Origin of the sequence: Paenibacillus sp. MY03 (genome assembly GCF_002165585.1) — a bacterium.
Taxonomy (GTDB): Bacteria; Bacillota; Bacilli; order Paenibacillales; family Paenibacillaceae; genus Pristimantibacillus; species Pristimantibacillus agaridevorans.
Genome location: NZ_MXQD01000018.1, coordinates 1 through 115,343, shown reverse-complemented (window position 1 = coordinate 115,343; position 115,343 = coordinate 1). Strand labels below are relative to the sequence as shown.

Annotated in this window: 108 protein-coding genes, 2 pseudogenes and 2 riboswitches (1 of these 112 running past the window's edge); of the genes and pseudogenes, 94 read left to right on the top strand and 16 right to left on the bottom strand. The window is 48.9% G+C overall.

Annotation, left to right across the window (positions count from 1 at the left end; all coding sequences use genetic code 11):
- Positions 1 to 41: the end of an HAD family hydrolase gene (locus B1748_RS17855; protein WP_087569289.1), read on the top strand. Its footprint begins 751 nt before the window's first position; 41 of the gene's 792 nt are visible here — the last part of the coding sequence; the start codon falls outside the window, past its left edge; the stop codon is at positions 39 to 41.
- A gap of 134 nt (positions 42 to 175) precedes the next feature.
- Here the strand turns inward: B1748_RS17855 and B1748_RS37570 are convergent.
- Positions 176 to 265 (bottom strand): annotated as a pseudogene (locus B1748_RS37570) (acireductone dioxygenase); the annotation flags it as partial.
- A gap of 169 nt (positions 266 to 434) precedes the next feature.
- On the opposite strand from B1748_RS37570, the gene metH reads away from it, so the two are divergent.
- From metH to B1748_RS17775, 16 genes are all read left to right on the top strand, one after another.
- The gene (gene metH / locus B1748_RS17850) at positions 435 to 3,815 is read left to right on the top strand and encodes a methionine synthase (protein ID WP_373271283.1); all 3,381 of its coding nucleotides are present in this window, start codon (positions 435 to 437) and stop codon (positions 3,813 to 3,815) included.
- 120 nt (positions 3,816 to 3,935) lie between these two features.
- Positions 3,936 to 4,901, top strand: coding sequence for a ribonuclease Z (rnz, locus tag B1748_RS17845; RefSeq protein WP_087569365.1), 966 nt, complete (start codon positions 3,936 to 3,938; stop codon positions 4,899 to 4,901).
- Between the two features lie 101 nt (positions 4,902 to 5,002).
- On the top strand, positions 5,003 to 7,291 hold the full coding sequence (locus B1748_RS17840; protein ID WP_087569287.1) for a DEAD/DEAH box helicase: 2,289 nt from the start codon (positions 5,003 to 5,005) through the stop codon (positions 7,289 to 7,291).
- Entirely contained in the window at positions 7,288 to 8,592 is a 1,305-nt protein-coding gene (locus B1748_RS17835; RefSeq protein WP_087569286.1) for a ribonuclease H-like domain-containing protein, read from the top strand. Before B1748_RS17840 ends, B1748_RS17835 begins: the two co-directional genes overlap by 4 nt.
- Entirely contained in the window at positions 8,589 to 9,431 is an 843-nt protein-coding gene (locus B1748_RS17830; protein ID WP_087569285.1) for a TIGR01457 family HAD-type hydrolase, read from the top strand. The genes B1748_RS17835 and B1748_RS17830 overlap by 4 nt, the downstream gene beginning before the upstream one ends.
- A gap of 7 nt (positions 9,432 to 9,438) precedes the next feature.
- Complete coding sequence (locus B1748_RS17825) at positions 9,439 to 10,245, top strand: Fpg/Nei family DNA glycosylase (protein ID WP_179215656.1); 807 nt, start codon at positions 9,439 to 9,441, stop codon at positions 10,243 to 10,245.
- 28 nt (positions 10,246 to 10,273) lie between these two features.
- Entirely contained in the window at positions 10,274 to 10,615 is a 342-nt protein-coding gene (locus B1748_RS17820) for a cyclic-phosphate processing receiver domain-containing protein (RefSeq protein WP_087569283.1), read from the top strand.
- A gap of 31 nt (positions 10,616 to 10,646) precedes the next feature.
- Entirely contained in the window at positions 10,647 to 11,663 is a 1,017-nt protein-coding gene (locus B1748_RS17815; protein ID WP_087569282.1) for an SAM-dependent methyltransferase, read from the top strand.
- Positions 11,664 to 11,848: 185 nt separating this feature from the next.
- Entirely contained in the window at positions 11,849 to 13,480 is a 1,632-nt protein-coding gene (locus B1748_RS17810) for a serine/threonine-protein kinase (RefSeq protein WP_179215655.1), read from the top strand.
- Between the two features lie 103 nt (positions 13,481 to 13,583).
- Positions 13,584 to 14,282 (top strand): response regulator transcription factor, encoded by a 699-nt coding sequence (locus tag B1748_RS17805; protein WP_087569280.1) that lies wholly within the window; start codon positions 13,584 to 13,586, stop codon positions 14,280 to 14,282.
- A complete protein-coding gene (locus B1748_RS17800; protein ID WP_087569279.1) occupies positions 14,279 to 15,637 on the top strand; it encodes a HAMP domain-containing sensor histidine kinase in 1,359 nt (452 codons plus the stop codon). The genes B1748_RS17805 and B1748_RS17800 overlap by 4 nt, the downstream gene beginning before the upstream one ends.
- A gap of 36 nt (positions 15,638 to 15,673) precedes the next feature.
- Complete coding sequence (locus B1748_RS17795) at positions 15,674 to 16,540, top strand: carbon-nitrogen hydrolase family protein (RefSeq protein ID WP_087569278.1); 867 nt, start codon at positions 15,674 to 15,676, stop codon at positions 16,538 to 16,540.
- The gene (locus B1748_RS17790) at positions 16,537 to 17,199 is read left to right on the top strand and encodes a GNAT family N-acetyltransferase (protein WP_087569277.1); all 663 of its coding nucleotides are present in this window, start codon (positions 16,537 to 16,539) and stop codon (positions 17,197 to 17,199) included. The genes B1748_RS17795 and B1748_RS17790 overlap by 4 nt, the downstream gene beginning before the upstream one ends.
- Positions 17,200 to 17,240: 41 nt before the next feature.
- Positions 17,241 to 17,912, top strand: a complete 672-nt coding sequence (locus B1748_RS17785; RefSeq protein ID WP_087569364.1) for a GNAT family acetyltransferase — start codon at positions 17,241 to 17,243, stop codon at positions 17,910 to 17,912.
- Between the two features lie 38 nt (positions 17,913 to 17,950).
- Positions 17,951 to 18,694 carry an MBL fold metallo-hydrolase gene (locus B1748_RS17780; RefSeq protein WP_256975743.1) on the top strand — a complete coding sequence of 248 codons (744 nt, stop codon included), beginning with the start codon at positions 17,951 to 17,953 and terminating at the stop codon, positions 18,692 to 18,694.
- A 460-nt stretch (positions 18,695 to 19,154) separates the two neighbouring features.
- Positions 19,155 to 21,119, top strand: a complete 1,965-nt coding sequence (locus B1748_RS17775) for an endonuclease MutS2 (protein WP_087569275.1) — start codon at positions 19,155 to 19,157, stop codon at positions 21,117 to 21,119.
- Here the strand turns inward: B1748_RS17775 and B1748_RS17770 are convergent.
- Positions 21,116 to 21,760: a thiamine diphosphokinase gene (locus B1748_RS17770; protein ID WP_087569274.1), complete on the bottom strand. Its 645-nt coding sequence runs from the start codon at positions 21,758 to 21,760 to the stop codon at positions 21,116 to 21,118. The genes B1748_RS17775 and B1748_RS17770 overlap by 4 nt on opposite strands.
- Positions 21,761 to 21,932: 172 nt before the next feature.
- On the opposite strand from B1748_RS17770, the gene B1748_RS17765 reads away from it, so the two are divergent.
- Positions 21,933 to 22,607: a trimeric intracellular cation channel family protein gene (locus B1748_RS17765; RefSeq protein ID WP_087569363.1), complete on the top strand. Its 675-nt coding sequence runs from the start codon at positions 21,933 to 21,935 to the stop codon at positions 22,605 to 22,607.
- Positions 22,604 to 23,104, top strand: coding sequence for a low molecular weight protein-tyrosine-phosphatase (locus B1748_RS17760; RefSeq protein ID WP_087569273.1), 501 nt, complete (start codon positions 22,604 to 22,606; stop codon positions 23,102 to 23,104). Before B1748_RS17765 ends, B1748_RS17760 begins: the two co-directional genes overlap by 4 nt.
- Before the next feature lie 125 nt (positions 23,105 to 23,229).
- Here the strand turns inward: B1748_RS17760 and B1748_RS17755 are convergent, their stop codons facing one another.
- Positions 23,230 to 23,970, bottom strand: a complete 741-nt coding sequence (locus B1748_RS17755; RefSeq protein ID WP_087569272.1) for an alpha/beta hydrolase — start codon at positions 23,968 to 23,970, stop codon at positions 23,230 to 23,232.
- Between the two features lie 283 nt (positions 23,971 to 24,253).
- Here B1748_RS17755 and pdhA point away from each other — a divergent pair, with 283 nt between their 5' ends.
- The 12 genes from pdhA (at position 24,254) to B1748_RS17695 (ending at position 36,978) form a co-directional block, all read left to right on the top strand.
- Positions 24,254 to 25,321 (top strand): pyruvate dehydrogenase (acetyl-transferring) E1 component subunit alpha, encoded by a 1,068-nt coding sequence (gene pdhA, locus B1748_RS17750; protein ID WP_087569271.1) that lies wholly within the window; start codon positions 24,254 to 24,256, stop codon positions 25,319 to 25,321.
- Positions 25,322 to 25,341: 20 nt separating this feature from the next.
- Positions 25,342 to 26,319 (top strand): alpha-ketoacid dehydrogenase subunit beta, encoded by a 978-nt coding sequence (locus tag B1748_RS17745; protein ID WP_087569270.1) that lies wholly within the window; start codon positions 25,342 to 25,344, stop codon positions 26,317 to 26,319.
- A 246-nt stretch (positions 26,320 to 26,565) separates the two neighbouring features.
- On the top strand, positions 26,566 to 27,861 hold the full coding sequence (locus B1748_RS17740; protein ID WP_087569269.1) for a dihydrolipoamide acetyltransferase family protein: 1,296 nt from the start codon (positions 26,566 to 26,568) through the stop codon (positions 27,859 to 27,861).
- A gap of 3 nt (positions 27,862 to 27,864) precedes the next feature.
- Entirely contained in the window at positions 27,865 to 29,280 is a 1,416-nt protein-coding gene (gene lpdA, locus B1748_RS17735; protein WP_087569268.1) for a dihydrolipoyl dehydrogenase, read from the top strand.
- 117 nt (positions 29,281 to 29,397) lie between these two features.
- Complete coding sequence (locus B1748_RS17730) at positions 29,398 to 29,910, top strand: acyl-CoA thioesterase (protein WP_087569362.1); 513 nt, start codon at positions 29,398 to 29,400, stop codon at positions 29,908 to 29,910.
- A 38-nt stretch (positions 29,911 to 29,948) separates the two neighbouring features.
- A complete protein-coding gene (locus B1748_RS17725; protein ID WP_087569267.1) occupies positions 29,949 to 30,902 on the top strand; it encodes a thymidylate synthase in 954 nt (317 codons plus the stop codon).
- 24 nt (positions 30,903 to 30,926) lie between these two features.
- Positions 30,927 to 31,418, top strand: coding sequence for a dihydrofolate reductase (locus B1748_RS17720; RefSeq protein ID WP_087569266.1), 492 nt, complete (start codon positions 30,927 to 30,929; stop codon positions 31,416 to 31,418).
- Positions 31,419 to 31,656: 238 nt separating this feature from the next.
- On the top strand, positions 31,657 to 33,144 hold the full coding sequence (locus B1748_RS17715) for a glutamate synthase subunit beta (protein WP_087569265.1): 1,488 nt from the start codon (positions 31,657 to 31,659) through the stop codon (positions 33,142 to 33,144).
- Positions 33,145 to 33,259: 115 nt separating this feature from the next.
- The gene (locus B1748_RS17710) at positions 33,260 to 33,577 is read left to right on the top strand and encodes a hypothetical protein (protein ID WP_087569264.1); all 318 of its coding nucleotides are present in this window, start codon (positions 33,260 to 33,262) and stop codon (positions 33,575 to 33,577) included.
- 54 nt (positions 33,578 to 33,631) lie between these two features.
- Entirely contained in the window at positions 33,632 to 34,015 is a 384-nt protein-coding gene (locus B1748_RS17705; RefSeq protein ID WP_087569263.1) for a hypothetical protein, read from the top strand.
- Between the two features lie 60 nt (positions 34,016 to 34,075).
- Positions 34,076 to 34,669 carry a glucosaminidase domain-containing protein gene (locus tag B1748_RS17700; RefSeq protein WP_179215654.1) on the top strand — a complete coding sequence of 198 codons (594 nt, stop codon included), beginning with the start codon at positions 34,076 to 34,078 and terminating at the stop codon, positions 34,667 to 34,669.
- A 38-nt stretch (positions 34,670 to 34,707) separates the two neighbouring features.
- A complete protein-coding gene (locus B1748_RS17695; RefSeq protein WP_087569361.1) occupies positions 34,708 to 36,978 on the top strand; it encodes a type IA DNA topoisomerase in 2,271 nt (756 codons plus the stop codon).
- An 18-nt stretch (positions 36,979 to 36,996) separates the two neighbouring features.
- On the opposite strand, the gene B1748_RS17690 is transcribed toward B1748_RS17695, so the two are convergent.
- Positions 36,997 to 37,731, bottom strand: a complete 735-nt coding sequence (locus B1748_RS17690; RefSeq protein ID WP_087569261.1) for an HAD family hydrolase — start codon at positions 37,729 to 37,731, stop codon at positions 36,997 to 36,999.
- A 129-nt stretch (positions 37,732 to 37,860) separates the two neighbouring features.
- Between B1748_RS17690 and B1748_RS36875 the strand changes: the two genes are divergently transcribed.
- Positions 37,861 to 37,998 (top strand): hypothetical protein, encoded by a 138-nt coding sequence (locus B1748_RS36875; protein ID WP_179215653.1) that lies wholly within the window; start codon positions 37,861 to 37,863, stop codon positions 37,996 to 37,998.
- 129 nt (positions 37,999 to 38,127) lie between these two features.
- Here the strand turns inward: B1748_RS36875 and B1748_RS17685 are convergent, their stop codons facing one another.
- Positions 38,128 to 38,352, bottom strand: coding sequence for a hypothetical protein (locus B1748_RS17685; protein WP_087569260.1), 225 nt, complete (start codon positions 38,350 to 38,352; stop codon positions 38,128 to 38,130).
- 152 nt (positions 38,353 to 38,504) lie between these two features.
- Here B1748_RS17685 and B1748_RS17680 point away from each other — a divergent pair, with 152 nt between their 5' ends.
- The 9 genes from B1748_RS17680 to B1748_RS17640 all read left to right on the top strand — a co-directional run bounded on the left by B1748_RS17680 (position 38,505) and on the right by B1748_RS17640 (position 48,193).
- Positions 38,505 to 39,233 (top strand): phosphonate ABC transporter ATP-binding protein, encoded by a 729-nt coding sequence (locus B1748_RS17680; RefSeq protein WP_087569259.1) that lies wholly within the window; start codon positions 38,505 to 38,507, stop codon positions 39,231 to 39,233.
- Between the two features lie 100 nt (positions 39,234 to 39,333).
- Positions 39,334 to 39,942: a DUF3298 and DUF4163 domain-containing protein gene (locus tag B1748_RS17675; RefSeq protein ID WP_087569258.1), complete on the top strand. Its 609-nt coding sequence runs from the start codon at positions 39,334 to 39,336 to the stop codon at positions 39,940 to 39,942.
- Positions 39,943 to 40,098: 156 nt separating this feature from the next.
- Complete coding sequence (locus tag B1748_RS17670) at positions 40,099 to 41,733, top strand: amino acid permease (protein WP_179215652.1); 1,635 nt, start codon at positions 40,099 to 40,101, stop codon at positions 41,731 to 41,733.
- Between the two features lie 327 nt (positions 41,734 to 42,060).
- Positions 42,061 to 42,732, top strand: a complete 672-nt coding sequence (locus B1748_RS17665; RefSeq protein WP_087569256.1) for an MOSC domain-containing protein — start codon at positions 42,061 to 42,063, stop codon at positions 42,730 to 42,732.
- A 25-nt stretch (positions 42,733 to 42,757) separates the two neighbouring features.
- Positions 42,758 to 43,747, top strand: a complete 990-nt coding sequence (locus B1748_RS17660; RefSeq protein ID WP_087569255.1) for a phosphotransferase — start codon at positions 42,758 to 42,760, stop codon at positions 43,745 to 43,747.
- Between the two features lie 27 nt (positions 43,748 to 43,774).
- On the top strand, positions 43,775 to 44,698 hold the full coding sequence (locus tag B1748_RS17655; RefSeq protein WP_087569254.1) for a polysaccharide deacetylase family protein: 924 nt from the start codon (positions 43,775 to 43,777) through the stop codon (positions 44,696 to 44,698).
- Positions 44,699 to 44,719: 21 nt separating this feature from the next.
- Positions 44,720 to 45,682 carry an AAA family ATPase gene (locus tag B1748_RS17650; protein WP_087569253.1) on the top strand — a complete coding sequence of 321 codons (963 nt, stop codon included), beginning with the start codon at positions 44,720 to 44,722 and terminating at the stop codon, positions 45,680 to 45,682.
- A 4-nt stretch (positions 45,683 to 45,686) separates the two neighbouring features.
- Positions 45,687 to 46,811 (top strand): DUF58 domain-containing protein, encoded by a 1,125-nt coding sequence (locus tag B1748_RS17645; protein ID WP_087569252.1) that lies wholly within the window; start codon positions 45,687 to 45,689, stop codon positions 46,809 to 46,811.
- The gene (locus tag B1748_RS17640) at positions 46,808 to 48,193 is read left to right on the top strand and encodes a DUF4129 domain-containing protein (protein ID WP_087569251.1); all 1,386 of its coding nucleotides are present in this window, start codon (positions 46,808 to 46,810) and stop codon (positions 48,191 to 48,193) included. The genes B1748_RS17645 and B1748_RS17640 overlap by 4 nt, the downstream gene beginning before the upstream one ends.
- A gap of 115 nt (positions 48,194 to 48,308) precedes the next feature.
- Here the strand turns inward: B1748_RS17640 and B1748_RS17635 are convergent, their stop codons facing one another.
- Positions 48,309 to 49,286 (bottom strand): YpdA family putative bacillithiol disulfide reductase, encoded by a 978-nt coding sequence (locus B1748_RS17635; RefSeq protein WP_179215651.1) that lies wholly within the window; start codon positions 49,284 to 49,286, stop codon positions 48,309 to 48,311.
- A 191-nt stretch (positions 49,287 to 49,477) separates the two neighbouring features.
- Here B1748_RS17635 and B1748_RS17630 point away from each other — a divergent pair, with 191 nt between their 5' ends.
- The gene (locus tag B1748_RS17630) at positions 49,478 to 49,999 is read left to right on the top strand and encodes an ADP-heptose synthase (RefSeq protein ID WP_087569250.1); all 522 of its coding nucleotides are present in this window, start codon (positions 49,478 to 49,480) and stop codon (positions 49,997 to 49,999) included.
- Between the two features lie 80 nt (positions 50,000 to 50,079).
- On the opposite strand, the gene xerS is transcribed toward B1748_RS17630, so the two are convergent.
- The gene (gene xerS, locus B1748_RS17625) at positions 50,080 to 51,174 is read right to left on the bottom strand and encodes a tyrosine recombinase XerS (RefSeq protein WP_087569249.1); all 1,095 of its coding nucleotides are present in this window, start codon (positions 51,172 to 51,174) and stop codon (positions 50,080 to 50,082) included.
- Positions 51,175 to 51,418: 244 nt separating this feature from the next.
- Between xerS and sleB the strand changes: the two genes are divergently transcribed.
- The 4 genes from sleB to B1748_RS17605 all read left to right on the top strand — a co-directional run bounded on the left by sleB (position 51,419) and on the right by B1748_RS17605 (position 54,253).
- Positions 51,419 to 52,072: a spore cortex-lytic enzyme gene (sleB, locus tag B1748_RS17620; protein ID WP_087569248.1), complete on the top strand. Its 654-nt coding sequence runs from the start codon at positions 51,419 to 51,421 to the stop codon at positions 52,070 to 52,072.
- 104 nt (positions 52,073 to 52,176) lie between these two features.
- Complete coding sequence (locus B1748_RS17615) at positions 52,177 to 52,815, top strand: DsbA family oxidoreductase (RefSeq protein WP_087569247.1); 639 nt, start codon at positions 52,177 to 52,179, stop codon at positions 52,813 to 52,815.
- A gap of 78 nt (positions 52,816 to 52,893) precedes the next feature.
- A complete protein-coding gene (locus tag B1748_RS17610) occupies positions 52,894 to 53,982 on the top strand; it encodes a lactonase family protein (protein ID WP_087569246.1) in 1,089 nt (362 codons plus the stop codon).
- Between the two features lie 49 nt (positions 53,983 to 54,031).
- On the top strand, positions 54,032 to 54,253 hold the full coding sequence (locus tag B1748_RS17605; protein WP_087569245.1) for a cold-inducible protein YdjO-related protein: 222 nt from the start codon (positions 54,032 to 54,034) through the stop codon (positions 54,251 to 54,253).
- A 79-nt stretch (positions 54,254 to 54,332) separates the two neighbouring features.
- Here the strand turns inward: B1748_RS17605 and B1748_RS17600 are convergent, their stop codons facing one another.
- Both B1748_RS17600 and B1748_RS17595 read right to left on the bottom strand, forming a co-directional pair.
- The gene (locus tag B1748_RS17600; protein WP_087569244.1) at positions 54,333 to 54,647 is read right to left on the bottom strand and encodes a DMT family transporter; all 315 of its coding nucleotides are present in this window, start codon (positions 54,645 to 54,647) and stop codon (positions 54,333 to 54,335) included.
- Entirely contained in the window at positions 54,644 to 54,994 is a 351-nt protein-coding gene (locus B1748_RS17595; protein ID WP_087569243.1) for a DMT family transporter, read from the bottom strand. The genes B1748_RS17600 and B1748_RS17595 overlap by 4 nt, the downstream gene beginning before the upstream one ends.
- 108 nt (positions 54,995 to 55,102) lie before the next feature.
- Positions 55,103 to 55,210, bottom strand: a riboswitch (guanidine-I (ykkC/yxkD leader).
- A 110-nt stretch (positions 55,211 to 55,320) separates the two neighbouring features.
- Between B1748_RS17595 and B1748_RS17590 the strand changes: the two genes are divergently transcribed.
- Both B1748_RS17590 and B1748_RS17585 read left to right on the top strand, forming a co-directional pair.
- Positions 55,321 to 55,776, top strand: coding sequence for a thiol-disulfide oxidoreductase DCC family protein (locus B1748_RS17590; RefSeq protein WP_256975742.1), 456 nt, complete (start codon positions 55,321 to 55,323; stop codon positions 55,774 to 55,776).
- A 24-nt stretch (positions 55,777 to 55,800) separates the two neighbouring features.
- Positions 55,801 to 56,679, top strand: a complete 879-nt coding sequence (locus B1748_RS17585; protein ID WP_087569242.1) for a radical SAM/SPASM domain-containing protein — start codon at positions 55,801 to 55,803, stop codon at positions 56,677 to 56,679.
- On the opposite strand, the gene B1748_RS17580 is transcribed toward B1748_RS17585, so the two are convergent.
- Together B1748_RS17580 and B1748_RS17575 are read right to left on the bottom strand one after the other, a co-directional pair.
- Entirely contained in the window at positions 56,661 to 57,863 is a 1,203-nt protein-coding gene (locus B1748_RS17580) for a chloride channel protein (protein ID WP_256975741.1), read from the bottom strand. The two genes, B1748_RS17585 and B1748_RS17580, sit on opposite strands and share 19 nt — an antisense overlap.
- Before the next feature lie 129 nt (positions 57,864 to 57,992).
- Positions 57,993 to 58,967, bottom strand: a complete 975-nt coding sequence (locus tag B1748_RS17575) for a cation diffusion facilitator family transporter (protein WP_087569241.1) — start codon at positions 58,965 to 58,967, stop codon at positions 57,993 to 57,995.
- Between the two features lie 177 nt (positions 58,968 to 59,144).
- Here B1748_RS17575 and B1748_RS17570 point away from each other — a divergent pair, with 177 nt between their 5' ends.
- From B1748_RS17570 to B1748_RS17555, 4 genes are all read left to right on the top strand, one after another.
- A complete protein-coding gene (locus B1748_RS17570; RefSeq protein ID WP_087569240.1) occupies positions 59,145 to 59,570 on the top strand; it encodes a GNAT family N-acetyltransferase in 426 nt (141 codons plus the stop codon).
- Positions 59,571 to 59,620: 50 nt separating this feature from the next.
- Positions 59,621 to 61,051 carry an MBOAT family O-acyltransferase gene (locus tag B1748_RS17565; RefSeq protein ID WP_087569239.1) on the top strand — a complete coding sequence of 477 codons (1,431 nt, stop codon included), beginning with the start codon at positions 59,621 to 59,623 and terminating at the stop codon, positions 61,049 to 61,051.
- Between the two features lie 16 nt (positions 61,052 to 61,067).
- Entirely contained in the window at positions 61,068 to 62,906 is a 1,839-nt protein-coding gene (locus tag B1748_RS17560) for a polysaccharide deacetylase family protein (RefSeq protein ID WP_087569238.1), read from the top strand.
- Between the two features lie 393 nt (positions 62,907 to 63,299).
- Positions 63,300 to 64,271, top strand: coding sequence for a 2-hydroxyacid dehydrogenase (locus B1748_RS17555; RefSeq protein ID WP_087569237.1), 972 nt, complete (start codon positions 63,300 to 63,302; stop codon positions 64,269 to 64,271).
- 87 nt (positions 64,272 to 64,358) lie between these two features.
- Here B1748_RS17555 and B1748_RS17550 read toward each other — a convergent pair whose 3' ends face one another.
- Positions 64,359 to 66,422, bottom strand: a complete 2,064-nt coding sequence (locus B1748_RS17550) for a molybdopterin oxidoreductase family protein (protein ID WP_179215650.1) — start codon at positions 66,420 to 66,422, stop codon at positions 64,359 to 64,361.
- Between the two features lie 38 nt (positions 66,423 to 66,460).
- Positions 66,461 to 67,249: an AraC family transcriptional regulator gene (locus B1748_RS17545; RefSeq protein WP_087569236.1), complete on the bottom strand. Its 789-nt coding sequence runs from the start codon at positions 67,247 to 67,249 to the stop codon at positions 66,461 to 66,463.
- 105 nt (positions 67,250 to 67,354) lie between these two features.
- On the opposite strand from B1748_RS17545, the gene pyk reads away from it, so the two are divergent.
- The 4 genes from pyk to B1748_RS17525 all read left to right on the top strand — a co-directional run bounded on the left by pyk (position 67,355) and on the right by B1748_RS17525 (position 71,461).
- Complete coding sequence (pyk, locus tag B1748_RS17540) at positions 67,355 to 68,773, top strand: pyruvate kinase (protein ID WP_087569235.1); 1,419 nt, start codon at positions 67,355 to 67,357, stop codon at positions 68,771 to 68,773.
- Positions 68,774 to 69,095: 322 nt separating this feature from the next.
- A complete protein-coding gene (locus B1748_RS17535; RefSeq protein WP_087569234.1) occupies positions 69,096 to 70,061 on the top strand; it encodes an EamA family transporter in 966 nt (321 codons plus the stop codon).
- A gap of 84 nt (positions 70,062 to 70,145) precedes the next feature.
- Positions 70,146 to 70,778: an SGNH/GDSL hydrolase family protein gene (locus tag B1748_RS17530; protein ID WP_087569233.1), complete on the top strand. Its 633-nt coding sequence runs from the start codon at positions 70,146 to 70,148 to the stop codon at positions 70,776 to 70,778.
- 416 nt (positions 70,779 to 71,194) lie between these two features.
- Positions 71,195 to 71,461: a CD3324 family protein gene (locus B1748_RS17525; protein WP_087569232.1), complete on the top strand. Its 267-nt coding sequence runs from the start codon at positions 71,195 to 71,197 to the stop codon at positions 71,459 to 71,461.
- A gap of 92 nt (positions 71,462 to 71,553) precedes the next feature.
- Here the strand turns inward: B1748_RS17525 and B1748_RS17520 are convergent, their stop codons facing one another.
- Positions 71,554 to 71,850 (bottom strand): hypothetical protein, encoded by a 297-nt coding sequence (locus B1748_RS17520; protein WP_087569231.1) that lies wholly within the window; start codon positions 71,848 to 71,850, stop codon positions 71,554 to 71,556.
- 460 nt (positions 71,851 to 72,310) lie between these two features.
- On the opposite strand from B1748_RS17520, the gene ehuB reads away from it, so the two are divergent.
- From ehuB to B1748_RS17435, 18 genes are all read left to right on the top strand, one after another.
- Positions 72,311 to 73,201 carry an ectoine/hydroxyectoine ABC transporter substrate-binding protein EhuB gene (gene ehuB, locus B1748_RS17515; RefSeq protein WP_087569356.1) on the top strand — a complete coding sequence of 297 codons (891 nt, stop codon included), beginning with the start codon at positions 72,311 to 72,313 and terminating at the stop codon, positions 73,199 to 73,201.
- A 3-nt stretch (positions 73,202 to 73,204) separates the two neighbouring features.
- Positions 73,205 to 73,855, top strand: a complete 651-nt coding sequence (ehuC, locus tag B1748_RS17510; protein WP_087569230.1) for an ectoine/hydroxyectoine ABC transporter permease subunit EhuC — start codon at positions 73,205 to 73,207, stop codon at positions 73,853 to 73,855.
- 9 nt (positions 73,856 to 73,864) lie between these two features.
- Positions 73,865 to 74,527, top strand: a complete 663-nt coding sequence (gene ehuD, locus B1748_RS17505) for an ectoine/hydroxyectoine ABC transporter permease subunit EhuD (RefSeq protein ID WP_087569229.1) — start codon at positions 73,865 to 73,867, stop codon at positions 74,525 to 74,527.
- A gap of 25 nt (positions 74,528 to 74,552) precedes the next feature.
- On the top strand, positions 74,553 to 75,368 hold the full coding sequence (ehuA, locus tag B1748_RS17500) for an ectoine/hydroxyectoine ABC transporter ATP-binding protein EhuA (RefSeq protein WP_087569228.1): 816 nt from the start codon (positions 74,553 to 74,555) through the stop codon (positions 75,366 to 75,368).
- Positions 75,369 to 75,406: 38 nt separating this feature from the next.
- The gene (gene ectA / locus B1748_RS17495; RefSeq protein ID WP_087569227.1) at positions 75,407 to 75,961 is read left to right on the top strand and encodes a diaminobutyrate acetyltransferase; all 555 of its coding nucleotides are present in this window, start codon (positions 75,407 to 75,409) and stop codon (positions 75,959 to 75,961) included.
- On the top strand, positions 75,958 to 77,277 hold the full coding sequence (ectB, locus tag B1748_RS17490; protein WP_087569226.1) for a diaminobutyrate--2-oxoglutarate transaminase: 1,320 nt from the start codon (positions 75,958 to 75,960) through the stop codon (positions 77,275 to 77,277). Before ectA ends, ectB begins: the two co-directional genes overlap by 4 nt.
- Positions 77,278 to 77,303: 26 nt before the next feature.
- A complete protein-coding gene (locus B1748_RS17485) occupies positions 77,304 to 77,693 on the top strand; it encodes an ectoine synthase (RefSeq protein ID WP_087569225.1) in 390 nt (129 codons plus the stop codon).
- Positions 77,694 to 77,707: 14 nt separating this feature from the next.
- Positions 77,708 to 78,598 carry an ectoine hydroxylase gene (thpD, locus tag B1748_RS17480; protein WP_179215649.1) on the top strand — a complete coding sequence of 297 codons (891 nt, stop codon included), beginning with the start codon at positions 77,708 to 77,710 and terminating at the stop codon, positions 78,596 to 78,598.
- Between the two features lie 197 nt (positions 78,599 to 78,795).
- Positions 78,796 to 79,221 carry a MarR family winged helix-turn-helix transcriptional regulator gene (locus B1748_RS17475; RefSeq protein ID WP_179215648.1) on the top strand — a complete coding sequence of 142 codons (426 nt, stop codon included), beginning with the start codon at positions 78,796 to 78,798 and terminating at the stop codon, positions 79,219 to 79,221.
- 72 nt (positions 79,222 to 79,293) lie between these two features.
- The gene (locus B1748_RS17470; protein ID WP_087569223.1) at positions 79,294 to 80,889 is read left to right on the top strand and encodes an MDR family MFS transporter; all 1,596 of its coding nucleotides are present in this window, start codon (positions 79,294 to 79,296) and stop codon (positions 80,887 to 80,889) included.
- 155 nt (positions 80,890 to 81,044) lie between these two features.
- Positions 81,045 to 82,601: an ABC-F family ATP-binding cassette domain-containing protein gene (locus tag B1748_RS17465; RefSeq protein WP_087569222.1), complete on the top strand. Its 1,557-nt coding sequence runs from the start codon at positions 81,045 to 81,047 to the stop codon at positions 82,599 to 82,601.
- 422 nt (positions 82,602 to 83,023) lie between these two features.
- The gene (locus tag B1748_RS17460; protein ID WP_179215647.1) at positions 83,024 to 84,304 is read left to right on the top strand and encodes a methyl-accepting chemotaxis protein; all 1,281 of its coding nucleotides are present in this window, start codon (positions 83,024 to 83,026) and stop codon (positions 84,302 to 84,304) included.
- 214 nt (positions 84,305 to 84,518) lie between these two features.
- A complete protein-coding gene (locus B1748_RS17455) occupies positions 84,519 to 84,800 on the top strand; it encodes a hypothetical protein (protein ID WP_087569220.1) in 282 nt (93 codons plus the stop codon).
- A 186-nt stretch (positions 84,801 to 84,986) separates the two neighbouring features.
- Complete coding sequence (locus B1748_RS17450) at positions 84,987 to 85,295, top strand: hypothetical protein (RefSeq protein ID WP_087569219.1); 309 nt, start codon at positions 84,987 to 84,989, stop codon at positions 85,293 to 85,295.
- A 189-nt stretch (positions 85,296 to 85,484) separates the two neighbouring features.
- Positions 85,485 to 85,970 (top strand): hypothetical protein, encoded by a 486-nt coding sequence (locus B1748_RS17445; RefSeq protein WP_087569218.1) that lies wholly within the window; start codon positions 85,485 to 85,487, stop codon positions 85,968 to 85,970.
- Positions 85,971 to 86,168: 198 nt separating this feature from the next.
- Entirely contained in the window at positions 86,169 to 86,636 is a 468-nt protein-coding gene (locus B1748_RS36460; RefSeq protein WP_143810320.1) for a DinB family protein, read from the top strand.
- Between the two features lie 296 nt (positions 86,637 to 86,932).
- Positions 86,933 to 87,028, top strand: a complete 96-nt coding sequence (gene comI, locus B1748_RS37565; protein WP_219930283.1) for a competence inhibitor ComI — start codon at positions 86,933 to 86,935, stop codon at positions 87,026 to 87,028.
- Positions 87,029 to 87,509: 481 nt separating this feature from the next.
- Positions 87,510 to 87,902, top strand: a complete 393-nt coding sequence (locus B1748_RS17435) for a DUF4259 domain-containing protein (protein ID WP_087569216.1) — start codon at positions 87,510 to 87,512, stop codon at positions 87,900 to 87,902.
- A gap of 759 nt (positions 87,903 to 88,661) precedes the next feature.
- Here B1748_RS17435 and B1748_RS36870 read toward each other — a convergent pair.
- Complete coding sequence (locus B1748_RS36870) at positions 88,662 to 88,802, bottom strand: hypothetical protein (protein ID WP_179215646.1); 141 nt, start codon at positions 88,800 to 88,802, stop codon at positions 88,662 to 88,664.
- 15 nt (positions 88,803 to 88,817) lie between these two features.
- On the bottom strand, positions 88,818 to 89,546 hold the full coding sequence (locus B1748_RS17430; RefSeq protein WP_087569215.1) for a hypothetical protein: 729 nt from the start codon (positions 89,544 to 89,546) through the stop codon (positions 88,818 to 88,820).
- 261 nt (positions 89,547 to 89,807) lie between these two features.
- On the opposite strand from B1748_RS17430, the gene B1748_RS17425 reads away from it, so the two are divergent.
- The 20 genes and pseudogenes from B1748_RS17425 to B1748_RS17325 all read left to right on the top strand — a co-directional run bounded on the left by B1748_RS17425 (position 89,808) and on the right by B1748_RS17325 (position 114,988).
- Positions 89,808 to 90,329 carry a DUF6886 family protein gene (locus B1748_RS17425; protein WP_087569214.1) on the top strand — a complete coding sequence of 174 codons (522 nt, stop codon included), beginning with the start codon at positions 89,808 to 89,810 and terminating at the stop codon, positions 90,327 to 90,329.
- A 260-nt stretch (positions 90,330 to 90,589) separates the two neighbouring features.
- Positions 90,590 to 90,949, top strand: coding sequence for a hypothetical protein (locus B1748_RS36455; RefSeq protein ID WP_143810319.1), 360 nt, complete (start codon positions 90,590 to 90,592; stop codon positions 90,947 to 90,949).
- On the top strand, positions 90,940 to 91,422 hold the full coding sequence (locus tag B1748_RS17420; protein WP_373271282.1) for a HEPN domain-containing protein: 483 nt from the start codon (positions 90,940 to 90,942) through the stop codon (positions 91,420 to 91,422). Before B1748_RS36455 ends, B1748_RS17420 begins: the two co-directional genes overlap by 10 nt.
- An 802-nt stretch (positions 91,423 to 92,224) precedes the next feature.
- Positions 92,225 to 92,782, top strand: a complete 558-nt coding sequence (locus B1748_RS17415; RefSeq protein ID WP_087569212.1) for a hypothetical protein — start codon at positions 92,225 to 92,227, stop codon at positions 92,780 to 92,782.
- Between the two features lie 217 nt (positions 92,783 to 92,999).
- Positions 93,000 to 93,317 (top strand): hypothetical protein, encoded by a 318-nt coding sequence (locus B1748_RS17410; protein WP_087569211.1) that lies wholly within the window; start codon positions 93,000 to 93,002, stop codon positions 93,315 to 93,317.
- A 464-nt stretch (positions 93,318 to 93,781) separates the two neighbouring features.
- Positions 93,782 to 94,333: an acetamidase/formamidase family protein gene (locus B1748_RS37820; RefSeq protein WP_306299331.1), complete on the top strand. Its 552-nt coding sequence runs from the start codon at positions 93,782 to 93,784 to the stop codon at positions 94,331 to 94,333.
- A 1,624-nt stretch (positions 94,334 to 95,957) separates the two neighbouring features.
- On the top strand, positions 95,958 to 97,025 hold the full coding sequence (locus tag B1748_RS17385) for a substrate-binding domain-containing protein (protein WP_179215644.1): 1,068 nt from the start codon (positions 95,958 to 95,960) through the stop codon (positions 97,023 to 97,025).
- Between the two features lie 252 nt (positions 97,026 to 97,277).
- Positions 97,278 to 98,636 carry an ABC transporter substrate-binding protein gene (locus B1748_RS17380; RefSeq protein ID WP_179215643.1) on the top strand — a complete coding sequence of 453 codons (1,359 nt, stop codon included), beginning with the start codon at positions 97,278 to 97,280 and terminating at the stop codon, positions 98,634 to 98,636.
- A 63-nt stretch (positions 98,637 to 98,699) separates the two neighbouring features.
- Entirely contained in the window at positions 98,700 to 99,581 is an 882-nt protein-coding gene (locus B1748_RS17375; protein ID WP_087569207.1) for a carbohydrate ABC transporter permease, read from the top strand.
- Positions 99,582 to 99,599: 18 nt separating this feature from the next.
- A complete protein-coding gene (locus B1748_RS17370) occupies positions 99,600 to 100,421 on the top strand; it encodes a carbohydrate ABC transporter permease (RefSeq protein WP_087569206.1) in 822 nt (273 codons plus the stop codon).
- Between the two features lie 16 nt (positions 100,422 to 100,437).
- Positions 100,438 to 105,330 (top strand): hypothetical protein, encoded by a 4,893-nt coding sequence (locus tag B1748_RS17365; protein WP_087569205.1) that lies wholly within the window; start codon positions 100,438 to 100,440, stop codon positions 105,328 to 105,330.
- 13 nt (positions 105,331 to 105,343) lie between these two features.
- Positions 105,344 to 105,462, top strand: a pseudogene (locus B1748_RS37550) (ThuA domain-containing protein); the annotation flags it as partial.
- A 221-nt stretch (positions 105,463 to 105,683) separates the two neighbouring features.
- The gene (locus B1748_RS17360; protein ID WP_087569204.1) at positions 105,684 to 106,424 is read left to right on the top strand and encodes a sugar phosphate isomerase/epimerase family protein; all 741 of its coding nucleotides are present in this window, start codon (positions 105,684 to 105,686) and stop codon (positions 106,422 to 106,424) included.
- Between the two features lie 2 nt (positions 106,425 to 106,426).
- Positions 106,427 to 107,482 (top strand): Gfo/Idh/MocA family protein, encoded by a 1,056-nt coding sequence (locus B1748_RS17355; protein ID WP_087569203.1) that lies wholly within the window; start codon positions 106,427 to 106,429, stop codon positions 107,480 to 107,482.
- A 256-nt stretch (positions 107,483 to 107,738) separates the two neighbouring features.
- Positions 107,739 to 109,655 carry a glycoside hydrolase family 65 protein gene (locus tag B1748_RS17350; protein WP_179215642.1) on the top strand — a complete coding sequence of 639 codons (1,917 nt, stop codon included), beginning with the start codon at positions 107,739 to 107,741 and terminating at the stop codon, positions 109,653 to 109,655.
- Between the two features lie 620 nt (positions 109,656 to 110,275).
- Positions 110,276 to 110,361: riboswitch (cyclic di-GMP riboswitch) on the top strand.
- A 68-nt stretch (positions 110,362 to 110,429) separates the two neighbouring features.
- Positions 110,430 to 111,149, top strand: coding sequence for a response regulator transcription factor (locus B1748_RS36440; protein ID WP_143810318.1), 720 nt, complete (start codon positions 110,430 to 110,432; stop codon positions 111,147 to 111,149).
- A gap of 482 nt (positions 111,150 to 111,631) precedes the next feature.
- Positions 111,632 to 112,186 carry a hypothetical protein gene (locus B1748_RS17340; RefSeq protein ID WP_087569201.1) on the top strand — a complete coding sequence of 185 codons (555 nt, stop codon included), beginning with the start codon at positions 111,632 to 111,634 and terminating at the stop codon, positions 112,184 to 112,186.
- 135 nt (positions 112,187 to 112,321) lie between these two features.
- Positions 112,322 to 112,732, top strand: coding sequence for a hypothetical protein (locus tag B1748_RS17335; RefSeq protein ID WP_087569200.1), 411 nt, complete (start codon positions 112,322 to 112,324; stop codon positions 112,730 to 112,732).
- An 855-nt stretch (positions 112,733 to 113,587) separates the two neighbouring features.
- On the top strand, positions 113,588 to 114,355 hold the full coding sequence (locus B1748_RS17330; protein ID WP_087569199.1) for a nucleotidyltransferase domain-containing protein: 768 nt from the start codon (positions 113,588 to 113,590) through the stop codon (positions 114,353 to 114,355).
- Between the two features lie 114 nt (positions 114,356 to 114,469).
- Positions 114,470 to 114,988 carry a MepB family protein gene (locus B1748_RS17325; RefSeq protein ID WP_087569198.1) on the top strand — a complete coding sequence of 173 codons (519 nt, stop codon included), beginning with the start codon at positions 114,470 to 114,472 and terminating at the stop codon, positions 114,986 to 114,988.
- Positions 114,989 to 115,343 lie beyond the last annotated feature (355 nt).

The window sequence follows — 115,343 nt, the reverse complement described above, 5'->3', positions numbered from 1 at the left end:
TTACCCATCTGGAAGAGCTAATTACCTTATTGGAGCAATAATAGCTGTTATGGACTCATATTTATAACCAAAAAAGCCCCTCTGCAGCATTTGAAGGCCGGAGGGGCTTGCCGTTTATCTAGCGGAATCCTTACTTGCCCTATTGGAATTGTTTATCTGCGAAAGGAAACGCTAGTCAACCTTCTGTCTCGATGAAGCGGCGAACGGCTACAATCTGGCGGCTGTCCATCAGGGTGAACAAGCGAGGTTTGTGCTCCGGTACCGAAAATGTCGATGAACGAACCTTTTCAGCTAATGGCTATTCTGTTAAACTATTTGTTAAACTAAACGGGTGCATGAAGGATGCATATGACGTGTAGGAAGGGTGTAAGGAATTGTTGAGAAGGACTTTACAACAAGCGCTTAAAGAACGGATTTTGATTCTGGACGGCGCTATGGGAACGATGATTCAGCAAGCCAACTTGACGGAGGACGATTTCGGCGGCGCGGAGCTGGACGGCTGTAATGAGATGCTCGTTCTGACGCGTCCCGATGTTATTCAATCGATTCATGAGCAATATCTGGAGGCCGGGGCAGACATTCTGGAGACGAATACATTCGGCGCTACGAGTGTCGTTCTCGAGGATTACGACATCCCCGAGAAAGCCAGGGAGATCAATCTGGCCGCGGCGAAGCTGGCGCGGGATGCTGCGGACAAATACAGCACGCCGGACAAACCTCGTTATGTTGCAGGTGCACTTGGGCCGACAACCAAGACGTTGTCGGTGACCGGCGGCGTTACATTCGACGAGTTGATTGAAAGTTATTACGAGCAAACGGTGGCTCTCATTGAAGGCGGCGTGGACGCCATCCTTCTGGAGACATCTCAGGATACACTCAACGTTAAGGCAGGCAGCATCGGCGTTCGCAATGCATTTGAGACGACGGGCATAACGCTTCCGATTATGATCTCCGGAACGATCGAGCCGATGGGAACGACGCTTGCAGGTCAATCCATCGAATCGTTTTACATCTCTCTGGAGCATTTGAATCCCATCTCCATCGGTCTTAACTGCGCGACGGGCCCTGAGTTTATGCGCGATCATATTCGAACATTAAGCGAAATCTCGAGCGCGGCGGTCAGTTGTTATCCTAACGCCGGCTTGCCGGACGAGAACGGGCATTATCATGAATCGCCGGAATCATTGGCCAAAAAAATCGCGGCATTCGCCGATCAAGGCTGGCTTAATATCGCCGGCGGCTGCTGCGGAACGACGCCTGCCCATATCAAGGAGCTTGCCGAGACGTTGGCGAACTATTCGCCGCGTTCGAGTGAAGGCGCCCATGCCGACGCGGTATCCGGCATTGACACCGTCTATATCGAATCGGACAACCGTCCCTATATGATTGGCGAACGGACAAATATTTCGGGATCCCGTAAATTTAAACGTCTTATTAAGGAAGAGAAGTTCGACGAAGCTTCGGAGATTGCCCGTTCGCAAGTGAAAGGCGGCGCGCATGTCATCGATATCAACCTGCAGGATACCGATATCGACGAAGCGTTCGCCGTGCACCAATTTCTGCCGCAAGTCGTCAAGAAGATTAAAGCGCCGCTGATGCTGGACTCTACTTATGATCATATTATCGAGCTGGGTCTCAAATATTCGCAAGGCAAAGCGATCATCAATTCCATTAACCTGGAAGACGGGGAGTCGAAGTTCGAGAAGATCGTCCCCCTGATTCATCGCTACGGCGCGGCAGTCGTCATGATTCTGATCGACGAGCGCGGCCAAGCGGTGTCTCGCGAGGCGAAAATGGAGGTTGCGGACCGTTCTTATCATCTGTTGGTTGAGAAGTATGGCGTGAACCCGCAGGACATCATATTCGACCCTAACATGTTCCCGATCGGCTCCGGGGATCCGCAATACATTGGTTCTGCCGTGGAGACCCTTGAAGGGATAAGGATGATCAAGGAGAAGTACCCTCGGGCCAAGACGATACTCGGACTCAGCAACATCTCCTTCGGCTTGCCGGACGCGGGACGCGAAGTGCTGAATTCCGTTTATTTGTATCATGCGACCAAGGCAGGTCTCGATTATGCCATCGTAAATACGGAGAAGCTGGAGCGATATGCTTCCATTCCGGAGGAAGAACGTCAACTCGCAGAAGCTCTGATCTACAATACGAACGATGATACGCTGGCAGCGTTCGTGGCGGCATTCCGTAACAAGAAAGTCGAGAAAAAAGAAAAAATCTCCAACCTTTCGTTGGAAGAGCGGCTCGGCTCGTATATTGTGGAAGGTACAAAAGAAGGATTGATACCCGATCTGGACGAAGCGCTAAAAAAATACGCGCCTCTTGATATTATTAACGGCCCGCTGATGAAGGGGATGGAAGAGGTCGGCCGGCTCTTCAACAACAACGAGTTGATCGTTGCCGAGGTGCTTCAGAGCGCCGAAGTCATGAAGGCGTCCGTCACGCATTTGGAAAACTTTATGGAGAAAAACGAAACGGCCGTCAAAGGAAAAATTATTTTGGCTACGGTAAAAGGCGATGTCCACGACATTGGCAAAAACCTGGTAGAAATTATTTTGTCCAATAACGGTTATAAAATCATTAATCTGGGGATTAAGGTGCCGCCTGAGCAGCTTATCGAAGCTTACCGCAAAGAGAAAGCGGACGCGATCGGTCTGTCCGGTCTGCTCGTGAAATCCGCTCAGCAGATGGTCATCACCGCACAAGACATGCGGAACGCCGGCATCGATGCGCCGATTCTGGTCGGCGGAGCCGCACTGACCCGCAAGTTCACGAAGACGAGGATTGGTCCGGAATATGATGGTCTCGTGCTTTATGCAAAGGATGCGATGGACGGCCTCGATATAGCCAACAAGCTAATGGATCCCGAGCACCGGCAGAGGCTGGAAGAGGAGCTTGCAGCTTACAAGGCGTCTGGAGCCGCATCGGAGGAAACGGAGAAGCAGCTGCCCCAGTTATCGCGTGCCGTCCGTTCGAAGATATCGCCTGATGCCCCGGTATTCGCGCCGCCGGATACGGATCGTCACGTCCTGCGCGATGTCCCGATCCCGCAGATCGTGCCTTACGTCAACATGCAGATGCTGCTTGGCCATCACTTGGGACTTAAGGGAACGGTAGAAAAGCTGCTGGCTGAGGGGAACGAGAAGGCGATCCATTTGAAGGCAACCGTTGACGAAGTCATTCGTGAGGGTAGCAAGGAAGGCTTCTTGAAGGCGCAGGGGATGTACCGTTTCTTCCCGGCCCAATCTTCGGGCAACGACGTTATCATTTACGATCCCGCCGATCATACGAGGGAAATCAAACGATTTACCTTCCCGCGTCAGCAGGTTGAGCCATTCCTCTGCCTTTCCGACTTCCTTAAGTCGACGGAGAGCGGCGTAATGGACTATGTCGGGTTCCTGGTTGTAACCGCCGGGGAAGGCATTAGGGATCTGGCCAATCGTTGGAAGGACGGGGGGGACTATCTGCGCTCCCACGTGCTGCAGTCCGTTGCATTGGAAGTAGCGGAGGGGTTGGCGGAACGCGTCCATCATATGATGCGCGATATTTGCGGTTATCCGGATCCTGCCGAGATGACGATGAAGCAGCGGCACGGCGCCCGATATCAAGGAATTCGGGTATCGTTCGGTTATCCGGCATGTCCGAATCTGGAGGATCAAGGACCTCTCTTCGAGCTCATGAAGCCCGAGGATATCGGCGTTGAGCTGACAGAAGGTTTCATGATGGAGCCGGAAGCTTCTGTTTCCGCAATGGTGTTCGCTCATCCGGAGGCGCAATATTTCAACGTGGAGAAAGTGTAAGACAAAGAAACGATAGATAGCGAGCCTTCCCCGTTTCGGCCCTTATGAGCCGTAATGAGGAGGGCTCCTTTGGTCAAAGCTGTTATTGGCAGATACGTCAAATATCGTTGGAGGAAAACGATGAAGGTATGGTTTACGGGTACCGGCGCAGGCAGACCGAATAAACATCGGAATGTGACAGGCGCAGCGCTGCAACTGCCTGAGCCGCATTGCGCTTGGTGGTTGTTCGATGCGGGCGAGGCAACTCAGCATCAACTAATGAAGTTGCCCCTGAAGCTGAGCAAGCTGGAAAAAATATTTATTACGCATCTGCATGGCGATCATCTCTATGGCTTGCCAGGGCTGCTCAGCACACGATCCTTTGACGGAGGCGTCAGCCGGTTGGACCTGTACGGTCCGATTGGTTTGAAGAAGTACATCGAGACAATCTTTCAATTGACGGGAACAACGCTTGATTACGAGTTGGTTATCCATGAATTGGCTGAAAACGCCAGCGATGAAGTCGTCTATAATGGCCCTGGGTTCAAGGTGGAAGCGAAACCGCTTTTGCATCGAGTATCTTGCTTCGGCTATAGAATTACCGAAAGCGATGCGCCTGGCCGGCTGCTGACGGACAAGCTGCAACAACTCGGTATCGAGGCTGGTCCGTTATATGGCCGATTAAAACGCGGCGAAACCGTGACTCTGGCGGACGGGCGCGTAGTGACTCCGGCTTCCGTTACGGATGGGATCGTGCCTGGCCGGATCGTGACGGTGCTTGGCGACACCAGTCCTTGCGCTAACGCCTTGTTGCTTGCAAGGGGAGCGGATCTGCTCATCCATGAAGCGACGTTTGCAGCCGGAATGGAAGCGAAGGCTCATGAATTCGGGCACAGCACCACAAGCGAAGCTGCACTTGCTGCTCGAGAAGCGGGAGCGAAGCGACTGCTGATGACTCATTTCAGCGGGAGATACAGCAACGAAGAGCTGGTGAATTTGGAGGGGGAAGCTCGGATGGTATTCCCCAACAGCGCGGCAGCGCTTGATCTGGGCTGTTATGAGATATTGCGGAAGGTCAGCGGCGAGGAGCGAGGCTGTCCGGAATGACGCAATAGATCGAACGTATATTCTAATTCTGTATAGTATGTTAAAATGACAACAACGAATGACTAGGCGCGGGGAAGCGCGGGGAACGGAGAGTGGCAATGATGAACACCTGGACGGGCAGGGCGGCCAGTCTGGAGGATTGGCTCGGATACATAAAGACAGACGAGGAGCTTATGGCGAATGTCACGCATTGGCGTACCATCCCCTCCAGACCGGCCGTGTCCGTCCCCTTGCCGGAGGACTTGCATCCCATCTGGAAAGAGGGGCTGCGGCTTCGCGGAGTGACGGAGCTGTATGCGCATCAGGCCGATGCATTCCGGGCGGCGAGGCGGGGCGATCATGTCGTCGCCGTGACTCCGACGGCTTCGGGCAAGACGTTATGCTATAACTTGCCCGTCATGCAAAGCCTGCTGGAGAACGACGAAGGGAGAGCGTTGTATCTCTTTCCGACCAAGGCGCTTGCCCAGGATCAGGTGGCGGAGCTGCAGGCGGTCGCCGACCTCATGGGCGTCGATATCAAGACGCATACCTACGATGGCGATACGCCGCCCACCGTTCGCACGGCGATTCGCAACGCGGGACATATCGTCGTGACGAATCCCGATATGCTGCATTCGGCCATTCTTCCGCATCATACGAAGTGGGTCAAGCTGTTCGAGAATATCAAATACATCGTGATTGACGAGGTCCATGCCTATCGCGGCGTATTCGGAAGCCATGTGGCAAACGTGATCCGGAGACTTAAACGAATATGTCGCTTTTACGGCTCCGAACCTCAATTTATTTGCGCCTCGGCTACGATCGACAACCCGCGCGAACACGCGGAGAGGCTGATTGGCGAGCGGGTGACGCTGATCGACAACAACGGCGCGCCGATGGGCGAAAAACATATCATTTTCTATAATCCGCCTGTTGTGAACCGACAGCTCGGCATACGGAGAAGCAGCGTGCTGGAGACTCGCAGACTCGCGGCCTTGCTTCTGAAGCAGGGCGTGCAGACCATTGTATTCGCCCGCAGCCGCGTGCGCGTGGAACTGCTGCTGACTTATTTGCAGGAGCTGGTCAAGGACAAGCTTGGCGACAAGAGCATACGGGGATACAGAGGTGGCTATCTGCCAAAGCTGCGGCGAGAGATCGAACGCGGGCTTCGCAGCGGCGAGATACGAGGCGTTGTCAGTACGAACGCGCTGGAGCTTGGCATCGATATCGGTCAGTTGCAGGCTTGCGTGCTTAACGGGTACCCCGGTACGATCGCAAGCACGTGGCAGCAATCAGGCAGAGCAGGCAGACGGCAGGAGAGCTCCGTAACGTTTATGGTGGCGAGCAGCAATCCGCTGGATCAATACATGATTCAGAACCCGGACTTCTTTTTCAATCGTCCTCCCGAGCGGGCGCTGATCCATCCCGATAATCTGCTGATCTTGATCGATCATGTAAAGTGTGCGGCTTACGAGCTGCCGTTCAAGCGAGGGGATACGTTCGGAGGCGAGAAGCTGGAGGATATGATGGAGTTTTTAGTCGAAGAGAGAGTGCTCCATTACGCCAATGACCGCTGGTTCTGGATGGAACAGTCTTTCCCTGCGCATAACATCTCGTTGAGGTCCGCTGCGCAGGAGAACTTCGTTATCATCGATATGACGACAAGCGACCACAGGGTCCTTGGCGAGGTTGATCGGTTTAGCGCACCGACCTTGATCCACGAAGAGGCTATCTATATTCATGAAGGCGTGCAATTCCAGGTGGAGAAGCTGGACTACCCGGAGAAGAAGGCTTATGTGCGCGAGGTCGATGTCGAGTATTATACGGATGCCAACCTGGCGGTCGAGCTGAAGGTGCTGCATGTAGACAAGGAGACCACGTCGGGGGAGCTCCTTAGGCAATATGGCGAAGTAACCGTAAATGCGAAGGCGACCATTTTTAAAAAAATACGACTGGGCACTCACGAGAACATCGGCTCAGGGCCGATTCACCTGCCCGAAGAGGAGCTGCATACGAGCAGCTACTGGTTTTCCTTCAGCGACGAGGCTGCGGCTACGCGTTCCAAAAACGAAATGCAGTTCGCGCTGCTGGGCATTGCGAACGTGCTCGTTCATATCGCTCCGCTCTATCTCATGTGCGATCCCTTTGACATTCGGGTCGTGCCTCAAGTAAAAGCCATTCATTCGCAAAAACCGACGATCTACTTCTATGATCGTTATCCCGGAGGCATCGGGCTTAGCGAAAGGTTGTACGACGTACACGACGAGCTGATTAAGCGGGCAAGGACGCTCATTACTTCTTGCAGCTGTATGAGCGGATGTCCGGCTTGCGTCGGGCCGATCGAAGAGGTCGGGCTGCTTGGCAAAGAACAGGCGCTGGCGCTGCTGAAGGAAGCAGGTGCAGGCGCATGAGCATGCGGGAACGTATGAACAGGCTTCGAGCCAGCGCTGCAAGCGAAGCTCGCACGGCGACCGAAACGGTTGTGTCTTCGTCAGAATCAGAATGCGAGCCGCAGGAGGAGCTGCATCCGGGATGGGCATCCTTCGGTGTTACGCTCCGAAGAGGCGCGAAGGGCGATTATTTGGTGCGTCGAACGGAATTTAGTCTTGACTACCAACACGGCACTCATCAATTAGGAGAATTAATTGAAGCGGCAACGGGATTGTCCGAGTTCCATGCTGCCCAGCAGCCAGTAGAGCCCGAATCCATTTTGTATCTGGATCTGGAGACGACCGGATTGGGCGTTGGGACGGGCAATGTGCCTTTTATGACCGGCTTTGCCTTTGTGCAAGGGAACAAGTTTATCGTAGAGCAGTCGCTGATTCGCCATCCTGCCGAGGAATATGCCATGCTGTACGATTTGGAGCAGCGCTTAAGCAATTATCGTTATTTGGCCACATATAATGGCAAGACATTCGATTGGCCGCTTGTGCAGAATCGGATGATCATGAACGCGATGGGGAGAGAACTCGAGCAGCCGCTTCACCTGGATTTTTTGCATCCTTCGCGATCCATCTGGCGCAATACTCTGGCATCCTGCAAGCTCAGCCATATCGAAGAAGAGAGATTGGGCATTTTTCGAACGGAGGATGTTCCCGGCTCTCTTGCTCCTCAGCTATATTTTCAGTTTCTGGCGGATGGAGACCCAGCTCCTTTGGAGGGCGTGTTTCTTCATAACGAGCTTGACCTTCTGGCGCTTGCTTGCTTGTCGATCCGTTTTGGACATCTGCTGCGGGAGGATATATTCCGGCGCATTCCATATCCGGAAGAAACAGAGGAACTGGTGAGAACGGGATTATGGCTGGAGCAGATGGGAAAGTCGGAGCTGGCTGAAGAATTATTTGGGCGGGCGTTGCTGCATGAGGAACCTTCTCCATCCGCGCTAAACAAGCTTGCGGCGAGAGATAAGAAGGCTGGTAATTGGCAACGCGCTGTGGTATTGTGGCAGAAGGTTGTTCATGCATCCGGCAGCTCATTGTCTGCATCCGGGCATGATGCCTGTATTGAATTATCCATGTATTTTGAGCATAGGAGCAAAGAACTGCATCAGTCGCTCCATTATTGCGCCGAGGCGCTTGCGCGAATGCAAAGCGTATCGGGCGGCCGCCGCTTGAGCGATAAGGAGACGATAGCGCTGCAGGACGTTCGCAAACGAATTCAAAGAATACAGTCTAAAATTCATAAACTAGAATTGGGAGCATTATCCAAATGAAACAATATCAGCATGGGGCCTTGAAGGGATTGTTGATCGACCTTGATGGCACGATGTATCAGGGCTCGCGTCCTGTAGACGGCGCGGACCGGTTGATTCGCCACTTGCAGCGAGAGGGCATTGCTTATCGTTTCGTCACGAACAATTCTTCGGCTACTCCAGTTGAAGTAGCAAGCCGGCTCAGCGCAATGGGAATTCCCGCGCGTCCCGAGGATGTATGCACTTCCGCACAGGCTGCAGCCGTCTATATCGCCAAGCTTGCACCTCACTCCTCCGTATTTGTCATAGGACAGAAAGGGCTGCGCGAAGCTTTGACGGAAGCGGGACTTCGGTTAATGGACGAACATCCGGATTTCGTTGTACAAGGGATAGACAGAGAGTTCACTTATGACCGTGTCGCACAAGCGGTTCAGCATATTCGGAGCGGGGTTCCCTTTATTCTTACGAATCCCGACCGTCTCGTACCATCTACTCACGGGTTATTGCCGGGAGCAGGCTCCATAGGAGCCATGATCCAAGCGGCCAGCGGTCAGGAACCGATCATTATCGGCAAACCTTCCTCCATTCTTATGAATTACGCGCTAGACAGCATTGGGCTGACTCACCGCGAGACATGGGTCGTAGGGGATAATCTGGCTACGGATATCGCTGCAGGCATTGCTTCCGGCTGCGGTACCGCGCTTGTCCTTACGGGTCTCACGACGAGGGAGAATTACGACGACTACAAGAATCAGGCGGGCTGCACGCCGGACATCATCTATGACACGCTGGATGAGCTTACTGCCGACCTGCCGTCATTGCAGAAGCTTTCATTATCGGACACTAGCTGGGAGGTTTAAAGGCAAGATGCAAGAGCTTCCGGAATTAGAACTATACAGAGCATTATTGGCGGAGAGATTCTCCGGAGCCGCAATCACGGCATTGGAATTTCATGAGGATCTTATTGACGAGGATGCAACGGAACTGCAACAAGATGTCGTTGGCAAAAGCGTCTGGTTCGTGGAGAGACGGGCTGAGCTGATCGTATTCCATCTGGATAACGGCAAACGTTTGATTTTCCGTCTCTCTGACGAAGCTTCTATCTATGTGGGTTCATCGAATGAAACGCTGGAGAGGGAAGCGTCCATCTATATTCGATTCGATGACCGTTTTTTGGCCTTGCACGGGGTAACGGCGGCAGACATCGAATTGATGTCGGTCAAGGAACTGGAATCCATCATGAAGAGCAGGGGGATCGATCCCCTTGACAAGCGACTGTCACTGGCGAAGTTCATGGAGCGTTACGCTAAAAAAAGAAGCTCGATCAAAACCGCTCTTGTTGATCAAAGTTTGCTTGCCGGCATCGGTCCCGTCTATTCGGATGAAATTTTGTTCGAGGCCGGGCTGCGACCCGACAGAAAAACGGCGGAATTAAGCCATGAAGAATGGGAATCTCTGTACTCCGCATTAAATCATATCGTCCGCGATTCCATCTCGCATGGAGGCGTGAGGGAGTTGCCTCTATTCGCCGGGGACGGAATCTCGGGTCTGTATCGCGAGAGGCTGGCCGTACACGAACTGGAAGGCCAAACCTGCAAGCGATGCGGAGGGACGATCAAAAAATCTTCCGTGGCTGGCCGCAAGTGTTACAGCTGTCCGGATTGCCAGAAGTAATTATCGATACCGCGAGGAGGGGAACCTCATGATCCATGTCTACTTGGACGATTACCGCCGATGCCCGGATGGATTCGTATTGGCGCGTAATGCGGAAGAATGCAAGCAGTTGATCCAGTTCGAAGAGATAGACGTTCTGTCGCTCGACTTTGATCTTGGGTGGGGGCAGCCTACCGGGGACGAAGTCGTGCGGCATATCGTCAGCACGGGGCGCTTTCCGAGCCGGATCTACTTGCATACATCCAGCGTATCGGGAAGAAACAGCATGTATCATACGCTCTCTGCTTCTTTGCCGGATCGTACGCAACTGTTCGGAGGGCCAATGCCCCATGATCTGCTGGACGAGATCGCAAGAAATCATCGGGGTTAATTAGATTATGAATGAAAGAGGCTAATACATAGTGAGCGAATGGATCGGAACCGCCAATCAACAATATGCGTCGTACGCGATGGAAGAACTGCGGCGCCTTCTGCCTGGAGCCAGCTTTACGCAGCTTGCGCCTGGCGAAGTATTCCGTATGGTTTGTCCTATGGGCAAGGAAGAAGCGCTCGGGCTGGTCGGGGCAAATCCGCCGATTTTTTTGCGACATTTGCAGCCGATTGACAGGGAACTGGTCGTCAAGGGAGATGCAAGCGATCTGGACGGTTTAGCCGATCTGATCCGCAATGACAGGTCGATATTCGGCAATCGTCGTACTGCCGTGCATATCAGGCGGAATTCCGGCTCGATCTTTCATTACACGCCCGCGAATTCGAAATCCGTCTTGGATGCTGTACTTGCGGAGATAGGCAGCGAGCCTGCCGTTCAACAGCCGGATGTAATTATCTCCGTTTATGGCGCCGATAACGTTTTATACATTGGCTTCGGCACGCCTCGGGAGATGCTGTCGGATTGGCCTGGCGGAGCCGTACGCTTCCAACGCGAAGAAGGACAGATCTCGCGCGCGAAGTTCAAACTGTTGGAGGCGGAGCGGGCATTCGGCATTCGGTATGAGGAATTCGGCCATGCGCTTGATATTGGAGCCGCACCGGGCGGCTGGACCTCGCTGCTGCTGGAGCGCGGACTTCGGGTCACTGCTGTGGATCCGGCGGATATGCATGCGTCGCTTAAAGGGCATCCGGCTTTGCTTCATCTCAAGCAAAATGCATCCGATATCAAGCTCGCGGCTGCTTCCTTCGACCTGCTCGTCTGTGATATGAGCTGGAGTCCAATACTGATGTCCCGTCTCGTGCTGGACCTCAATGATGCCTTGAAACGGGACGCAAAGGCCATCATTACGATCAAGCTGATGCACAAGAAACCGCTGCAGACGATCAGGGAGGTAAAGGAACGATTGGAGACAGGTTTTGTAGTACTTGGAGCCAAACAACTGTTTCATAACCGCGAGGAAATCACCTTGTTCCTGAAGAAGAAGTAGCCTTTAAATGCGGGTTCAAAAAGTCCTTCTTATGGCTTGAGAACATGCTTCATTATGATATAATGTAGCCAATAGGGCATTATCGGGGAAGCATCCCGGCAGCATCTGATTTTTTCAGATGCTGCCGGGATGTTTTTTTTGCCAAATTATTGGGAATCTATATGGCCGGAAGGGATGGGAACGGAATGGCAGAGGAGACGGAAACTGGTGAGATGCCTCGGATTGGCGATGTATTTGCTGGAAGATACCTCATTGAGAAAGTTGCGGGACAAGGTGGTATGGGGATTGTTTATGCTGCCCGAGACACGAAGCTGGCAGGACGAAGGGTCGCCCTTAAGATAACGAGATCCAAGGGCGGCAACTCGTCCGAATCGTCCGAAGCAGCAACGTTGATGAGATTGGATCATCCGAACCTTCCGCGTATAACGGACTATTACCCCCTGGATAAACCTCATCGCGTAGAGGCGCTCGTCATGGAATACATCGAAGGCAGTACCTTGGCCGAGTGGCTGGTAGAAACGCGCAAACCGATGACGAATCTCGATGTGCTCCGGATCGGTTTGCAGCTATGTTCTGCATTGTTATATCTGCATGAGCAGCCGAGACCGATCATTCATCGGGATTTGAAGCCCTCCAATATCATGATCGACAGTTCGGGGACGGTCAAGCTCATTGACTTCGGGATATCGAGAATATACAAGGAAGGAAAGCAAGGCGATACGATGGTGCTCGGAACATCGGGTTACGCCGCGCCTGAAATGCTGCGAGGATTGCAGAGCGACGCCCGAAGCGATATTTACAGCCTTGGAGCCGTGATGCTGAGTTTGCTGACAGGAACACCTACTTCTGATGAAAGAGGCGTTCGTTATGGGGACAATGGGAGAGGGAAGCTCAGGCTGCCGGCAGCTGTTCGCGGCTCCTTTGCAGAATTGTTGGAACGATTGCTGCATTGGAATCCGGAATCGCGTTTTCAATCGATGCGCGAAGTTGAAACGTCGATGAGAACTTTGCTTGGAGAGGACAAAGTTCAGAGAGAGCAAACACGATTTGCGCGAATCGAGAACGAAGCAACAAATGAAAGTCCTGTGCGAGTTGTTTTATTAAGTTTATCGGGAGGTGCTGGAGCAACCCTGTTAACCATTACGCTGGCTGTTCTGCTTGCTAGACGTGGAAGGACGGTGACGGCTGCCGAATATGCCGGATTGCCTCCGGTGTGGTGCGAGTTGCTGCCAGCTGCGATAAGGGGGGAGTCAGAGCTTTACTGGAAGAAGGGGGAAGGAGCGAAGGGGCTTAATAACAGAGGTCGGGGCAAGTCCAAGAGCGAGGCTGCGCCTGTAAGGTGGCTGCTGGCCGATCAAGAATTATTTGCAAACGACGAAGAGGATGACAAATGGTCGCGTTTCGAGCTAGAGCTTCGCCTGAACAGAGGCGAATTTGAAATTGTGGATTTATCCGGCGATTGGGAAGCTCCGGAATCCGTCCCGCTCATTCGCAAAGCCGATCACATAATCGTTATTGCCGATCCCGATGTATACAAGTGGCAGCCGGCACGGCTGGAGAGGCTGAAACGGCTCCGCGGGGAGTCGCTTCGGCAAGGTCGCGTCTTCCATTATGTTGCAAACAAACATACAAACTTTGGATATGACAGATATTGGCTGTCGATGCTGCCTGACGCTCCTTCTGCAATCGTCCCGCTGCTGCCGCAAGAAAAAATATGGAGCTTGATTTGGAGCGGGAAGTGGCTCACCGATCACAAGCAGCTCGATCAAATGCTGTCAATCGCTTTGCAGCCATTAATCGATAAGTTGATGGAGTGAGACGTTCCCAGGACCCCGGCGAATATGATGCGGCTTGCAATCCTCTGGCGCCTTCAATTATGATGAATATATTATTTTTGCTAGAGGGAAGGTGCTTCACGTTATGAATGAACGCGTCTTGGTCGTAGAAGATGAAGCGGGAATCGCTCGAATCTTGCAATTGGAATTGGAGCATGAGGGATATACCGTAGGCGTTGCTCCGGATGGACGGTCGGGCTATGAGATGGCTTCCACGGGCGAGTGGCAGCTGATTCTGCTGGATGTCATGCTGCCGGAGATGAGCGGCATCGAGGTGTTGCGCTTGATCCGTCAGGCGGGCAACCCTGTTCCCATTATATTATTGACAGCTCGGGATACGGTCCCTGACAAGGTAAGCGGCTTCGAGCACGGCGCCAATGATTATATAACGAAGCCGTTCGCAATGGAGGAGCTGCTGGCGCGTGTCCGCAACATTCTCCGTATCTTCCAGCAGTACCCTAAAGAGGCGGAAGGCTCCGATATTATCAAGCTGGGCGATCTGTCCATCGAGCTGCGCTCCCGCAAGGTGTACCGCAAGGATATTCTCATTGAACTGACGCCTCGGGAATTCGAATTGCTTGTTTATCTGGTTGAGAATCGCAACGAGGAGAAGTCTCGCGAGGATATTTTGTCGGAAGTATGGGGCTACGACTTTATCGGGGAGACGAATCTGGTCGACGTGTATATCCGTTATCTGCGGCAAAAGCTGGACAAGGGGTATCGGCATAAGCTGATTCATACCGTGCGAGGAGTCGGCTATATGATTAAGGAGCCGGATGCATGACGCTTCGCAAACGGTTTACGCTCTTTACGATTTTCTGGTTAATTCTTATCCTCATCTTTTTTAATATTTTCGTCTATTTTTACGTAATCAAAATTACGACGGAGAGCGAAGAAGAGGTCATTACGACCAAGATGAATCTGATGCTGGAGAACCCTCGCATTCAGAGCGGGCGCGGACTCTCCTCTCCGGATCTGCTCAAGGAATATCATAACGCGAACGAGATGATCAGGATCATCGGTCCGAATAACAGGGTGCTGAATATTACGGGTACTAACGCCAGTTTGCTGGAGCTGCCCGCAACGTTCGAACCTTATCATCATACCGGCATGCTGACCAAGAGCGGGGAACGTATTATCTACATGCGTGTCCCGCTATATTCTGATGGTCAGGTTATCGCGATGTTGGAGATCAATCGGATTTTGGATGAGCTCGACAATTATCTGCAAGTGCTTGTTGGAGCGTTAAGCGTCACGAGCGCCGGAGCGATCCTGTTTGCGATATTCGGAACCTATTGGTTCACTTCGAGGTTAACCGCCCCCATCCAGCAAATGGTCAATACGATGCGGGAAATCGATCGCAGCGGCAAACTGCGACAGATCGATGTCACGGGCCGCGAAGACTCCGCGGAGCTGCAACAGCTCGTGCGGGCATTCAATCAGATGATCGAACGGCTGGACCGGACCTTCGAGCGGCAGAAGCAATTCGTCGCCGACGCTTCGCATGAGCTCAAGACGCCGCTAACGGTCATCAGCAGCTACGCGGGTCTGCTCAAGCGTTGGGGCCGCGATGACGAAAGCGTGCGGGACGAAGCGATCGATGCGATCGCGAAGGAAGCGACGAGGCTGCAGAATTTGACCAAGTCGATGCTGATGCTGGCAGAAGCGGAGCAGGAGGATTGGCTCACGCTGGAGATGTTCGACGTGGTGCAGGTCGTAGACGAGCTGTCCACGATGCTGCAAACGACGTTCCAGCGGCAGATTCGGGTCAAGACGTTCTCCCGGGTCATTCGAATGTCTGGCGACAAAGATAAAATTCGTCAGCTGCTCGTTACCCTATTGGACAATGCGATCAAATACTCCAAGGAGCCGATCGACATCTCTGTTTCCCAATCCAAAAACATCGTCAAAATTGAAGTGAAAGATAAAGGCATGGGCATTCCGGAAAATGAAATCCCGCATCTCTTTGAGCGATTCTACCGTGTGGACAGCGCAAGAAGCCGCACGACGGGAGGCGTTGGATTAGGATTGTCCATCGCGAAACGGATCGTCGATATGCATGAAGGCAAGATCGACGTATTTAGCCTGCCGAATCTCGGGACGACGATCACCCTGCAATTCAAGCAGCGGAAATCTTAATAGAGGTTGAACACGAACTAATACCGGAGGTGCATCATGAAATTTCGTACGGCTGCCGTGCAATATCGGCTGACGGATATTACCGGCTTCGAGCAATTCCGTGCTCAAGTAACTCATTACGTACGCAACGCGTCGGAGTACGGCGTTCAGTTCTTGTTATTCCCGGAGTTTATGACAACTCAATTGCTGTCGATCGGAGATGAGCAGGGCCAGGCACTTCCGATCGATCTCCTGCCAACCTTTACGGATGCTTATGTGGAGTTGTTCCGGTCGCTTGCTGCCGAATACGGCATGTATATCATAGGCGGAACGCATGTAGTCGCTACCCAGGGCGGCAAACGCCGTAATCGAGCTTTCCTGTTCCATCCGGACGGGAAGATCGATACCCAGGACAAAATCCACCTCACGCCAACTGAAGTGACGGAGTGGGAAATGTCCAAGGGGGAAGGCGTCGAGGTGTTCCAGACGGAATTCGGTACGATCGCGATGTTAACCTGTTACGATATCGAGTTTCCGGAAATTGTTCGAATGGCTAGAGCCAAGGGCGCGGATGTCATCTTCTGTCCTTCCTGCACGGATGACAGGCATGGGTTCTACCGCGTAAGATACTGCTGTCATGCGAGAACGATCGAAAATCAGGTCTACGTCGTGACGACAGGAACGGTCGGCTCGCTCCGTACCGTAGACTTTATGCGCGCCAACTTCGGGCAGGCCGCCATTATTGCGCCGAACGATATTCCGTTCCCGCCAGGCGGCATTATCGCGGAAGGAGTCGTGAACGATGATATGCTCGTCGTCGGCGATCTGGATCTAACCTTGCTGGAGCAGGTTAGGAAGGATGGATCGGTCATGACATGGAGAGACCGTAGAGTCGATCTGTATACGGACTGGAGCCCTCGATGAGGAAGGAGCTGTATGTTCGGTCGGAGGGCCGGCTCGTCAAAGCTGTCATCCGTAATTACGGCAGAGACGACTTCGCTGGTCTGATCGATGTTCAGAAGGCTTGTTTCCCCCCGCCTTTCCCGGAAGATCTGCTATGGAACGAGGAGCAGCTTGCCTGCCATGTAAAGACATTTCCCGAGGGCGCAATATGCGCCGAGATCGATGGCGTTATTGTAGGCTCCATGACCGGACTCATCGTCGATATGGCGGATTACGGCCATGATCACAGCTGGTCGGCGGTAACCGATGACGGTTATATCCGAAATCATAACCCGCGAGGCCAAACGCTGTATGTGGTTGATATCGGAGTCGTTCCTGCTTACCGTCAATCGGGTCTGGGCAAGTGGCTGATGCAAACCTTGTACGAGACGGTCGTCCATCTTGGACTGGACAGACTGCTTGGGGGAGGCCGCATGCCGGGGTACGGAGAACGAGCCGGCACGGCGACTCCCGAACAATACGTAGCCAAAGTGTTGTCCGGCGAGTGGAACGATCCCGTCATTTCGTTCCTGCTGCGCTGCGGCCGCATGCCGGTGGGCATCGCGGAAGGCTATCTGGAGGATGAGCAGTCGCTCAACTATGCCGTTCTGATGGAATGGCGTAATCCGTTCAAAAGTTAACTACTTCATTACATATATGACACGCAGGAGGAATATCCATGTTGACTTATCATCGTATCCAATCTATTCAAGATCCGCATTTCCGCTCCCTCCATGAGCTGCTTGGCACGATATTCCCGCCTGAGGAAGTGTTGGCTTATGATCTTTGGGCTGAGCCGCTGCAAGATCCCGGCATCCATGTTTATGTTGCGCTCAAGGAGGAAGCTGTGGTAGGCGCGACCGAATATCGCTATTATCCGGACATGCGCGTAGCGATGACGGATTTCACCATCATTGGCAAGCCTGCACTCGGAATCGGCCGATTCCTGCTGACGAACAGGGAGAAGGATTTGAAGCGGCTTGCGGAGCAATCAGGTACGGAGCCTATCGGCATGTTTGCGGAGGTATACGATCCCTATCGGGCGGTCTCGCATGAATTCGGCGGCGTATCTCCAATGAATCCCATTGTGCGTCGTGAGGTATTGTCGCATATCGGATACCGGCGTCTGGACCTGACTTACGTTCATCCTTCCTGGGAGCATACGGGTGAAGCGGTGTCCGAGCTGGATCTCTGTTTTCTACCCCGCGGCGAGGAGCTTGATGCCATTCCTGCCGCGCTCGTCGTAGAGTTCCTGACGACTTATTATTCCGCGCTGCCGAATAAGCCTCAAGCATGGCTGGACATGATCCAGCAGCTGAGATCCCGGGAAGAAGTACGTCTGCTCGCTCTATGAGTACATTGATCTTTCGGGGGACGGGAGATTCTCAGGGAGTGCCTCGCATCTATTGCGAATGCGAGGTGTGCATGGAAGCGAGAGGGACAGGCGAAAACCTGCGCTTGCGGCCATCCTTGCAATGGCAGGATGCCGATGCAGGAACAACCTGGATCGATTGCGGCCCGGACTTCGGCCGGCAAATGGAGGCGGCCCATCTGCGGGATATAGACCGTATGCTTATTACGCATGCCCATTACGATCATATTGGCGGTCTACCCGAGTGGTATGATGTTTGCCGCTGGACGGGGAAGACAGGAGCGGCTCACGCCCCGACCGAGGTTATTGAGGAAATCCTTCAGAGATTCCCGTGGATCGCCAGCCGAATCGAGTTCAAGCCGTTCGACGCTCCGATGATGATCGGGGCTTGGAAGGCTAGCAGCTGGAGGGTCAATCATGGAAAGAACGGATACGCTTATGCTTTTTCGTTCCAACACGCTCATACGGGGTATCGCTGGATCTATTGCCCGGATGCGATTGAACTGACGGAGGAACAGCAGAAGCCGATGGCAAGGGCGGATCTGATTATTCTGGGAACAAGCTTCTTCCGAGAACCATATCCGATGGAGACGCGATCCGTTTATGATGTCGAGGAGGCGATCGGACTGGCGCGGAATTGGCAGCCTGGAAGGATCATTCTGACACATATGTCTCACGACATCGATATCGCCAGAGGGGATGAACTTCCGGCAGGAATGGCTTTTGCGCATACAGGCATGCAAATCGAGGTAACCCGTTCCTGACTGAAAAGGGCTGCGAAGTTTAACGGAACCATTAACGCTTGACGAAGGCGACTTCATTTTGTATGATGAGGATAGTTTTTGGTATTCGGAAGGGGAAATTTTAATGACTGCCGGTGTTCTTAACTCTTAAAAAAGGATCATATTGGAATTATGAAGTTCTCCCGCTATAGGTCTGTTCGCAGAACGGACTACGCAGGGTGTATTTTGTAATTCGAATCCTAGAGTTGAGAACATGTGGATTTCCGTCTGTTTACCTACGGGCTGACAGTCTGATCACCGTGCTCTTTGCAGCACGGTTTTTTTGCGTCTATTTTCCGTTACCCTTTTCGTCGGCCTTCAGGGAGAACGGAACGTAAGCATGCAGAAGTTTGGACTGCCATGCCCATAACTGGACAGGAACGGAACGCGCCCGCGTTCTGTTCCTGTCTATTTTTTTTCTCAAAAAAGGAGCTGTTGATAAGTGAACGAACAAACGTTGAGAAAACTGGAATTTCATAAAGTGAAAGAACAAGTGGCGCATTTTACTCTTTCCCCGGCGGGACTCCAATTGGCGGAAGCCATGCGGCCAAGCGGAGACTACACTCGTGTAGCCGCATGGCTCCGCGAGACGGAGGAGGCTGCAAATCTGCTTGCAGGAGGTGCCAGCATCCCTTTGTCAGCCATGGAAGGCATTGATCCTTTCCTTTCTCTTTTAGGCAAGGGCAGAATATATAACGAGCAGGAGCTGGAGCAGCTTGGCGTGTGGCTAACGTCAGTGTACCAAATGAAAAGGTATATGAACGCCAAGCGACAGCAAGCCCCAACGATAGCCGGATATGCGGACTCCATGAACGACTGCCCTGATCTGCGCGAGCAGTTGAACACATGTATTCGATTCGGGATGCTGACAGATGAGGCAAGTCCTGATTTAAGCTATATTCGGCGTCAGACACATATCGTGGAGGATCAAATCGGGAAACGTATGGCTGGAGCGATGGGGAAATACAAGAGCAGTCTGCAAGAAGCCGTCATTAGCAAAAGAAGCGGAAGATTCGTGTTGTCTGTCAAGCGGGAGCTCCGCAAAAATGTACCCGGTACTGTACTGGACGAATCGGCCAGCGGTCAGACTTTGTTTATCGAACCCGTGGAAGTGGCGGAGATGCAGCTGGAGCTCCATCAATGGAAAGCGGCCGAAGAGAGGGAACGAACGATCGTGTTGTCGCGTTTGTCAGACGAAGCTGAAAAATATGCCTCCGAGTTGAAAACGAACGTGCAGGCGATGGCGATCTTCGACTTCATCATTGCGAGAGGCAAGTATGCAAGAAGCTGCGGCGGCGTTCGCGTCGGTTTGTCCGACAAACCGATCGTGTCGCTTGTAGAAGCAAGGCATCCTCTCCTTGGAGAAAGCTGCGTGCCTCTAAGCGTCGAGCTGGGACTGAAGTGGAATCAGCTTATGATCACGGGACCCAATACCGGCGGCAAGACGGTCACGTTAAAGACGATGGGACTGCTGGTCATCATGAACCAATGCGGATTGCTTGTGCCAGCGGCGCCGGAAAGCGTGCTGGGCATGTTTGCGCACATCGAAGCGGATGTCGGCGATGGGCAAAGTCTTGAGCAGTCGCTCAGCACATTCTCGTCCCATATATCCGTCTTAAAAGATATGCTCCGCTTGGCTGCAGGCAAGTCTCTGCTTTTGCTTGATGAACTTGCAGCCGGAACGGACCCCTCCGAAGGGATCGCGTTGTCGATCGCCGTTCTGGAGCAGTTGAAGCGCCAAGGCGCCAAGCTGGCGGCAACGACCCATTTTAACGAAATCAAGACGTTCGCATCTCGAACCGAAGGCTGTCAGAACGGGAGAATGGCGTTCGATCCCGATACGCTCAGGCCGCTCTATCGTTTGGAGATAGGGGAAGCGGGCGACAGTCATGCTTTCGCGATCGCGAGACGATTTGGAATTCCCGAGACCGTTATGGCCAGGGCGGAGGAATTGCTGAGTTTTAAAGGAGGGAGCGAAACGTACTTGGAAATTCCTGCGGCGAACAGCGGCGATATCAACAGCCAGATTACGGGCAATGATGGCGCCAGGCAGGAAAGCCACGAAACGGCCGGCAAGGCTGATTTACCTGCTGATTCTCCAGGGGGCAAAACGCGAGCTTACGCTAAAGGCGACGTCGTATGGATCTACCCGCTAAAGCGCGCCGGAGTCGTATTTAAGGAGACGGATGAACGCGGCAATTTAATCGTTCAAGTACAGGGGCAGAAGCTGAAATTCAATCACAAGCGAGTGAAGCCGTATATCGCCAAGGAGAAGCTGTACCCTGGCGAATCGTATGACCTCGATATCGTATTCGAGTCGAAGGAGAACCGCAAGGCCCGCCATTTGATGAACCGCAAGCATGCGGAAGGCGTCGAAATCATCATCAAACCGGACGAACGATCCTAATCCCGGCTTTGGATAACGAGAAGACGCCCTTGCTTGAGGCGGATCATGCCTCTTTCTTGAAGGAGGACGTTGCTTATTCCCAATGATTGTCCGATTGTAAGCGTGGCGTCGCCAAGCGGATACTGGAACCCCTCCAGCGTAATGCCGGTCACGGCATGCGACAATGGAAGCAGAGACACTTGCGGATGCTCGAGTCGATCCACATATGCATCTTGCGAGATCAAGCTGATCCGATTCGTCGCATCCGCGATGGAGGCGGCGACGCCATTCTCGTCCGCGAGCGCAAGCAGATGGACATTCGCCAGAGAGTGATCGAAGCGTGTGCCGAGCGCGCCCAGCAGCACAATATTTGTTGGCTTCATGTCCAACGCAAGACGGAAGGCCATCTCGGTGTCGGTAAAGTTTTTGTCGATGGGATCGCACTGAATCGTCTTGCCGCTGTTGTCCTTAATCCGTTCCAGCTCTTCAGCCGTCACAGAATCGAAGTCGCCGATCGCGATATCAGGACGATAACCTTGTTCGATCAGGAATAGTGCTCCGCTGTCCGCACCGATGAGCACCTTGCCCTCTCGCACATAGGGGATTGCCCAGTCTCCTAAAGATCCTCCCGAGGTAATGACGATTGTATAGCTGTCGAGCATGCCATTCAACATCCTTTCCATGCAGGTTAAAGCTGTGTACAGTATAGCGCCAGCAGCGTATATTGGGCAATGCAAATCTAGACGAAAATTGTCGTTGCGGAAGTTGCGGGGCGGCGCTAAAATGGGAAAGGACATAAGGCGATCATTCGCTACATTGATCGGGGCGGTGGGTATGGATATTTTTAACGTCTTCAGCTTGATCGGCACGATTGCGTTCGCGGTCAGCGGAGCGGTTGTCGCGATGGAGGAAGAATACGACATTTTGGGCGTATACGTGCTTGGGCTCGTTACGGCATTCGGCGGGGGTGTTATTCGAAACCTGCTTATCGGCATGCCGGTCACGATGCTGTGGAGTCAGGGCTATCTGTTCAAGGTGGCGCTTATCGCCATGACAATTGCCTTTGTTCTGCCGGTGCGTTGGATCTTACGATGGAGAAGGAGCGAGGCCTTCTTTGATGCCATCGGTTTATCGGCGTTCGCCATCCAAGGCGCCTTATATGCCACCCAAATGGGGCATCCTATAAGCGCAGTGCTTGTGGCAGCCATGTTGACGGGAATTGGCGGGGGAATTATCCGCGACGTGCTTGCGGGACGCAAGCCGCTCGTGCTCAAGGACGAAATCTACGCGGTGTGGGCGATGCTTGGCGGACTCTGCATTGGACTTGAATGGGCCAAAACGTCGATTGAACTGCTGGTGTTATTCGGCATCATCATTATGTTCCGCATGATGTCCGTCTATTACAAGTGGCGGCTGCCTCGCCGATCATTAAGGGGCGCATTCGCTGCGTCTGCGGTTGCGGCGGAACGGAATAATAAAATGAAAAAGAAAGAGTTGGATAAGTCATGAGCGCAACTAGCAATGTACTGTTCGTATGTCTCGGCAATATTTGCCGTTCGCCGATGGCGGAGGCCGTTATGCGTCATCTGGTGAAGCAGGAAGGGTTGGAGGAGACTATCAAGGTCGATTCGGCGGGAACGGGCGACTGGCATCTCGGTCATCCGCCGCATGAAGGCACGCGCAAGCTGCTGGATCATCACGGTATTACGTATGAAGGCATGACTGCAAGACAAGTAAATGGCGGCGATTATAATGGGTTCGACTATATCGTCTGCATGGACGCCAAAAACTTGAAAGACGCCAAGTGTGTCTTCCAAGCCGCTTCCGACCGCAATGGAGTGGAAGGGGACCCAGCCGTCTTTACATTCATGGAATTGCTGCCTGGTCACGGCATCTCGGATGTGCCAGACCCTTATTATACGGGCAATTTCGAAGAAGTTTATGAGCTGGTGGAAGCGGGATGCAAGGCGTTGCTGGGCCGGATCCGGGTGGAGAAGAACCTGTGAGGAAGGAAAATCCATTCTTAAGATCTCAAGAAGGAAGCCGCCTTCATTCTTAATCCCCTAAACAACAAATAAGACTGCATGTCGGGCTTGTACGGCATGCAGTCTTTTGTTCGCCTGGCGAAGTATTATTCCACCTCGATGAAATAAGCGAGAGCAGCAGGAATCTCTTTCTGCCAGAAGCCCCACTGATGTTTCCCGTCCTTCTCTTCGTAGTAGATGCGGGCGCCTTTGTGCTCCAGCAGAGCTTTGGCATTACGATTGAGCGCGAGAAAATCGTGTACGCCGCGGTCCGTCGTTTCGTATTCCGTTTCCTGAAGCCCGACGATCATATAGATATCCAGCCATTCCAGATCGTAGTTTCGATCGATGACCGCTTGCGAGCTGGCAAAGAAGGCGCCGGACATCGATATGACTCTCGTAAACAGCTGAGGGTATTCAAGCGCCAAGTGTAGCGAAACCGTACCGCCTAATGAATCTCCTGCGAGCAGTCGATCCTCCGGCTCTTTACGAACGGGGTACCGTTCTTCTACGAACGGCAGCAGCTCCTCTGCAAAGAACCGCAGATATGCTCCATGACGGCTGCCATCGGCGGCGTATTCGTCGGTGCGGTGTTTCTTGTCGACATCGACGCCGACGATGATGAAAGGTTCCAGACCTTCATCGAGGATGAGCTTAGTTGCGGATGTAGCAACTCTGCCGAAATTAAAAAAATCTTCGCCATCCTGACAATATACGACAGGATAACTTAACAGCTCGTTATATCCCGGGGGAAGGAAAATGCGCACTTGGCGTTCTCCCTCCGCAAGATAGCGGCTGGGTACGGTTTCCTTCAGTATGGTTCTCTTTAAATAACGATCGTCCGTCATGCAAGAAATCTCCTTTATATTTGGAATGGAATACGGCAGATGTGGGCAAACAATAGTAAGGTAAAGTGCAACATACGTCCGAAGGGAAACAGTTGTATTATGCTGTTATAGTGGGAATTGGATTCTGTAGCATATACAATTTCTTAACAGAACAGCCTGAATCAGCGAAAAAACAACGGTTTTTTTGTTTTTTGCTTTGACCATTTTTGTTAAACAGGTTTATAATAATTCTATAACAGAGATACCCGTTTTTCAAATATTTTGATTGAGGTGAGCGTTCAAAATGAGCAAACTGCCATACGAAGTTCAGACGGAACCGGTTACACCAATGTCCGTATTGTCGCTCGATGGAGAAGTGGTAAATCCGGACCTGCTGCCGGAATTAACTGACGAGCAACTGAAAGAAGTTATGTACCGCATGGTATTTACCCGCACATGGGACGAGCGTGCCGTTAACCTCGGCCGTCAAGGACGTCTCGGCTTCTACGCGCCTGTATCCGGCCAAGAAGCTTCCATGATCGGCAGCGAATACGCCCTTAACAAAGACGATTTTATCTGCCCGGGCTACCGCGACATGCCACAGCTTGTGTGGCACGGTCTTCCAATGTACCAGGCATTCCTATATTCGCGCGGCCATCAAGCCGGAGGCCAAATTCCAGAGGACGTACACGTTCTGATGCCGCAAATCATCATCGGCGCGCAAGTCCTGCACGCGACTGGCGTTGCCATGGCATTTAAGAAAAAGGGCGAAAAGCGCGTTGCCATTACGTACACAGGTGACGGCGGATCCTCCGAAGGCGATTTCTACGAAGGTCTTAACTTCGCCGGCGTATACAAGCTGCCTGCGATCTACGTGGTTCAGAACAACGGTTACGCCATCACGACTCCGTATTCGAAGCAGACAGCTGCATTGTCCGTCGCTCACAAAGCGGTTGCCGCCGGCATCAAAGGCGTGCAAGTGGACGGCATGGACGTTCTGGCCGTCATCAAAGCCGTGCGTGACGCAGCGGAGCGCGGCCGCAATGGCGAAGGCGCTACGCTGATCGAACTTCTGACGTACCGTTTCCGTCCGCACTCCATGGCTGACGATACAACGAAGTACCGGACGAAGGACGAGGAAGCAGAATGGTCGTTAAAGGATCCGTTGATCCGTTTCGGCAAGTATCTCGAGAAAAAAGGACTGTGGTCCGAGGAAGATACGAACCGTGTTAAAGAAGAAGCGAAAGCGACCGTAAACGAAAACATCAAAAAAGCCGAAGCCGTGGAAAAAATGACAGTTGCCGGCCTGATCGATACGATGTTCGAAACAACGCCTAAGTACCTGGAAGAACAAAAAGCGGATTTCCAATAATAGGGGAGGAGTAAACCAACATGGCACAAATGAATATGCTTGAAGCGATTCGCGATGCGATGCGCGTAGAATTGAAACGGGATGAGAACGTGCTGATCTTTGGCGAGGACGCAGGTAAGGTCGGCGGTGTATTCCGCGTAACGGAAGGTTTGCAGGAAGAATTCGGGGAAGACCGCGTGTTCGATACTCCGCTTGCGGAATCCGCGATTGCGGGTATGGCTGTTGGCATGGGGCTTCAAGGCTTCCGTCCCATCGCCGAGATCCAATTCGTTGGTTTCATCTACGAAGCACTTGATCAAATGTTCATTCAAGCTGCCCGCATGCGTTACCGCTCCGGCGGCCGCTATAACTCGCCGATCGTATTCCGCACACCTTTCGGCGGCGGCGTTAAGGCAGCCGAGCTGCATACGGATTCCCTGGAAGGTCTGGCTGTTCAAACGCCGGGCATCAAGGTTGTTATTCCGTCCAATCCATACGATGCAAAAGGTCTCATGATCTCCGCGATCCGCGATAACGATCCGGTCTTCTTTATGGAGCATCTGAATTTGTATCGCGCGTTTAAAGCTGACGTTCCAGAGGGCGAGTACACGATCGAGATCGGCAAAGCGAACGTTGTTCGCGAAGGCAGCGACGTGACGATCATTGCATATGGCATGATGGTGCATACTGCCGTTAAGGCAGCAGACGAGCTTGAGAAACAAGGCATCAAAGCCGAAGTCATCGACCTTCGTTCCCTGGTGCCGCTCGATATCGACACCCTTGTCGCTTCTATCCAAAAGACGAACCGTGCGATCGTCGTGCAAGAAGCTCAGAAAACTTCCGGCGTAGCGGCTGAGGTTATTGCCCAAATTAACGAAAAAGCGATTCTGCATCTGGAGGCTCCGGTGCTTCGCGTAGCCGGCCCTGACACGGTATATCCGTTCGCTCAGATCGAAGACACTTGGCTGCCTACTCCGGCTCGTATCGTCGCCGCTGCTCAGAAAGTCATTAATTTCTAAATTTATTGTTTCATTCCGGTAGGAATACGGTTATTAAGAAGTTTTTAAAGATCGAGTTCAAAAAGTTCGGTTATCAGTACCGAGAAGATTGAAGGCAGGTAGAAAATGAGGAGCGGAGCATAGCAGAGCTATGTGAGCACCGGAAGTTTCGCCTGCATTCAATATTCGATGTCGACTATGCTACTTGGCATACTTCGTAATGGGAATCGGACTTTTTGAACAACCACTTAAAGGAGGTTGTCATTGGTGGCTAAATTCGAATATCGATTCCCCGAGCTAGGCGAAGGCCTGCATGAAGGCGAAATCGTCAAAGTGCTCATCAAGCCGGGCGCTAAAGTAACGGACGATGATATTATTATGGAAGTACAGAATGACAAGGCAATCGTAGAAGTCCCTTGTCCTGTTAATGGCACGGTGCTAGAAGTATTGGTTAAAGACGGTCAGGTATGCCACGTCGGAGAGCTTGTCGCGGTAATCGACGCGGAAGGCGACATTCCGGAGAGCGCGCAGCCAGCTCCATCCGAAGAGAAAAAGGAAGAAGCGGCTCCTGCTCCCGAGGCAGCTGCAGCACCATCCGCTCCGGCTCCATCCGAAGCGAAACAGGCAAACTCGCAAGTGCTTGCAACGCCAAGCGTGCGCAAGTTCGCTCGCGAAAAGGGCGTAGATTTAGCGCAAGTGTCCGGCACGGGCAAAAACGGCCGCATAACTCGCGAAGACGTAAACGGCTTTGGCGGCGCTCCTGCAGCTTCGACTGAAGCTCCTGCAGCCAGCGCGGCACAAGAAGCTCCAGCTGCAAGCGAAACGAAATCCGCGGCTCCGGCAGCTTCCGGAACGGCATACCGTCCAGAAGAGCGCGTACCATTTAAGGGTATCCGCAAAGCAATCGCAAACGCGATGGTCAAATCGGTATACACGGCTCCGCATGTGACCATTATGGACGAAGTGGACGTTACCGAGCTGGTTGCCCTTCGTGCGAAATACAAGCCATACGCAGAGAAAAAAGGCTCCAAGCTGACTTACTTGCCGTTCATCGTTAAGGCGCTCGTGGCCGCTTGCCGCCAGTTCCCGATCATGAACTCGACGCTGGACGAAGCAAATCAAGAGATCGTCTATCGCAAGTATTACAATATCGGTATCGCAACGGATACGGACAACGGCTTGATCGTTCCGGTTATCGAAGACGCGGATCGCAAAAACCTGTTTATGGTTGCCGATTCCATCCGCGACCTTGCAGCTCGCGGCCGCGACGGCAAACTGACGGCGAATGAACTGAGAGGCAGCACGATCTCGATCTCGAATATCGGTTCCGCTGGCGGCATGTTCTTTACGCCGGTCATCAACTTCCCTGAAGTCGCGATTCTAGGTACCGGCCGGATTTCGGAAAAGCCGGTTGTTCGCAACGGTGAAATCGTCGCCGCTCCGGTTATGGCTCTGTCCCTGAGCTTCGACCATCGTCTCATCGACGGCGCAACGGCTCAGAACTTTATGAACTACATTAAACAGCTTCTGGCGCAGCCTGAACTGTTCATTATGGAGGTTTAACATATGGTAGTTGGAGATGCTTCCCTGGATATTGACACTCTAGTCATCGGCGCAGGTCCCGGCGGTTACGTAGCCGCCATCCGCGCGGCTCAGCTCGGCCAAAACGTATTGGTCGTAGAGAAGGAACATGTCGGCGGCGTATGTCTAAACGTTGGCTGTATTCCTTCCAAAGCTCTGATCAGCGCAGCTCATCAATACGAGTCCATCAGCCACGCTTCCGCATTCGGCATTGAAGTGGGCGAAGCGAAGGTTAATTTTGACAAAGTGCAAGAGTTTAAAAACGGAATCGTCAAAAAGCTGACGGGCGGCGTTGCTTCCCTGCTGAAGGCGAACAAAATCCAATATTTCCATGGCGAAGTCATGTTCATCAACGAGAACGAAGCACGCGTCTTCAACGATCAAGAAGCGCCGCGCTACCGTTTCAAGAACTGCATTATCGCTACGGGTTCCCGTCCGATCGAGCTGAAGGCATTCCCTTACGGCGGCCGCATCGTATCTTCGACAGGCGCGCTGAGCCTGCCTGAAGTTCCGAAGAGCCTTGTCGTTATCGGCGGCGGCTACATCGGCATCGAGCTTGGCCAAATGTACTCCAAGTTCGGTACGAAAGTAACGGTAATCGAAGGTTCCGATTCCATCCTGCCTGGCTTCGACAAAGACATGTCCTCGATCGTCGCGAAGAAGCTGAAAGGCACGAATGTCGATATCGTTACCGGCGCGCAAGCGAAAAGCGCGGAGCAAACGGACAAAGACGTTACGGTCACTTACACGGTAGGCGACAAAGAAGAGAAAGTAACGGCTGATTACTTGCTCGTAACGGTCGGCCGTCGTCCTAATACGGACGGCGAGCTTGGTCTGGACCTGATCGGCGTCAAAATGACGGACCGCGGTCTGGTCGAAGTCGACCAGCAATGCCGCACGAGCATCCCGCATATCTTCGCCATCGGCGACATTATTGCAGGTCCTGCTCTTGCGCACAAAGCGATGTACGAAGGACGCATTGCCGCAGAAGCGATTGCTGGTCAGTCAAGCGTTGTCGACTATAAATGCGTGCCTGCCGTCTGCTTCTCCGATCCCGAATGCGCAAGCGTCGGCCTGAGCGAGAAGGAAGCGAAGGAGCAAGGCCACAATGTAAAAGTGGGCAAATTCCCGTTCGCGATCAACGGCCGCGCCATGTCGCTTAACGCCAACGAAGGTTTCGTGAAGCTGGTATCCGACGCTGAATCCGGTCTTGTGCTTGGCGCGCAAATCATCGGTCTGGAAGCATCCAACATGATCGCCGAGCTTGCTCTGGCTATCGAGATGGGCGCTACGCTTGAAGATATCGCTCTGACGATTCACGCTCACCCTACACTGGGAGAGATCGTGCTGGACGCTGCCGAGGTTGCGCTCGGACATCCGATCCACACTTTCGTCAAATAATTGAGTATTATCCTATAATCGACAAGAGGTCTCGCCGCATTGGATGCGGCGCGGCCTCTTTTGCTCATTGTCAATCTTTTCGTTAACGGCGTTAATGATCGTAAGGAGATGGATAACATGATGTCTGAAAGCAACGAAAAGGTTCAGCTTCCGGCCAAACCGTCCAAAGACTCCAGAACGTTGATGACACAGCTCATCTTCCCCCTGGATACTAATCATCATGATACAATGTTCGGCGGCAAGCTTATGGAATACATGGACAAAGTTGCGGCCATATCCGCCATGAGGCACGCTCGCATGCGGGTTGTGACTGCGTCGACAGACAGCCTTGATTTTCTCGCTCCTATCCATGTAGGCGAGGTTATTGAAGTGGAAGCATTCGTGACGTGGACCAGACGCAGCTCCATGGAAATTTATGTGTCCGTGAACTCCGAAAATTTGTACACAGGCTCACGTAAAACGACTGTTACTGCTTTCTTTACCTTTGTGGCACTGGACGAGAACGGCAAGCCTGCCGAGATATCCAAAGTGTTCCCCGAGTCGGAATTGGAACGTCAGCTTCATGCCAGCGCTCCGGCGAGACATGAGCTTCGGAAGGCTCGCAAGAGCGACAGAACGTCAAAGGCGTGATATAATACTGGGATAAATAAGCAAGGAGCGATAGGGTTATGAGCAGCGAAAACCAATATTTGCAGTTGCTGCGAGACGTGCTCAATAATGGCGTCCGCAAGGAAGACCGAACGGGTACGGGCACGATTTCGACGTTCGGCTATCAGATGAGATTCCCGCTGTCGGAAGGTTTTCCGTTATTAACAACAAAACGCGTATCCTTTAAAATGATTGCGAGCGAGCTGTTCTGGTTCATGCGAGGCGACACAAACATCCGATATTTGTTGCAGAACAACAACAATATATGGAATGAGTGGGCGTTTAAGCGGTGGGTGGAAAGCAACGAATATTCGGGTCCAGATATGACCGACTTCGGCCTGCGCTCCCAACGGGATGAAACGTTCGCGGAGGCGTACAAGCTGGAGATGGCTGCCTTCAAGTCCAAAATTCTGGAAGACGAGTCGTTTGCCGAGCGTTATGGCGAGCTAGGGGATGTCTACGGGAAACAATGGCGGGCATGGAAGACCGCGCGGGGGGAGACGATCGATCAGCTTGGCGATGTCATCCGCACGATCAAGAGCAATCCGGATTCGCGGAGATTAATCGTATCGGCCTGGAATCCGGAGGATGTGCCGACCATGGCTTTGCCGCCGTGCCACACGATGTTCCAATTCTACGTGGCGGAAGGCAAGCTGTCCTGTCAGCTGTATCAGCGCAGCGGCGACATCTTCTTGGGCATCCCGTTTAATATAGCAAGCTACGCGCTCCTGACGCATCTTGTGGCGCACGAATGCGGCTTGGAAGTCGGCGACTTTGTCCATACGCTGGGAGACGCGCATATTTATAGCAATCATTTGGAGCAAATCGAAGCTCAGTTGAGCCGCGAGCCAAAAGCGTTGCCGATCTTGCGCATAAATCCGGACAAGCGTTCTGTATTCCAGTTCGAGCTTTCGGACTTGTTATTGGAAGGTTATGATCCGCATCCGGCGATCAAAGCGCCGGTAGCGGTCTGATGCCCCTGAAGAGAGGTTAGAACATTGACCATAACATTAATCGCGGCGATGGACCGCAATCGTACAATCGGCAAGGGCAATGCCATGCCATGGAAGCTTCCTGCGGAGATGGCTTTTTTCAAAGCGAACACTTTGGGAAAGACCGTATTGATGGGACGCAAAACATTCGAATCGCTAGGCGGCAAGCCGCTTCCCAATCGACGCAATATTGTATTGACCCGTCAGAAAGACCTCGAGCTTCCGGGCAGCGAGATTGTTCATTCCGTTGAAGAAGCGCTTCGATTGATCCCGGAGGACGAAGAGCTGATGATTATCGGAGGCTCCGACATTTACGCGCAGTTCCTTCCTTACGCAAACAAAATATTGCTGACGGAAGTTGAGACAGAGATCATAGGTGGAGACGCGGCTTTCCCCGAATTCAATCCAAAGGAATGGCGGCGTATCGTCGGCGATCGCAAGGAGCCGGATGAACGCAATGCCTACGCCTTCACTTTCGTAACCCATGAGCGACTATAGATGAATTTGACTGCTTCCTGCGGTGTAGACATGATTTGACGAACGATTTGTCAATTAGTGCAAATGATTGTACGGATAATCCATTAACCATCCCGTCACCGGAATGCTAGGATATTATATTATAGTTACCGAAATTTACAACGGGTTGAAACGGTTGAAAAATGAATGGATTCCCGATATATTTTTAGAGAGAGCAGGAGATGCAGCAAACGGGAATACGGATGGAGGAATAGCGATCATGTCTACACCAACGGGATTTATGGAATATCAGCGCGAACTGCCAGCCGATCGCGACCCGATTGAGCGCATTAAAGATTGGAACGAGTTCCACAAGCATCTGTCAGACGAGCAGCTTCGCACGCAAGGCGCGCGCTGCATGGACTGCGGCACTCCTTATTGCCATACGGGCATAGAGCTGGCTGGATCCGTCTCCGGCTGTCCGGTCAACAATCTCATACCAGAATGGAATAACTTGATCTATAGAGGGTTATGGCGCGAAGCGCTTGAACGCCTGCACAAAACAAATAATTTCCCGGAATTTACCGGCCGCGTTTGTCCTGCTCCATGCGAAGGTTCTTGCACGGTAGGCCTGATCGGCGATGCCGTTACAATCAAGACGATCGAGCAAGCGATTATCGATCGTGGTTTCGAAGAAGGTTGGGTTGTTCCGCAACCGCCCAAAATGCGTACAGGCAAACGAGTTGCCGTCGTGGGATCCGGTCCTGCCGGGATGGCTGCGGCGGCACAGCTCAACAAAGCCGGGCATACAGTAACGGTGTACGAGCGCGCTGACCGTATCGGCGGCTTGCTCACTTACGGCATCCCGACAATGAAGCTGGAAAAACATGTCGTACAAAGACGTGTTGATCTGATGATCGAAGAAGGCATCGAGTTCGTGACGAATACCGAGATCGGCAAGGATATTGCAGCAAGCGAGCTTCTTGCGCAATTCGACGCGGTCGTTCTATGCGGAGGCGCTACGAAGGCGCGCGACGTAGAGATCGAAGGCCGCGATCTAAACGGCGTTCATATGGCGATGGATTACTTGAACGGTACGATCAAAAGCTATCTGGATTCCAATCTGGAGGATGGCAAATACCTCTCCGCCAAGGACAAAAACGTGATCGTGATCGGCGGCGGCGATACAGGAACAGACTGTGTCGCAACGGCATTGCGCCATGGCTGCAAGTCGATTACGCAATTTGGCACGGTCGGCAAGGCGCCGCTTACGCGCGATCCGATCAAAAATCCTTGGCCGCAATTCCCGAATGTGTATACGCTGGATTACGCACAAGAAGAAGCCAAAGCGTTGTACGGCGATGATCCCCGTGCTTTCTCCGTCCTTACGAAGAAGTTCGTAGGCGACGAGAACGGCAATCTAAAGGAACTGCACACGGTTCAGATCGAACGTACGGTCGATGAGACGGGGCGCAGAATCTACAAGGACATCCCGGGTACGGAAAAAGTATGGCCGGCAGATCTGGTTTTCATCGCGGTAGGCTTCGAAGGACCGGAGTCGACGCTGATCGACCAGCTCGGTCTAGAGCAAGATCGCCGTTCCAACGTCAAAGCGAAATACGGCGAATACAGCACCAACGTTGATAAAGTATTCGCTGCAGGCGATATGCGCCGAGGACAAAGCCTTGTCGTATGGGCGATTAACGAAGGTCGCGAGGTAGCTCGCGAAGTTGATAAATATTTGATGGGTTCCTCAATGCTGCCTTAACGCAGCCGAGGAACGTCTTCCATAGGACATGGAAGAGTCAAGAGAAGGTAAAAGCGCCCTCGGGCGCTTTTTCTTGCTTTTATGGTATTATCGTATGGAAAGCGAGGAATGAACGATGATCAAATATGGATTGGATACGGTCGCCGAGCTCAAGTTCAGCTCCTTCGAATTCCGTATCGAGCGCAGGGATGAACAATGGATTGATATTTATATACAGCCTGGGCTTGAGGAAGAGACACCAGTCCCAAGCGATATGATCGCCTTTACGGTATGGGTCATCTGCACGCATGACGGGACCGTCGTACAAATGCTGCCGCAAGATGAGGATTGCGACTGCGAATACGGCTTCACAGTGGGGGAGAAGGAGCAAATTGCTGCTTTTATTGCCAGCGAAGCGATTCAAAGCGAAATCGCCAATCTAACTTCGCCGTAAGCAGGGAAGTTATGGTAGAATCGGTGTAAGAGATTCGTAGGAGGGGAACTGCGGATGACAGCCGATCAAGCTTATGTGCTTACACCTCGGGACGTACGCCAGATACGAAATTACGTATTGAACAAATACGCCGGGATGCCAAGCCGCAAGCGCGCTGAGATCGTTGCCGATGCGGTATCGCGAATCATTTACAGACAGCTTCCCGATTTCGACGGGGCTGTTAAACATGCATTAACAAGCCAACTGATCCGTACGATCGTATTAGAGGAGAATCGATCTGTCTGCAGCGATGATATTTTCCAACAATGTATGGAGCTTGATCACAATGATGAAGCGATACGCCGGCCTCTTGATCGGTGGGTCAGGGAGCAGGAGCGCAAGCTGCAATCAACTGCAGAATTACGTACTGCGGATATCGGAATAAGGGATTGGTCATGAGAGTCTCCGATTAACGCGGCTGCAATGCCAGACAGTCATAGCAAACGCATGCGTCGGCGAGTGCTAACGTATGGCCTTCTATGTCTGCTAATCGTTGCATCTATTACCTTATATACGTGGCAGTCAGCAACCCCCATCCTGCAAGGAGGGCGTCCTTCCGTCGTTGTACCGGTGCCCCAGCAGCAGCATGTCGAGGCTCCACCGGTCGCTCTTAACGAATTGCCTGCCGGATTGCGGTATGCCGAAGTCGATCGGGAACGGTTAATGGCTTATTTAAGTGAACGGAATTCGTTATTGGCGGACAAGCATTATTTGGATGCGATTCTAAACACCGCGGAGCAATTCGACATTCATCCTGCATTGCTGTTCGCGATTACGGGGCAAGAGCAGGGGTTCGTGCCTGTCACTCACAAGAAGGCCAAACAAATTGCGAATAATCCATTTAACGTCTTCCACAGCTGGGAAGAGTTTAATACGAATATCGAACAATCATCGGCTATAGCCGCTCGGACGATTAATCGTCTCAGCAAGGACAGGCCGTCGGATGTGGATCCTATTGTCTGGATTAACAGAGAATACGCGGAGGATCCAAACTGGTCGAAAGGCGTTAGCTTGATCATGCGTGACATTGTAATGTCATTGGATGGATCCTAGCAGCCTGGAATGAAGCTAGAGAGGGAGCGGAGCTCATGATGAAGACGCTGGTCATTGCAGAAAAGCCGGATATGGGACGCAACATCGCTTCCGCTATTGAACCGAAGGCGAAAAATCATCGAACTTATATCGAAGGCGAACAGTATATCATTACATGGGCGATCGGTCATTTAATCGGACTCGCTGAGCCCGACGCTTATGATGAGAAATACAAGAAGTGGAATATTCAGCATTTGCCCATTATTCCTGATCAATTCAAGCTAGTGCCCAATCGCAAAACGATCGACCAGCTTAAAGTCATCGGCGAGCTGGCCAAGCGATGCGGCTCGCTTGTAAATGGCTGCGATGCCGGGCGGGAAGGGCAATACATCTTCTCGCTTATTCAACGTCACTTGAAGCTGAAGCAGCCCGTTAAGCGGCTCTGGATCTCCGATTTGACGCCGGAGACGATTCGCAAAGGATTTGCGGAGCTAAAGGAAGGCAGCGAGTATGACAATTTGACCAAGGCTGCCACCGCGCGCAGCGAAGCGGACTGGCTGATCGGCATGAACGGCTCGCGCGCGTTTACGACGAAGCATAATGTCCTGCTTTCCGTAGGGCGCGTGCAGACTCCCGTGCTGGCCCTCATTTACGATCGGCAGAAAACGATCGAGGCGTTTACGTCCCTGAAATATTTTGAGGTGGAGGCGACATTCATCCAGGACGATACGACGTATCGGGGGATGTGGCAAGGCGAACGGATGACGGAGAAGGAAAAAGCGGAAGCGATTGCGGCCAAGGTAAAGGGCAAATCGGGGAGGATTGCCACCTACGAGATCAAGGATGTCAAGGAATACCCGTTCAAGCTGTATGACCTGACCTTGCTGCAGAGGGAAGCGAACGGCAAGTACGGCTTCTCGGCCAAAAAGACGTTAGACACCGCCCAATCCTTGTACGAGAAGCACAAGGTCATTTCATATCCGAGAACCAACTCTAACTACGTGACGGAACAGAACATCCCTGAGATGCATAAAACCTTGCAATCGTTAAAAGGGACGACCTATAACGAATGGGCCGAAGGCGCGAACCGTTCCCTGGTCCATAAGGGGAATAAGTTCGTATGCAATCCCACCAAGGTCGAGGATCACCATGCGATTTTGCCTACCAATCGCAAAGCCGGAGGATTGTCCCCCGATGAGCAGAAGTTGTACGATCTGATCGTCCGAAGATTCTTGTCCCACTTCTATCCGGCAGCGGAATATAAAACGCATACCGTTGTGACGGAGGTAGAGGGAGAAAACTTCAAAACGAACGTAAAGGAATTGCTCAGTTTGGGCTGGAAGGCGATTTATGCGGACCAAAGCAAAGGCAATGAGAAAAGCACGAAGAAGGGCAAAGAAGAGGAAGCCGAGCAAGAAGACGAGGTGAACGAGCCCTTTCATCTTGACCGCGATCGTCCCGTGTTGTGCCGGAATGCGGCGATGAAGGAGAAGGACACTCAGCCTCCCAAAGCTTATACGGAAGGCACGCTGCTCAAAGCGATGGAAAGCGCAGGCAAGCAGATCGAGGATGAGGAAGTTCGAGATGCCATGAAGGATTCCGGGCTCGGAACGCCTGCAACGCGCGCGGCCACGATCGAACGGCTTAAAAATGTGGGGTACATCGAGATGCAAGGCAAAAGGATTTTGGTTACGCAGAAGGGAAGGACGGCCATCGAGCTCATCCGTGCGGCTGGCGTAGAGCTGCTTACTTCACCCGAAATGACGGGGATGTGGGAGAAACGACTAACTGAAATTGCGCGCGGAGGGGCATCCAATCTGCAGTTCATGGACAACGTGAAGAAGTTCGCCACTATGATTGTGGAGAAGGTCAGACTGCAGTCGCGTGCGGATGTAGCGGCATTTGGGTCTGAGCAGTCGGCGGAGCGCGGCAGAGGAAAAGGGGCGGCTCGTGGACCGCGCTCATCTACAAGAGGGAGAGCTGGAGCCGCAGGGAGAAGCGAAACCGGCGCCTCAAAAACAACAAGGAAATCTTCGGAGCAGGTCCAGGACGGAGAGCCCCGGACTATAGCGGCGTGTCCGAGACCGGGCTGCGGCGGGCGCCTCTTTATGGGACGCAAGGGCTATGGCTGCTCCAATTATCGCAGCGGCTGCAAGTTCGTCATCTGGAAGGAAAGCTTCGGCCGAAACTTGACGGAGGCGCAGGTCAAGGCGCTTGCGGAGAAAGGCAAGACTGCCAAGCTGAAGCTGGTTCTGGATGACGGCAGCAGCATCGAAGGCCGCATTGTCGTTCGAAACGCCGCAAACGGCGAGCTGGCTGTTGAGAATTAGTTTGTGTACCTTTATTTATTATTTGCCAATAAAGCGGTGAATCGCCGGAGGAACATCTTGCAGATGATCCAGCGTCAGGAACGCGCCCTTAGGCTGCACGTTAATGCCAATGACGTTGTACTGCCATTCCTCCAATGTCCGCATATGAATGGCGTGGATGCCGGCTGTTAGCGCCGGTACGACGTCCGTACGGATGGAGTTGCCGATCATCCAGGTGTGTTTCCGATCGAAATCGCTGTTCTTCAGGATTTGCTCCAAGGCATCGTTGTTTTTTAGTTGGCGAATGTAGATGCGCGAGCCGAAGTAACGCTCCAAATTCATCTGCTCGATCTTGCGGCGTTGGATAAGCAGCTCTCCGCCTGTATAGAGATGAAGCTCATGTCCCGCCTCGGCCAGCGCGTCAAGCGTCTGCTCCATATGGGGATAAGGCTCTGTCTGATGTTCGTAGACACCAAGACCCAGCTTCCACAGGAAATCGACTTCCACGGCTGAGCGCTTGCGTCCGGTCAGATCGCTGTAATACGCGTAGGTATCAATAAAGGATTGTGGGAAATGTTCGCTCTTGAAGCCGCTGTTTCCAATAAGAGCAACATCGATTTCGTGCTGCATCTCCCTTACGGAGTCAGCCGTTACGACCTCGTACCCTTGAAACCAGGTGGTCATGGAGTCAACGAATTGGTCCACTACGAAGAAAAAGTATTTGTTGCAATAGATAAGCGTGTCGTCGAGATCGAACAGGATCTGTTGTTTCATATGTGCAGTCTCCTTTGGCAAGGGTATAGCCGTGTATGATCAATCTACCGTAAAGCCATTGCAGAGTCAATCCAGGGGAGCTACATAGATTGGTCCTCACCTTCGCATAATGGTAGTGGAGGTGAGGACATGCCGCATAACAAAAGCAACAAAAAGGACAACCTTTACAACGAATCCAGCATCAACGAACCGGAAGTGACGGTCAAAGCGGAGAAGGGGGCTAAACGCCCGCCAAGCTTAAATGGCATTAACAAGCAGCAGAGTTAGCCAAGGGAAGCCGTTCCCATAACGGGTATCGCCAGATCGCCATGTTGCTTTAGCGCTACAACAAAGGGGCTGTCAAAGTCGCATTGACTTGAACAGCCCCTTATTCCTATATAACAAATCAAGTCGGAATTAAGCGTATTTCAATTGCGAAGCAGCCACGACATTTTTAATGAATGCGATGCGCTTGCGAACATAGAAGTCACGGCTATCTCCCCTTAAATCCTTGGGGCGTATCACCTCCTCCGTGTTGTTATCGATGATAACAAGTTTCCCGTCATTGTAAAACTTGAAAGTCAAATCTCGGTGTGGACGTACTTTCTCGACATAGCGGAAATTCTCACAGTTGGTCTTCATGGTGATCTAGCCTCCTTATAGGGTTTATGAAGTTTTTAGAACGTTTGTTCCTATTTTTATTATACCAAACATTTGTTCGGGTGGAAAGTGTTTTTTATTTCACGTAAACTAGATTTATAGAAGCTTTTGCAGCGACAGAAAGGGAGCGGAAGATGCTACGGATAAAAGGATTGACGAAACGTATTCCCGGAGGACCGAAAGTACTCAGCGACATCAGCTTCGATGCTTACGAAGGGGATTTTATCGCGGTGAAAGGAAGCAGCGGCAGCGGCAAGTCGATGCTGCTGAAATGTCTTGCCTTGCAGGAAGCATGGTCGAGCGGAAGTTATCAGTTCGACGGCAAGGACGTGCTCGGGGGCGGCTGGTCTGCCAAGATGAAGGTCAAACGCCAAGTAGCCTATCTGGAAGAGAAGCCTTACTTGAATCCGGACAAAACAGGTCTCAAAAACGTCATTATCGGTTCCGTCAGTCAAACGCCCGCGTGGAGACGATGGACAGGCATGATGCGCAATGACGATTACATGGGCGCCATGGACATGATCGAGAAGCGCGGTTTGATCGACAAGGCCCATATGAAAGCGAAGCATCTCAGCGGCGGCGAACGTCAGCGGATGGCGATTGCCAGGGCGCTTGTGCACGGTGCTAAAGTAATCGTGGCGGACGAGCCGGTATCCGGACTTGATCCGCATGCGGCGGATGCCGTGCTTGGCGAGTTGAAAGCGCTATGCAAGGATGAAGGCATTATCGTCATAGCCGTCCTGCATCAAGGCGACTGGGCGGAAAGGTATGCGGACCGGATTCTCGGTCTTAACGGAGGGCAGCTGGTGCTGGATGTGTACGGCCGCAGGTTGACCGAACGTGAGAAACGCCAGTTGGATTAATTTATTCGGGAAAATTGCATTTTTGGATGGATCTCGAATGGAATAGGCAGAACGGAGCATAGAATAGAGCATCTTTCAAGACAGGAAGGTGTGTTCTTCTATGCCTACTCCCAATCCGCTCGTCGTGCGGACGGTAGTATCTACATTTCCGAAGGCCAGCATTAAAATACCGCAAGTGTCGGGGAGCTCTCATCCAGGCGCCGACTTGCTTATGAACGAAACGATTATGGCTCATGTCCGCCAGCTTGTTCACGAGCAGGGAAGTTTGGAAGATCCCAAAGCGGAGATGATCGGCTACTTCGAGCTCAAGACGAACGAAAAGGACATATTCAGCTTGTCGTTGATCAACTATGCCTACACGGGAGGAGCTCATGGCATGACGCTTCAGGTCTCCCTGACGTTCCGATCTTCGACGGGCCATACTTATGAGCTTGAACAGCTCTTTAAGCCCGGCAGCGATTATGTTGGAGTAATCAGCAAGATTGTGGCGGCTGGAATCAAGGCAAGGGGAATCGAAACGCTAGAGCCTTTCAAGGCAATCTCGCCGGAGCAATCGTTCTACGTTGCCGACCGTTCGCTTGTGATCTACTTCCAATTGTATGAATTGGCTGCTTACGTATACGGCTTTATTTATTTCCCTATCCCGGTTTACGAGCTGCAAGCTATCATTGCGGAGGTTGGACCGCTAGCTCCAATGCTGGAAGGTTAGAAACGACTTATAGTAGATTCCATAAATAAAATATCGTAATAATTGAAGCGTCCTGCCTGTTGGCGGGGCGCTTCTTGGCGAGCTTGGCGGTATTTGCCGGCAATAAGGGTCATGCTGTATGAAGCGCGATCATACATTATCGTAGGAGGCGATACGATGGTCGTTGCAATATTAGGCGTGCTGCTTGCCGCCATTCCGTGCTTGTTCAGTGTACTGGTCGCCCGGAAGGCTCTGCGAGGCTTGCGTGCCGGCACATACCAAAGTTTGATTCCATATGGCAAGGACATGCAAGCCGCACAGGATAAAAGCGAGCTTCAGCGGTTCGGGCTGCCGCAGGTTCTGCCCCGTAAGGGGGGAGGTCTGTCCGCCGCCGCGAAGTCGTTTAACGCAATGGGCATGGTCGGCGGCGCCGCCTTATTATTTGGTCCGGCTCTCGCATCCGGCGGACCGTCTGTCATTGGGTTCGGCTTGCCGCTGGTCGCGTTGTTATCACTCTGCGTCAGCTCGGCAATCGCCGAGCTGGCTTCCGGAGTTCCGACTGCGGGAGGCGTCTACCATGCCGCTTATCAGCTCGGAGGACGCAAGTGGGGGATGAGGGCGGGTTGGCTTCAGCTTGCGGGAAATATGGTCAAGCTTGCATTGTTTATAGGAGGCTTTGCATATTTGGCTGATGGTCTGCTGGCCTCGCGATTGGGGTATGAAAGCTCGTCGATTTCGTTGTTTATCGTTGCCGCAACAGCTGTTTTGACTCAAGGGTTAATAGGGCAATATACATCCGGATTCTCGGAGAAAATAGAAGCAGGGGGCACATGGCTTCAATTAATCATAATGTTGTTGGCGCTTGCCGGGCTCACATGGTTGTTCTGGCCAGGGGATTATTCTCCCGTTGTTTTGTATCAAGGACTGGATATCGGCTTAACGGATCCTGTCGGGCTGCTGCCGTTCGTCATCGGTTTGTTGTTGCTGTCTGCCTTGTTTACGGGCATGGATGGGGCCGGGCATGGAGCAGAGGAGATCGTGGAGCCGCGTATACGCGTCCCGTGGGGAATTTTTTTGTCCAGCTCCTACACGTATATAGGCTTGTTGATCGTTTTGCTGCTTATGTCGCTTATCACCCTGCCTGGAAGCGGGGTGCTTGGGGAAGCTTACGGTGTTCTTCAAACGACGGGACTTACGAGTTTTACGGAATATGCCGCCGCTGCCTGGGGAGGCTCTTACCTGCTCCCGGCGCTAATTCTCCTCTCTTTGTGGCAGAGCGGTCTGCAAACAATGACGTCTTGCTCCAGAGTCGCGTTTAGCTTGGCGAGGGATGGAGCGATCCCGTTCAGCAGCAGGCTGTCGATGTACTCCTATCGACGAAACGCGCCCCTGTACGCGATTTGGTTTGCCGCAACGGCGGCCATCTTGCTGCTTGTCAGTACAGTTGTATGGCAAGCGAACGAGAGCTTTATGGCCCTTGTCTCGGCTTCGATTGTCTTATTGCATCTAGCAGCCGTTATCCCGATCGGCCTGAGATGGCAAGCGGATCGAAAGGCTGGGGCGGCCAAGCGCCGGATGACGAAAGAGGCATTTAAATCGCGACATGGGGCCGGCGATCCGCCGCCTCCTTGGCATTTGGGCAATTGGGGGCAAGTCATCCGCCTGGTGGCGATGGTCTGGCTCGTATTCAGCGCTATTTTGACAGCGGGTATCGTTCATTCGTTTGGAGGTATCGTTGCTGCAGTCGTCATGCTTGCAGGGACTGCTGCGGGCGCCAGTTTAATTGCGGTTAAGCAGCCGTCAAGCCATTGAGACGGTTAGTCGGGATTAATATCACGTCGACATAAGAATCTTGAGAATGTTCAGACAATTATGACAGGGAAGAGAGTAACGGGAAATGGAAGGGGAAGGTTGGGAAATGAAAGTCTGTTTATAATAATCATTTCCCGGGGAAGCGCAAGTTTTTACAGAATGAAGATTGTTTCGACAGCGCCGTCCAATAATGGGAGGAGAACGTGTCGAAAAGGGAGAAGTTATGAAGGTGGCAGGCTTGGTCGGGAAATAAACGAGTTTTTGCCATGATCTCCCTCCTGGGCGTATAATAAGAAGGATAGAACAGATACGAGGAGGGGCAGTTGCATGGTACATACGGCGGTCACGCCTGCCATCTTATCGCTGCAGGTCGGGAAACCCGTCCTTATTGCCCACGGCGCCAAGGAGGTGCTCAGCGGCATCTTCAAGGCATCAACAACGGATGCGGTATTTGCAGGTACAAATGGCCTGGAGGGGGATGGTCAAGGCGACTTGATCAACCATGGAGGACCGGACAAAGCGATATGCGTATACAGCGCGGCCCGATATCCTTACTGGGAGTCCGAATTCGGTCGGCCATTCCTGCCAGGAGCCTTCGGAGAAAATCTGACGATCGGACCCTGGACGGAACAGGAGCTCTGCATTGGCGATATTGTAGCGGCAGGCGAAGTTCTGCTGCAGGTTAGCCAGCCGAGGCAGCCTTGTTACAAGCTGGGAATTCGCAATGAGCTCCCTGAGCTGCCTGCACGAGTACAGCAGACGGGTTACTCGGGCTTTTATTTCCGAGTGCTCAAGGAAGGATATTTAGCTGCCGGAGAGAAGCTTATGGTCGCAGATCGCCATCCTGCCGGAATTACCGTCATGGAGGCGAATGTCATCATGTATCATCAAAAGGATAACGAGTCCGCCATCCTGAAGCTGCTGAGCGCGAAAGAGCTGGCTGCCAGCTGGCAAGAGCAGCTGGGCAAGCGGCTGGACAAGCTTCGCGGCGGAGCATAACGTTACCCGAGCGGAGAGGAGAAGCATGGTGTCCGACATTGAACAACAAGCGGCAGACGCAGCGTCGCGATATGGCTGGCAAGGTCCGTATCACACGGAACCTGCCGCTGTCAGCGGCATGAACAATACGACACGAATCATCAGCTGCGGCATGGACAAATACGTGCTCAGACTCTATAACAACCATGGCGACGCGGATACCGTTCGTCTGGAGCATGACATGTTGAAGGCGCTTTCGAACAAGTATTTAACGTTCCGGATCCCGAGTCCTGTCTTCAATCTGGATGGAAGTACAATAACGGAACTACCGGACGGCAAGCTTGCTTGCCTGTTTACCTACATAGAAGGAGAACGTCCCTCGCCAGAGAAAAGTGCCCACGTGAAGGCGCTTGGAGCGGCATGCGGCGAGCTGAGCCGAATCCTTAGCGGCATTAAATTAAAAGCAGTTTCCGGGTACAGCCCCTATTATGATTTGGCAGAGACATATGCCTCCATGGACAAGGCTTCGCTCCTCGGACTTGCTGACAGCGATGCCGGCATTGCCGAACGGATCCCGAAGCTGGAATATTTGCAAAAAGAAAGGGAACGCGCGCTTCAGGCTTGCATGAGCGTGGCCCAATTGCCGCAGCAATGGATTCATGGCGACATTTGCTTCGGAAACGCACTGAGCATCGGGGACGCCATCTCAGGCATTCTCGACTTCGAATTCGTCACGATGGATTGCCGTGCCATGGAGCTTGCCGTCCTTCTGGTTGATCTGCTGAAGCCGGAGTTGGCGATAGGAAGCAAGGAACGGTTGGAGCTCGCCGCGCGGGCCTTCCAGACCGCGGTCCCTCTCACCTCCGAAGAGAGGAATCTGCTTCCGACGCTAATGAAGCTGCGTTTGCTCGACGTAGCGCTTCACTTCGCCGTTCGTTACCGCGATGGTCTGGACGGTCCGGAAGTATTGGCGGACATAGTGGACAACTGCGCTTTTGGTTGCGAATGGCTTGCGTTTAACCCTCTTGATTTTTGAACTCACACTACTTAGGAGGAATCAGGAATGAGTCTTGCACAAGCGTTAGGATATAAGGAATCTGACCGATTGCTGTTAGTAAATGCAGACGATTACGGTCTAAACCATTCTGTGAACATAGCGGCTCAGGCTTTGTTGGAATCGGGCGATATCAGCTCGGCTACTTTGATGACGCCGTGTGCCTGGGCGAGAGAGGCTGCGTTATGGAGTGCCGAACGTCCGAATCTGGATGTTGGCATCCACTTTACCTTCACAAGCGAGTGGGGGCCTTATAAGTGGGGACCTGTTACGACTAATGCGGATGTATCCTCGCTCGTAACGAAGGAAGGATATTTCCATGCCGATTCCAAGTCGTTCGAGGAGCATGCCGATGGCGAGCAAGTGAAAATCGAGTTGATAAATCAAGTCGAACGCGCGATAGCTCTGGGCATGCAGCCTTCCCATGCGGACAATCATATGGGCAGTCTGTACGGCCTGCAGACAGGCAAACACTTTATGTCGCAAGTGCTGGACGTATGCGCGGCGTACGGCCTGCCGTTCCGCCTCCCGAGATTTGTGACGACGGAGCCTGGACAGGTCGCTCCGCCGCATGTGGAGGAACAGGCCAGGCAAGTAGCAGCGCTCGCGGATTCCAAAGGCGTGGTCATTCTCGATTATTTGGTGGGACTGCCTTTCCGCCTGGAGGAGAATGAAACCTACGACGGCTTCAAGTCGTCGATGAAAGCCTTATTGTCGGGATTGCAGCCGGGCGTAACCGAGCTGATCATCCATCCTTCCGTTGCTAACGAAGAATTGAACGTCTTCCATCTGGAGCCTGCGAAGCGGGTGATGGAGTACGATATTTTCCGGGATGAGGAGATCAAGCGGCATCTGAAGGACGAAGGGGTTATTATGATCCGTTGGAGCGATCTCCGCAAGCTTCAGCAGGAGCGGGCAGGGCAAGGTCAATAACAAGAAGGGACTGTGGAATGGATGTCATATGATTTCATCAGGACGCTGACGCAAGATGTGAAGACGAATATCGGGAAAGTAATCGTAGGCAAGGAGGATGTGATTGATCTGCTGCTGATCGGATTGATCACCTCCGGTCATGTACTGCTGGAGGACGTGCCGGGCACCGGCAAAACCATGCTGGCCAAGTCGTTCGCAAAATCGTTGTCGCTCGACTTCAAACGGATACAATTTACGCCGGATTTGCTGCCATCCGATCTCAGCGGCATTCATTTCTATGATCAGAAGCGGAACGACTTCGTCTTCCGAGCCGGCCCGCTTTTTACGAATTTGCTGCTGGCGGACGAAATTAACCGTGCGACGCCACGCACGCAGTCCAGCTTGCTGGAATGTATGGAAGAGAGACAGGTGAGCATTGACGGAGAGACGAAAACGCTGGATCGTCCGTTTATGGTCATCGCAACGCAGAATCCCGTCGAGCATCAAGGCACGTTCCCGCTGCCCGAGGCGCAGCTCGACCGCTTCTTGTTCAAGGTGAGGATGGGCTATCCGAGTCAGGACGAAGGCATGGCGTTGCTAAAGCGATTCAAGTCGGAGGATCCGCTTGCCCGATTGGAAGCCATTGCAGGCTCAGCCGAGATTGAAGCGGCACAGCGCGCATATGCGACGGTTCCGATTCACGACGACGTGCTCCGATACTTGCTGCAGCTGGTTGAGCGTACACGGGGACGGGAGGATGTGGCGATCGGAGTCAGTCCGCGTGGCAGTCAAGCGCTTCTGCGCGCTGCTCAGGTGCATGCCGTTCTCAAAGGCAGGGACTTCGTCGCGCCTGATGATGTAAAAGCAATGGCTAAACCGGTGATGTGCCATCGATTATCGCTGCGCGGAATGGCAAGAGGGGCTCAAGGAGAAGCCGAGCGGATTATCGAAGATATCATCAAGGGAACGGAAGTGCCGGCGGAAGCCGGGCTGACCGTAGGTTGACGGCATGATTTTTTTCTGGTTCCTGTTGACTGCCGCTCTTATTATATACGTGCAGGGCGTGTTATTCCGCCGTTATTCGCTTAGAAACTTGAAGTATACTAGACGGTTCCAGAAGAACACATGCGTGCGCGGCGACGAGATCGAGCTGATCGAGGAATTGTCGAATGAGAAGTGGCTCCCCGTCCCATGGCTGAGGGCGGAATCGCAATTGTCGGCTCATCTGAAGTTCCGGGGCGGAGACAACTTCGCCGTCAGCAGCGGCCAGCATTACCAGAATCATCGCAGCTTCTTCAGTCTTGCGCCCTATACGAAGCTGAGGCGCACGCATCGCTTGACGCCTGTCCGCAGAGGTGTGTATACCCTCAGTTCGATTACGATGACGGGTGGAGATCTGTTCGGGAGCATTGGCGTCTCCCAGCAGATCCACTTGCAAGGCGAGCTTCTCGTATATCCCAAAGCCGCGGACGTTCCCGTGCATGAGCTGCCGCATCATAGCTGGCAAGGCGAGACGGAGGTTAGACGATTTATCGTCCCTGATCCATTTGTCGTAGCGGGAGCCCGAGCTTACCAGCCCGGCGATTCCTATCGTCAGGTCAACTGGAAGGCAACGGCCCGCTCGGGCAGTCTGCAAGTCCATCAATACGCTTACACGGCGAGCCGGACGCTGATGATCTACGTGAATGTAGAAGACGGAGAATCCATGTGGCGGACGGTGACGAACGAGGCCCTAATCGAGCTGGGCATCGAATGGGCGGCAGGAGCGGCGCTGGCGGTAATTAATGAAGGCATGGAAGTCGGTTTCGCGGCGAATATGGCCAAGGTGGGCGAAATAGACTCCGTTCGCGTACTCCCCAGAAGCGGGCATGATCAGATGAACATTCTGCTGGATACGATGGCAAGGCTGAAGCTGGAGCGGACAGAGCCGTTCCGTACGCTGCTCGCGCAGGAAACGGGAGTCGGCTATAATGGCCTCGACCTGCTCATTATATCCGCCTATTGGAATGACGAGCTGGAGCGTGAGTCGGAACGTCTGCGCGGACTTGGACATGCCGTCTCCGTATGGACTTTGCCATCCGCCAAGGCGTTGGCAGATGGCGACTCGTTGCAGGAAGGAAGGGCTGGCGCATGAACGAATGGCGATCATCGAATTTCCTTCTCAAGAACGTGGCCAAGGGGCTGGCCGAGCTATTGTTTTTTATGCCGATCTGGCTGACGGCTGGGCTGTATCTCATCCCCTCAGCGTTCATCATCCTTTGGTGCCTGTTGTTGCTCGCTGTATATGTTGTCGCTGCTGCGATTGCGGATCGCCGTCCCGTCATGCGTATTGCGTCGCGTTGGTTAATCTCGCTTGTTTTAGCCGCCAGTACGGGCCTTGTAATTGGCGGACTTGGCGGGGGCTTTAGCGATTACAAGTTATGGATCGCGGCCATCGTTTGCGGCATCTGCATGGCTGAGCAAGGAGCCGCCATGATCCGAAAGGGCTGGGCGGAGTCGTTCCATACGGTGAAGATGGGCGTCGGAGTACTGGCTTATATGTTGTGTATTCCTTTTTCTTATTGGTTCCTTCATGAGCTTGCGGATCTGCGAATCGTCTTGGCGTTATGCGGCATTATAGCTGTCCTTTTGGGGTTGTACATCCTGAATGACCGCCATCTGTCGAAGGAGTCCGTGGACGGTTCCAAGTCCAGGACGCTGGTCGAGGCGCGTCGGCGCAATAGGTGGCTGCTAGTAGCCTTATCCGTTTTTATGCTTGTGCTTGCGACTTTTCGGCAAATCCAGCAATGGATTGAGGACACTGTATTGGCAGGGCTAAGAGGTTTGTTTGCCAGGCTGGGCAACGGAGAGGAGCCGCCGCAGCCCCCTCCGGATCAGCCGCCGCAGCAACAGCCTGAGATGCCGCCGATGGAGAGAGGCGAGCCCGCTCAATGGCTGGTATGGCTGGAGCAAATCGTCAAGATTGTCGTCACGATTTTGATCATAGCCGCAGCTCTATTCTTGTTATATTGGCTGGTTAAGCGGTTAGCTGTTATAGGCAGGAATTGGCTGGACAGGCTGCTTCAAAGACAGTCTTCTATAAGCCAAGACGAAGGAGCATATACAGATGAGATCGAGAGCTTAATGTCATTAACCAAATGGAGAGACCGGATGGCTGACAAGCTGAAGTCTCGCCGTGGCGCCAAAGGCGATTCCGAGCCAGGCTGGGATGAGATTTCGGAGGGAAAAGAGCGGATGCGTTGGTTGTATCGCAGATGGCTGCGAGGGAGTATGCGCCAAGGCTACGAGCCGCAGCCTTATCTCACGCCGCAAGAGGTTGCGCATGACTTGGCGCAGTGGAGAGGCGGCGACGGCGAAAGGCCGGGAGGCGAGGAGTTTGTCCGAGGATATGCTTCTGTGAGATATGGAGAAGCTCAACCAGGCGAGGAACAGCTCGAAGGGCATCGTCGTTGGGTGGAGGAACAAATTTCCGCCGAACGCGCTTCGGGAAGCAGACGAAAAAAATCCCGGGATTAAAGATGCTCAATTCAAAGGACCTCGAAATCCACGACATGGTGGAATGCGAGGTCCTTTTGCAACTTTGGCAGCAAAGCAGTGATTATAAGTGAGTGAATATCCTCTATAAGCAAGCTTATAATTTGCTTCTTATATCCTCAACGATCTTTTGCCCGTGGAAACGTCCCGATTCGATAAAAATTTCGTTCGCCTCATGTCTGGAGGCCACTACGCCGGCAAGGTAGATTCCAGGTACATTGCTCTCCATCGTGTCTTCGTTGAACGTCGGGTAACCTTCGTCTTCCATCGTTATGCCTGAAGCGGTCAGAAATTGGCGGTCCGGATGGAAGCCTGTGAGAGCAAGCACGAAATCGTTAGGAAGCTCCGTTATGCCTTCGGGAGATTCGATGATAACCGCGCGTGGAGTAATCTCGACGACTCGGGAATTAAATTTCATAACAATGGCGCCATTGTTTACTTTGTTCTCGATGGTAGGCCGTACCCAGGGCTTGATGCTTCGAGAATAGTCCTCGCCGCGGTACACGATCGTGACTCTGGCGCCGACCCGCTCCAGTTCAAGCGCGGCATCGATGGCAGAGTTGCGTCCGCCGATGATCGCAACCTCCATGCCGATATAGGGATGCGCTTCGCGGAAAAAATGGCTCACTTTTTCCGATGTTTCGCCGGGAATGCCTATCATATTGGGATGATCGAAGTAGCCGGTCGCAATGATGACGTTTTTGCTTTCGTAGGACAATGCATCTCCGTGGCGGTCATGTCCTCCCAGTACGAAGCTGCCGTCCTCCCTGCGTTCGATGGAAGTGATCGTTTCGTAAGGCCGGATACGCAGCCCATGACGCTGTGCGGCAGTTCGATAGTAGTGCAGAGCTTCGATCCGCGAAGGTTTCTCGTTGGCGGACGTAAACGGAATATTGCCGATCTCCAGCCTGTCCGCCGTGCTGAAGAAATTCATGTACGTAGGGTATTGGGAGATGGAGAACGCGATATTACGTTTCTCGATGACAAGCGGGTTCAGGCCCGCTTGCTGCAGCTCGATGGCAGCCGCCAGTCCGCAAGGCCCCGCCCCAATTATTATGGCTGATTCCAATGACATGATGCCGATCCTCCTGAATGATAAACTAACTTTACATTAGAACAGGTGCAAACATATTCCTCTATATTACCCCCGAAGCTTCGGCAATGGCAAATTTGGCGAATGTCTGTCTTGTACAGCCTACGGAATATTGTATAATAGGAGGAAACGCTTAAGTAAACCACCAACAAGATCTTACAGGGGGAGAAGCCATGCAACGACGGTTTGTAATCGAAGCAGTAATGGTAGCCACGTATGGCCATCTGCTCGTCCCGAGTCGTCCCGTTGATTATGTCATTCCATATACATCGATTGCGGAGCTTTACGATATGAGAGATAGCCAGGAGCCCGTCATGGATGACCCGGATGATGATGCGCACGTCAAGGCCAAAATTAATGAACTTATTGCATTCTTCGAGGATTCCCTGAATCGGAAGAAGATCGAAAAGGCTTTGCAGGTGCCGTGGAGAGAGAGCGCTCCGTTGCTGCTGAACGACAGTATCCAATTTACAATCGTCAATGCCGTGGACAACGCGCAATATGGGGAGATTTTCGACCCCGTCGAGACGGAATTGCTGCTTTCCAGCCTCAAGCTTAACGTTCCGCTGTTGTCCGATCAATTCGAATTTCAAGATAAGCTTATCGATGCGGAAGTGCCGGTACAGGTATACGACATCGAGGATTTCGAATTCGCCGTTGAAGAAGGCATTACGCCTGTCGATATGGAACTATAGTTCGCAGCCGGACAATAAAGCCGTCAGCGGATAAAAAGGGAGATCCAACATAAAGGGCAAGCGGGAGACGCTGGGAGGCGTCAATCCGGCTTGCCCTCTTTTTGTCTTCTGTCGATGGCTTCCGCCATTGTTTTATCCGTCAGATGCGCATAGATTTGCGTCGTCTCGGGAGAAGCATGTCCGAGCTGCTCCTGCGTCTTGTAGATATCGTTTTGCAAATAATAGTCCGTCGCAAACGAATGTCTGAGTTTATGTACGGAGAGATAGGGCTTGCCGAATCGCTTGGCATACTTGATCACCATGGCCTGAATCGCGCGTTTCGTCATGCGGGAGCCTTCATTTTTGCCGTTAGCGATGGCGAGGAACAGCGCTTTCTCCTTGCGCGGCGACTTGTATCTGGTTTCCCTAATGGCGATATACGCAGTCAGGTCTTCGACGGCTTCCTGACGGAAGTATACGGGCGTCTTAAAGGTATCGTCGTTCTTGCCCTTGCGAAAAACATAACAAAGCTTCTTTTTTAAGTCGATATCGTCCACGTTCAAGTTGACGACCTCGGATACGCGCAGTCCGGAATGAAGGATAAAACTAATGATGCAAGCATCGCGAACGCTATTTAGCTGAAACGAATGGGAGGCTTGTTTATTGTCTGCTACGTCCGTGCCGTAATGGACCTTAACGTAAGCCATAAATTCCGCTATCTCTTCCTCTTGCAGCAGCTTGCCCTCCAGCTTGGCCGCCGTGTCCTTGGGCTTATGCGTCCGTTTGATCGTAACTTTGGCCATAACATTACGCTTTAGCAAAGGATAGAAGTCGTCATCCTCCGCGATTTGGCTCAAATAATGAAAGAGAGAGCGAAGGGACGAGAGCTTGCGCGAGATCGTCGTTCGATTATTGCGCTCCGGCTTGTGCGTCGAAAGAAACATCCGGTAGTTGTCGATGCTCTCCATCTTAAGCACCTCCAGCTCAGTCAGCTTGACTTCGCGGTAAGAAGATGCCTCCGTCAATCCTTCCGCCATCAGCCACTTCATAAATGTTTCGTAATCCCTTACATACTCGAGGAGAGAGGAAGGGGACAAATCGGGAAGCTTATAAGCGATAAATTGCTCGATATACCAAGGCATAGATGGAAGCTTGGCATCAAGCTCCTCACGGTCCTTCTGCTTAAGCAGGTTCATGCACTAACGCCTCCTGTACCAAAGCCTGGTCGGCTTATATGCCGACTCTATGTTCTTATTGTAACAACGGCAACAGCCGGGGACAACAGGCTCGGAGACTTACATGGACGAGTATTTTAAAGAAATAGCAATTATTTGTAATTTCTGCAGATCGGTTACATTCCAGCCGGGGCTATGTTACACTCTTACGAGTCGCTTGCTAGCATTAGCTGGCGATAATCGGAAGAGGAGGCATGATGCCAAGATGATAAACAAACTTAGAATCGGCGCCATGGTCGCCGTCCTGCTTGCATTGACGTTAGGGACTGTGATGCAGCCGGCTTCGGCGGCGGCACCGGCCACTTTACAATATGGATCCACTGGCGCGGATGTGCCGGATCTCCAATATAGACTCAAGACGTTAGGTTACTTCAATGAAGGACTCACCTCTTACTACGGCGGAGTTACCCGCCATTCCGTGCTGCTGTTCCAGAGGGATTACGGTTTGAAAGCGGACGGAATCGCTGGACCTGCGACATGGAAGATGCTTAAGAAGGTATCGGTCAACAGACACGAGCTTGACTTGCTTGCGCGAATTATATACGGCGAAGCGAGAGGAGAACCGTACGTGGGGCAGGTAGCAGTCGGCGCGGTCGTCATGAACCGAGTGGCTCATGCCAGCTTCCCGGATACGGTAAAAGACGTGATCGAGCAGCCGCGCGCATTTACCGCAGTGGACGACGGTCAATATTACATGAAGCCGGATACGACAGCATATAAGGCGGCGCTGGACGCCGTACGCGGCTACGATCCGTCAGGCGGAGCGTTGTATTATTTCAACCCGGATACGGCAACATCATCCTGGATCTGGTCCCGCAAGCAGATTGGCAAGATCGGCCGTCACATCTTTGCTGTCTAATAGATAAAGCATGATCGTGGAGCAGCATGTTGCTGCTTCCATCGACATGCTTTTTTTTGTGAAGACATGCTATAATAGATCGGTACATAACTGGGAGGTGCAAGATGAAGGTCGAAATATGGTCGGATTATGTATGTCCGTTCTGCTATATTGGCAAAAGAAAGTTCGAAAGCGCGCTTGCCAGCTTCGAGCACAAGGACAGCGTTGTTACAGAGCTGCGAAGCTTCGAGCTGGATCCAAGTACGGATTCTTCCCTCGGCATGACTACCCATGAAATGCTATCGCGCAAATACGGGATGAGCCTGGAACAAGCGAAGTCGACTGGCGATGGCGTCGTTCAACAAGCGGCAGCCGTCGGACTGACGTTCCGCCTGGATGGCGCATTGTCGCTTAATACGTTTAACGCGCACAGGCTGGCACATTACGCCGAGGAGCAAGGCAAGGGAGCAGCCATGTCCGAGCGCCTGCTTAAAGCTTATTTTACGGACAACTTGAACATCGATAATCCAGAACAGCTCGCTGCGCTTGCAGACGAGGTCGGACTTGACAAGGACGCGGCGCTGGCAGTGCTTCAATCCGACAGCTATGCGGATTCCGTCCGGGCGCAGGAGCAGGAAGGCAGCCGGCTTGGCATTCGCGGCGTGCCATTTTTTGTCATCGATCGCAAATATGCGGTGTCTGGTGCCCAGCCGCCGGAAGTTTTCCTGGAGACGTTAAAAAAAGCTTGGGCCGAGAAGTCCTGAAGTAGCAAACAAGCTTGCGGTATGGAACCGGGGCCGCTTGCACAAAATAGATCACGGCAGCAGGGAGAGGATACAGACATGTCTACGCAAGAAAGCCCATTGTACGTTTTTGTCGGTTCTTACGCTAACCAGGAGGATAACGGCGTCAAGGTGTATACGCTGGACGAAAAGAGCGGCAGCTTGACGCTGAAGCACGAATACGCGGGTCTGCGCAATCCGACCTTCTTAAACGTGGATGCCGCTCGCGGCCGTCTCTATGCGATCGCGGACATTACGAAGGAATCGGGCAATAAAGTCGGGATTGGCGTCTCGTTTGCTATCGATAAGGAAACGGGCGAGCTTACGGAGCTTAATCGCGCCGAGATGGCAGCCAATACGACATGTCATATTCAGCGTGACCGCGAAAGCCGCTTTCTGACTGTAACGAGCTATCACGGCGGCATGATTGGATTGTCCGCCATCGGAGAAGACGGGACGATCGGCGCTGTTTTGGACACTGTCCAGCATGTCGGAGCGAGCACGGGCGTAGATCCGCAGGACAAGCCTCACCCGCATTCCAGCTTCTATAGTCCCGATGGGCGTTACCTGTTCGTGCAGGATCTGGGGCTTGATCGCATTGTTGCTTACCGCCTGGATGACGAGCAAGGCAAGTTGATCCACCACAATGAAACGGTCATTCGTACCGGAGGGGGTCCACGGCACTTCGTGTTCCATCCCGGCGGCGAATTCGCCTATGTCATTAATGAACTGGATTCAACGGTAACGGCATTTCGATATGACGCGGAGAACGGCGTGTTAAGCGAGATTCAGACAATCAGCACATTGCCTAAAGAGTTTGAAGGAGAGAACGGCTGCGCGGAAATTACGATTTCGGGCGATGGCAGGTATGTGTATGGCTCAAACCGCGGACATGACAGTATCGTCGGCTACCAAGTACAGGAAGGCAGCGGCGAGCTAAAGGTTATTCAGCATATCTCGACGGAAGGCGGCCATCCGCGTCATTTTGCTTTAACTCCGAACGGCAATTATTTGATCGCGGCCAACCGCGACGGCAATAATCTCGTCACCTATCTGGTGGACAAGGAACAAGGGACGCTTACTTGGACGGGACATTCAACGGAGGCTTCCAAGCCTGTTTGCGCCATTCCGGTATACTTATCTTCATAAATCACAGCATCATGCATTTTTTGGCGAAAGAAAGGAACTAGATACTCACGTGACGACAACAAGCGACGGTACAAAACCGAACTTAAAACCTACAAAAATATGGAAATGTAAAAATACCGAATGCAAAGCGTGGGTACGCGATGAATTCGCGGCAGCGACAGAGCAGCAATGTCCCATCTGCAAAGGGCCGATGCTCCGCAGCATGAGACATCTTCCTCCGGTTCAGAACAAGGCGAAGTCGCAGCCGCGCAAGCCAAAAAACGATTTCTAACAGCTCAATAAGGAAACAACAACACCCCTTTCTCGAAGGTTTACTCCGTAGAAAGGGGTGTTGTCTGTTCAAGAACAGCCTAGCCGATTAATTTGAGTCCGATTACGCTGGCAAGCACGAGGGCCATAAAAAAGAGCCTAAGCGGCGTTCGGGGCTCCTTGTAGAACAGGATGCCGACTAACGCGCTTCCCACCGTTCCGATGCCGGTCCAAACCGCATATACCGTGCCCATGGGCAGGTCCTTCATGGCAAGCGACATAAATATGAAGCTGGCAAGGAAGCCTCCGCCCAGCATGAGGATACTTCGGGCAGATACACGCTTGTTCAGCTCCGAGATGCCAACGACTCCAACGACTTCCAGCATTCCTGCTAAAATGACGAACAACCAGCTCATGACGATGTTCCTCCTTCGCGTTCATGCGTAACCAGCTTGAGTCCGATTACGCCGGTTAACAACAAGGAAATAAAGGCGATCTTGCCCCAATTAAACGGTACGCCGAATACGGTCATCTCCGCGATGACGCTGCCGGCGGTTCCTAATCCCACAAAGACCGCATAGACGGTGCTCGTTGGCAATATCCTGGAGGAGTAAATGAGCAAGCCAAAGCTGACTACGATAGCCACCCCGGTTACAATCCACTCCCATACGCTGTCCGCGTGTTTTAAGCCGATGACCCAAATAACCTCGAAACAAGCAGCGATGACGACGATAAACCAATATTTGTTGTTAGATGAAGACATGTAGATCTGCTCCTCTCCGTTTTTGTTAAACCTAGCATGGCATTTGCGGGCGCAAACAATCCGTGGCGGGCATCACAACAAAAAAAACCCGGGAAATATCGTATCGATATCTCCCGGGCTTTTGTCCCTCCGTGTCATTCGCAATAGAACGGCTATCGCGCGGATTCCCTCGGACCAGTCCGGCGCGAGCGCCGCGGAACCCTAGAATCCCTTTGCCATATTCGGTTCGTTTGATTATAGTACAGGATGCCCGGCATGGTCAAGTGCAAGAATGCCGAATCTATGATAGGATGAGGGAAGCTGCTGGAGGAAAGTAGGCGAGAGAATTGGAGAATGATGAACAAAATAAGAAGGAGCGGCGGATCGAACAGCCTGTCATCTTGATTGACGGCCACTGCTACCTGTGTCAAGATATTGTTCGTTATTTGGTAAAGCGCGATTCCCGCGCCCGCTTCCGATTCGCTGCGTTGCAGTCTCCCGCTGGCCGGTCGATTCTCAAGGCAATGAATGATGGCGGGGACGGGGACATGGATGATTTCGATTCTTTCATCCTTGCCGTTAACGGCCGTTACTACAACCGGTCGGGAGCAGCTCTCCGGGTATGGAAGGGACTTGGCGGCTGGCGTTCGCTGGCTTACGCGCTGATCGTCATACCCGCGCCAATCCGGGATGCCGTCTATCGGTTCATCGCACGCAACAGATACCGCTGGTTCGGCAAGTCGGAGCAATGTTTGCTGCCAACCAAGGAAGTTAGGGAACGATTTCTGCCGGAAGGTTTCTAATTCTAAATAGATGGGGCTCAGTTCATGAAACGATTTAAGAAGTTCTATATCGAAACAACGAGTATATGCAATTTATCCTGCCACTTCTGTCCGCCTACTCAGCGGGCGAAAGGGTTTATTTCGGTGGAGGATTTTATTAAAACGCTGGATCAAATAAAACCCTTTACCGACTATATTTATTTCCATGTCAAAGGGGAGCCGCTGCTGCATCCCAAGCTGGACGAGCTGCTGGATATTAGCCATGAGAAGGGCTTCAAGGTCAATATTACGACGAACGGGACGCTGATTTCCAAAAATCGTTCCAAGTTGCTGGGCAAACCCGCCCTCCGACAAATGAATTTCTCGCTTCACAGCTTCGATGGACATGCGGGCTCCAAGGATAAAGCCGGCTATCTGGCCGCCATCCTGGACTTCGTACGCGAGGCGACAGCCCAGAGCGATCTCATCGTATCGTACAGGCTATGGAATCTGGATATGGATAACGAAGTTAACCAGCAGCGGGACAAAAACAGGGAGCTGCTCTCCATGATCGAAGAAGCGTACGGTCTCGACTATCACATTGAAGAGAAATTTAAGCCGGGTACAGGGGTAAAGATCCAGGATAGGATCTACCTTAATCAGGATCCGGAATTCAAGTGGCCCGATCTGAAGGAACCGGAGGATGACGGCAAAGGTTTCTGTCATGCTCTTCGCAATCAGGCTGGCGTGCTGATTGACGGAACGGTCATTCCGTGCTGCCTTGATGGGGAGGGAGTCATTAACCTGGGCAATATTCACAATAGTCCGTTCGCGGATATTGTGGAGGGAGAGCGGGCTGTCAAGCTGTACGACGGCTTCTCGCGCAGGGAAGCCGTCGAAGAGCTGTGCCGGAAGTGCGGGTACCGTCAACGTTTCGGGACGTAGTGACGGACATGGGATTCGTAGATACCTCGTCCATAGGCGGCATAGTAGCTGATCCCGCATGCCAAGGCGAAGTAGGCAATGCCTGCTGGACCAAACAGCTCCACTCCAAGCAACAAACAAGCGAGGGGAGCTCTTGATGCGGCTCCAAAGACGGCGATAAGACCCAACGCGGCCAGGAACGGCGAGGGCAGCGATAACAGCGGCGCCAATGCGCTGCCGAGCGTGCCGCCAATGACAAAGAGCGGCGTGACCTCGCCTCCAAAGAAGCCGGCTCCTAATGTAAGAGATGTAAAAAGAAGTTTCCAAGCAAAGTCTTGAGGAGCTGAAGTTCCATCAAACGAATCCGCTAACAACGGAAGTCCCAAACCTAAGTAGTCGCGCGTTCCGAGACTATATACGAGTGCAATAATAATAAGACCGCCGACAATAGGGCGAACCGCGGGATGAGGAACATACCGGGCAAACAGCCATTTCAGCGACGAAGTAAGCCGTACGAACAGCTTGGCGACGATACCGAACAGTATCGCGGCCGCCGTCACCTGCGCCGTTACGAGCCAATCCAGCTCGGGCAGCGAGCCAATCTTGTAATGGCTATGATGCGCTCCCCAGGCAAGCGTAACATAATGACCTGAAAATCCGGCAAGCAAAGCGGGAATCAAAGCTCGGAACCGCATGCGTTTCGGCGCAGCCACTTCGATGCTGAAGACCGTACCGGCGAGCGGAGTGCCGAACACGGAGCCAAAGCCGGCGCTAATCCCGCAAATAAGCAGCAATCGTCTATCCTCTACGGGAAGCGAAAGCCGCTTGCCGATGGCTCCGGCAAGACTTCCGCCCATCTGAACAGCCGTTCCTTCGCGTCCGGCGGAACCGCCAAACAGATGGGTTACAACCGTGCCCAACAGCACAAGCGGCGCCATTCGGAACGGAACCTCGCCGTTGCCCGCATGTACTTGTTCGAACAACAGGTTGTTGCCTCTGATCGATTGCCCTCCGACCTTTATATAGAGGATGCTGACCAGCGCCCCGCCTGCAGGCAGGAGCCACAATAACCAAGGATTGGCGAACTGCAGCGCAGTCGCTTCCTCCAGCATGAAGAGAAAGAGTGCGGAGGCGGTGCCTGCCGCAATACCTGCGGCAATCGCGAGGCTGCACAAGCGAAAAATGGAGAACCAACGAGCATTCACTTCTGTAGACAACTCCTCAAACGAAAAGCCGACACCCGTCGAAGAGGGATGTCGGCTTCGCTTATGATTGGACTTCGACGAACACGAGCTTTCTGCGTTCGTCTCGTTCGGCGGCAGACTTATTGTTTACTATTCTACAACAGTTGCAGGCCGCGTCCAACTAATGACGCCGTCGTCGTCCATGATTCCGATCGTAACATCCGAAATATCGGGATCGCGAAGCAGGTTGTCGATGACCTTGTGTTTGATTGCGGTCGCTTGCGCGAGACTTAAGCCTTTGCTTAACTCGATATAGGCTTCCACATGATACGCGCGGCCTTCCTGAACGATCCGCATTCTGCCGATATCCGTCACGTCCGTTTGAGACAAAATATTGCGGCTGATTCGATCTTCCACGTCCTTGGGAGCTGCAACCCCGATTAAGCCGACCATATTGTCGTAACCAACCTTAAAGGCGACGCCGATCATCAGGAACGAGATCAGAACGGTGGCGATACCGTCCAGCAGCTTGAAGTCCGTAAATTCGGCAAGAATAACCGCTATGAGAGCGAGCGCCTGTCCAAGCGTAGCGACGACATCCTCATAGAATACAAGGCGGGTGGGAGGAGCAGCTCTTCCCGCATTGCGGACAGCGGAAGAGATAATGCCAATGCCTTTTGCTCCGGAACGGGTTTCTTTGACGATTTCTTTCATTGCTTTGATCAATATGGCGCCGTCAATGCCGATTGCGATCAGCAAGACAATGAAATTAAGCCAGAAGTTGGTGGATTCCTCGGGATGCTCTAGCAGCTTAACGCCTTTGTGAAAGGTTTCGTACGCCATAATCGTCACCACGATGACGGCCACCATGCAGAAGAGATTGACTACGCGGCCGAATCCCGTGGGAAACCGCTTTGTCGGTTTCTTCTCCGCCAGGACGCTGCCGGCAAAGACGAAACCCTGGTTAACCGCATCCGCGATCGAATGCATGGCGGAAGCGAACATTGTGCCGCTGCCGCTGATGGAAGCTGCGATGGCCTTGATCACCGCGAGGCCCGTATTGCCAAGAGCCGCGATGCCTGACGAGGTGTTGCCTTGCTTAATTAATGCGATCAAATTGCGCATGCTACGATTACTCCTCCATATACCGTAAATTTACATGTAATTATATGCCTTTTCGATTATTTCTTCAATGTAAAGTCTAATATGCCTTTAACGAGCTCCGTCATTCGACACTTTACTTTTGGCAATTGTCGATAAACCTTATATAATGATAAAGGTATCACGAAAGGAGTCGCTGTTATGATAACAACCGAGAGAGCGGTACATAAGGAACAGCTTGAGCAGGCATTTGCCATCCGGACGGAGGTTTTTGTCGAAGAACAAGGTGTTCCCCATGAAGCGGAAATCGACGAATATGAAGGAGAGTCGAGCCATGTGCTCGTTCGATACGACGGAGAGCCAGCCGGTACGGGGCGTGTTCGCAGTCTGGACAAGATGGCCAAGCTGGAACGGATCTGCGTAAGGGAGAAGTTCCGTAAAGCCGGAATCGGCGCAGAAATTATGAAAGAGCTGGAGGCGATCGCGCGTGAACAGGGGTTGACCAAGGCCAAGCTTCATGCACAGACGCAAGCAGCGGATTTTTATGAAAAAACAGGATACACAATCGATTCGGATATATTTATGGAGGAGAACATCCCCCACGTGAGAATGATCAAACCATTATAGAGGCAATGCGTTTATTTATCCAATAACACGCGGCGAAAGAAGGGTTATGCGTGATATTCTCTACCTATACGTTCATCTTCATCTTTCTTCCGGTTACGTTTCTCGTCTATCGCGTTTTGGCGAGCCTGGGCTGGAAGAATGTGGCCAAGCTGTGGCTTGTGCTGGCTTCATTGGCTTTTTATGCAAAAGGAAGCGGGACCTTCGTGCTCCTGTTCATCGCGGATATAATGCTGAATTTCATGATCGGCAGCTTGATCGTGAGAGCGGCCAAAGCAAACGCAAGGTGGACAAAAAGATTGCTGCTCACGGCGGGTCTTGTGCTCAACGTCGCATTCCTGGGATACTACAAGTATGCGAACTTCGCCATCGAAAATGTAAACCTGCTAAGCGGCGGTTCATTCCCGCTGCTGGAGATTGTGCTTCCGCTTGGAATCTCGTTCTACACGTTCCAATTTATCGCTTACCTGGTCGACTGTTACAAAGAGCGAACGAAGGAAACGCCTGTTATCGACTTCCTGTTGTTCATAACCTTCTTTCCGCAGCTGATCGTGGGACCGATCGTCCATCACGAAGATATGATCCCGCAATACAAGGAAAAGGGATTCCTGCGATTCAACAAGGTAAATATGATGCTCGGCATTTTTCTGTTCGCCATGGGCTGCGCCAAAAAAATTATGTTAGCCGATCCGCTTACGAGTTATGCTGCATCATTTTTTGGAGACGTCGGAGCAGGAGATACGTTCGCGGCATGGGGCGCGTCCTTTGGCTATACCATCTCTTATTATTTCGATCTTTCCGGTTATGCGGACATGGCGCTGGGACTTGCTTTTATGTTCAATATCCGTCTGCCCCATAACTTTAATTCGCCCTATAAATCAAGGAATTTCCGCGAATATTGGCAGCGATGGCATATGACCTTGTCGAAGTTTCTGTCCGATTACATATTCAGAAGCTTCTACCGAAAGGGAAGCGGCAGCTTTAACTTCTACTTCTCCGTCATGATGACGTTTTTTGTTTCGGGTTTCTGGCACGGAGCAGGCTGGCAGTTTATTATCTGGGGTCTCGTCAATGGAGTGTTCGTCTGCATGTCCCACATGATGTATCGGAACAAGTGGCAGCTGCCCTTTTTCCTGGCGTGGGCGCTTACGTTCGCGGGAGTTGTCGGCACGCGCATCCTGTTCGTATCCGACGATATGAAGGAAGCGACGGCGGTCTTCCGCAAAATGTTCAGCCTCAAAGATTATTCAGGCCTTGGCTTTAGCGGTTTCGCCGACCATCTCGTCATCTACGCGGCCAATAATGCCTATATTCTCGCGCTGCTGTTTATCGGCATGGCGATCACGTTTTTTACTCCGAATTCGAAACAGTTGACGGACGACTTCAAACCGAAGATCAGACATGCCGTCGCAGCCGCGTTCATGCTTGGCATTTCGCTGGCGCAGATGACGTCGGTATCTAATTTCTTATATTTCCAATTCTAGAAGAGGGGTGTTCCTCATGACGTTCCGCAGATGGATAACTGCGTTCCTTGCGTCGCTGCTGCTCGCGGCTGCCACGCTCGGAGGGTTCAACATGATCGTGGATCCGTTCGGCGTATTCGGGGACAAGGTGCTGGGCTGGCACTCCTACAACATGGTCAATAATCCCAGGGTCGCCAAGATCGGCTATCTGGATCAATATCACGACCGTTACGATTCTTATATTATCGGGGGGTCCAAATCCAGCTCGATCTCTCCGGAGCTCCTGAACGACTATTACGGCGACGGAGCCAGCTTTTACAGCATGTTGATGTACGGCGGCGACTTCAACGATTACGAAAAGACGCTCTATTATCTAATCGACGAGTACAAGCCAAAAAATATCGTGCTCCACATGAGCTTGCAGGAGATCAGCCACTTTAACGAAACGCCGACGGACTTCAAGCAATCGCTGCATGCGAAGGTGTCGGGCGAGTCCAAGCTTAAGTTTTACTGGGACTACTTGAAGCTCAATCCTACGTACGGCTATTCCAAGCTGGAGGGGTACGCGCAGCGGTCGGTCGATCCGTTCCAATACTCGCAGTTCATTCCCGAGACGGGCGTCTATAACAAAATAAAACGAGACGCGGAGCCCGTCGACAATCTCGAGACGTATATGACCGCAAACGCCGCGGCGTTTGCGCCGTTCGGCAAGCTGGAGGCGGTGGCGCTGGACAAAAACGTCGAATCGTTGAAACGGATGAAGGCTTATACGGAGGAACACGGAGCCACCTTTAGGCTTATAACGGGCGCGACGGCGGATCAGGAGCTGTTAAGCTATGATATGGAGGAGCTTAAGACGTATTGGACCAAGATCGCGGAGGTCACCGATTTTTGGGACTTTAGCGGTTATTCGGGCGTCAGCGGCGATCCGCGTTACTTCTACGATACGATGCATTACAGGAATACGTTAGGCGCCATGATGCTGGGTTATATTTTTGAGGACCCGGACGTGTACGTTCCCGCGAATTTCGGCCACTATACGACGAAGGATAATGTTCGTGAGAGGGCAGAGGAAGCTTTTACTCGTCCCGCTAGCTTGAACGGACAATCTGTTGCCATACCGATTCTCATCTATCATCATATCGACGACGACCCGTACGAGCCGAATTCGTTAATTACGTCGCCTGCCAAGTTCCGAAGCGACATGGAAGCGGTAAAAGCTGCAGGCTACAACACGGTGCTGATCCAGGACTTAATCGACTACGTGGACGGAAAGAAAACGCTACCTGACAATCCTGTAGCCATTACGTTCGATGACGGCTATCTCAGCAATTACGAATACGCCTATCCTGTTCTCAAGGAGCTGGGCATGAATGCTACGATCTCCATTATCGGCTGGTCGGTGGGACGTAACGAGCACCGGATCCCAGGCAAACAATTTTACCCACACTTCACTTGGGAACAAGCGAGGGAAATGCAGGATTCCGGGGTAATCGATATTCAAAACCATAGCTTCGATCTTCATGAATCATCGCCGGATGATCCATCCGTACGCAGCGGCGTGCTGCAGATGGAGGGAGAGAGCAATGGCGCCTATAGCGAAGCATTTGCCAAAGATGTCTCGTATTTGGCCAGCCTTATCGAAGAGGAAATTCCGAATCATGAGGTTAACATATTTACTTATCCGTTCGGCTATTACTCGCATCTGTCCGAACAAATTTTGATGGATAAGGGCTATCGCTCCACATTATCGACAACTCCTGGCATTAGCGTAATCCGACAAGGGGACAATCGCAGTTTGTTTGCGCTAAAGCGGATTAACGGGGGGCCTGAGGTGGCAAGCGAAGCGCTGGTCAAGCTGCTGGAGACTAAATAGAAATGAGGGGGTGAAAAACGGAAGGCTGCCCCAGAACGGGGGATCGTTCCATTCGGCAGCCTCCATCTGTTCGCCGTTAGCCTGTAGATGGGCTGTTCGGCGTATGTCCCTTCTGATTGCGATTCTTTGAAACGGATGCAACGGTTTGGTTCTCTGCATGTTTGGAGTTGACTGCATATGCATAGTTCCTGCTTGTCACTGATTGATGTCGATGACGACTCATGTCAAGGTGACCTCCATCCATAATGTTCATTGATTTCACAATGGGACATTTCTAGCCTGTCCTAATCGACATCGTTCTATTGAGGGAAGTTTCAACCAAGTATCTTTTCTAAGCTAAACTGTTCTGCAATCGTTAATGAATGTTAACTTGTATAGGGGAGTGGAGAAGGAATGAAACCTCAAGTATTTGTAGATCGGCAGCTGGCTCCTGAAGTCGTGCAATGGCTATCGCAGCACTGCGAGCTGGATATGTGGACAGAAGGGGATACCATCACAAGAGACGCGCTTCAGCAACGTCTTTCGAACGCGGATGGCTTTATTACATCCGGACGCCGAATCGACGAGGAGCTATTAAATGCCGCGCCTAAGCTTAAGGTCGTCAGTTCTATTTCGGTTGGCTACAATCATTTTGATATCGGGGCGATGAAGAAGCGGGGAGTTATTGGCACGCATACTCCTTACGTGCTTGACGATACGGTAGCGGATTTGGCATTTGCGTTAATGCTTGGATCGGCGAGGCGAGTGGCGGAGCTGGATCGTTACGTTCGCGATGGCAACTGGAAGCGCGGAGACGGCGAAAATCTGTTCGGTGTCGACGTACACCATGCGACGATAGGCATCATTGGCATGGGACGGATCGGCGAAGCCGTGGCGAAACGCGCCCGGTTCGGCTTTGACATGAACGTGCAGTATTATAATCGGACTCGCAAGCCGGAAGCGGAAGAACGTTACGAAGCCGCATATGTCGATCTGAATACGCTTCTCTCCACCTCCGACTTTGTCGTCATGCTGGCGCCGTTAACAGAAGAGACCAGGGATATGATGGGTCAAGAGCAGTTCTCGCGCATGAAATCATCGGCGATTTTCATTAATGTATCCAGGGGTGCGACTGTCGATGAAGACGCATTGTATGAAGCGCTCGAGACGGGCAAGATCCGCGGAGCTGGACTAGACGTGTTTAAGCAGGAGCCTCTCGATGGCGGACATCCGCTGTTGAGACTATCGAATGTTCTCGTTCTGCCGCATCTTGGCTCGGCAACGACAAAGACCCGAATCGTCATGGCTCGAGCAGCTGCGGAAAATTTGGTTGCGGCTTTGAAAGGCGAAACTCCGCCATACCTGGTCCCGGAATTTCGTTCGTAGCGATTAGCTGTGAATATGAAGAGGCTGTACAGCAAGATTTCGATGGAAATCTGTTGTACAGCCTTTTATTCGTCCATTGCAAAGCTATTAGATCTTCAATACTTCCACCCGATTGGAAAAAAACGTAGCTCCGCCGCCCATATCAGCCAGACGCTGCGGCGTAAGAGCGTTTACTGAGCTGCGCCCCTTATCAGCGTCATCCCACCATAGGCCTTGCGTGACCAGAACGCCAGGCAGCACATCTTGTCCAATCCTCAGAGTTAGCTTGGCTTCGCCTCTATTGTTGCGTACCAACACATGGTCGCCGTCCAGCAAGCCGAGTGATCCCGCATCTTGCTCGTTCATATTTAGAAAGGGGGCTTTCTCCAGCTTCTGAAGCTTGGATTGATTGCCGAATGTAGAATTGATATAGCTGTGATTCGGACCCGTTATCAGCAAGAACGGAAAGTCCGTCTCCTCGAGAATGGGGGTATAGGTTGGAACGGGAGTCAGACCGTTCTTAAGCATCGCGTCAGAATAAAGCTCGATTTTCCCTGACGGCGTCGGGATGCGCTCTTTCAAGGGGATCTCGCGTCCGCCGCCAGCCTTCATCCATCCATGTTCCCTCAAAGCCTCCACCGTGATTCCTTCCAGCAGCGGATTCAACTCCGCGTCTAACGCCTCCGCAATCATCTCTTCTTCTGTCAGATCAAACAGTTCCCGCTCGAAGCCCATGCGAAGCGCCAGCTCCTTGAACAAGGTGAAATTCGATTTGCTTAACCCGGCAGGGGCAAGAACAGGCTCGCCAATTTGTAGATAGAGATGCCAGTAAGAGGTATACAAATCCAGATTCTCGAGATGGGAGGTCGCCGGAAGGACGAGATCCGCGTATTTGCACGTGTCGGTCAAAAACAAATCATGTGTAATCGTAAATAAATCCTCGCGAAGCAGTCCTTCCCTCACCTTGGATTGATCCGGGGCGACGATTGCAGGATTGCTGTTATAGACGAACAACATTCGAACAGGCGGCTCTAGCCTTGTCAGGACATCGCCAAGCTGGTTCATATTTACCGTGCGGACATCGGGATCAGGCAACAAGTCCGGCCGTTCCAGACGATCGTTGTTGATCCGCGAATACCAGCCGTTCCCTTTCATCGCGCCGCCCCCCGGATGTTTCCACTGTCCGGTCAAGGCAGGAAGACAGGAGATTGCGCGCACGATCATGCCGCCGTTGTCATGATGCTGGAGCCCGTTGCCGATCCGGATAAACGACGGGGTCGTCGTCCCGTACAATCGGGCCAGCCACTCAATCCGCTCGGGTGGGACGCCAGTAATCTCGGAAACATACTGAGGCGTGTATAACTGCGTTTCTTGCTTAAGCTCCTCGTAACCAATGGTAAACTCTTGAAGGAAGCTCTCGTCCACCAATTCGTCACGGATAAGAATATGCATCAAACCCATGGCAAGCGCGCCATCGGTACCGGGGCGGAGATGGACAAATTCGTCGGCCCAGGTCGAAGTCCGATTGCGATGGACGTCGATATGCACGATGATTGCGCCATGCTTGCGCGCTTCCGTGGCAAGCATCGTCTGATGCATATTGGTGGATACCAGGTTGCAGCCCCAGAGGAGGAACAGCTTGGTATGAACGGTTGCTTCCGGATCGATGCCGACGGAGCCCCCCATTGTGTATTTGTAGCCGGTTGCTCCCGCAACGTTGCAAATGGTTCGGTCCAGTTTGGTGGCCCCAAGCCGGTGGAAGAAACGGCGATCCATACCTTCCGCGTTAAGTACGCCCATATTGCCATAGAAGCTATAAGGCAGGATAGACTGAGCGCCGAAGTCGCGAATCAATTGCTGCATTCGGCCGATTATCTCGTCATAGGCTTCCTCCCAGGTGATCGGCTCAAAGTCCAACGTGCCCTTGGGACCTACACGCCGCAAGGGGTGTAGCAGGCGATCCGGGTGGTGGACGCGATCAGGCAGCTGTCGAACCTTGTTGCAGATGGCGCCTTTCGTGACGGGGTGAAGAGGGTCCCCGGTTACTTTCTTGACCTCGCCATTCTCAATCGTAATATGCAAGCCGCATGTATCCGGGCAGTCGAAGGGACAGACGGAGCGAACAATGCCGTCGCGAGAGCTGTCACGAGCAATATTTATGTTTAACGTCATTAATCATCTCTCCCAAACCATAATAAAATGAATCTCTATTATACCTGTACTCGCCGCTCAGAGAAATACTGCGATGGAGGACAGCCCCAGGTTCTTTTGAAAATGCGCTGGAAGTAGGAGACATCGGCGTAACCCAGATAGTCGCTTATTTCGGCGATTGTAAGCAAGGATTCCCGGAGCATATAAGCAGCGGTTCTCATCCGAACTCCGTGGACATAATCGCTGATCGTCTGTCCCGTCACTCGGCGGAAGAGCGAGGCGGCATGATTGGGACTCCGGTCTATAATGTCGCCGAGCGTCTCCTTTGTGATTCGTTCGCGGTAATGATCCTGGATGTACGCTTTCATCTTATCGGCATGCTGCAGGGAGAGGTCGGATTCCTTGCCGCGATCCAATTCCCTGCACCATAGAGCGAGCGTTTCGATCACGGCAGCGGTCATCCGCACCCGCGCGTAAGGAATGTCATCCTCCCACTCGGCGCATGAGGCACGGAGCCGCTCTACGGAAAGCTCGTAGCAGCCGGCCTGAGCAGCTACAACCTGCCTCGTTTGGAAAAGCGGCAGCGAGCTGCCGCCTTCCTTGGCCGCAAGGGCGAGAGTGAAGACAAGCTTTTCGTGGAACACCGTCGGTACGCTTTTGCCATAGAACGTTACCCCTGGGGGAAGCCAGACAAAATCGCCGCGCTGCGCCATATACTTCTCGCCGTCCACCCAATAGAGACACTTTCCATATGTGATAACCGCCAATCTGGCGAAACCATCGGATCCGTCGCATTCGGTGTACCAGCCAAGCCCTTTGTTCAGTTCGTAGTCGATTAACTCAATCATGACACACCTCGTCGTACTATAATTCATTAATCATACTATAATTCATGTACGATGTCCGCTACATCCTCTACAATAATGAAAGTGAATAACGGAGGGATGAATAAGATGAGTCAGACGAAGATTGTATGTACGATGGGTCCGTCCAGCAACTCCATATCGATCCTGAAGGAAATGATGAAGTCCGGCATGACCGTAGCGAGGCTTAACATGGCCCACGGGGAGCTGGAAGACCATAGCAGCCGAATTGAACTGATCCGTGAAGCGGCATCCGAAGCATCCGCTATCGTGGCTATTATGATGGATATCAAAGGACCGGAAATTCGTATCGGTACGCTGGAAGAGGGCAGCTACGAGCTGAAAGCGGGAGATACGCTTACATTAACAAGCGAACCTATTACGGGTAATGGAGCGCGCGTTGCCGTCAATTATCCGGATATGCCGAGCGTCATCCAGCCCGGCAATCGCATTCTGATCGATGACGGATTGATCGAGCTGATCGTTCAAGAAGTTAAAGGTACCGAAATCGTATGTACCGTCATGAACGGCGGTCCGCTTAAGCCCCGCAAAGGCGTTAACCTGCCCGGCATCAGCACGACGCTTCCCGGCGTGACGGATCGCGACATCAGGCATATCGCGTTCGGCATCGAGCAAGGCATCGACATGATCGCGATGTCGTTCGTTCGCAAGGCCGAGGATGTGCTGCAAGTTCGTCAGCTTTTGGAGGATGCCGGAGCGGCCCACATCCAGATTATTTCGAAAATCGAAAACGAGGAAGGCGTCGATAATTTGGACGCGATCATCGAAGTGTCGGACGGCATTATGGTCGCGCGCGGCGACCTTGGCGTCGAAATCCCGGCGGAAGACGTGCCGATGATTCAGAAGACGATGATCGAGAAGTGCAACTTGGCTGGCAAGCCAGTCATCGTGGCTACGCAAATGCTGGATTCCATGCAAGTGAATCCTCGACCGACGCGAGCGGAAGTGAGCGACGTGGCGAACGCGGTTCTTCAGGGAGCGGACGCGATCATGTTATCCGGGGAGTCCGCCGCCGGCAAATACCCGCTGGAATCGGTACGCATGATGGCGATGATCGCGGAACGCGCGGAATCGACCATCGATTACGCGGAGCAATTCAAGTCAAGGATAACGACGCCTACCGGATCTATAACCGAAGTCATCAGCCAAGCGGTCGTCAGCTCGTCTCTGCAATTAAACGCCAAAGCAATTTTAACGCCGACCGAGAGCGGATTTACGGCGCGCATGGTCTCCAAGTATCGTCCCGAATCGCCTATTATCGCCATTACGGCGCATGATCATGTATTGAAAAGGATGACGCTTGTTCGCGGCGTTATCCCGGTAAAAGGCGAATCGATGCCTTCGACGGACGAGCTGTTTAAGGCTTCCATCCGAGGCGCGGCTCGCACGCAGCTTCTGCAATCCGGCGACTTCGTTGTTATCTCGGCCGGCGTGCCAAGCGGCAAGGCAGGCGCGACGAATCTGATCCGTATCCACCAGATGGACTAAAACCTGCTGCTATTGACAGGACAAGCATGAAAATGCGACAATGGCTTTGGTCATCGGCTTCGGCTGATGCGCTAACGTGAGAGTGCAATGATTCATTCGTATAACTCCGCATAACGGTTGAGACACAGGGCGGGGGTTCTACGGGAAGCCTAACTTCCTTGCTACGAATAACGACACAGCTGCGTATTTGATGTTCGCGCAGCGGTCGTTGCGCGTAGCTTTTTTGCGTGTTGTCCTACAGTACGATCGGGACAAAATTAATATTACCGCGCGTCATATTGCCGCTCTGTCGATTAAATAGGAGAGAAGTGAGGGAACAAACATGAAACATATGGTAGCCGTGTTTCTCGGCGCGGCCAGCTACGGCATTTTGTCCACATTCGTTGTCCTGGCTTATGGCCATGGTTATACGCTGGGAGAGGTCGTTGGCAGTCAAATGATGATCGGCTTTCTGCTTACATGGGCGTTGTCGGCTTGGCTGAACATGCGAAAGAAGCAAGCCGTTAAACGGCAAACGAACATGAAAACCCAGCAAGCAAACGGGCCTCAAACAAACATGCGGACCAAAGCCGTTTTAACGCTCAAACAAAAACTGCTGCTGATGCTTGCGGGATTGCCTACGGCTATAACGGGCTTGTTATATTATGAATCGCTGCGGTATATTCCTGCTTCCGTCGCCATTCTGCTGCTGTTCCAATTCACCTGGATGGGCGTGCTTATTCAAGCGGTACGCCTTCGCAAACTGCCAGAGCGCAAAGTTTATTTGACTTTGGCGATTCTGTTTGGCGGTACGTTGCTTGCGGCCGGTCTGGCCGAGCCTGGCGTTGGGGCCTTTCATCTTGGCGGAATCGTGCTGGGACTGCTGGCGGCCGTCAGTTATACGCTCTTTATGTTGTTTAATGGAAAAGCAGTGCCGGATGCAGAGCCTGCGGATCGCAGCAAATGGATGATGCTTGGAGCCATGCTGCTGGTATTTTTGCTGTTTCCGCCGCAATTTCTATGGAATGGCGATTTATTAAGCCCATTAATGTTGTATGGATTGCTCCTTGGCGCTTTCGGAGCGTTCATTCCGCCGTTGTTGTTCGCTTATGGCATTCCTCATATCGGCGAAGGCTTGGCCGGGATTCTCGGTGCAGCGGAGCTTCCGGTTGCCGTTATGTTGTCGGCGGTTGTCTTGCACGAAGAAGTCAGCTTCTTGCAGTGGATCGGAGTAGCCATCGTCCTCGCGGGCGTGGCTTTACCGGAATGGCTAAAGCGCCTTAGGCGCGTGCCTGTTGTCAATCATTGACAACGAACTTCCCTAGGCGTACAATTTTGTTGGATTTGACAATTTGCTTGTCATGGATTCATCAATTGGACTGGGGGAGTTAGGATGACAGTTATCGGCAATAAAGCCGTCGTGTTGTTCCAGGGGGACAGCATTACGGATTGCGGCAGAAATCGTGAAGTAGGGAGCAGTCTGGGAACTGGATATGCCAATCTGATCGCGTCGGAATTCGGATTTAAATATCCGGAAAAGAACGTTACGTTCTTGAATCGCGGCATTAGCGGCAATCGTGTCGTTGATCTGGAAGGACGTTGGCAGGAGGATTGTCTGGATTTGAAGCCAACCATGGTTTCCATCTACATCGGAATCAACGATACATGGCGCAAGTATGACAGCAACAATCCGACATCCGCTGAGAGCTATTATGAAGGATACCGCCGTCTCATTATAAATACAAAGGAATCATTGGATGCTTCGCTCATTCTAATTGAACCGTTTGTATTGCCGGTACCGGAGGACCGCAGGGGCTGGAGAGAGGATCTCGATCCAAAGATTACGGCTGTCCGTTCCTTGGCTGAGGAATTCAAGACGTTATACGTCCCGCTGGACGGGTTATTTGCTGCAGCCAGCATGTCCACAGGCGTCGCGTATTGGGCTGGAGATGGCGTACATCCTTCGCCGGCAGGGCATGGGTTAATCGCGGATGCCTGGCTGCGAGCTGTTGGCGCTAAGGGGTAATCTGGTAAAGTTTCTTTATAAAATGTTCTTTCGCTACCCTATGCCCATTCTTTGGAATTATAATAAAGGTGTCGGGGCCGACGAAATACGCGCGAAAGGAGATGATCCAATTGAATCACAACGTAGAGGTGATCTCCGAGTAATCGGAGAGAATCATCGATACAGAAGAGGCCGCCAAGGCCTCTTCTTAATTTCTGGAAACGATTCGCATTGTGCGATGGAATGATTTTCTTTATAATGGAAAGGCGAGGCGGTTCCTTTTAAAGGAATCAGCAAAAAACCAAATTCGAAGAAAGGGAGGATGATTTCAATGATTGATTTCCGCATCATGAATCAAACAAGTATTGCCGCTCAGCCATCTGCGTCCCAAGCGGCGCATTACAATCGTATAGACCAGTTCGAGGAGGATTTTGAACGTGAACTACAAAAATGGAAGAGACGTGCTTCCCCCTAGCCTATTATTAGAGCTCCAAAAATATATTCAGGGCGACCTCATCTATATCCCGAAGCCGGCGAATCAGCGCGCGAGCTGGGGAGAGGTTAGCGGCACCCGCAAGCTGCTTGCGGAACGCAATAAGGAGATCGTGCAATGTTATGTCAACGGCGCAACCGTCGCGGAGCTGGAACGGAAGTATCATCTGTCCAGCGAAAGCATTCGCAAGATCATCGTGAAAGCCCGTTAATGAAATGAACAATCGCATCCTATCCATAATTAAAGAACCTCCGATTCCCTTATCTGTCGCCAGATGCCGGGAACGGAGGTTCTTTTGTATGCTTACACGGATGAGGTCGTCGCAGATGGAAGAGCTACCTTCGTTCTTGGATATTTGTAATCATCCCGATAGCAGCGCGTCTCGGAGTCGTAATCCGATTGAGATAATCGGTGGGATACGTCGAATATGGGCAATTCCGGATTTACATGCAAGGTAGAACCGAAAAAAGAACAACATTCGAAGTGAAAATCCAGCGTCGTGATAAGAATAACACAATTGGAAAACGTGCAATTACTAAACGAAAATCCGTCGAAAGCGATCGTTTCATTTTGGAAATGTTGATTCATAATTAACTTCATTTGCAACTCTCCTCTGTAATGATTAGGCGTCTCAGGCGACATATGAACTATGCTAACAGATCGCTGGCGAAATGTTTGTCGCAACTTGACTCCCGTTTGAAATAGATATCGACAAAGACCGATCCTTATTCCTGGAAATTTATGAGCCATCGTCAATTTTAAATTTATAAACATAAATGATTATTTAAAATCTGAAAATCAGTTTGTTTGATTATAAGTTTAAATTATATAACATAGATCAAGATGTCAGTAAACGTTCGAATAAAGGATGATTGGGCAGGATATGGGAGCAATTGGGAGGACCCATGGGGTCAGCGACGCTCAACCTAGGAGAGCTTTAAATAGGAGAGGATATGCCGAATTAATGGAAATGACCTCCAGCCGGATTCATGTTAGCCTTTTAAGTGTTCGAAAAAAACGCAGCGAAAGGCTGGTGGAACGCAACGTGCGTAAAAAGTGGATGATGCTGATCCTGGCGACAATGTTGCTTTTAACCGCATGTTCCGAAAACGGGAGCAGCGGCAAAAACGATGGAGGGCAACCAGGTAACGGAAATGCGGCAAGCACCTTGGAGAAAGCCAAGGAACAAGGGTACATAACGATTGGATTCGCGGGAGAGAACCCGTACGCTTACAAAGATGAAAACGGCGAGCTGACGGGAGAAGCGGTCGAAATTGCGCGAACGATTTTGAAGCGGCTTGGCATTGAAGAGATGAGGGCTGAATTGACGGAATTTTCAGGCTTGATTGCCGGTTTGCAGGCTAAACGATTCGATATGATCGCAGCGGGCATGTTCATTAACCCGGAACGTTGCGAAGCGGTATTGTTCGCCAATCCGGAATACAGCATCGGGGAAGGTCTGGCGGTCAAAGCCGGAAACCCGCTGAATTTAACAAGCTACGAAGCAATTGCCGAGAACAAAGATGCCAAAGTAGCGGTCATGTCGGGAGCGGTCGAGATTGGATATCTCGAGGCAAGCGGCGTAACGGAAGCGCAGATGGTCATTGTGCCGGATCAGGATGCAGCAATAAGCGCGTTGCAATCCGGTCGTGCCGATGCCATGACAATGACGGGACCCGCGCTGCAGTCCAGACTGGATCAAGCGGGAGACGAGGGCCTGGAGCGAGTCATGGATTTCGAACAGCCGACGGTCGACGACAACAGCGTGAGGGGCTACGGGGCATCCGCATTCCGATTGGATGACGTTTCCTTGCAAGAAGCGTTTAACACGGAGCTTGACGCTATGAAAGAGAATGGAGAGCTGCTGCAAATTTTGCAGCAATTCGGATTTACCGAACAGGAGCTGCCAGGAGACGTAACGGCGCCGCAGCTTTGCTCTCCGCAAGCTTAACCCATGAATGTTCCCATCGGACAGTGGCTGCCTTTTTTGGTGGACGGAGCAGTCGTCACTTTGAGAATAACGGTTCTTGCAGGACTTCTGGCGTTTTCCTTATCCGCATTATCGGGCATGGGGCGATTGTCCGCCCTTACTCCAATTCGTTGGATATCGGGCTGTTATATTGAGCTGTTTCGAGCTTCGTCGCTGCTTGTCCTGCTGTTCTGGGTATACTTCGCGCTTCCGATCGCCGGACTGGAGCTCAGCAAGACATGGTCTGCCGTGCTTGCGATCGGACTTAACATCGGCGCCTACGGAGGAGAGATAGTCAGAAGCTCCATACTTGCAGTTCCAAAGGGACAATATGAAGCATCCATCGCGCTTAATTTGCGTCCGTACACTAGATTTATCCGCGTCGTGCTTCCTCAAGCTTTTGTGCGGATGCTTCCTCCAATGGGGAATCTGTCTATCGAAATGCTGAAGTCGACCTCGCTTGTCTATTTTATTACAATGGCTGATTTGACCTACGAGGCCATGATTTTGAGAAATAACTATTATACGCATACACCGATTATATTCGGATTGCTTCTTCTTATTTATTATTTAATGTCGTCTTGCGTGTCTTGGTCTGTCCGGCTGCTGGAGCGCAAGCTGGCTTGCTGGAGGTGACGCTTGGACATGTGGGATTGGGACTATGTTTACGAGTTGCTGCCAAAGCTGCTGCGTGCGCTGCCGGCAACGTTAGGCGCTGCATTATGCGGTTTCGCTCTTGCGGTGTTGGTCGGAATTCTTCTCGCCGTTGCGGGGAGATCGCGGTTCAGACTTGTGAGAGTACTGACGACGGGCATCGTAGATTTCATCCGCAGCACGCCGCTTCTTGTGCAGCTATTCTTTTTGTATTATAGCTTGCCGATGCTGACACCTCTTGCCATGTCGGCATTCGCGACAGGCGTTATCGGGTTGGGCTTGCATTATGCCTGCTATCTCTCGGAGGTATTCCGATCAAGCATCGACGCGCTGCCGAAAGGGCAATGGGAGGCCGCCTCGGCGCTTAATCTCTCGAAAGCAAGAACCTGGTTTTCGATCGTATTGCCGCAAGCGATGCCGCCCGTTATCCCGATCATGGGCAATTATCTCATTGTCATATTTAAAGAAACGCCCGCTTTATCGGCAATAACTTTCGTCGAGCTGCTCATGCGGACCAAAAACGAGACTTCCATCTCGTTCCGCGCATTCGAACCTTATACGATTACGGGCGGACTGTTTATCGTCGTTAGCTTGCTGTTGTCCCTTGCGGTCAGTCGGCTGGAGAAGAGGTTCAAAAACCGAACGACAGCATAGTCCGAAAAGGAGGTGCAAAAGATCAATGAACTCGATATACATGCCAGATCAGGAAGCGCCCGCAAAGGTTCAGGAGCAACCTCTCATCCGGTATGAAGGCGTTACGAAGACATTCGGAGAACTGGAAGTGATCAAAGGCATTGATATGTCGATCTACGGAGGAGAGAAGCTTGCCATTATCGGTCCGAGCGGCTCAGGCAAAACCACGCTTGGCCGCATGCTGATGACGCTGGAGGAACCTACAAGCGGCATTATTACGATCGACGGCGAGAAGCTCTGGCAAATGGAAGACAAACGGGGGCGATTGGTTCGGGCCAATGAGAAGCATCTCCATCGAATGCGCGAAAAAATCGGCATGGTGTTTCAGCATTTCAACCTGTTCCCGCATCTTACGGCACTGCGCAATGTTACGCTTGCGCTCACATCCGTTCTCAAGGTACCCAAGGACGAAGCACGGGAACGCGCCGCCGAGATGCTGGGCAAGGTGGGGCTCGCGACCAAATTGGACGAATACCCTTCAAGGCTGTCCGGCGGGCAAAAGCAGCGTGTCGCTATAGCGCGCGCGTTAGTCCTTCGTCCTAAAGTCATCGTCTTCGACGAGGTGACCTCGGCCTTGGATCCCGAGCTTGTCGGCGAAGTCCTCGAAGTGATTAAGGAGATCGCGGAGGATCGGGAGACGGCGATGATGCTCATAACGCATGAGATGGAATTCGCCAGAGAGGTAGCCGATCGCGTCGTCTTCGGGGCTGACGGACTTATCGTGGAACAAGGAACGCCGGAGGAGATATTCGATTGTCCCCGGAGCGAGCGGCTTCAGGCTTTTCTTGGCCGGTTCCGTTGAAAGCAACTAGTAAAAGTAATCGTAAAGGAGGAGATAATATGAAAAGAAGAGAACCGCCTGCGATACTGTATCGCAGACCCGAGCCGAAGGACGGGAGCGAAGTATGGAGGCTTGTCCGGGATTCGGGAGGGCTCGACTTGAATTCTGCCTATAGCTACTTGATGTTATGCGACATGTTTCGCGACACTTGCTGTATTGCGCAGTCCGAGGATCGAATTGTCGGCTTTGTATCCGCGTTCCGGAAGCCTGCGGACGAGCAAACGTTATTTGTATGGCAGATCACAGTAGATGGCGGACTTCGAGGCCGTGGAGTTGGAAGACAATTATTGCGAGAATTGACAGACAGAAAAGAAAATGCAGGTATTCGGTATCTGGAGGCGACCATTGGACCGAACAACATTCCGTCCAGAAGCTTATTCCTGGGGATGGCTCAGTCGCTGAATGCGGAATGTACGATGGCGAGCAAATATGAATCAGGTCTATTCCCCAATCCGGAAGGTCATGATGACGAGTTGCTGTTCCGAATCGGTCCGTTCGACCGAGAAGGGTTGCCAAGCATCAAATCACAACGAACGGAGGAGATTCATAGATGACAGCCATACCTAATCGTATCGGTTCAATAGATCAGGATGTGTTCAAACAATTGGAATCGGAAGTTCGGAGCTACTGCAGAAGCTTTGATACGGTATTCGCCAAAGCGAAGGGAGCCAGGCTTTGGGACAAAAAAGGGCGCGAATACATCGATTTTTTCGCAGGCGCCGGCGCGTTGAACTACGGACATAACAACGAAAAGATTCGATCCCGAATCGTTGACTATATGATGAACGACGGCATAACGCACAGTCTGGACATGGCAACGGAAGCGAAGGAACGTTTTCTGCTGACATTTCAGCATAAGATTTTGAAGCCCAGAGGACTGTCGTACAAGCTCATGTTCCCCGGTCCTACCGGAACAAACTCCGTCGAAAGCGCGCTAAAGATCGCCAGGAAAGTTACCGGAAGGACGAATGTCATTGCCTTTACGAATGCATTTCACGGGATGTCGCTAGGATCGTTGGCTGCCACAGGCAATGCCTATAAGAGGGGCGGAGCGGGAGTTAGTCTATCGGGCACGACGTTCCTCCCTTATGACGGGTACATGGGGCCGCTCTTCGATACATCGCTTTTGATGGAGAAGATGCTTAACGATGCGGGGAGCGGAGTCGATAAACCGGCGGCTGTAATCGTTGAGACCATGCAGGGAGAAGGCGGGTTGAACGCGGCCAGCGCAAAATGGCTTCAAAGACTCGAGAGCCTTTGCCGCGAACATGAAATGCTTCTTATTGTTGACGATGTGCAGATGGGCTGCGGTCGCACGGGCACGTTTTTCAGCTTCGAAGAAGCGGAGATACGGCCAGACATTGTTTGCCTGTCGAAGTCTATCGGCGGATACGGACTGCCGATGGCGCTTACGCTTATTAAGCCGGAGTATGACATCTGGAATCCTGGCGAGCACAATGGAACGTTCCGTGGCAATAATCTCGGGTTCGTGGCAGCGACGGAGGCGATTGCTTTCTGGGAGGACGGCACACTGGAGCTGCGGATCAAGGAGCACTCCCTTTCGATCCGCAAATTCCTCGAGCGCGCAGCAACCAGATACGGCGGCAAAATTAAAGAAGTGCGCGGGAAGGGAATGATCCAGGGGCTGGTTTTCAACAATCCGGATGATGCCGGTCGATTATGCCGGAAAGCGTTCGAACGGGGAGTGATTATGGAAACCTCTGGCTCACGTGACGAAGTAGCGAAGCTGATGCCTCCATTGACGATCGAAAAGGAGCTGCTTGCGGAAGGAATGGCAAAAATCGAAGCATCGCTGAGCGAAATGTATGACTTTGCAGAGCAAAAGGAAGCAGTCGGCATTCGCCGATAAATGATAAAGAACTGGAGGCAACGCTTATGATCGTCAAACACCTGAATGACATAGTGAACACGAAGGACGATATTGATGCCGAAACCTGGAATTCGAGAAGATTGCTGCTTAAGAAGGACGGAATGGGTTTCTCCATGCACGATACGATTATAAAAGCGGGAACGGAGACGCTGATCTGGTACAGGAACCATGTCGAAGCCGTCTATTGCATCGAAGGCGAAGGAGAGATAGAAGTAATCGGAGGCCAAACCTACCCCATTACGCCAGGAGTTTTGTATGCGCTGGATGGTCATGAAAAACATCTGCTCCGTGCCAGCAAGCAGTTGCGCATGGTTTGTGTATTCAATCCACCGCTGACTGGAGCCGAAGTACATGACAAGGATGGCGTCTATCCGCTAGAAGCGGAAATCCAATGAAGGAGATGATCCCTATGTCCAATACTACTGCAAATACTCATGTCGACCGTTACCCTTCCCGCATTGCCGATCAAGCACAGCTCACAGAGCGACTCGACCCCGTCGTGTATACGAAGTGGTCCGACGCTAGTCCGTTGTCCGAGGAGCAATCGGCCTTCTACGAGAACAACGGCTATCTGTTCCTGGAAGAGTTTTTCTCGGAGAATGAAGTCGAAGCATGGCGTCAGGAGCTAGCGAGGCTGCAGGAGAGCTACAGCGACCGCGATGAGGCTCATGTCATTCGCGAACCGCAAAGCAAGGAGGTGCGTTCCGTCTTCTCCGTTCACGAGAATAACGACGTCTTCCGCGACCTGTCCCTGCATCCGAGGCTCAAAGCGATCATGAACTACTTGCTTGGCTCGGAGACTTACATTCATCAATCAAGAATCAACTTCAAGCCGGGTTTCACGGGCAAGGAATTTTATTGGCATTCCGATTTCGAGACATGGCACGTCGAGGACGGCATGCCCGCCATGCGGGCGCTGAGCTGCTCTGTCGCGCTAAGCGACAATCATCCCTTTAATGGACCGTTGATGGTTATCCCCGGCTCGCATAAGCAATTCGTTTCTTGCGTGGGACGGACGCCCGAGAACCACTTCAAGGAATCGCTGCGCAAACAGGAATATGGCGTGCCGGATCCCGATAGTCTGACGAAGATGGCTGACGCGGGAGGCATCGAAATGCCGGTCGGCAAAGCCGGCTCCGTGCTGTTATTCGATTGCAATCTGATGCATGGCTCCAGCAGCAATATTTCCCCTTACCCCCGGAGCAACGTGTTCATGGTTTATAACAGCATAAACAATCGCCTGGTCGATCCTTTCTCGGGTCAACGGCCTCGTCCGGATTATATCGCTTGCCGTAAGTAATGCTTGCCAGATGAATCCTCTAAATAGGAAAAGAGAAACCTAACTTCAGTAATGAGGTTGGGTTTCTTTTTTTGTGTCCTGCGAATGCGGTAAAGAAAGGACGTTGACAAAAAGTATTTTAGCAGTTAATATTTCAATAGTTGAAATATATAGCGATGAAGTAAATGATTCGAGGTGATGAGATGGAGACGTTCGTGATGAGATTCCAACGATCCCTGATCTACTTAAATCGAATTTTCTCCGCTGAGATGATGAAGCAGATGGACGTGCAAGTGACAAGCACTCAAATGTTCATGCTGCATTTTATCAGGGAGAGCGGGAGCTGCCGGCTGACAGCGCTGGCGGAGAAGCTGGACGTGCAGCCTGGCGCAGTGACCGCGATGATTGATCGTTTGGGTAAATCGGGTTATGTCACTCGGGAGAACGATGCCAAGGACCGGAGAGTGATTAGGGTTCGTCTAACGGAAGCGGGTGAAGATATTATCAAGAAATCGCATGAACTTCGGAAGGAGATCGTGGCAAAATATATGGAGAGTCTGAGTTCGGCCGAAGTTGAAACAGTGACCGTTCTTATGGAGAAGCTGGTGGCTTCGGCTCAAACTTTATCGAATGAAGCAAACTAATGGCATTAAGGTATACAACAAAGACAGAAAACCGGGCATCCTATTTTTGAAGAGAATGAGGGAGAAATCAACATGGAACATCTAACACATAAACGCAAGATGAGTATCATGTTCGCGATTATTGCGGCTATGTTCTTCTCGGCGATCAATCAGACAATCGTCAGCACAGCTATGCCGCGTATTATCGCCGTACTAAGCGGAATGGAGTATTATAGCTGGGTCATTACGATCTATATGTTAACATCTACGCTTGCGACCGTACTTGTCGGCAAGCTGTCCGATATTTATGGCCGGAAACCATTTATCTTGACAGGTATCGTTATATTTATGATCGGCGCATTATTAACGGGCTTCTCCAAGGATATCTTTCAACTGATTATTTACCGCGGTGTGCAGGGTGTTGGCGCCGGCATTATTATGGCTACCGTCTTTACGGCTGTCGGGGATCTGTTTTCGCCGCGCGAGCGCGGCAAGTGGACCGGCGTCATGATGGCCGTTTTCGGATTCTCCAGCGTCATTGGACCCACACTCGGGGGATGGCTGGTAGACAACATGGAGTGGAAGTGGCTGTTCTGGATTTTCCTGCCTCTTGGCGTCGTTGCTTTCTTTATGATTCTGTTCCTGTTCCCCAAGGTTGAACGCAAGCCATCCGAGAGTATCGATTATGCGGGTTCGTTTTTCCTCAGCATTACCATCATTGCTCTGTTGCTGGGTTTCACTTGGGCAGGGAGCAAATACGAATGGGCTTCTTTCGAAATTCTCGGACTGTTCGGCGCAGCGATTATATCGCTTATCCTTTTTATTTTGGTCGAACGCCATGCCAAAAGCCCTGTACTTCCGTTATCCTTGTTCCGCAATGATATCGTAACGATCTCTAACGTCATTGGTTTCTTGATGAACGCCGGCATGATGGGCGCCCTGATCTACTTGCCGTTTTTCGTGCAGGGGGTAGAAGGCATTTCGCCAACCTATTCCGGTTATGTTACGATGCCAATGTCCATCGGGATGGTCATTATGAGTACCATTATCGGACGTCAAATTACGAAGACGGGCAAATACAAACGTTATGCCATCATCGGAATGCCGATTATGGTTGCGGGATTGCTGATCATGGCATTTATGAACAGCGTATGGATTGCGGTCATCGCGATGATCGTATTCGGTATCGGACTAGGCGTAGGCATGCCGGTCTTCTCCCTAACGGTACAAAATGCCGTTAAACCGACAGAGCTCGGTGTCGCTACATCCTCGTCTCAGCTATTCCGTAACCTGGGCGGCACAATCGGTATTGCCATTATGGGAACGATCATGCAGTCGGCGCTTGTGCGCAACATGAAGGAAGCCTCGTCGTCGAGTACGGGCTTTCACTTTGACGAGCTGGACCCGGAGCTTGCCAAAGAGCTGTCGGCCTTCCAGAATCCGGAGATGCTGCTGGATCAACCGAAGTTGGAGCAACTTCAGCAGACGCTTCCTGCAGACGTTCAGCCATTGATTACTCAAATGATCGACATGCTGAGAGATGCGCTTAGCCATTCGCTGACGGTCGTATTCCTGGCAGGAGCTTCGCTAGTCGTCGTTGCGATGATTCTTTCCTTCTTCCTGAGAGAGATACCGCTTCGCACCTCCAACAAAATGCCGGAGCAAGAGCCTCAAGCTGAAGCCGTCTAACCTAAAGAATTTACCGCCCCATATCCTTATATCATTCACGATATACGGGATATGGGGCGATTCTTTGTCTTTTCTGCCGATTGGTGTTGAGTTGACGGGGCGATAACGATTATAATATAGCGGAGTATGAAATTCTTACAGAAAAGGTGTCATTCATGAGCATATTAAATGTAGAACGTCTCAGCCACGGCTTCGGAGACCGTGCGATCTTTAACGATGTATCGTTCCGTCTGTTGAAAGGCGAGCATATCGGCTTGATCGGCGCGAACGGCGAAGGCAAGTCGACCTTTATGAACATCATTACGGGCAAGCTGCAGCCGGATGACGGCAAGGTGGAATGGTCCAAGCGTATGCGCGTCGGCTATCTGGATCAGCATGCGGCATTAACCAAAGGCATGACGATTCGCGACGTTCTAAAGAGCGCATTTCAATATTTGTTCGACATGGAAAACGAGATGAACGACATGTACGGCCGAATGGGCGACGTATCGCCAGAGGAGCTCGAGAAGTTATTGGAGGATGTTGGCACGATCCAAGATACGTTGACGAATCAAGACTTCTATATGATCGACGCGAAGGTCGAAGAGACCGCCCGCGGACTCGGACTGACGGATATTGGTCTCGACAAGGACGTTAACGATCTGAGCGGCGGTCAACGGACGAAGGTATTGCTGGCCAAACTGTTGCTCGAGAAACCGGATATTTTGCTCCTCGACGAGCCTACGAACTATCTTGACGAAGTGCATATCGAGTGGCTAAGGCGTTATTTGCAGGAATACGAGAATGCGTTCATCTTGATCTCGCATGATATTCCATTCCTCAACAGCGTCATTAACCTGATCTATCATATGGAGAATCAGCAGCTGAACCGTTATGTCGGCGACTATGACCACTTCATGGAAGTGCACGAGATGCGGAAGCAGCAGCTGGAATCCGCTTTTAAGCGCCAACAGCAAGAAATTGCAGATCTGAAGGACTTCGTGGCGCGGAACAAGGCGAGCGTAGCTACCCGGAATATGGCGATGTCCCGTCAAAAGAAGCTGGATAAGATGGACGTCATCGAGCTGGCCAAGGAGAAACCGAAGCCGACGTTTAACTTTAAAGAAGGCAGAACCGCAGGCCGCGTTATCTTCGAAGCCCAAGATCTAGTCATCGGTTACTCCGAGCCGCTTTCCCGTCCGCTTGATCTCCGCATGGAGCGCGGACAGAAAATTGCTCTTGTCGGCGCTAACGGCATTGGCAAGACGACATTGCTGCGCAGCATTTTGGGCGAGATTCCAGCTGTCTCCGGCCATGTCCAGCTCGGCGAAAACTTGGAGATCGGCTATTTCGTACAGGAAGCCAAGGATGCGAACTACAACACTTGTATCGAGGAGATCTGGAACGAGTTCCCTTCCTTCACTCAATTCGAAGTGCGTGCGGCGCTGGCAAAATGCGGCCTGACCACAAAGCATATCGAGAGCAAAATCACGGTTCTGAGCGGCGGCGAGAAAGCAAAGGTTCGCCTCTGCAAGCTGATCAATCGCGAATCCAACCTGCTCGTACTCGACGAGCCGACAAACCATCTGGACGTTGACGCGAAAGACGAGCTTAAGCGCGCGCTTAAGGCCTACAAGGGAAGCATTCTGCTTATTTCCCACGAACCGGAATTTTATCGCGATGTCGTGACGGAGACTTGGAACTGCGAGTCTTGGACGACAAAAGTTTTTTAATCGCAATAGAATAAGAGTGGTCGATCAAACCTGTTTCCTTTTTTCCAAGGAGCAGGTTTTTTTGTGGTAAAAACCATGTAGATAAGATTTCAGAAAATGTTCAGTTTTAAAGTGTAAAATATATTGTTGCAATGTGATGACATTTGGATTTACGGAGAGGAAGTTATTCAATCATGTTCGATCAAAAAAATCGGTTAATGTTGCTGCTTGCTGCTGCCGCTGCAGCTTTATCGGCGTTAATATACGGACTAGCGCAAGTTTTTCATGTAATCGGAGGATCGGAAGGCCACGGTCATGGAGACATGGCAAGTCATGTACCTACAGCCGGATGGATATCCAGTTCAATTCTTCTATTAGCAATATTACCCTTTGTTACACTCGCAGCAGCTATTTATACGTTTATAGCTAATAGAAACCATCACATGTTGCCATGGTTAAATACTTTGACGCTTACCTTGTCAAGCATTGCCATCATAAGCGGAAGCGGTGGGGGCGTCGAATTTCATTTCTCGATCTTTATGGTCATTACGGCATTAGCCTATTATGAGAATGTGAAGTTAATTACGTTAATGACGGTATTATTTGCGATTCAGCATTTGGTCGGATTTGTTTGGTTCCCCCAGATCATCTTCGGTACGAATTCCTATCCATTTCTTATGTTGATCATTCATGCTCTGTTCTTGCTGCTTACTTCTGGCGCAACCATCCTTCAAATCCGATCGAAACATCGTATTACGCAAACGCTTGAACAAGATAAGGCTGCCAAAGAGGAACGGCTAGTCGACTTGATCAGTCGGGTCAGAGAACTGTCAACATCGATTCAATTATCAACCGATATCGTTGCGGAAAAGTCTCACATGCATATTGCCGCCAATGCAGAGATGCGAAAGTCCTTTGACGAAGTGACTGCTCGGCTGGATTCGCAGCATCGTTCTGTAGGAATGGCGGAAATAAAGCTGAACGAAATGGGATCGATCGTTTATAATGGGATGGAGGCATCTGACACTTTGAAGGAGAATGCGGAACAAACCGAACAGATCATGGGGGAAAGCGATCTGCTTGTACAAGAGATTGCTTTAAAGCAACAAGAAATTGAAAAAGCGATTCAGGCATTAAGCGAATCGATGGCGACTACACGTAAATCCGCTTCCGAAGCTCAGGAGCGTCTGGCGGCCATTGAGACTATAGCCGATCAGACTGCATTGTTATCCCTTAACGCTTCAATTGAAGCAGCGCGAGCTGGGGAACAAGGCCGGGGATTTGCCATTGTTGCGTCGGAAATCCGAAAGCTAGCGCAGCAAAGTCGCACCGTGTCGGATGAGATGAAGTTGATGATCGCGGATATACATAGGGAAACGGTGGACAACTATCGGAATATGGAGCAAGGTCGCGATTTGGTGAAAAATTCGACGCTTCATCTAGCCCAATTCCAAGAACGGTTCGAGCATGTGCAGAATCATATCATCCAGACAATCAGGTTCGTCCGGCTCATGAATGAGCAAATGGTAGGCATGTCTCAAGGTTCTGCGGTTATTACCGATGGTATGAAAGACATCATGGCCGCCGTTCATCATAACCGGCTAGCTTTGGAACAATTGACAGCTGCCAGCCAATCTCAGACCGAGTCCGCTGTGCAGGTAGACGAAGAAATACGCCAGTTAAGAGGTTTGACTCAAAACTTGGAGCAGGATTTAAACCGATAGTCAACATAGATGCAAGACAGATTGTTGATGAGGTAGATGAACAAATGAAGTGGCGGCTGGCCCCAATTATGATTTACAAGAGTTTGAACATTGAGTTAGTATAAAACTATAAATGAATTTCGCTGGAAGAACCAGAGGAACTAAAGTCTTAGGACTTGGTTCCTTTTTTTGTTTCCAGTATTTTGCATGGATGATATAATGGGGGAGAATTCTGATGACAATAATGCTAGTAAAAGTAGACGAATATAAGATCCGAGCTTCGTGGAAAGAATTTAATACCGATTACGTCAAGTGCATGAAATCACTGAAGGGGAGCAGATGGAAGCCGGAATTAAAGGTATGGGAATTCCCTTACACGCTGCATCTGCTGGAGCAACTCATTGAATTAGCCGGTTATGAACAGCTGCGAGCTGACTCGGTATTAATGGAAGAGTGTTATTTGTTTCATCCTGATGATTTGGATTCACGGAATCAGCGTACTGCCAACCGCGGGTGATGTCGATCCAGGATGGTACTTCTTATGTAAGGCCAAAGAAGAGCAAGCCTTAGCCAGGTCAGGAATCGTTAAACAAGCTGAGATACATTCTCTTCGGCATTCATTCGCTACTCATTTGCTTGAGGGAGGAAGGTGTTTTGTGAAATTGCCCAAAATCTTTTTTTGAAAAATTTAAGGAGGAACGACATGAGGATTATTTCAGTTCTCTTTTATAGAAAATTTGATTATGTAGTATTTCCGATTGGACTAATTGCGCTCTTGATTATAATTGTAGATTTATTTTACACAACAAAGATGGATACTTCTATTCTGTGGGGTCAATTCTTTATGGTATTTCTATATTATTTGGCTACTAGGGAAAGGGCAGAAAGAAACTTTATGGAAAAGGGGATACAACCTTTAATAGTAGTTTCGTTTTTTGGATTTTTAGTTATTCTAGGTTTCTTAGCGAATGTAATATTGTTGATGGAATTAATAGTTGAAGGTCGCTCATGAAGTAGACAACTTCACATATCACAATATTCACGCCCTCGGTCGCCAGGAGGGATTACGGGGAAGCTGAATCAGGAGACAACCCTGCACTGGCTAAGTCCGCCGGACCCGCGCATTCGCGCTTAAGCCAGTGAGGGTTCGTGAATAAAACGTTATCGGAAGTCCTAGCAGAAATGGAGAGATATGAAACCAATGAAGAAAGTAATCTTAATTACATTGTCATTATTCTTATTTTCTATCGTGACTGGGTGTTCCGAAGAAATAAATCCAAATGAAAATTTGTTTGAAGTTGGAAGTGATGAATTGAAAAGCATAAAAACCAATCAACCTTTTCAAATCACTGGATTTGTGAAGAATAATTCTAAACAAAAGTGGGATATCTCACATGGAGCTGGTATGTTTACTTATGAGATTTATGATAGTGATGGAAACCTTGTTGAACAAGATAATGATTTTTTATACAGAAACGATATTGGATATTTAGGTGAATTGAAACCTAAAACTGAGTATAGAAATAATGGTGAAGAACAACGAAGTAAAGAATATTATGAATTCAAGATTAATAAACCAGGAGTATATAAAATTAAGACTGAAGCAAAATTTCAGGTGAGGAATGGAGAAGAAATTGAAGAGTTCAACGTATCATCTGGTGAACTTAATGAATTCGCTGTGAAATAGCATGATAGTTTATCAGGAAGGCAAGGACATCCGATAACACCATATTCACGCATCGGGCATTTGCCCTCAGTTCCAGAAGCGGCTTCAGGGAAGAAGTTGCTGTGGACACATCCGACTACGTTGGACGTCGTGAATATACGAAACGTTAGAGGAAATATCCGCAAACAATAATCAATGCAATAGAATAGGAGTCGAACTATGAGTTATTGTTTGTCATCTGTTTTTCATCAAATGAAAGTCGCGGTTGATTCGATCATTGTAATTATTAATCAAATTTCTAATATTGACTTAGAATCAAGACCAATACGAGACAAAAGATCATATTTAGAATTATTAACTCATATCTCGCTCCTATGCCGGGCAGATTTATTAATTTCTAATGAAACTAGCAGTACTGAAATGCAAGCATTCTATGTAAGACATGAATTTAAAACGATAGAAGAAATTAAAGACAATCTGATAACAAATTATAATCAATTAGTTGAAGAATATTCAAATTATACGGAAGAGAAATTATTTGAATATACACAATCATATTGGGGAGTTAGATATTCCAGATTTGAATGGTTGTTGCAAATGTTAGGTCATATATATCATCATAGAGGGCAATTACATACATATATATTAATTGATTCTAAAGGAATTGAAGTCCAGCTATTTGAATGAATTAAGAGATTTGTGTTTGAGAATTCGATGAAGGCAGATACATCCTCTAACACCATATTCACGCATCGGGGCTACGCCCCTCGGTCCCAGTTGCGGCTTCGAGGAAGTGGTTGCTGTGGACACACCCGGCATTCGCCAGGCGTCGTGAATATACGAAACGTTAGACGAAATTAACGGGTTTAAGATTCAAGAAATATAGAACAATCGTTCTTCTTTTTTCTGGTAGATGATGGTACAATAGGAAAGACAATTGAATCTTGGGTGGGCATGGTTTCCCTTCGAAAGGAGGTGAAGCCATGGAAGTTAAAGATGCGTTGACGATTATGTTTTTATTTGGATCATTCATCCTCGCACTTCTAACTTACATTAATTCAAACAACAAGAGAAAGTAAAAACCCACCCCAAGGTTAGCGCCGAAGGTGGGTTTTTATTCTGATCGCTTAGAAGGGAATAAACCATCCAAGCCAATTGTTGAGCCGAGTGTTTGCCGCACTCGGCTTCTTTAATAGTATGATAACACAATTGGAAAAAGAAGTGAACATGAAAAGCGATTAAAGAATATTGATAAGCATAATAAAGGCGATAACAAACTGGAATAGCAAATCGTATTTAATGGCGTAATAAAAGCGTAATAAAAGCGTAATAAAAGCATATTGAAAGACAATCAAATCGTTTGTTAGCAGCGCAAAGTAGCGTTAACCTCGTCTAACACCATATTCACGGGTCGGGGTTTTTCGCCCCTCGGTCCGGCAGTTGTATTTCGTAGAAGCGGTTGCAGCCGGACACATCCGACTTCGTCGAACGTCGCGAATATACGAAACGTTATGTGAAATTCCCGAAAAATATGAATAAAGAAAGCGATGATGATGTGTCATGGGAGCATGGGGTTATGGAATTCTTGAAAATGATACTGTTTTAGATTGGGTAGAAGATCTTTTAGAAACACAGGATTTAAGTTTAATTACTGAAGCAATTGAAGCGGTGCTTGATGATAGTGAAATAGAATCATATACTGCTGAAATTGCACTAGGAGCAATAGAAATACTCGCTGCCTTGCAAGATAGACCAGGTAATGAAGAATATGATGAAGAACTTGAAGACTGGATAAACCATCACAAAGACCAGGGCAAAGAATTATTAGTGCTTTCTCAAAAAGCAGTAGAGAAAATCTTATCCGAATCAGAATTAAGAGAATTAAGAGAAGAGTCCGAAGGCTTTGAAGAATGGGTAAAGATTATCAAAGAATTAGAAAGAAGATTAATGTAAGGTGGATTCAAGATGTATGGAACTTCACATAACACCATATTCACGCATCGGGCTGACGCCCTCGGTCCGGCAGGAGATATTGGCAGGGAAGTTGAATCAGCCGGACACATCCGACTTCGTCGGACGTCGCGAATATACGAAACGTTATATGTAATCCCTGTAAAGCAATTAGATCGTAATCAGGTAGACTCATAGAAGCATAGGTAAGTAGATGTTTTTGCAAGCAACTCAATGTAGTAGATGTTCAAGAAATGTTTGTACTGAAAACGCGAGGAAGATGTTAAAGGACATGTTTTTGTGGGCAATTCGAGGAAGTAGTTGTTTAAAGACTTTTTGTAGGAAGCACGAGGAGTAGTTGTTAAAGGACTTGTTTTTGTAAGAAACTCGGAGGAGCGGTTGTTGAATGACTTCTTTTTTTTAGGTTGCTCGAGGAAGCAGATGGTAAATGACTTTGTTTCGGAGGTCTCTCGTGGAAGTAGAAGTTAAAGCATTTTGTGGGCTAATCACAGAGGACAAGGACTACATATAACAACGTGTTCATGCATCGTCGCTTTCGCTCCTCGGTCCGGCAGAAGTTAAGAAGCCAGGAAGCGTAGTCAGCCGGACAACCCTGCAAGGCTAAGTGGCGGAGCCACCCGGCAAGCATCAATCGCTGCGCTTGATTGATCGGCAGCTTAAACCTTTCGGATTCGTGAACACAAAAACGTTATCTGAAAGACTAGAAAAAAATAAAACCCGTCGAACCGACGGGGAATAAGATTACTTCTTTTTTTTGTTTAAGTTAGTAGTTACTCTCAAAAGCTCAGAAGCATTTTTTGAAAGAGCACTACCCATGAGAACAATGTTTTTTTCAAGTTCTTGATTTTTATTTTCTTTTCGCTTACTAAGTACTTTTAACATACAGTAACCACTCCTTTACTTAAACAAGTCTGGACAAGACTCATATAAAGTTTGGCAATAAGTCTTTGTCAAGTTTATTATATCACTTTCTTGATTTTTTGGCACAGAAATTTTGAAGTTCGAATCGAAGGACACGATGGAGGTCACCTTATCATTATTATCGAATAATGGTACAGCTAAACAAAATTGAGTACCATTGATTTTATTCTTTTGTGATTGTGTCAGTTTGTAGTCCGTTGAGGAAAGATCTTCATCGAGTACAACATCTTTCTTTGCATAACATTGGCCAATAACTCCTTGAATTTTAGGCTTAACTTGCAATTTCAAACCATCAGTATTTCCAACAATGCTTAGACCCTCGATGTTTTTAATATTGAAATAAGCTTTTGTTCTCCAAACATTTTGTTGTTGAGTCCATATTCGAACGTTTAAAGTACTTGCGTTAACATTCTTCAATTTATCATCTAAAGCAAATCGCAATACAGTAGTTATGTATTGAAGGAGTTTAATTCTTCTTTTTACGACTTTATCCAATTTACTTTTGTTGTATTCTGCGTAAATTGTGAAAAATACAGAAGGAATCAGAATGCTAATAAGTATTAATGTCATTTTGAGGTTGGTTGGATCGAAAGTGATTATTTTTTTATTATGCCACGAGTCTATTAAACCATTTTCTCTACTGATAAATGCCATAACAGCAGGTATTGTACTAATAAACAAGATCCTAATAACTTTGGTGAGCATTGTTTGTCTCCTCTTTGCTATATTCTCGTACAATTCGACATTTTACAATATTTCGAAGTAAAATGGAAGAATATTCTTAAGCGGTTTCAAGAAGCCTAGTCCTTCAGATAACACCATATTCACGCATCGGGCATTCGCCCTCGGTCCCAGAAGCGGCTTCAGAGGAGTAGTTGCTGTGGACACACCCGGCATTCGCCGGGCGTCGTGAATATACGAAACGTTATACGCAATTGCTAAGATCAATATGAATGGGGGAACTCTATGACGCTATACCATTTTAGCGAAGAAGATGACATATCAATCTTCAAGCCGAGAGTTAAAGATAATAGAAAAAATATGCCTCCAGTTGTTTGGGCTATTGATGAGGAACATCAATTTACTTTTTTCTTCCCACGAAGCTGTCCACGAATCGTGTATACCAAACATGACAATATAAATGAACAAGATTTTATTAGATTCTTTGGTACGACGAAGGCTAATATTGTCATAACCGTAGAAACTAACTGGTACAATTCAATAATGAATACAACACTATTTAGATATGAATTGCCGAACGACTCATGTTCAATATTCGATGAAACAGCGGGCTACTATATTTCTTACGAAGAAGTTAAACCTAAATGCATGACACCGGTTAATAATGGAATTGAAAGACTAATGGAAATGAATATTGAAGTGCGTTTCACACCTGAACTAAACACTTTAAGAAATGAACTATTGAAATCTACAATAAAGGACTTTGGAATACATAAATTTGATAATGCAATAAGAACGATTAGGTAATTCGAAGAAGAAGCAACAGCGTATAACACCATATTCCCGCATCGGGCTACGCCCTCGGTCCCAGAAGCGGCTTCAAAGAAGCGGTTGCTGTGGACACACTCGACTTCGTCGAGCGTCGTGAATATACGAAACGTTAGGTAAATTAATTGCTTGGTTTTATTTTTAATCAAAGGAGCATGATTCAAAGATGAGTTTTACTTCAGAAAATATCCTTCCTGAAGGTAGGTACGGCATATAATAAATTAATAAATTTAATAGACTTGTTAGGTTATACAAAGCAAAGAAATCAATTCAAAAGTCAAGGCATACTGGCAAGTTATTTTTGGTATGAACATAAAAATTATAGATCGTATGTCGGAGTAGAACTCGACATTTATAAAGACAATAGTAATATTCTAGTTTATACCAGAACTAGAGCCGGAAGAAGTTATTGGGATTTAGAACATCAAAATAAAACTATTAAATATGTAAAAGATTATTTCAAAGGTAGTTTCTCAACAGATGAAGGCAAAAATCGTTATTTTATAATCGATGAAAATGTCCCTACTGAATTGGAAGCGGGACTCTTTATAGCTAGATGGGTTTATAATAATGCGCTTATCAAACCTAAATATATTTAGATTCAAGAAATTTAAAAGGTGATATTTCAAGGGAAGAATATACTGGTATTTCATTTATAGATGACTTAAACCCAAGATTTATTTCTAATAACTTATTGATACCTTACTTGGTAGCAACTTGGGAAGATTACTTGAAGAAATCATTTATTGTGATATTGAAATATACAGATAATAGGGACAAACTTTTTAAAGAAGCACGATTCTCAGTAAACAATCTAAAAGATTTCTCTGCTGGAAATGTCTCGGTTGAAGAGGCTCTAGTTGAAAAATTTTCATTCCAAAGACCACGAATAGTTGCAGAGAATTTTAAAAAGCTTGATGAAAAATTAGACATATTCACTGTATTAAACAAGCCAATTTCAAATAGAAAAATTTCTCTTTTTGACTCCATTGAAGAAATTGTTGATCTAAGAAATACATTTGTTCATGAAGGAGGTATGGATGTAAGTTTAATGACAAAAAACTTAAAGTAATCATTAAAGATTTTGAAATTGCAGTAGATAGAATTTATGATAGATTTGGATCTTATTATAATTTTGAACCTAGTAGAGATTTTTGATGCGAAAAACACAATTAACATCACCTAACACCATATTCACGCATCGGGCCATTCGGCCCTCGGTCCCAGAAGCGGCTTCGAGGAAGTGGTTGCTGTGGACACACTCGACTTCGTCGAGCGTCGTGAATATATGAAACGTTAGTGAAATTATCCAAATACATAACAAAACAAGGTGAGTATTTATGTGGAAACATCCATCTAATGCAAAAGTAAAAAAACTAAAAGCCAAATATAAAGACATGTATCCTTTTGTCGAATTAATTGTTAATCAGTGGGATCCTATTGGTTTAATAGACGGTGGGGCCCCGGAAGATTAATACGATTGTATTTCAGTACAATTAATTGACTTACTATTGCAAGGAAAGAAGAGCAATGAGATATATGATTTTATTATTCATGAGCTTGATGATCATTTTGGAATGGGCATAAATTCAATAGCAGAAGAATATAAAGACAAATTTATTGAACGGCAATATAAGTTTAGTGAACAAATTACAAACTGGTATGAACAATATACACAAGAATATGACAGCAATTCGGAGAAGGGATAACTTCAGCTAACACCATATTCACACGTCGGGCCATTTGGCCCTCGGTCCGGCAGAAGGTATTGACAAGGAAGTGGAATCAGCCGGACACATCCGACTTCGTCGGACGTCGTGAATATACGAAACGTTATGTGAAATCTGTGCAGATATTTAAAGGAGATCAACTTAATGAATGGATTTGCTACATTATCAAGGCCAATTAAGAGGATATACAGATTAGTTCTTTCACAATTTAAAACAAAGTGGACTCTTAACAATTACCCCATTGAGTATAGGCAGCAAGAAATGCTAGATCTTTCTGATACGAATCTAACTATGTTTCCTTGGGAAGCTAGGATCATTAATTGGTATTGGATGAATGGTGATGGACATTCAAAAAAAGAGGCGTATATAAAACTTAAAGAGAAATTTGATGTTTATAAATCAGAAGGTCATGAACTACCAAGACCAGGAACAAAAGTGCAAATTAAGTTTGCAAGTGTTTCCAGAATAGACAACTTTGATATAGAGGCGGTTCAATTCTTTAAAGATATCTTTGAGATGGATTACAATGGAATGTTTATCTCCGATGAATCTTCGATGTATGATTTTTGCTGGACTGATGATTCACTTTTGGAAAAACAAGAAAGAATAAAAGAGATTTATAATATTGATATTAAAGAAATTAAAGGATTGGAAATTGTAGGAATTTTGGAGCGAATCAGGGAAGGCACAGGCATCACATAACACCCATATTCCCGCATCTGGCATTTGCCCTCGGTCCCAGAAGCGGCTTCAGGGAAGCAGTTGCTGCGGACACATCCGACTACGTCGGACGTCGTGAATATACGAAACGTTATAGGAAATCAGCGCAAATCATAAATGCATTAAACCCTAAGATATATTAAAGCTACATTCGTTATACCCAAGGATGTTAAATGCTAAAAATAGGAGGTGACTTGTAGTGGAAAGCGAGGAGCTAATAAAACAAATTAAATCAGACTTATACAAAGAAGTTGACGATTTAAAGCGAGATCATTTGTCTTTTAAAAAACGTATAAGTATCATTTCGAATTTGTTAATTCCTGGAGTAGGATTTCTTATATATGGAGGTTCCTACCTAAAAGGTTTTATATCATTTCTTTTATTCATTTCTTATAATATATTGTTCTTTACTAAAATTGAAAATAACGTTGATACAAGTATAGCTGTTATATATTACATACCTGCAATTGCCATATGGATTGTTAGTGCCGCAATGGTAGCTGGATTAGATGATTGAATTAAAAGGAATATATATAAAAACTATATAACGAATGAAATTCGAAGAAGGCGCTGACATCCTATAACACTATATTCACGCTTCGGGGCATTCGCCTCTTGGTCCGGTCAGAAGATATTGGCAGTGGAGGCATGATCAGCCGGACACATCCGACTTTGTCGGACGTCATGAATATACGAAACGTTATAAGAAATTGGCGTAAAGTTAAAAACATTGGAGGCGATCTCATGGCAGTACATAAGATTGAATTAGTTTAAGAAAATCTAATTGGCTCATTTACTAATGAAGTGCCTCCCATTATTAAAGTTACTTCAGGAGATTCAATCCGTTTCGAATCGCTGGATGCTGGCTGGGGAATGGGAACGAGTAATTCTGATCGAAGGAAACCTTTTTTAAGAAGAGACAAGATAGACGGGGGTCATGCATTAATTGCACCCATTTAAATTGAAAATGCAAAGCAAGGAATGACACTGGAGATAGAATTTAACGACATCATTCTTGGTCATTATGGTTTTACAGCTGCTGGACAATACCCTAATTGGCAAAACCAAAAGTTACACTTAACTGAATACCAGGAAATAACTTTGGACTGGGAACTTGATAACAAATCAATGGTTGGAAATTGTGATATAAATGGGAGAATATTTTCAGTATCTTTAAATCCGTTCATGGGTGTAATCGGAATGCCGCCAGGGTCAGGAAGAATTCATTCTACCTGGCCTCCGCGTTATTGTGGAGGTAACATAGACTGTAGGGAGTTAGTAAAAGGCAGTAAGTTGTACTTACCAATATCTGTTGACGGTGGATACCTTGCGATGGGTGATGGCCATGCCCTGCAAGGCGATGGTGAGGTGAGCTGTCAAGCCATTGAATGCCCTATGGAATTAGTTGATATTACAATTAATTTAATCGAAAATATTAGTTTGTCAAATCCAAGAGCGAATACCCCAGCAGGATGGATCACATTTGGGTTCCATGAAGACTTAAACGAAGCAACAGTTCAAGCTCTTGATTGAATGCTCAATTTGATGGGAGAATTATATGGATTAAATCGAGTAGAAGCTATTGAATTAGGAAGTTCAGTAGTAGACCTGCGAATTACTCAAATCGTCAACGGGGTTAAAGGAGTTCATGCATGCTTGCCTCATGGGATTCTTAAGTAACTCGAAGAGGACGCCAACATCTTATAACACCATATTCACGCATCGGGCATTCTCCCTTCGGTCCCAGAAGCGGCTTCAGAGAAGTGGTTGCTGTGGACACACCCGGCATTCGCCGGGCGTCGTGAATATACGAAACGTTATACGCATGTTCGTTAAAATTATAAAACAATTAAGTTCTCAAAATCTATTTTTAAACCGAAAGATGAAAGAATATCAACACCTAAAATTGCATCGAATCCATAGGGTTCTTTTGTCAATCCTAATTGAATAGTAAATTGATCGAGTAAGATGTGATTAATGTGTAGACCATTGACGAATTGCTGACAACACAATTCGCTTTTACCCCCAACTCCATACATACGAACTGATATACCATTGATAAAGTCTGGATCTAATCCTAGTTGAACAACCGGTATCAAGAAGGACATGATCTAAGACTATTGATTTATGATTGTAAGTAAGGGAAAGAGAGATAATAGGAAGACCATTGATTAAATTAATTTTCATTGAAGACCTCGAATACCTGTGAATGGTTGTTCAATAACCTCAATATTCTCATTTCCTGTATAGAATACGTAGAGTTCTCTTGAAGGATTTGAGAAATGAAGTGATTTATAAGTAGACCAAGCTTCTTTTGGATTATGATAATCAGAGATAACAGAAAGTTCATCGATGGATCTTTTGTTATTAGCGGAATGGGCAGATATTGCTTCAACAAGGACCCAACAATTGGGAAACTGATTACGAACATTAACCCACTTCAAGAATGAACACCAAATAAAATATGTAGAATAATTGTACAACTCAATTTAATAACAAGCAATGCTGGGGAGAATTCGAAGATGAACGAACCAGCGTATAACACCATATTCACGCATCGGGCTGACGCCCTCGGTCCGGCAGGAGATATTGGCGGGGAAGCGGGTGCAGCGATCGCAAGGAGCTTGCGGAGTTGTTAAACATCTAGGATCTGCAGCTTTCTTACGTGACGAACGTAGATGCTGGGAACGGACTGTTGAAGATCGGAAGCTCTCTTGTTCCGTTTATTGATAATTTCCCAACACACACCAAATTGTATAACTTGATGACAACGAAACCAGGAGAGCGGTGACAAGAAGGTAAACGGCTGATCACGAGATCAGCCGTTTCGGGCACAAGCATCAAATTGCGTTATTGACTGATTATATAATCGATTCATGAAGTCGAGAGAAGGGGCGAGAGTGTAGAAACGACATCGCGCAACTGTTAAGGAGAGAAAACGATTTGCTTTACCTGTGCCACTATGAGCTGAGGAAATGAAGAAGGTACTCACGATCAGTCGCTTCAGTCTAGTGAACAGACTTTAACTGAGCCTAGGCGATTCGTCTTGGACATGTTTTAATTTAATCATCAATTCACTTTGACAAATTAGTTTTGCTTTGATATCATCATTGGTAGGTGGACGGTCCACGTTTTGGTGATGAATAGGAGTAATATTATGAAAATAGACAATTCATTAGTATATGAAAAAGTAAAGGCCTACCTGTTGGAACAAATTCTTATCAAAGCAGAATACAACAAGGAAATAAAGTTAGAGGCTGAAAGAAAGATGGCTGAAGCAATAGGTGTAGGAAGATCGAGTATTAACAAAGCTATTTCGGATCTTGTTGCAGTTGGCTATCTGAAAAGGTATAGAGGGATCGGCGTATTTATCGCCCCGAAAGAGCACATCCAGGCATTGCAAGCACAAGTGATTCATATTGCTCTAATACTTCCAAATACTGAAGATTACTACTACGCTGAGATTATTGAAGAGATTGATAGAGCAACTTTTGAATTGAACATTCAGGTTATATTAAAAATCCATGGCGGTTCAGATAAAAGAGAAGCAGAAATCCTGGAAAGTATACTGCAACTCAATAATTGCCAAGGTGTTATCACAGTCCCTGTTCTGGAAAATCCAAATATTGACCTATACAATACAATGCTGAATTCCGGGATCGGCGTTGTTATGGTCAATCGAATACATGAAAGTATGAGCGCTTTTCCTCATGTGGTGTTTCATCCCACTCAAGGAAGTTTCCTTGGCGTGAAACATTTGTATGAAACTGGAAAGAAAAAATTGCTTTATGTTGGGGACGATCAGAAAAACTATATTGATAGTATGAGACTGCAAGGTTTTCAACAAGCTGTTCTTAACAATCCGGATATTATCGGTACTCATTTATTTTTTGGCGATATTCAGTTTCGGGGGAGCTTCTCGCAACTGCTGCGGGTACAACAGATTGACGGGATCGTAGTATACAATGATTTTATCGCTTTAAAGATTATGAGCATACTTATAGAAGAAGGTTACTCGATTCCGGAACAGATTGGGATTGTGGGACATGACAATTCTAACCTATGCAAGATATTGTATAAGCAATTGACGTCAGTCGATTTCCCGAAAAAAAGACTTGCGAAGCTGGCGGTTGAATTGTTAACCAATACAATGAACGGACTTGCGGTTACAAAAGAACATGTTTTACCCGTAACATTAAAAATTAGAGAGTCTACATTATCCTAACCATGACTCTTTTTTTGCCATGACTGGACGGTCCACATACCACTTGGGGAGGTGAGTTCAATGTAAGGAGATTTAATTAACATTGCATCTTGAGTTGTCGAAAGTGCATCTATCGATGGATAGGAAAGTTTCATCGACAATGAGAAGATGTTTGGAACAATGGGCAGAGAAGGGGATAATGTTTGTCGAGATTAATCAGGAAGTGGATTTACTCATTGAAAAGTAAAAATTATTAGGAAAGGAAATGATGAAGTGATCAAAAGGAATACTGTGATTCTGTTTGCTGCTTTCGTTAGTATCGCATTGTTGGTTAGTGCATGCAGCAATAATCAAAACAAGGGGAATGCAGGTGTCGTAAATAAAGACGAGATTGTTACCATTACGTATTGGGGCTATGCTCAGCCTGAGTACCAGCAGCAAGTGGAAAAGCGTGTGTCTGAGGTGTTTCCTAATATTCGATTGAAAATTACTGGATTCCCGACGGTTACAGGCGGAGGAGATCCGATTATCAGTGCTGCAGCTGCGGGAACCTTGCCGGACCTCTTTAATTCCAATCCTACGCAGGGTTCGGCTTATTCCAGCATTGGACTTACGCAGCCACTGAGCACATTCGAAGATTTTGAAAGCGTAACCAAGGATGTGGATCAGAATCTTATCGAATCCGGGCGCATTGAAGAAGGAGAAGTTCACAATCTCATTTTCAACGGAGCTAATTCTGTTGCGATGTACTACAATACTCGTTTGTGGGCAGAAGCGGGGTTGACAGAAGCTGATATTCCGAAGACATGGGATGAGTTGGTCGAGGTTGCCAAGAAACTCACCAAGGATACTGACGGCGATGGAAGAATTGATCAGTATGGCATTGAAGTGCCTACTTCGGGAATAGGTGGAGGCTTCAACTTTAATTATGGTTATCCTTTGTATTGGTCAATTACCGGTTCACCAACGGACGGTTTTATATCTAAAGATGGCAAAGAGGTTACTGTTGATATTCCCGCTTACGCCAAGGCGATTGAACTGGTAAGTGACCTGGTGTTGAATCATAAGGTTGCTCCGCCTGAACGAACGCAAGATATTTTCCCGACGGGTACGACGGCGATGATGGCCAATGGGCCCCACATGGAATTGATCTTAAATGATCCCAATAAAAGCAGGGTCGTTGACGAATGGGATGTGTTTCCTATGCCGACGCTTGGTTTAGGGAAAGCGACAGTCAATTATATGCCTGTAGGCGGTCGAACGGTGATGATGTCTAAGCACACTAAGCACCCTGAGGAGGCTTGGGAAGTCATTAAGTTTTTGTTGAGCGAAGAAGGGCAAATGTTAGGATTCAATCTGCTTGGAGAAATGCCTGTGGTAAAGACGGTTTATGATCATCCGGATTTTCAGGCTCGTCGAACAGCAGGGATTTTTACAAGTCTTGAAAACACAGAATTTTATGCAAGGGATCCTTATTATTACTCTATCATTAATAATACTTTGTCGCCGGCGCTTGACACTGTTTTGGCAGGAAATGCTTCGCCAGAAGATGCGGTTAAAGCTGCGGTAACGAGTCTGGAAGCGCTGGTTAAAGAAGATATCGCTTCCCAAGAGGCTTTATACGGAAAATAATGATTTCACGAAGACAAGAGGAGGTTGGAGTAATCTCCTCTTGTCCAAGTTGGGGAGAGAAAAATGAAACAAACATTTCTTAAACGATTATCAAAAAACTGGTCCGGTTATATTTTCGTTTCTCCGTGGGTGGTCTTATTTTCAGTATTTGGATTACTACCTATCATTTATGCCATTATGTTATCTCTTCAGAATAGTCGTGTGATGTATCAGGATACAACATTAACACTGTATAACTACAAGTATTTATTCTCTGATCCTTCCAGCGACTTATTATTGACGATTAAAAACACGGCTTTGTATGTTGTGATTCAGGTTCCTGTGCTTACTTTTCTGGCATTGCTGCTCGCCTTTCTACTGAATCGCAAGCTGCGCCTTGAATCGCTATGGAAAACAATTTTTTTCCTCCCAATCGTTACGGCAGCAGTTGTCTATTCCACAATGTGGAAAGGTATTTTGAGTTACGACGGTTTGTTGAACCAATTGCTGTGGATGTTCGACCTGGGCGAGCTTCGCCTGCTGCAGAGCAGATTCGCCATGCCAACGGTTGCTATTGTGGATGCCTTAAAGCTGGCGCCTTACTGGACTATTATTATTATGTCCGCCCTGACGTCGGTTTCGGAGGAAGTGTATGATTCGGCAACTATTGATGGAGCCAACGGGGTTCAAAAGTTTTTGCGCATTACAATTCCCATGATCTCGCCTGTGCTTTTCTTCATGGTATTTATGATTAGCGTAGGCGCGTGGAATGTATTTGAACAAGTCTTTGTAATGACACAAGGCGGTCCGGACAAGTCGACGCTGACGATCACCTTTTACTTGTTTACTGTCTTCTCGCAGGGGCGCATCGGAATGGCGGCGGCCATCGGTATTATTATTGGGCTGCTTGTGATGACTACAACGTTCATTGTACGTAAGGTGTTTAACTCCGAATCTCATTATTAGAAGGGGAATGTATGTTAAATGACAACCCGGTTGTTCACATGGAACATTGTTATATATGTCTTGTTATTCATTCTGGCTCTATTTTTTCTAGTTCCCTTTGCATGGATGCTAACCAATGCATTCAAGCCGACCATTGAAATTGTCGAGCTACGCTTGCTGCCAAGTCGATTAACCCTCGAGCATTTTATTAAATTATCGTCTTCGACTGAAATCTGGAGAAATGCTTTTAATAGCTTCTTTGTTTCCTCAGTCGTGACGTGCTGCTCGTTGCTGTTTTCTTCCATGGTAGCTTACGGGCTTGCGAAAATTGATTTTCCGGGAAGAAAAGTGTTGTTCGTGGTGATTAGTGCTACGTTGCTGATCCCCGGGTCACTTGTATTAATTCCGAAGATCATGATCATCGATCAATTAAACTGGATTAATACGTATTATGCACTCATTGTGCCTGCTATGGTGAGTCCTTATAATGTATTTTTCTTTCGTCAGTTTTTCATGGGCATCCCGATGGACCTGAACCACTCGGCGTTCATTGACGGGGCATCGCAGTTCGACATCTATACAAAAATTATTTTGCCACTCGCGAAACCCGCGTTGATTACGCTTGGTATTTTACAATTTCTTGCTACCTGGGACGATTTTATGTGGCCACTATTGGTAACCAATACCGATGAGATGCGCACTCTTCCCGTTGTGGTTGCTACGCTTGCCAACGAGTATGATGTCAATCTGGGAGAAGTCATGACGATTGGCAGTATTACAGCGGTACCGATTATTATTGTGTACAGTTTTTTACAAAAGCATTTTGTTAATGGATTGGTTACAGGTGGTCTAAAAATGTAAGAAAGGTGTGTGAAACATGATCAACAAGTCAAGTGCCAAAACAATCATGCGAATGACGCTAACGCTAATGCTGATATTCGGAATGTTTCCTTATCCCCCTGTCTCGGCGGACACTGTCGTCCCTGGCTCGGAAACACGAAATATGATCTCGTTAAATGGTGATTGGGCAAGCTTTGTTGGAGACGATCCAGCCTTTAGTTCGGCTGATTTTGACCATTCCTCCTGGCAGACGCGTACCGTTCCTGACGATGGAATGATCGCGCAGTCTCCTGCGCTTGTAAATGCAGAGAACTTTGAGAGCGGGAGTGCGGGTGTGTTCAATCTGGGGAGCAGCAATGCCGGAAGAGTCTCGTCAACGCCGACAGAAGTAATCAGCGGTAATTATTCAGTCGTAGGCAATGCGACATCGGAAGCCGTATTCTTAAGAAGTGAGAGCGGCGTAGAACTTGAAGCGAACAAAGTATACAAAATAAAATGGAAGTATAAGGTTTTAAATCCATGGAGTAACCCTCTTTACAATCGTGCCTATATTCAAGTGAGAAGCAGTGGTACAACTTCGGAAAGCTATCGGCAAAGCTTTTTTACGGAAAGAGTGAATCAGGTCGTAGAAAACAATGAAATGATTGTGTTTTTGAAAGACTATGAGGATTACCAGCTTTCTTTTTCGGTTACAGGTGGAAGTGTCGCGGTCGATGATATTGAAATTTACGAATTGGACACGCACTTCTGGTATAGAAAAAATTTCGAAATTGATGAGAACCAAAACGTTCGTTATCTAAAATTTGATCGAATATTAGATAAAGGCGAGGTGTGGCTTAACGGTACTAAGTTAACGTTTCCGGACTTACATGGCGAACTGAATGACACGCAATTTGGTTCATACTGGGGTTATCACGGAACATCAGGACAGATGGTTCAACTTCATTCATTTGAGTGGAATACAATGTTTGACGTTGAAAGCTTGATAAATAAAGGAGGGACCAACACACTTGCTGTCAGAATAACAGATGATCCTCGAACAGGTTACTGGGTTATTCAAAACTCGCCGGATGATACAGCTCAGGGCAAAGCAGGCATACTTGGGGATGTGAATCTGATTGAAACACCGGCGCTATTCATAAGTCGTGTTGAGCGTGTTCATCCGAATACGGTGAGCACAGTCGATTATAAAGCGGAGCATCAATTTATAATTGATACACGTAATGATACGAATCAAGCGGCTGATGTTAGTATTCGTCTGGTTGTGAAGGATAGCAACGAAGTGACTGTATATAACGATGTGTTGAGCAATCGGCAAATTGATCCGAATGATAGCGAAACTTTCAACTTTTTGTGGGAGCCGCGCGCTCAGTTCATGAAATACACTGCAACAGCGGAGATCTGGCAGAACTCAGTACTGGTGGACAGTATGGATATAAAATTTCATGGAACAGTTGTGGAGACGAAACCGCAGCGAAAATTATATGTAAATGGCGAACCGTTTCTTATAAAGGGCCAGAATGGATTGACGAACCTATTTGATACGGAGCATACAAGAGAATACATGGAGCTTGCCAAGCTTGCCAGTTCCAACACACTCAGGGGCGATTCGAATCATCCAGGATTACATCAGGCTGCCCAGGAATACGGGATGATGATGCTGCCGCTGGTGCCGGATAGTGTAATAGATTTCACTTCGCTTTTGAATACCGTATACGAGGGAGATCTGGAAAGTGAACGTATACTGCAGCAGGTCGATATGATGACGCTCGCATTGCAGGAATCTCCAAATGTACTATCTTGGGGGATTGCCAATGAATTGGGGGGCACACGGTATAGTGACATTGTATCATTCTTGACAGATAGAACTGCGCAAGTACATGACATGGATCCCTACAACAGGCCATCGCATTACAGCAATAACAGCAGAGATAATTTTTTGAGTTCGGGCAGTGATATTACAGCATTCAATCTGTATAATTTGCCTCGCGAAGCCTACCAAACGCGAATTGACAGTTTGCCGAACAATACTCCGGCAATCATAACGGAAACAGGATTGCTCGATTCAATCTATGACCACGAGGATACCGAAGAAAATCTCGACTATATCACAAGAAGATGGAATGACTCTGTCTTGCCGCAGGGATGGAGCGGCATGGTTTATTACAATGGATTAGGAGATTACAAATACGTTCATCCAGGATTGTCTAAAGGGGAGTTTGTGTACCGACCCGATATGATTCTGGGAATGAAAAACCTTTATGACGATCTTGCTGTGAATTATAACAAGATTACCGATGTAAGCTTTGATTTATCGCTTATAAATCGTAGACCATATCATTTGGAAAACGTGACTCTGGAATTCGAAACACCCGAAGGAACGCGAATCCCTGTTGTACTTGGTGACATGGATCCGGGCGAACGGCTAACCACGGGAACAATTAATACCGGGATTGCGGGAGCGGTGACGTTGTATGCAGACTATACGACTCATGGTGGACTTGGAGGTTCAGGAGCGGAGGCGACATTCTTTTTTGATACTTCTGCCAATTTGACGGACAGCCTTACAATTGAAGATTTTGAACAGTTGAACGATTGGACGATTGGTACAACCAACTCTGCGTTCTACGGATTCGATACAAACAATGGGATTGCAAGAATGTACTTTGAAGAAGTGGACAACCACAGAGATATATTGAGTTACTCCCGCAATAATATGAATGTTAATATAAGCGGGTATCAATATCTCTCGCTGGAGGCTCGCATCCCGGAGGGAGCGCATCTTGTACTTGAAACCTGGATAGACGGTATCTACAAGAGGCAGACGAACTATTACAGCGGCAACGGCTCCGGCGAGTTTGAACAGTTATACTTTAAAGTGAATGGAGATATGTTGGAAAAAGTTGTTTTAAGTATCGGTGAGCCAACAAATGATATAGGAGGCACTGACGAGGAACTGGTGGAGGTATTCTTCAAATCGCTTTCGGCAAATAATGGAGGTGAATTGAAGCAACTAATTCACAGTTTCGACGATGTGGATGACTGGGATGTGTCCTCCAATGATACGGCTTCTTCGGGGTTTGTGTCCAATGAAGGTGTTGCCGAGATGTACTATTTGGACCGTGCATCCAATCGAGACGTGTTAAGCTACTCATTGGATGTAAATCAATCTATTCAATCGTACAAATATCTGGCCCTTGATGTGAGGATCGATCCTAATGCGTTCCTTAGGGTGGATGTTATCGTGGATGGCAAGTCGTATATTTTGGAGAATACAAGAAGTTACAGCGACACCTCTGCTGTGAAGCCGTTCGAGACCCGATATTATGATATTAGCAATCTGGGCGAAACGTTGCAACAAGTGAAATTAAATGTATCGGAACCAACGGGAAATATTGGTGGAGTTAATGGGGATAGAGTAAGCGTGTGGTTCAAAGAGCTTGCTGTTCTTATGAGCAGGGAAGCTGATAATCTCCACTATGAGGATTTCCTAATGATGGACGATTGGAGTATTGGTGCGGGCACAATGCCGATACATGGTCTGGAAACTGGCAGCGAAGGGACTAGAATGTGGTACTCATCAACTGAAGATAGAGACATCTTGTATTATTCCAAGTATGAAGAGCTGGATATTTCGGATCATCCTTATGTTGCGTTGGATATGAAAATTCCTTCAGGGAGCAATGTCACAGTTGAAATGATGATTGATGGAGCCATACAGCGGTACGATGACTATTATCAAGGTGACTCCAGCGACAATTACGAAAGGCGTGTATATAAGGTTACTGGAGATGAACTACAGATGGTGCGATTAAGTATCGGAGAGCCTCCGATCCCCTCCGATGATGACATTGGAACAATTAGAAATGTGTATTTCAAACAAATTCAGGCAATGAAATTTTTGGATCAAAATGAATTGGATGACTTTTCAAACACTCGAAAATGGAAGCTTCAAAACAAAAGCAGTGTTGTTCAGGGGCTGACAAGCTCGAATGGAATTACTGAAATGTGGTATGAGGAGACTGCGGGCAGGGACATTGTTGTTTACGATTATGACGTAAACAAATGGATTGATGGCAACGAAGTATTGTCCCTGGATGTAAAGCTTATGGAAGACACTACTGTGACGGTGGAAGCGGTAATAGATGGAACCTTTAGAAGGCTGGATAATTACTACACAGGCAACGGAAGCGGGGATTTCGAGACGCGTTATTATCCGATTGGAGGAATCGTGCTCGAGAAGGTTCGAGTTTCAATCAGCGAGCCTGCTGATCAGATTGGAGGCACGGTTGGGGCGAGAAGAAGTGTGTTTTTTGACCAGATGAAGCTTGAAACCAAGTTGCCTCAGATGCGGAATTTGCTTGCATATCGTACCTTTGAAAGCACGGCGGCGGGATCTTCCCCTGAGATGTGGACTGATAACTCGGTATCGGGACAGTGGAAAGTAGTCGAAAATACGACTTCGCAACCATTGAATCGTTCGGATGAAATCAATATGCTTGCCCAGGAGCTTGAGGTGCCTGGTGTGAAAAGTATACTGACAACGGGCAGCAAGGCATTGGACGACTTTATAATGAAGGCGGATGTTGTGCCGGGTGGAAATGGAAACGGGTCAAGACAAGGAATTGCGGTTCGATATATTGATGATCAAAATTACTATGAAATTGTGTTTGAGGACAATGCTATTCATTTTTATAAGAATGTAGGCGGAGTAGAGACGCTTCTATGGAGCAATTCTTACGCGTTCGATGTTGGAGTGAGGTATCAGCTTGGTGTTCGGGCCAGAGGAAACACGTTCGAAGTGTATGTGAACGGGCACAAACAAGGTTCCACTATTATGGAGAATGCATTGAAATATGGTGCGAATGGCTTTGTGACACTTGGTACTAGCGCGCTATTCGACAACTACGTCGTAGAGGAATTCTATTAATAATGTTCGGGATGACGTCGTTGTCGAGCGAGTACATCAGATTGTGATGGACGGCATGGGGCTGATCGTACTGCATTCAGGACATTTCTTGGGATTATCAAGAAGTTTATGGATACCGGCTGTGATCTGAAGCGGATGAGTAGGAACGGCTGGCGTACTGAATAATTAAAATATCCTTCAAACGAAGCTGACTGCTGGAATCCGGGTCGGCTTCGTCTCAACTGCCATTCACTCGTTTGTTCATACTTCCACTCCAAGATTACTACTGTCTGAGCTAGTCGTAATGTTTAGAATGGGAGTCATCTATTTAGTTATAATTTTACCTTTAACTTATAAGAGAGGCTGATTATTCGATGCAGATTGGTGTCGCAGATTACGGGATGAATGTTTGGGATGGTGGCAGCTATGATTTTCTGGAACGATGCACGGATTTGAAAAAGATTGGATATGAAGGGGTAGAGAGACTGACGGTGTTCAGCGCTGATGAGGCGATTGCTAAGTCTTCGCGCATACGCAAGTTGGGAATGGATTTTTCTACTGTACGCGGACCGAGTGTAGAACTGTCTGTACAGTGGACAGCGGGGCTAGGAAGGGGATATGTGTGGCTGCACGGTGTTGAGCAACGCGATTTTGATGCCTTCTGCAGGCAGGCTAATCGATTTGCTGATATATGTCATTCCTGGGGAGTTCGTGTTGCGTTGCACAACCATATGGGAACGCTAGTGGAAACACAGGAGCAGCTTGAGCTTTTTCTGGCGCGTTGTCCGGATTGTCAACTTGTGTTCGATACGGCTCACCTGGCGGCGATGGGCGGTGACGCTCAGGAGATTGCCAGAAAATATGCACATCGACTGCAGGTGATCCATGTGAAAGACTGGAATTTGGTGGATCCGCAAGCTACGCGATGGGAGGAAACTGGTTATTTTTGCGGTCTGGGCAAAGGCAATATTGGACTGGACAACCTGGAAGTATTGAAAGCTGCTGCGGCTTCAGGGTATGACGGTTGGGTTTATGTGGAGCATGATACGCATTTGCAGGAGCCGTTGCTGGATCTGAAGGAAAGTCGGGAATATCTTGCGAAGGGGGGATTTTGAAGGTGGAAAAGCAGTCGTTGCCTATCAAAATTGGTATTGTGGGGTTAGGGCGCGCCGGCTGGGGAATGCATGTCGAGGAGCTAAGGAACAGTCAACATTTGTTTCGAATCGTCGCGGGCTGCGATCCGATAGCCGAAAGAAGAGAACGTCTATATCAAGAATTTGGCAGCAATGTGTATGACTCGGTTGAGCAACTCGTCGCAGACCCGGATGTGGAATTGGTGGATATTGCTTCCCGTTCAAACGATCATTACGCTCACGGTGTTATGGCACTTCAGGCGGGTAAAGATATATTGCTGGAAAAACCTATGACGAAAACACTGGCTGAAGCAGAGAAATTGGCGGAAACGGCAGAACGTCTGGGACGCAAGTTGTATGTCCGGCATAACCGCAGATTTGACTCGGATTTCTTGCATGTGCGGGAAATCATCGATAGTGGATTACTCGGCGACATCTTCCTTATCAAATTATATCGTCATCAATTTCAGCGCCGCAATGACTGGCAAACACTGAAGGTGTTCGGTGGAGGGCAGCTTCTCAACTGGGGGCCGCATATTATCGACCATGCGCTGCAACTCATGCAGTCGCCGTCACGGTTGGCATGGAGCCGGCTTGATACGATTCAGGCGGCTGGCGATGCAGAGGATCATGTGATGCTGATTTTGGAGGGAGACAACGGTCGGGTTATTGAAATTGAAATCAGCGGTGGCATGCCGCTGCCAGCACCTTGGTACCAAGTATATGGCACAAGAGGAACGCTTGCCTTAACCGATTCGGTGATCAGCTTGAAGTATCTTGACAGGTCTTTTGCTCTGCCCGAATTAAAAGCCGACTCAGGCACGCCGGAACAACACTTCGGAAAGACGGGAACGTTTAACGCGGCTGAGGTGGAATGGATCGAGGAACGAATTCCCGTCAAAGCGGCTGAAACTGACTTCTGGCAAGAGTTGTATGCCAGCATTCGCCGAAATCAGGTATTTTCGGTTACGACTACGGAGGCGTTGCAGGTCGTGCGAATGATTGCCGAGGCGAAGCATGGTACCGCGTATGATTCGTGAAGCGAACAAGATTTTACTTGATGTGATCAAAAAAGAAAGCGGTGCGTAGACATATTTTGTTGCTGGAGAGGAGTTTTAAGATAAGTTTAAACGGGAGGAAGCATGGTGCGAATAGCGATATGGCAACTTGCGGTCCGCGGTTCTAGCTTGTTGGCGTGGAGCTGTATATGAAGGCTTGCGGACGAGAAACGACGTACATGGCGATCTCGGGTGTGACGTTGGAATGGCGAGAATAATACAGGAGGCGGATACAAGGGTGAAGATATTTGATTACAATAATGATGATTTTTGGACGGTCCGACTTAGAGGGGACGAGTGGGGGGAATCTTACATCCCTCCTTATACGGGAAACGGTGCGATTGGTGTGCGGTTTGGGCCATTGGTCGCTTCGGTTGTTCCGGGAGATGCACCGGGGACAGTTACAAGATACACATTCGATGGCGGTGAACAACGTTACGTGCCAGACTGGAATCGAATTGGTTTGACCGTCGGCGGCGTAAGTCTCGTTCCGGGAAACGGTACGGAAGGCTTGACACAAACGTTGGATATGCGCACGGGAGAAGCGTTTCTAGAAGGTGATTGGGTTTACAAGGAAGGACGTTCGGTGCAATTACGAATAAGAATGATCATTCCGAGAAGTTACGAGTACGCATCGATTCTGACCGTGGAAGTGGAAGGGTTGTCAGAAGTGGCTAAAGTAACTTTCGGACTTGACGGTTCGAACGTCACTGGAATCTACGCGGCGGAATACAGACGGTCAGGTAATCGGCTGTCTGGTGATTATCGCACCCCGAACGATGGGAACCGCATCGTTCAAGCTCTTGCATGGGAAATGGAAGACTTATCACCCGTCGGATACGAGACTGACTCGGAGTCTGCTCAACTGACGGCGTTCTCGCAGGGTGATCAGTTCTCTTTGCGTATCTATCATACAGTTAGAAGCGATTACGAGACGGAAGATCCGGCTATTGGAGCAGCGCAGCTTCTCAATGAATTGACCGGTATAGGCGTCGCAACGATTATGAAGAGCAATAGGGAAGAATGGCGACGGCTATGGTCTTCTGGTCTTGCCTTTACTGATGACGATCCGAATAGAACGAAGTTGGTTCTTGCTGCGCAATTCCATTTGTTGTGTAGTTTGAGCGAGCAGCCGTTTCCTTTCGGAACGCTGGGCGTCGCAGGAAACGGTTGGGGAGGCAGTCAATTATGGGATGCGGATTTATGGGTTTTTCGCGCAATTCTTCCCCTGTGGCCTCATTTAGCAAAACCGATAGTGGAATACAGACTTTCGACGTTAGAAAATGCTAGAATACACGCCGCTGATAATGGGTATCGCGGAGCGTGGTATCCTTGGGCGGCTAAGCCGGATGGTACTCCGAATTACCGACCCGAATACCGTGAAGAGATCCATAACAATGTCTGGATCGCACTATCCGCGTGGGAATACGCAAACTTCACCGACGATAAAGATTTTCTGGTGAAGGCTTGGCCTATGATTCGCGATATCGCGGATTTTTTCGTTTCCCGCGGCGAATGGGGAGATGATGGAGACTTTCATCTGTGCAACGTGCTCGGTCCAAACGAAGCAGTGGCGGAGTTCGGGCACCGCTTTTGCGATGATAATCATACTACGAATTTTGGAGCTACTAAAGTGTGGCAGGCGGCGGATGAATGCGCTCGGCGGCTAGGCAAAGTGCCTAATCCGGAATGGAACGAGTCGGCGGAGCGAATTTATTTAACGAATGCGGGGCTGGACGGAATCGTTCCCGAATACACGGGATACGCGGGCGAAGGCATTAAGCAGGCGGATTTCATCTTGAGTCTCTACCCGTTGGGTTTGGAAATGGGCAAACGGGAAGCGTTCGCCAACATAAGCTATTATCACGATAAAATTATGGCTTACGGACCTTTGATGAATGCACAGATCGAGAGTTGTCTGTTCATGCTATACGGTGACAAGGAGCTTGGACTCGAACATTTGTTCCGGGAATTCGGGAAGTACGTTCGTGGACCGCACTTTATTCCTTTCGAGGGACGAACGAACAACGTAGCGTATCTGCTTACTGGAATCGGCGGATTGCTTCAGGCACTTCTTTATGGCTACTACGGGAATTCCGCAAAACACGCGAAGGATTTTCCGACGATCGGAAAGGAAGGGGAGAACAACGGTTAGCCCGTGCATCGCGATCGTAGGTATTCTGAATATGGATATCGTATTGACGATAGATCACATGCTCCGGTAGGGCGAAAAAAGATAATAGAATTTCCAAATTTCAAGAAGTGTCATTTGGATTTTACGATCTTAATGGAAACATACATGAATTACGGAACATACATGAATTACGGAACGACTACTCGTCTGGTATTACAAACCATGAATAGCTGAAATCTAATAATAACAGCTTGTGGATGTGTCGTAGCCTTCGGGTTACTCGGTCAGAGTTTTGAAGAAGCGGAGTCACGCGGCGCGCTGACATTCGTCGTGACTTGGTTAGTCCAAGGCATTTCGAGGAATTGGATTCAGACAGACAACCCCGATAACCTGACTGCGTCGCGGCCGACTCCTCGTCAGGTTATCGGAAGCACTGTGGTCATTGCCAAAACTTGTATGGCTATTCTGTCAGGAGGGACGACAAACTTAAAATTCGTTTTCAGTACTGGGCCTGATGCGGAGTTGACTATGAGTTTGATGAAGCAATCGGGATCGATCTAACCGGGAATGTGATCGGCTACTGTGGTGGAATTTCGTTGAAGATGTTCCTTATACGAACCCTTTCTTGACCGACAATTACATATGGATAATGGCAAAACTGTCGAAAAGCAGCGACGCAAAGCCACGGGTCTTCTCACTATTTATGTGATGACAGCGGGTTACCCAATTGCCAAGCACGGCCTATATGGGTCGTGTTTTTTTTATTTGTTTATTTGGGAAACAGAGGAGAGTAATATGGTATTGGAAGCAAATATACAACGAGAATGTCCGATGATTTCCAAGAACAGCAATGAGAATATAAATGTTGTGTTAGTGGACCGAGATTTGGAATGGTGTTGCCGTTTTGCTAATTTACTCGAAACAGAGAGAGATATTCATCTCATAAATACTTCAGCTACAAAAGAAGAGGCAGTGCGAGCAAGTTTACAGCTAGACGTAGACGTAGTAGTGGTGAATGCAACACTCCAGTCGTCTGGACGCGATGGATTAGATGCAACAAAAGACATTCTCGCCGAAAGGGATGTTCCCGTCATTGCCGTTGCTTCCAGCGCAGACCCTGAAGTGATCGTCGAAGCAATTACAGTCGGGGCAGTGAACTTCATAAGCAAAGCCGATATTCAGGACATTATCATGGCGATTCGCGAAGCATATCGACATCGTCCATCTCTACACCCCAAAGCATCGAGGGTGCTCCGCGAGGAGTTTATCCGGTTGAAGCGCCAGGAATTTTGGTGTAAGTTGACTGCGACTGAGAAAGAAGTGCTGCAATTAATCGCTTGGGGTTACTCGCAGTCCAAGTTGATTCAGTTGATGGGTATTTCGCCTAATACAATGAAGACGCCCATTCGTCATATTAGTAGAAAGCTCGGCACGAAATCAATCAAAGAAGCAGCAGTTAAGGCGAGGCGGGTTGGACTCGAGAAACACATGGATAATAAGGAAAATGATGCATAGTGATGAATTTCGATCTGGTTCGACAAAATTCTAAAGCTTAGGGTGACTAAAAAATCATCCTGCCGGATCATAACGAAAATTAATAAAACTAGGAATAAGGAGGGATTGAAATAGAAAAAATGCCCACTGTGGTTAGGAGGGATATGTGGCAAAAGTAACTAAAAGATGAAGCATGGGATAGTTGTCTGTCAGGTGGAGAACGGGGGGACAAGCCCAGTGGTTCCTAATACACAATGCTTAAGTACATGCTATTGTACATAATAATTTTATTTATAAATTTGATAATGACAAGTGCAATAACTAATTAAATGAATATGAAAGAATTCAATAGACACCATATTCACGCATCGGGGTATTCACCCTCGGTCCGGCAGGAGATTTTGGCAGGGAAGCTGAATCAGCCGGACACATCCGACTATGTCGGACGTCGTGAATATACGAAACGTTATCGGAAATCCCCTAAATCAAATTTGGAGAACTTTATGAAGATAATCTATAAGATCTATTATGAGGAAGAGTTGAAGGCAGCAAATCTACTTCAATTAGAAAACGAGCATAATCAAATTTATGGTGAGTTTAATATTGTTTTTGGAAATCAATATTACCTTCCGTATCCAACAGAAGAAACAATAGGGAAGAATCCAGAGATCTTTTCAGAACTATTACTTACACATTTCGATCAACTGAATTTAGTCTGTATATCTTTAGATGAACAAGTTACAAATTATGTGGCTATTCGATACATTGAAAGTCCATGGGTATGGCTTGAATACAAAAGAGTAAATGATAGAGTATTTGTTTCAGAGATTTTTCATGAAGATGGTGGCCCCAATAGTTATGTTTCATTTGAAGAAGAATATTTTCAAAGATCTAAAAAAGAAAAAATTGCATGTATTCCATTGAATGAATTATTAGTTGAGGTCACTCGAAAAACTAACAGCTTTATTGAAGAACTCCAAAAGATTAATCCATTATTATCTGAAAGCAAAGCAATTAAATCATTTTTGAGTAACACAAGAAGAGGGGACATCCCATAACACCATATTCACTCATAGGGCATTCACCCTTAGTCCCAGTAGCGACTTCAGGAAGCTATTGCTGTGGACACACCCGACTTTGTCGGACGTCGTGAATATACGAAACGTTAGACGAAAATCCTTAAGGAGTGAAACATGAATAGAAAAAAACTTTATATTTCTTTGTCCTTATCTCTGTTCTTGGTCCTGTATATTTGGTTTTACATTTGGATACTTGCAAGTGTGAAAGATACGCTAAAGACAATTTATTTACATCCTGATCAAGATGCTCAAATCGAAGGGAAATACGTTGAACCTGAGCTAATGAATAAGTTTTTTAGACAAGGAATATATCCTTCTAGTTCAAATGATAAAATCAAATTTTCATTAAGTACTGGTAAAGCGCTGCACTTCTTTTTTATTGGAAAGGTATGGATTACATATAAATATGAAGGCATTGACAGTAGTTCAAATGAATCGAAATATGGATCTCATGCTCCAATAACATTAACCGTCAAATATTCAAAAGGGGTATGGAAGATAATTGATAAATATGAAAGACCGTAATGAATTTTGAATATAAGGCAAGAAGTCAGGTACTTCATCTAACACCATATTCACGCTTCGGGGCATACGCCCCTCGGTCCGGCAGAAGTAATTGGCAGTGAATTGAATCAACCGGATACATCCATCTCCCTAAGATAAGAGCTATCTAAGATGAATGTCGTTAATACCTGAACGTTATAAGAAATTGGCGAAGAACTTTTAGTTCAAGGAAAGGAGGCTACTCTTATCATTTTTAAGCTTCGATATTAGAAAATTCTTAAGGGACAAAGTTTAAACATAATAATTTTAGTTTTATCAAGTATTGCAGTCTTATATATGCTTTTTTTTCTTGTACCATATGCGGATTCGCAAGGATTCTTTAGCGAGAATGACACACCTAATGCTTCAGAAATTATAGCATATCTTCCTCGATATCTTCCGGCAGCAATTTGTATCGCATTTTCTAGTAAATTTATTAGCAAGTCTACCTTTTTAAAAAGTCTTAATTATCCATTATTAATTGCAAATATTTTTATTGGATTTTGTCTTGGTTTAATAATAATAGGTGGTGCGATTTTGTGGTTGATGATACCCTCAAGTTTGATTCCGATAATTGCAATACCAATTAGTTTTATTTGGGGATTAAAAAAGGATATTCAATTTCTAAAAAAGAATAAGATTACTAAAGTTAATATGTAGGAATATTCAAGGATACCTACTACTTCTTATAACACTATATTCACGCATTGGGTGTTCGCCCTCGGTCCCAGAAGCGACTTCAGAGAAGCAGTTGCTGTGGACACACTCGACTTCGTCGAGCGTCGTGAATATAAGAAACGTTAGCCGAAAGAAGTTCTTAGTTTAGGAGGAGCCTATATGATATTAGAAAAAGTTATAAATGGAATTGAAATACAAAGTGAATATAAGGATTTTGTTGATAAGTATATAAGTAATATACTTACCGAATTTAAAGGTAAGATTCATAGCATTTATATGTGTGGCTCGATTCCAAAAGGAACTGCTAAACCTTTTAAGTCAGATGCAGACTTTACTATTGTATGTGTAAATCCCAAAGATATTGATTACGAAAGATTGTCAAATATTAAAGACAGGCTTATGGAAGAATATCCAGTAGTAACTAAGATTGATACGATAATTTGCTCGATTGACGATGTATTAAGTAAACCAAATGAGTGGGGTTTTTGGATTAAGATAATTTGTGTTTGCATATATGGTCATGACGTTGGTGAAAAAGTACCACCGATAATTATTTCTCCAGAGTTCATTATAGACTTAAATACAGAGACCAAGGAGGAGGTAGACCGAATACATAGTTTACTTTCTAATGTTAGTGATAGCACAATGAAATCTAGATATATTAAAGGTTACTCTAAGAGATTAATTCGTGCATTATACTCTTTGGTTTTAGAAGATACAGGTGTATGGCAAGATGACATTATTAAGATGAAGAATGCCATATTAAACTATTGTGAGATTGACTCCGCTTTAGTTGATTATCTATATGCTTGTTACTTGGATAGTAATGTACTTGTTGAAGAGTTTCTGGGAATTGCAGATGAAGTATATAGCTATTTTGAAAATGCCTTAAATGCTATGGCTGCTTCCAGAACTTCCTTCGGTTAACACCATATTGACGCTCCGGGTCACTCTGAGAAGCGAGTGGCCACATCAAGCCCCCTAAGTCCGTCAGGTTGAGAAGATATGAAAGAATGAAAGTATAGAAAAGGAAGTGCAGTATTGGATAATTTTTATGAGGTATTAACATATGTAAATGATAATTTTTATAAGCCAAACAACTTGATGATCAAGGATATCCAAGAAGAAATTCAAAATGAAAAATATGGTTCAGGCAATTTTCGAATTAATTCTAAAACGGTTAGATTTAGGGTTGCGAGAAAAACACCCAAGAAGATAGGTCAATTTGTCGTCTGTTGGGAAAAAGGCAGTGACAACAAAAATCAAGCATATTCATATGAAAATGCTACTGATTTGTTAGTCATTAATACCTTCGGAAGTAATCACAAGTTTGGGCAATTCATTTTTCCCAAAGATATATTGTTAAAGCATAATATTCTCAAAACAGAAACTTCAAATGGGAAAATGGCAATAAGAGTGTATCCTAGCTGGGATACACTTACCAGTAAACAAGCTATAGCAACACAAAGATGGCAATTACCATATTTTATAAACCTAAATCATACTTCTTCTTTACAAGAACTTGGTAAGTATTTCGAAGAAGACGCTGACATCCTATAACACCGCATTCACGCTGCGTCACTGTCGCTCCCTGGTCCGGTCCGAAGCATAAGATGTGGTTTCGAAGAAGCTGAATCAGTAGCAGGGAAGTTTATTCAGCCGGACACATCAGACTTCGTCGGAAGTCGTGAATTTACGAAACGTTATAGGGAATATCCGCAAAATACTAAAGTTAGGGGTTTTTATCTATGGATTTTCAACAAATCATTAATAAAATTGAAGAAACCAGAACTGAGTTACTCGTTATTCTTGCAAGTATGAATGGTAATGATTTATATAAACAAAAAGACCTTGAAAGTTGGAGTATTAGTCAGGTCTGTCAGCATCTCTATATCACAGAGGAATTGTATGTCGT

Bases quoted from the DNA above. Each gene is read 5' to 3' on its own strand.
- metH (WP_373271283.1), top strand. From the start codon at position 435: ATGGGAACGATGATTCAGCAAGCCAACTTGACGGAGGACGATTTCGGC.
- rnz (WP_087569365.1), top strand. From the start codon at position 3,936: ATGAAGGTATGGTTTACGGGTACCGGCGCAGGCAGACCGAATAAACAT.
- B1748_RS17840 (WP_087569287.1), top strand. From the start codon at position 5,003: ATGAACACCTGGACGGGCAGGGCGGCCAGTCTGGAGGATTGGCTCGGA.
- B1748_RS17835 (WP_087569286.1), top strand. From the start codon at position 7,288: ATGAGCATGCGGGAACGTATGAACAGGCTTCGAGCCAGCGCTGCAAGC.
- B1748_RS17830 (WP_087569285.1), top strand. From the start codon at position 8,589: ATGAAACAATATCAGCATGGGGCCTTGAAGGGATTGTTGATCGACCTT.
- B1748_RS17825 (WP_179215656.1), top strand. From the start codon at position 9,439: ATGCAAGAGCTTCCGGAATTAGAACTATACAGAGCATTATTGGCGGAG.
- B1748_RS17820 (WP_087569283.1), top strand. From the start codon at position 10,274: ATGATCCATGTCTACTTGGACGATTACCGCCGATGCCCGGATGGATTC.
- B1748_RS17810 (WP_179215655.1), top strand. From the start codon at position 11,849: ATGGCAGAGGAGACGGAAACTGGTGAGATGCCTCGGATTGGCGATGTA.
- B1748_RS17805 (WP_087569280.1), top strand. From the start codon at position 13,584: ATGAATGAACGCGTCTTGGTCGTAGAAGATGAAGCGGGAATCGCTCGA.
- B1748_RS17800 (WP_087569279.1), top strand. From the start codon at position 14,279: ATGACGCTTCGCAAACGGTTTACGCTCTTTACGATTTTCTGGTTAATT.
- B1748_RS17795 (WP_087569278.1), top strand. From the start codon at position 15,674: ATGAAATTTCGTACGGCTGCCGTGCAATATCGGCTGACGGATATTACC.
- B1748_RS17790 (WP_087569277.1), top strand. From the start codon at position 16,537: ATGAGGAAGGAGCTGTATGTTCGGTCGGAGGGCCGGCTCGTCAAAGCT.
- B1748_RS17770 (WP_087569274.1), bottom strand. From the start codon at position 21,760: ATGCTCGACAGCTATACAATCGTCATTACCTCGGGAGGATCTTTAGGA.
- B1748_RS17765 (WP_087569363.1), top strand. From the start codon at position 21,933: ATGGATATTTTTAACGTCTTCAGCTTGATCGGCACGATTGCGTTCGCG.
- B1748_RS17760 (WP_087569273.1), top strand. From the start codon at position 22,604: ATGAGCGCAACTAGCAATGTACTGTTCGTATGTCTCGGCAATATTTGC.
- B1748_RS17755 (WP_087569272.1), bottom strand. From the start codon at position 23,970: ATGACGGACGATCGTTATTTAAAGAGAACCATACTGAAGGAAACCGTA.
- pdhA (WP_087569271.1), top strand. From the start codon at position 24,254: ATGAGCAAACTGCCATACGAAGTTCAGACGGAACCGGTTACACCAATG.
- B1748_RS17745 (WP_087569270.1), top strand. From the start codon at position 25,342: ATGGCACAAATGAATATGCTTGAAGCGATTCGCGATGCGATGCGCGTA.
- lpdA (WP_087569268.1), top strand. From the start codon at position 27,865: ATGGTAGTTGGAGATGCTTCCCTGGATATTGACACTCTAGTCATCGGC.
- B1748_RS17730 (WP_087569362.1), top strand. From the start codon at position 29,398: ATGATGTCTGAAAGCAACGAAAAGGTTCAGCTTCCGGCCAAACCGTCC.
- B1748_RS17725 (WP_087569267.1), top strand. From the start codon at position 29,949: ATGAGCAGCGAAAACCAATATTTGCAGTTGCTGCGAGACGTGCTCAAT.
- B1748_RS17715 (WP_087569265.1), top strand. From the start codon at position 31,657: ATGTCTACACCAACGGGATTTATGGAATATCAGCGCGAACTGCCAGCC.
- B1748_RS17710 (WP_087569264.1), top strand. From the start codon at position 33,260: ATGATCAAATATGGATTGGATACGGTCGCCGAGCTCAAGTTCAGCTCC.
- B1748_RS17705 (WP_087569263.1), top strand. From the start codon at position 33,632: ATGACAGCCGATCAAGCTTATGTGCTTACACCTCGGGACGTACGCCAG.
- B1748_RS17695 (WP_087569361.1), top strand. From the start codon at position 34,708: ATGAAGACGCTGGTCATTGCAGAAAAGCCGGATATGGGACGCAACATC.
- B1748_RS17690 (WP_087569261.1), bottom strand. From the start codon at position 37,731: ATGAAACAACAGATCCTGTTCGATCTCGACGACACGCTTATCTATTGC.
- B1748_RS36875 (WP_179215653.1), top strand. From the start codon at position 37,861: ATGCCGCATAACAAAAGCAACAAAAAGGACAACCTTTACAACGAATCC.
- B1748_RS17685 (WP_087569260.1), bottom strand. From the start codon at position 38,352: ATGAAGACCAACTGTGAGAATTTCCGCTATGTCGAGAAAGTACGTCCA.
- B1748_RS17680 (WP_087569259.1), top strand. From the start codon at position 38,505: ATGCTACGGATAAAAGGATTGACGAAACGTATTCCCGGAGGACCGAAA.
- B1748_RS17675 (WP_087569258.1), top strand. From the start codon at position 39,334: ATGCCTACTCCCAATCCGCTCGTCGTGCGGACGGTAGTATCTACATTT.
- B1748_RS17670 (WP_179215652.1), top strand. From the start codon at position 40,099: ATGGTCGTTGCAATATTAGGCGTGCTGCTTGCCGCCATTCCGTGCTTG.
- B1748_RS17665 (WP_087569256.1), top strand. From the start codon at position 42,061: ATGGTACATACGGCGGTCACGCCTGCCATCTTATCGCTGCAGGTCGGG.
- B1748_RS17660 (WP_087569255.1), top strand. From the start codon at position 42,758: ATGGTGTCCGACATTGAACAACAAGCGGCAGACGCAGCGTCGCGATAT.
- B1748_RS17655 (WP_087569254.1), top strand. From the start codon at position 43,775: ATGAGTCTTGCACAAGCGTTAGGATATAAGGAATCTGACCGATTGCTG.
- B1748_RS17650 (WP_087569253.1), top strand. From the start codon at position 44,720: ATGTCATATGATTTCATCAGGACGCTGACGCAAGATGTGAAGACGAAT.
- B1748_RS17645 (WP_087569252.1), top strand. From the start codon at position 45,687: ATGATTTTTTTCTGGTTCCTGTTGACTGCCGCTCTTATTATATACGTG.
- B1748_RS17640 (WP_087569251.1), top strand. From the start codon at position 46,808: ATGAACGAATGGCGATCATCGAATTTCCTTCTCAAGAACGTGGCCAAG.
- B1748_RS17635 (WP_179215651.1), bottom strand. From the start codon at position 49,286: ATGTCATTGGAATCAGCCATAATAATTGGGGCGGGGCCTTGCGGACTG.
- B1748_RS17630 (WP_087569250.1), top strand. From the start codon at position 49,478: ATGCAACGACGGTTTGTAATCGAAGCAGTAATGGTAGCCACGTATGGC.
- xerS (WP_087569249.1), bottom strand. From the start codon at position 51,174: ATGAACCTGCTTAAGCAGAAGGACCGTGAGGAGCTTGATGCCAAGCTT.
- sleB (WP_087569248.1), top strand. From the start codon at position 51,419: ATGATAAACAAACTTAGAATCGGCGCCATGGTCGCCGTCCTGCTTGCA.
- B1748_RS17615 (WP_087569247.1), top strand. From the start codon at position 52,177: ATGAAGGTCGAAATATGGTCGGATTATGTATGTCCGTTCTGCTATATT.
- B1748_RS17610 (WP_087569246.1), top strand. From the start codon at position 52,894: ATGTCTACGCAAGAAAGCCCATTGTACGTTTTTGTCGGTTCTTACGCT.
- B1748_RS17600 (WP_087569244.1), bottom strand. From the start codon at position 54,647: ATGAGCTGGTTGTTCGTCATTTTAGCAGGAATGCTGGAAGTCGTTGGA.
- B1748_RS17595 (WP_087569243.1), bottom strand. From the start codon at position 54,994: ATGTCTTCATCTAACAACAAATATTGGTTTATCGTCGTCATCGCTGCT.
- B1748_RS17585 (WP_087569242.1), top strand. From the start codon at position 55,801: ATGAAACGATTTAAGAAGTTCTATATCGAAACAACGAGTATATGCAAT.
- B1748_RS17575 (WP_087569241.1), bottom strand. From the start codon at position 58,967: ATGCGCAATTTGATCGCATTAATTAAGCAAGGCAACACCTCGTCAGGC.
- B1748_RS17570 (WP_087569240.1), top strand. From the start codon at position 59,145: ATGATAACAACCGAGAGAGCGGTACATAAGGAACAGCTTGAGCAGGCA.
- B1748_RS17560 (WP_087569238.1), top strand. From the start codon at position 61,068: ATGACGTTCCGCAGATGGATAACTGCGTTCCTTGCGTCGCTGCTGCTC.
- B1748_RS17555 (WP_087569237.1), top strand. From the start codon at position 63,300: ATGAAACCTCAAGTATTTGTAGATCGGCAGCTGGCTCCTGAAGTCGTG.
- B1748_RS17550 (WP_179215650.1), bottom strand. From the start codon at position 66,422: ATGACGTTAAACATAAATATTGCTCGTGACAGCTCTCGCGACGGCATT.
- B1748_RS17545 (WP_087569236.1), bottom strand. From the start codon at position 67,249: ATGATTGAGTTAATCGACTACGAACTGAACAAAGGGCTTGGCTGGTAC.
- pyk (WP_087569235.1), top strand. From the start codon at position 67,355: ATGAGTCAGACGAAGATTGTATGTACGATGGGTCCGTCCAGCAACTCC.
- B1748_RS17535 (WP_087569234.1), top strand. From the start codon at position 69,096: ATGAAACATATGGTAGCCGTGTTTCTCGGCGCGGCCAGCTACGGCATT.
- B1748_RS17530 (WP_087569233.1), top strand. From the start codon at position 70,146: ATGACAGTTATCGGCAATAAAGCCGTCGTGTTGTTCCAGGGGGACAGC.
- B1748_RS17520 (WP_087569231.1), bottom strand. From the start codon at position 71,850: ATGAAGTTAATTATGAATCAACATTTCCAAAATGAAACGATCGCTTTC.
- ehuB (WP_087569356.1), top strand. From the start codon at position 72,311: ATGATGCTGATCCTGGCGACAATGTTGCTTTTAACCGCATGTTCCGAA.
- ehuC (WP_087569230.1), top strand. From the start codon at position 73,205: ATGAATGTTCCCATCGGACAGTGGCTGCCTTTTTTGGTGGACGGAGCA.
- ehuD (WP_087569229.1), top strand. From the start codon at position 73,865: ATGTGGGATTGGGACTATGTTTACGAGTTGCTGCCAAAGCTGCTGCGT.
- ehuA (WP_087569228.1), top strand. From the start codon at position 74,553: ATGAACTCGATATACATGCCAGATCAGGAAGCGCCCGCAAAGGTTCAG.
- ectA (WP_087569227.1), top strand. From the start codon at position 75,407: ATGAAAAGAAGAGAACCGCCTGCGATACTGTATCGCAGACCCGAGCCG.
- ectB (WP_087569226.1), top strand. From the start codon at position 75,958: ATGACAGCCATACCTAATCGTATCGGTTCAATAGATCAGGATGTGTTC.
- B1748_RS17485 (WP_087569225.1), top strand. From the start codon at position 77,304: ATGATCGTCAAACACCTGAATGACATAGTGAACACGAAGGACGATATT.
- thpD (WP_179215649.1), top strand. From the start codon at position 77,708: ATGTCCAATACTACTGCAAATACTCATGTCGACCGTTACCCTTCCCGC.
- B1748_RS17475 (WP_179215648.1), top strand. From the start codon at position 78,796: ATGAGATTCCAACGATCCCTGATCTACTTAAATCGAATTTTCTCCGCT.
- B1748_RS17470 (WP_087569223.1), top strand. From the start codon at position 79,294: ATGGAACATCTAACACATAAACGCAAGATGAGTATCATGTTCGCGATT.
- B1748_RS17465 (WP_087569222.1), top strand. From the start codon at position 81,045: ATGAGCATATTAAATGTAGAACGTCTCAGCCACGGCTTCGGAGACCGT.
- B1748_RS17460 (WP_179215647.1), top strand. From the start codon at position 83,024: ATGTTGCCATGGTTAAATACTTTGACGCTTACCTTGTCAAGCATTGCC.
- B1748_RS17455 (WP_087569220.1), top strand. From the start codon at position 84,519: ATGACAATAATGCTAGTAAAAGTAGACGAATATAAGATCCGAGCTTCG.
- B1748_RS17450 (WP_087569219.1), top strand. From the start codon at position 84,987: ATGAGGATTATTTCAGTTCTCTTTTATAGAAAATTTGATTATGTAGTA.
- B1748_RS17445 (WP_087569218.1), top strand. From the start codon at position 85,485: ATGAAGAAAGTAATCTTAATTACATTGTCATTATTCTTATTTTCTATC.
- B1748_RS36460 (WP_143810320.1), top strand. From the start codon at position 86,169: ATGAGTTATTGTTTGTCATCTGTTTTTCATCAAATGAAAGTCGCGGTT.
- comI (WP_219930283.1), top strand. From the start codon at position 86,933: ATGGAAGTTAAAGATGCGTTGACGATTATGTTTTTATTTGGATCATTC.
- B1748_RS17435 (WP_087569216.1), top strand. From the start codon at position 87,510: ATGGGAGCATGGGGTTATGGAATTCTTGAAAATGATACTGTTTTAGAT.
- B1748_RS36870 (WP_179215646.1), bottom strand. From the start codon at position 88,802: ATGTTAAAAGTACTTAGTAAGCGAAAAGAAAATAAAAATCAAGAACTT.
- B1748_RS17430 (WP_087569215.1), bottom strand. From the start codon at position 89,546: ATGCTCACCAAAGTTATTAGGATCTTGTTTATTAGTACAATACCTGCT.
- B1748_RS17425 (WP_087569214.1), top strand. From the start codon at position 89,808: ATGACGCTATACCATTTTAGCGAAGAAGATGACATATCAATCTTCAAG.
- B1748_RS17415 (WP_087569212.1), top strand. From the start codon at position 92,225: ATGAATGGATTTGCTACATTATCAAGGCCAATTAAGAGGATATACAGA.
- B1748_RS37820 (WP_306299331.1), top strand. From the start codon at position 93,782: ATGACACTGGAGATAGAATTTAACGACATCATTCTTGGTCATTATGGT.
- B1748_RS17385 (WP_179215644.1), top strand. From the start codon at position 95,958: ATGAAAATAGACAATTCATTAGTATATGAAAAAGTAAAGGCCTACCTG.
- B1748_RS17375 (WP_087569207.1), top strand. From the start codon at position 98,700: ATGAAACAAACATTTCTTAAACGATTATCAAAAAACTGGTCCGGTTAT.
- B1748_RS17370 (WP_087569206.1), top strand. From the start codon at position 99,600: ATGACAACCCGGTTGTTCACATGGAACATTGTTATATATGTCTTGTTA.
- B1748_RS17365 (WP_087569205.1), top strand. From the start codon at position 100,438: ATGATCAACAAGTCAAGTGCCAAAACAATCATGCGAATGACGCTAACG.
- B1748_RS17360 (WP_087569204.1), top strand. From the start codon at position 105,684: ATGCAGATTGGTGTCGCAGATTACGGGATGAATGTTTGGGATGGTGGC.
- B1748_RS36440 (WP_143810318.1), top strand. From the start codon at position 110,430: ATGGTATTGGAAGCAAATATACAACGAGAATGTCCGATGATTTCCAAG.
- B1748_RS17340 (WP_087569201.1), top strand. From the start codon at position 111,632: ATGAAGATAATCTATAAGATCTATTATGAGGAAGAGTTGAAGGCAGCA.
- B1748_RS17335 (WP_087569200.1), top strand. From the start codon at position 112,322: ATGAATAGAAAAAAACTTTATATTTCTTTGTCCTTATCTCTGTTCTTG.
- B1748_RS17330 (WP_087569199.1), top strand. From the start codon at position 113,588: ATGATATTAGAAAAAGTTATAAATGGAATTGAAATACAAAGTGAATAT.